98 protein-coding genes and 1 tRNA gene (2 of these 99 running past the window's edge) are annotated in these 114,825 nt (G+C 73.4%); 40 read left to right on the forward strand and 59 right to left on the reverse strand.

Annotated elements, in window-relative coordinates; translation table 11 throughout:
* Together OG823_RS12835 and hisN are read left to right on the forward strand one after the other, a co-directional pair.
* On the forward strand, nucleotides 1-184 hold the 3' portion of the coding sequence (locus OG823_RS12835) for a multidrug efflux SMR transporter (protein ID WP_371479622.1). The gene continues 140 nt to the left of window position 1, outside the view; 184 of the gene's 324 nt are visible here — the last part of the coding sequence; its start codon lies off the left edge, out of view; its stop codon occupies nucleotides 182-184.
* 82 nt (nucleotides 185-266) lie between these two features.
* The gene (hisN, locus tag OG823_RS12840; RefSeq protein ID WP_371479623.1) at nucleotides 267-1,064 is read left to right on the forward strand and encodes a histidinol-phosphatase; all 798 of its coding nucleotides are present in this window, start codon (nucleotides 267-269) and stop codon (nucleotides 1,062-1,064) included.
* Nucleotides 1,065-1,230: 166 nt separating this feature from the next.
* Here the strand turns inward: hisN and OG823_RS12845 are convergent, their stop codons facing one another.
* Nucleotides 1,231-2,709, reverse strand: coding sequence for a catalase (locus OG823_RS12845; protein WP_371479624.1), 1,479 nt, complete (start codon nucleotides 2,707-2,709; stop codon nucleotides 1,231-1,233).
* Nucleotides 2,710-2,833: 124 nt separating this feature from the next.
* Here OG823_RS12845 and OG823_RS12850 point away from each other — a divergent pair, with 124 nt between their 5' ends.
* Entirely contained in the window at nucleotides 2,834-3,244 is a 411-nt protein-coding gene (locus OG823_RS12850; RefSeq protein WP_371479626.1) for a Fur family transcriptional regulator, read from the forward strand.
* Nucleotides 3,245-3,402: 158 nt separating this feature from the next.
* On the opposite strand, the gene OG823_RS12855 is transcribed toward OG823_RS12850, so the two are convergent.
* The 3 genes from OG823_RS12855 to OG823_RS12865 all read right to left on the reverse strand — a co-directional run bounded on the left by OG823_RS12855 (nucleotide 3,403) and on the right by OG823_RS12865 (nucleotide 8,957).
* The gene (locus tag OG823_RS12855; RefSeq protein WP_371479628.1) at nucleotides 3,403-5,370 is read right to left on the reverse strand and encodes a tetratricopeptide repeat protein; all 1,968 of its coding nucleotides are present in this window, start codon (nucleotides 5,368-5,370) and stop codon (nucleotides 3,403-3,405) included.
* Nucleotides 5,371-5,872: 502 nt separating this feature from the next.
* Nucleotides 5,873-5,946, reverse strand: a tRNA-Met gene (locus OG823_RS12860).
* Nucleotides 5,947-6,002: 56 nt separating this feature from the next.
* Nucleotides 6,003-8,957, reverse strand: coding sequence for a UPF0182 family protein (locus OG823_RS12865; protein WP_371479630.1), 2,955 nt, complete (start codon nucleotides 8,955-8,957; stop codon nucleotides 6,003-6,005).
* A 196-nt stretch (nucleotides 8,958-9,153) separates the two neighbouring features.
* Between OG823_RS12865 and OG823_RS12870 the strand changes: the two genes are divergently transcribed.
* On the forward strand, nucleotides 9,154-9,717 hold the full coding sequence (locus OG823_RS12870; RefSeq protein ID WP_371479631.1) for a PPA1309 family protein: 564 nt from the start codon (nucleotides 9,154-9,156) through the stop codon (nucleotides 9,715-9,717).
* A gap of 48 nt (nucleotides 9,718-9,765) precedes the next feature.
* Here the strand turns inward: OG823_RS12870 and OG823_RS12875 are convergent, their stop codons facing one another.
* From OG823_RS12875 to OG823_RS12890, 4 genes are all read right to left on the reverse strand, one after another.
* Nucleotides 9,766-10,848, reverse strand: a complete 1,083-nt coding sequence (locus OG823_RS12875; RefSeq protein ID WP_371479632.1) for a PDZ domain-containing protein — start codon at nucleotides 10,846-10,848, stop codon at nucleotides 9,766-9,768.
* A gap of 42 nt (nucleotides 10,849-10,890) precedes the next feature.
* On the reverse strand, nucleotides 10,891-11,085 hold the full coding sequence (locus OG823_RS12880; RefSeq protein ID WP_371479633.1) for a hypothetical protein: 195 nt from the start codon (nucleotides 11,083-11,085) through the stop codon (nucleotides 10,891-10,893).
* A 152-nt stretch (nucleotides 11,086-11,237) separates the two neighbouring features.
* Nucleotides 11,238-11,678: a molybdenum cofactor biosynthesis protein MoaE gene (locus OG823_RS12885; protein WP_371479634.1), complete on the reverse strand. Its 441-nt coding sequence runs from the start codon at nucleotides 11,676-11,678 to the stop codon at nucleotides 11,238-11,240.
* 111 nt (nucleotides 11,679-11,789) lie between these two features.
* A complete protein-coding gene (locus OG823_RS12890) occupies nucleotides 11,790-12,938 on the reverse strand; it encodes an NAD-dependent epimerase/dehydratase family protein (protein WP_371479635.1) in 1,149 nt (382 codons plus the stop codon).
* 213 nt (nucleotides 12,939-13,151) lie between these two features.
* Here OG823_RS12890 and OG823_RS12895 point away from each other — a divergent pair, with 213 nt between their 5' ends.
* Entirely contained in the window at nucleotides 13,152-14,684 is a 1,533-nt protein-coding gene (locus tag OG823_RS12895; protein ID WP_371484455.1) for a zinc-dependent metalloprotease, read from the forward strand.
* A complete protein-coding gene (locus OG823_RS12900; RefSeq protein ID WP_371479636.1) occupies nucleotides 14,681-15,268 on the forward strand; it encodes an NUDIX hydrolase in 588 nt (195 codons plus the stop codon). Before OG823_RS12895 ends, OG823_RS12900 begins: the two co-directional genes overlap by 4 nt.
* Before the next feature lie 87 nt (nucleotides 15,269-15,355).
* Here the strand turns inward: OG823_RS12900 and OG823_RS12905 are convergent, their stop codons facing one another.
* From OG823_RS12905 to OG823_RS12920, 4 genes are all read right to left on the reverse strand, one after another.
* A complete protein-coding gene (locus tag OG823_RS12905; RefSeq protein WP_371479637.1) occupies nucleotides 15,356-16,048 on the reverse strand; it encodes an AIM24 family protein in 693 nt (230 codons plus the stop codon).
* A gap of 12 nt (nucleotides 16,049-16,060) precedes the next feature.
* Nucleotides 16,061-16,753, reverse strand: coding sequence for an AIM24 family protein (locus OG823_RS12910; protein ID WP_371479638.1), 693 nt, complete (start codon nucleotides 16,751-16,753; stop codon nucleotides 16,061-16,063).
* A 57-nt stretch (nucleotides 16,754-16,810) separates the two neighbouring features.
* A complete protein-coding gene (locus tag OG823_RS12915; protein ID WP_371479639.1) occupies nucleotides 16,811-18,277 on the reverse strand; it encodes a TerD family protein in 1,467 nt (488 codons plus the stop codon).
* Nucleotides 18,278-18,442: 165 nt separating this feature from the next.
* Nucleotides 18,443-19,006 (reverse strand): M48 family metallopeptidase, encoded by a 564-nt coding sequence (locus OG823_RS12920; protein ID WP_371479640.1) that lies wholly within the window; start codon nucleotides 19,004-19,006, stop codon nucleotides 18,443-18,445.
* 485 nt (nucleotides 19,007-19,491) lie between these two features.
* On the opposite strand from OG823_RS12920, the gene OG823_RS12925 reads away from it, so the two are divergent.
* Nucleotides 19,492-20,589, forward strand: a complete 1,098-nt coding sequence (locus OG823_RS12925; protein ID WP_371479641.1) for a ThiF family adenylyltransferase — start codon at nucleotides 19,492-19,494, stop codon at nucleotides 20,587-20,589.
* 235 nt (nucleotides 20,590-20,824) lie between these two features.
* Nucleotides 20,825-22,174 carry an ABC1 kinase family protein gene (locus OG823_RS12930; protein WP_371479642.1) on the forward strand — a complete coding sequence of 450 codons (1,350 nt, stop codon included), beginning with the start codon at nucleotides 20,825-20,827 and terminating at the stop codon, nucleotides 22,172-22,174.
* A gap of 78 nt (nucleotides 22,175-22,252) precedes the next feature.
* Here OG823_RS12930 and OG823_RS12935 read toward each other — a convergent pair whose 3' ends face one another.
* From OG823_RS12935 to OG823_RS12950, 4 genes are all read right to left on the reverse strand, one after another.
* Nucleotides 22,253-22,651: a hypothetical protein gene (locus tag OG823_RS12935; RefSeq protein ID WP_371479643.1), complete on the reverse strand. Its 399-nt coding sequence runs from the start codon at nucleotides 22,649-22,651 to the stop codon at nucleotides 22,253-22,255.
* Complete coding sequence (locus OG823_RS12940; protein WP_371479644.1) at nucleotides 22,648-23,016, reverse strand: WhiB family transcriptional regulator; 369 nt, start codon at nucleotides 23,014-23,016, stop codon at nucleotides 22,648-22,650. Before OG823_RS12940 ends, OG823_RS12935 begins: the two co-directional genes overlap by 4 nt.
* Nucleotides 23,017-23,184: 168 nt before the next feature.
* Nucleotides 23,185-23,628 carry a hypothetical protein gene (locus OG823_RS12945; protein ID WP_371479645.1) on the reverse strand — a complete coding sequence of 148 codons (444 nt, stop codon included), beginning with the start codon at nucleotides 23,626-23,628 and terminating at the stop codon, nucleotides 23,185-23,187.
* A 265-nt stretch (nucleotides 23,629-23,893) separates the two neighbouring features.
* The gene (locus tag OG823_RS12950) at nucleotides 23,894-26,158 is read right to left on the reverse strand and encodes an ATP-dependent DNA helicase UvrD2 (RefSeq protein ID WP_371479646.1); all 2,265 of its coding nucleotides are present in this window, start codon (nucleotides 26,156-26,158) and stop codon (nucleotides 23,894-23,896) included.
* A gap of 244 nt (nucleotides 26,159-26,402) precedes the next feature.
* On the opposite strand from OG823_RS12950, the gene OG823_RS12955 reads away from it, so the two are divergent.
* On the forward strand, nucleotides 26,403-26,660 hold the full coding sequence (locus OG823_RS12955; RefSeq protein WP_371479647.1) for a mycoredoxin: 258 nt from the start codon (nucleotides 26,403-26,405) through the stop codon (nucleotides 26,658-26,660).
* A 154-nt stretch (nucleotides 26,661-26,814) separates the two neighbouring features.
* Here OG823_RS12955 and OG823_RS12960 read toward each other — a convergent pair whose 3' ends face one another.
* From OG823_RS12960 to OG823_RS12985, 6 genes are all read right to left on the reverse strand, one after another.
* Entirely contained in the window at nucleotides 26,815-27,654 is an 840-nt protein-coding gene (locus OG823_RS12960) for a GntR family transcriptional regulator (RefSeq protein ID WP_371479648.1), read from the reverse strand.
* A 352-nt stretch (nucleotides 27,655-28,006) separates the two neighbouring features.
* Entirely contained in the window at nucleotides 28,007-28,960 is a 954-nt protein-coding gene (gene nudC, locus OG823_RS12965; RefSeq protein ID WP_371484457.1) for an NAD(+) diphosphatase, read from the reverse strand.
* A gap of 26 nt (nucleotides 28,961-28,986) precedes the next feature.
* Entirely contained in the window at nucleotides 28,987-30,399 is a 1,413-nt protein-coding gene (locus OG823_RS12970) for a dipeptidase (protein WP_371479649.1), read from the reverse strand.
* A 132-nt stretch (nucleotides 30,400-30,531) separates the two neighbouring features.
* Nucleotides 30,532-33,564, reverse strand: coding sequence for an FtsX-like permease family protein (locus OG823_RS12975; RefSeq protein ID WP_371479650.1), 3,033 nt, complete (start codon nucleotides 33,562-33,564; stop codon nucleotides 30,532-30,534).
* On the reverse strand, nucleotides 33,561-34,337 hold the full coding sequence (locus tag OG823_RS12980) for an ABC transporter ATP-binding protein (RefSeq protein ID WP_371479651.1): 777 nt from the start codon (nucleotides 34,335-34,337) through the stop codon (nucleotides 33,561-33,563). The genes OG823_RS12975 and OG823_RS12980 overlap by 4 nt, the downstream gene beginning before the upstream one ends.
* Nucleotides 34,338-34,390: 53 nt before the next feature.
* A complete protein-coding gene (locus OG823_RS12985; RefSeq protein WP_371479652.1) occupies nucleotides 34,391-35,044 on the reverse strand; it encodes a PadR family transcriptional regulator in 654 nt (217 codons plus the stop codon).
* A gap of 218 nt (nucleotides 35,045-35,262) precedes the next feature.
* Between OG823_RS12985 and OG823_RS12990 the strand changes: the two genes are divergently transcribed.
* Complete coding sequence (locus OG823_RS12990; protein ID WP_371479653.1) at nucleotides 35,263-36,234, forward strand: endonuclease/exonuclease/phosphatase family protein; 972 nt, start codon at nucleotides 35,263-35,265, stop codon at nucleotides 36,232-36,234.
* A gap of 24 nt (nucleotides 36,235-36,258) precedes the next feature.
* Here the strand turns inward: OG823_RS12990 and OG823_RS12995 are convergent, their stop codons facing one another.
* The 4 genes from OG823_RS12995 to OG823_RS13010 form a co-directional block, all read right to left on the reverse strand.
* Nucleotides 36,259-37,443 carry a PP2C family protein-serine/threonine phosphatase gene (locus tag OG823_RS12995; protein WP_371479654.1) on the reverse strand — a complete coding sequence of 395 codons (1,185 nt, stop codon included), beginning with the start codon at nucleotides 37,441-37,443 and terminating at the stop codon, nucleotides 36,259-36,261.
* A 191-nt stretch (nucleotides 37,444-37,634) separates the two neighbouring features.
* Nucleotides 37,635-40,868 (reverse strand): UvrD-helicase domain-containing protein, encoded by a 3,234-nt coding sequence (locus tag OG823_RS13000; RefSeq protein ID WP_371479655.1) that lies wholly within the window; start codon nucleotides 40,866-40,868, stop codon nucleotides 37,635-37,637.
* A 45-nt stretch (nucleotides 40,869-40,913) separates the two neighbouring features.
* Complete coding sequence (locus OG823_RS13005; RefSeq protein WP_371479656.1) at nucleotides 40,914-44,270, reverse strand: ATP-dependent helicase; 3,357 nt, start codon at nucleotides 44,268-44,270, stop codon at nucleotides 40,914-40,916.
* A gap of 248 nt (nucleotides 44,271-44,518) precedes the next feature.
* On the reverse strand, nucleotides 44,519-44,908 hold the full coding sequence (locus OG823_RS13010; protein WP_371479657.1) for an MGMT family protein: 390 nt from the start codon (nucleotides 44,906-44,908) through the stop codon (nucleotides 44,519-44,521).
* Between the two features lie 134 nt (nucleotides 44,909-45,042).
* Between OG823_RS13010 and OG823_RS13015 the strand changes: the two genes are divergently transcribed.
* Nucleotides 45,043-47,844 carry a flippase-like domain-containing protein gene (locus tag OG823_RS13015; protein ID WP_371479658.1) on the forward strand — a complete coding sequence of 934 codons (2,802 nt, stop codon included), beginning with the start codon at nucleotides 45,043-45,045 and terminating at the stop codon, nucleotides 47,842-47,844.
* Nucleotides 47,845-47,912: 68 nt separating this feature from the next.
* On the opposite strand, the gene moeZ is transcribed toward OG823_RS13015, so the two are convergent.
* The 5 genes from moeZ to OG823_RS13040 all read right to left on the reverse strand — a co-directional run bounded on the left by moeZ (nucleotide 47,913) and on the right by OG823_RS13040 (nucleotide 54,673).
* Nucleotides 47,913-49,091, reverse strand: coding sequence for an adenylyltransferase/sulfurtransferase MoeZ (moeZ, locus tag OG823_RS13020; protein ID WP_371479659.1), 1,179 nt, complete (start codon nucleotides 49,089-49,091; stop codon nucleotides 47,913-47,915).
* 215 nt (nucleotides 49,092-49,306) lie between these two features.
* A complete protein-coding gene (locus tag OG823_RS13025; protein ID WP_371479660.1) occupies nucleotides 49,307-50,320 on the reverse strand; it encodes an NAD-dependent epimerase/dehydratase family protein in 1,014 nt (337 codons plus the stop codon).
* Between the two features lie 201 nt (nucleotides 50,321-50,521).
* Nucleotides 50,522-51,595, reverse strand: a complete 1,074-nt coding sequence (locus tag OG823_RS13030) for a hypothetical protein (protein WP_371479661.1) — start codon at nucleotides 51,593-51,595, stop codon at nucleotides 50,522-50,524.
* A gap of 35 nt (nucleotides 51,596-51,630) precedes the next feature.
* Nucleotides 51,631-53,319 (reverse strand): DUF3492 domain-containing protein, encoded by a 1,689-nt coding sequence (locus OG823_RS13035; RefSeq protein WP_371479662.1) that lies wholly within the window; start codon nucleotides 53,317-53,319, stop codon nucleotides 51,631-51,633.
* 349 nt (nucleotides 53,320-53,668) lie between these two features.
* Nucleotides 53,669-54,673 carry an alpha/beta fold hydrolase gene (locus OG823_RS13040; protein WP_371479663.1) on the reverse strand — a complete coding sequence of 335 codons (1,005 nt, stop codon included), beginning with the start codon at nucleotides 54,671-54,673 and terminating at the stop codon, nucleotides 53,669-53,671.
* 219 nt (nucleotides 54,674-54,892) lie between these two features.
* On the opposite strand from OG823_RS13040, the gene OG823_RS13045 reads away from it, so the two are divergent.
* The 3 genes from OG823_RS13045 (at nucleotide 54,893) to OG823_RS13055 (ending at nucleotide 56,385) form a co-directional block, all read left to right on the forward strand.
* On the forward strand, nucleotides 54,893-55,573 hold the full coding sequence (locus tag OG823_RS13045) for a TetR/AcrR family transcriptional regulator (protein WP_371479664.1): 681 nt from the start codon (nucleotides 54,893-54,895) through the stop codon (nucleotides 55,571-55,573).
* A gap of 122 nt (nucleotides 55,574-55,695) precedes the next feature.
* Nucleotides 55,696-55,923 carry a DUF3107 domain-containing protein gene (locus OG823_RS13050; RefSeq protein ID WP_371479665.1) on the forward strand — a complete coding sequence of 76 codons (228 nt, stop codon included), beginning with the start codon at nucleotides 55,696-55,698 and terminating at the stop codon, nucleotides 55,921-55,923.
* A gap of 147 nt (nucleotides 55,924-56,070) precedes the next feature.
* Entirely contained in the window at nucleotides 56,071-56,385 is a 315-nt protein-coding gene (locus tag OG823_RS13055) for a hypothetical protein (protein WP_371479666.1), read from the forward strand.
* A 42-nt stretch (nucleotides 56,386-56,427) separates the two neighbouring features.
* Here OG823_RS13055 and OG823_RS13060 read toward each other — a convergent pair whose 3' ends face one another.
* A complete protein-coding gene (locus OG823_RS13060) occupies nucleotides 56,428-57,156 on the reverse strand; it encodes a ferritin-like fold-containing protein (RefSeq protein WP_371479667.1) in 729 nt (242 codons plus the stop codon).
* Between the two features lie 638 nt (nucleotides 57,157-57,794).
* Here OG823_RS13060 and OG823_RS13065 point away from each other — a divergent pair.
* From OG823_RS13065 to OG823_RS13090, 6 genes are all read left to right on the forward strand, one after another.
* The gene (locus OG823_RS13065; RefSeq protein ID WP_371479668.1) at nucleotides 57,795-59,450 is read left to right on the forward strand and encodes a DEAD/DEAH box helicase; all 1,656 of its coding nucleotides are present in this window, start codon (nucleotides 57,795-57,797) and stop codon (nucleotides 59,448-59,450) included.
* 260 nt (nucleotides 59,451-59,710) lie between these two features.
* The gene (locus OG823_RS13070; RefSeq protein ID WP_371479670.1) at nucleotides 59,711-60,577 is read left to right on the forward strand and encodes an alpha/beta fold hydrolase; all 867 of its coding nucleotides are present in this window, start codon (nucleotides 59,711-59,713) and stop codon (nucleotides 60,575-60,577) included.
* A gap of 526 nt (nucleotides 60,578-61,103) precedes the next feature.
* Entirely contained in the window at nucleotides 61,104-61,250 is a 147-nt protein-coding gene (locus tag OG823_RS13075) for a hypothetical protein (RefSeq protein WP_371479671.1), read from the forward strand.
* A gap of 305 nt (nucleotides 61,251-61,555) precedes the next feature.
* A complete protein-coding gene (locus OG823_RS13080) occupies nucleotides 61,556-62,194 on the forward strand; it encodes a DUF6758 family protein (RefSeq protein WP_371479672.1) in 639 nt (212 codons plus the stop codon).
* A gap of 67 nt (nucleotides 62,195-62,261) precedes the next feature.
* Nucleotides 62,262-63,122, forward strand: coding sequence for a PHP domain-containing protein (locus OG823_RS13085; protein ID WP_371479673.1), 861 nt, complete (start codon nucleotides 62,262-62,264; stop codon nucleotides 63,120-63,122).
* Between the two features lie 77 nt (nucleotides 63,123-63,199).
* Nucleotides 63,200-63,814: a MarC family protein gene (locus OG823_RS13090; RefSeq protein WP_371479674.1), complete on the forward strand. Its 615-nt coding sequence runs from the start codon at nucleotides 63,200-63,202 to the stop codon at nucleotides 63,812-63,814.
* Nucleotides 63,815-63,849: 35 nt separating this feature from the next.
* Here the strand turns inward: OG823_RS13090 and OG823_RS13095 are convergent, their stop codons facing one another.
* On the reverse strand, nucleotides 63,850-64,497 hold the full coding sequence (locus OG823_RS13095) for a suppressor of fused domain protein (RefSeq protein ID WP_371479675.1): 648 nt from the start codon (nucleotides 64,495-64,497) through the stop codon (nucleotides 63,850-63,852).
* A gap of 422 nt (nucleotides 64,498-64,919) precedes the next feature.
* On the opposite strand from OG823_RS13095, the gene OG823_RS13100 reads away from it, so the two are divergent.
* Nucleotides 64,920-66,050 carry a magnesium and cobalt transport protein CorA gene (locus OG823_RS13100; protein WP_371479676.1) on the forward strand — a complete coding sequence of 377 codons (1,131 nt, stop codon included), beginning with the start codon at nucleotides 64,920-64,922 and terminating at the stop codon, nucleotides 66,048-66,050.
* Between the two features lie 62 nt (nucleotides 66,051-66,112).
* On the opposite strand, the gene OG823_RS13105 is transcribed toward OG823_RS13100, so the two are convergent.
* Nucleotides 66,113-67,048, reverse strand: a complete 936-nt coding sequence (locus OG823_RS13105; RefSeq protein ID WP_371479677.1) for a DMT family transporter — start codon at nucleotides 67,046-67,048, stop codon at nucleotides 66,113-66,115.
* 141 nt (nucleotides 67,049-67,189) lie between these two features.
* Here OG823_RS13105 and OG823_RS13110 point away from each other — a divergent pair, with 141 nt between their 5' ends.
* The 4 genes from OG823_RS13110 to OG823_RS13125 all read left to right on the forward strand — a co-directional run bounded on the left by OG823_RS13110 (nucleotide 67,190) and on the right by OG823_RS13125 (nucleotide 71,132).
* On the forward strand, nucleotides 67,190-67,750 hold the full coding sequence (locus OG823_RS13110) for a hypothetical protein (RefSeq protein WP_371479678.1): 561 nt from the start codon (nucleotides 67,190-67,192) through the stop codon (nucleotides 67,748-67,750).
* A gap of 132 nt (nucleotides 67,751-67,882) precedes the next feature.
* On the forward strand, nucleotides 67,883-69,202 hold the full coding sequence (locus OG823_RS13115; protein ID WP_371479679.1) for a magnesium transporter MgtE N-terminal domain-containing protein: 1,320 nt from the start codon (nucleotides 67,883-67,885) through the stop codon (nucleotides 69,200-69,202).
* A 190-nt stretch (nucleotides 69,203-69,392) separates the two neighbouring features.
* Nucleotides 69,393-69,914 carry a DUF1003 domain-containing protein gene (locus tag OG823_RS13120; RefSeq protein ID WP_371484459.1) on the forward strand — a complete coding sequence of 174 codons (522 nt, stop codon included), beginning with the start codon at nucleotides 69,393-69,395 and terminating at the stop codon, nucleotides 69,912-69,914.
* A 57-nt stretch (nucleotides 69,915-69,971) separates the two neighbouring features.
* Nucleotides 69,972-71,132: an Mrp/NBP35 family ATP-binding protein gene (locus OG823_RS13125; protein WP_371479680.1), complete on the forward strand. Its 1,161-nt coding sequence runs from the start codon at nucleotides 69,972-69,974 to the stop codon at nucleotides 71,130-71,132.
* A gap of 58 nt (nucleotides 71,133-71,190) precedes the next feature.
* Here OG823_RS13125 and OG823_RS13130 read toward each other — a convergent pair whose 3' ends face one another.
* The 4 genes from OG823_RS13130 to sigE all read right to left on the reverse strand — a co-directional run bounded on the left by OG823_RS13130 (nucleotide 71,191) and on the right by sigE (nucleotide 74,534).
* A complete protein-coding gene (locus OG823_RS13130; protein ID WP_371479681.1) occupies nucleotides 71,191-71,892 on the reverse strand; it encodes a hypothetical protein in 702 nt (233 codons plus the stop codon).
* Between the two features lie 210 nt (nucleotides 71,893-72,102).
* Nucleotides 72,103-72,543, reverse strand: coding sequence for a sec-independent translocase (locus tag OG823_RS13135; protein ID WP_371479682.1), 441 nt, complete (start codon nucleotides 72,541-72,543; stop codon nucleotides 72,103-72,105).
* A 114-nt stretch (nucleotides 72,544-72,657) separates the two neighbouring features.
* Complete coding sequence (locus tag OG823_RS13140) at nucleotides 72,658-73,818, reverse strand: zf-HC2 domain-containing protein (RefSeq protein ID WP_371479683.1); 1,161 nt, start codon at nucleotides 73,816-73,818, stop codon at nucleotides 72,658-72,660.
* Nucleotides 73,815-74,534: an RNA polymerase sigma factor SigE gene (gene sigE / locus OG823_RS13145; protein ID WP_371484460.1), complete on the reverse strand. Its 720-nt coding sequence runs from the start codon at nucleotides 74,532-74,534 to the stop codon at nucleotides 73,815-73,817. Before sigE ends, OG823_RS13140 begins: the two co-directional genes overlap by 4 nt.
* A 380-nt stretch (nucleotides 74,535-74,914) precedes the next feature.
* Here sigE and OG823_RS13150 point away from each other — a divergent pair, with 380 nt between their 5' ends.
* A complete protein-coding gene (locus OG823_RS13150; protein WP_371479684.1) occupies nucleotides 74,915-75,502 on the forward strand; it encodes an O-methyltransferase in 588 nt (195 codons plus the stop codon).
* Nucleotides 75,503-75,626: 124 nt separating this feature from the next.
* On the opposite strand, the gene OG823_RS13155 is transcribed toward OG823_RS13150, so the two are convergent.
* Nucleotides 75,627-75,794 (reverse strand): DUF3117 domain-containing protein, encoded by a 168-nt coding sequence (locus OG823_RS13155; RefSeq protein WP_014137929.1) that lies wholly within the window; start codon nucleotides 75,792-75,794, stop codon nucleotides 75,627-75,629.
* Between the two features lie 294 nt (nucleotides 75,795-76,088).
* On the opposite strand from OG823_RS13155, the gene OG823_RS13160 reads away from it, so the two are divergent.
* The gene (locus OG823_RS13160) at nucleotides 76,089-76,889 is read left to right on the forward strand and encodes an enoyl-CoA hydratase-related protein (RefSeq protein WP_371479685.1); all 801 of its coding nucleotides are present in this window, start codon (nucleotides 76,089-76,091) and stop codon (nucleotides 76,887-76,889) included.
* A gap of 57 nt (nucleotides 76,890-76,946) precedes the next feature.
* Here the strand turns inward: OG823_RS13160 and OG823_RS13165 are convergent, their stop codons facing one another.
* Both OG823_RS13165 and OG823_RS13170 read right to left on the reverse strand, forming a co-directional pair.
* Nucleotides 76,947-77,528 carry a DNA-3-methyladenine glycosylase I gene (locus tag OG823_RS13165; RefSeq protein ID WP_371479686.1) on the reverse strand — a complete coding sequence of 194 codons (582 nt, stop codon included), beginning with the start codon at nucleotides 77,526-77,528 and terminating at the stop codon, nucleotides 76,947-76,949.
* The gene (locus OG823_RS13170) at nucleotides 77,525-77,989 is read right to left on the reverse strand and encodes a DivIVA domain-containing protein (protein WP_371479687.1); all 465 of its coding nucleotides are present in this window, start codon (nucleotides 77,987-77,989) and stop codon (nucleotides 77,525-77,527) included. Before OG823_RS13170 ends, OG823_RS13165 begins: the two co-directional genes overlap by 4 nt.
* Before the next feature lie 175 nt (nucleotides 77,990-78,164).
* Between OG823_RS13170 and folP the strand changes: the two genes are divergently transcribed.
* A complete protein-coding gene (gene folP, locus OG823_RS13175) occupies nucleotides 78,165-78,977 on the forward strand; it encodes a dihydropteroate synthase (RefSeq protein ID WP_371484461.1) in 813 nt (270 codons plus the stop codon).
* Nucleotides 78,978-78,998: 21 nt separating this feature from the next.
* Here folP and OG823_RS13180 read toward each other — a convergent pair whose 3' ends face one another.
* Entirely contained in the window at nucleotides 78,999-79,808 is an 810-nt protein-coding gene (locus OG823_RS13180) for a TIGR00730 family Rossman fold protein (RefSeq protein ID WP_371479688.1), read from the reverse strand.
* 218 nt (nucleotides 79,809-80,026) lie between these two features.
* Nucleotides 80,027-81,100, reverse strand: coding sequence for a succinyl-diaminopimelate desuccinylase (dapE, locus tag OG823_RS13185; RefSeq protein WP_371479689.1), 1,074 nt, complete (start codon nucleotides 81,098-81,100; stop codon nucleotides 80,027-80,029).
* Nucleotides 81,101-81,309: 209 nt separating this feature from the next.
* Between dapE and OG823_RS13190 the strand changes: the two genes are divergently transcribed.
* Nucleotides 81,310-82,281 (forward strand): hypothetical protein, encoded by a 972-nt coding sequence (locus OG823_RS13190; protein WP_371479690.1) that lies wholly within the window; start codon nucleotides 81,310-81,312, stop codon nucleotides 82,279-82,281.
* 454 nt (nucleotides 82,282-82,735) lie between these two features.
* The gene (locus tag OG823_RS13195) at nucleotides 82,736-83,494 is read left to right on the forward strand and encodes a hypothetical protein (protein ID WP_371479691.1); all 759 of its coding nucleotides are present in this window, start codon (nucleotides 82,736-82,738) and stop codon (nucleotides 83,492-83,494) included.
* A 78-nt stretch (nucleotides 83,495-83,572) separates the two neighbouring features.
* Here the strand turns inward: OG823_RS13195 and dapC are convergent, their stop codons facing one another.
* Together dapC and fdxA are read right to left on the reverse strand one after the other, a co-directional pair.
* The gene (gene dapC / locus OG823_RS13200) at nucleotides 83,573-84,718 is read right to left on the reverse strand and encodes a succinyldiaminopimelate transaminase (protein WP_371479692.1); all 1,146 of its coding nucleotides are present in this window, start codon (nucleotides 84,716-84,718) and stop codon (nucleotides 83,573-83,575) included.
* A 17-nt stretch (nucleotides 84,719-84,735) separates the two neighbouring features.
* Nucleotides 84,736-85,062 carry a ferredoxin gene (gene fdxA / locus OG823_RS13205; RefSeq protein ID WP_030061559.1) on the reverse strand — a complete coding sequence of 109 codons (327 nt, stop codon included), beginning with the start codon at nucleotides 85,060-85,062 and terminating at the stop codon, nucleotides 84,736-84,738.
* A 186-nt stretch (nucleotides 85,063-85,248) separates the two neighbouring features.
* On the opposite strand from fdxA, the gene OG823_RS13210 reads away from it, so the two are divergent.
* Nucleotides 85,249-86,229 carry a GNAT family N-acetyltransferase gene (locus OG823_RS13210; RefSeq protein ID WP_371479693.1) on the forward strand — a complete coding sequence of 327 codons (981 nt, stop codon included), beginning with the start codon at nucleotides 85,249-85,251 and terminating at the stop codon, nucleotides 86,227-86,229.
* Between the two features lie 55 nt (nucleotides 86,230-86,284).
* Nucleotides 86,285-87,163, forward strand: a complete 879-nt coding sequence (locus tag OG823_RS13215) for a transglutaminase family protein (protein ID WP_371479694.1) — start codon at nucleotides 86,285-86,287, stop codon at nucleotides 87,161-87,163.
* Between the two features lie 108 nt (nucleotides 87,164-87,271).
* Here the strand turns inward: OG823_RS13215 and OG823_RS13220 are convergent, their stop codons facing one another.
* From OG823_RS13220 to OG823_RS13240, 5 genes are all read right to left on the reverse strand, one after another.
* Nucleotides 87,272-87,910: a response regulator gene (locus tag OG823_RS13220; RefSeq protein WP_371479695.1), complete on the reverse strand. Its 639-nt coding sequence runs from the start codon at nucleotides 87,908-87,910 to the stop codon at nucleotides 87,272-87,274.
* Between the two features lie 118 nt (nucleotides 87,911-88,028).
* A complete protein-coding gene (locus OG823_RS13225; RefSeq protein WP_371479696.1) occupies nucleotides 88,029-89,300 on the reverse strand; it encodes a sensor histidine kinase in 1,272 nt (423 codons plus the stop codon).
* An 8-nt stretch (nucleotides 89,301-89,308) separates the two neighbouring features.
* Nucleotides 89,309-90,031 carry an ABC transporter permease gene (locus OG823_RS13230; RefSeq protein WP_371479697.1) on the reverse strand — a complete coding sequence of 241 codons (723 nt, stop codon included), beginning with the start codon at nucleotides 90,029-90,031 and terminating at the stop codon, nucleotides 89,309-89,311.
* On the reverse strand, nucleotides 90,028-91,065 hold the full coding sequence (locus tag OG823_RS13235) for an ABC transporter ATP-binding protein (protein WP_371479698.1): 1,038 nt from the start codon (nucleotides 91,063-91,065) through the stop codon (nucleotides 90,028-90,030). Before OG823_RS13235 ends, OG823_RS13230 begins: the two co-directional genes overlap by 4 nt.
* A 162-nt stretch (nucleotides 91,066-91,227) precedes the next feature.
* Nucleotides 91,228-93,381, reverse strand: a complete 2,154-nt coding sequence (locus OG823_RS13240) for a prolyl oligopeptidase family serine peptidase (RefSeq protein ID WP_371479699.1) — start codon at nucleotides 93,379-93,381, stop codon at nucleotides 91,228-91,230.
* Between the two features lie 317 nt (nucleotides 93,382-93,698).
* On the opposite strand from OG823_RS13240, the gene OG823_RS13245 reads away from it, so the two are divergent.
* From OG823_RS13245 to OG823_RS13280, 8 genes are all read left to right on the forward strand, one after another.
* Nucleotides 93,699-93,893 (forward strand): DUF2304 domain-containing protein, encoded by a 195-nt coding sequence (locus OG823_RS13245; protein WP_371479700.1) that lies wholly within the window; start codon nucleotides 93,699-93,701, stop codon nucleotides 93,891-93,893.
* A 65-nt stretch (nucleotides 93,894-93,958) separates the two neighbouring features.
* Nucleotides 93,959-94,897, forward strand: coding sequence for an N-acetyl-1-D-myo-inositol-2-amino-2-deoxy-alpha-D-glucopyranoside deacetylase (gene mshB / locus OG823_RS13250; protein WP_371479701.1), 939 nt, complete (start codon nucleotides 93,959-93,961; stop codon nucleotides 94,895-94,897).
* Nucleotides 94,894-95,358, forward strand: a complete 465-nt coding sequence (locus OG823_RS13255; protein ID WP_371479702.1) for a DUF6113 family protein — start codon at nucleotides 94,894-94,896, stop codon at nucleotides 95,356-95,358. The genes mshB and OG823_RS13255 overlap by 4 nt, the downstream gene beginning before the upstream one ends.
* Nucleotides 95,359-95,691: 333 nt before the next feature.
* Nucleotides 95,692-97,938, forward strand: a complete 2,247-nt coding sequence (locus tag OG823_RS13260; protein ID WP_371479703.1) for a peptidoglycan binding domain-containing protein — start codon at nucleotides 95,692-95,694, stop codon at nucleotides 97,936-97,938.
* Nucleotides 97,939-98,486: 548 nt separating this feature from the next.
* Nucleotides 98,487-99,464, forward strand: a complete 978-nt coding sequence (locus tag OG823_RS13265) for an ABC transporter permease (protein ID WP_371479704.1) — start codon at nucleotides 98,487-98,489, stop codon at nucleotides 99,462-99,464.
* A gap of 46 nt (nucleotides 99,465-99,510) precedes the next feature.
* A complete protein-coding gene (locus OG823_RS13270) occupies nucleotides 99,511-100,524 on the forward strand; it encodes an ABC transporter permease (protein ID WP_371479705.1) in 1,014 nt (337 codons plus the stop codon).
* A gap of 53 nt (nucleotides 100,525-100,577) precedes the next feature.
* Nucleotides 100,578-102,710: a dipeptide ABC transporter ATP-binding protein gene (locus OG823_RS13275; RefSeq protein WP_371484462.1), complete on the forward strand. Its 2,133-nt coding sequence runs from the start codon at nucleotides 100,578-100,580 to the stop codon at nucleotides 102,708-102,710.
* Nucleotides 102,711-102,827: 117 nt separating this feature from the next.
* Nucleotides 102,828-104,528 carry an ABC transporter family substrate-binding protein gene (locus tag OG823_RS13280; protein ID WP_371479707.1) on the forward strand — a complete coding sequence of 567 codons (1,701 nt, stop codon included), beginning with the start codon at nucleotides 102,828-102,830 and terminating at the stop codon, nucleotides 104,526-104,528.
* An 84-nt stretch (nucleotides 104,529-104,612) separates the two neighbouring features.
* Here the strand turns inward: OG823_RS13280 and OG823_RS13285 are convergent, their stop codons facing one another.
* The 9 genes from OG823_RS13285 to OG823_RS13325 form a co-directional block, all read right to left on the reverse strand.
* Nucleotides 104,613-105,632, reverse strand: coding sequence for an ABC transporter ATP-binding protein (locus tag OG823_RS13285; RefSeq protein ID WP_371479708.1), 1,020 nt, complete (start codon nucleotides 105,630-105,632; stop codon nucleotides 104,613-104,615).
* Nucleotides 105,625-106,683 carry an ABC transporter ATP-binding protein gene (locus OG823_RS13290; RefSeq protein WP_371479709.1) on the reverse strand — a complete coding sequence of 353 codons (1,059 nt, stop codon included), beginning with the start codon at nucleotides 106,681-106,683 and terminating at the stop codon, nucleotides 105,625-105,627. Before OG823_RS13290 ends, OG823_RS13285 begins: the two co-directional genes overlap by 8 nt.
* Nucleotides 106,684-106,730: 47 nt before the next feature.
* Nucleotides 106,731-107,657: an ABC transporter permease gene (locus tag OG823_RS13295; protein WP_371479710.1), complete on the reverse strand. Its 927-nt coding sequence runs from the start codon at nucleotides 107,655-107,657 to the stop codon at nucleotides 106,731-106,733.
* Nucleotides 107,658-107,667: 10 nt separating this feature from the next.
* Nucleotides 107,668-108,597: an ABC transporter permease gene (locus OG823_RS13300; protein WP_371479711.1), complete on the reverse strand. Its 930-nt coding sequence runs from the start codon at nucleotides 108,595-108,597 to the stop codon at nucleotides 107,668-107,670.
* A 188-nt stretch (nucleotides 108,598-108,785) separates the two neighbouring features.
* A complete protein-coding gene (locus OG823_RS13305) occupies nucleotides 108,786-110,462 on the reverse strand; it encodes an ABC transporter substrate-binding protein (protein ID WP_371479712.1) in 1,677 nt (558 codons plus the stop codon).
* 423 nt (nucleotides 110,463-110,885) lie between these two features.
* Nucleotides 110,886-112,193, reverse strand: coding sequence for an ABC transporter ATP-binding protein (locus OG823_RS13310; RefSeq protein WP_371479713.1), 1,308 nt, complete (start codon nucleotides 112,191-112,193; stop codon nucleotides 110,886-110,888).
* On the reverse strand, nucleotides 112,186-113,235 hold the full coding sequence (locus OG823_RS13315; protein ID WP_371479714.1) for an ABC transporter ATP-binding protein: 1,050 nt from the start codon (nucleotides 113,233-113,235) through the stop codon (nucleotides 112,186-112,188). Before OG823_RS13315 ends, OG823_RS13310 begins: the two co-directional genes overlap by 8 nt.
* 15 nt (nucleotides 113,236-113,250) lie before the next feature.
* The gene (locus tag OG823_RS13320) at nucleotides 113,251-114,249 is read right to left on the reverse strand and encodes an ABC transporter permease (RefSeq protein WP_371479715.1); all 999 of its coding nucleotides are present in this window, start codon (nucleotides 114,247-114,249) and stop codon (nucleotides 113,251-113,253) included.
* Nucleotides 114,242-114,825: the 3' portion of an ABC transporter permease gene (locus OG823_RS13325; RefSeq protein ID WP_371479716.1), read on the reverse strand. The gene runs 343 nt beyond the window's last position; 584 of the gene's 927 nt are visible here — the last part of the coding sequence; the start codon falls outside the window, past its right edge; the stop codon is at nucleotides 114,242-114,244. Before OG823_RS13325 ends, OG823_RS13320 begins: the two co-directional genes overlap by 8 nt.

Raw genomic sequence — 114,825 nt, forward strand, 5'->3', positions numbered from 1 at the left:
GCTCTCGCTCAAGAGCCTGCCGGTGGGCAGCGCGTACGCGGTCTGGACGGGTATCGGCGCGACCGGGACCGCGATCTACGGCATGGTCTTCCTGGAGGAGTCCTCCTCCGTGCTGAAGCTCGTCTCGATCAGCCTGGTGATCGCCGGCGTGGTGGGCCTGCAGCTCAGCGGCAGCGGGCACTGAACCGGGCGGTCACCGCGAAACCCGCTGTCCGACGGGCGGGCCCCGCTGCCGGGACGGGGGTCGCCTCGCTACTGTTTCGACCATGGCCGACTACCACGACGATCTCCGCCTCGCCCACGTCCTCGCCGACTCGGCCGACTCGATCACGCTGGAGCGCTTCCGGGCACTCGACCTCAAGGTCGAGACCAAGCCCGACCTGACGCCCGTCAGCGACGCCGACAAGGCCGTCGAGGAGCTGCTCCGCGGCGTGCTGCAGCGGGCCCGCCCGCGCGACGCCGTGTACGGCGAGGAGTTCGGCATGCAGGGCTCCGGCCCGCGCCGCTGGGTCATCGACCCGATCGACGGCACCAAGAACTACATCCGGGGCGTGCCCGTCTGGGCCACCCTGGTCGCCCTGCTGGAGGCCGGCCCCGACGGCGAGGAGCGCCCGGTCGTCGGCATGGTCTCGGCGCCCGCCCTGCAGCGCCGCTGGTGGGCCGCCGAGGGCCTCGGCGCGTACGCGGGCCGCAGCCTCGCCAAGGCCTCGCGGATCCACGTCTCCGGGGTCACCCGGCTCGCCGACGCCTCGCTCTCGTTCTCCTCGCTCACCGGCTGGGAGGAGCGCGGCCGTCTCGATCCGTTCCTGGACCTCACCCGGGACTGCTGGCGCACCCGGGCGTACGGGGACTTCTGGTCGTACATGATGGTCGCCGAGGGCGCGGTGGACATCGCCGCCGAGCCCGAACTGAGCCTGTGGGACATGGCCGCGCCGTGCATCGTCGTCCAGGAGGCCGGCGGCCGCTTCACCGGCCTGGACGGCGTGCCCGGCCCCGGCGGCGCCGACGCCGTGGCCACCAACGGCATCCTGCACGAGGTCGCGCTGCGCCGCCTCAGCGTCTGACGGCGGGGTTTCCGAGGGTCCGATGGGTGCGGGCCCCGGGGCGGTGCGTCGGCGACCGGCCCGGGGCCCGCTGTTCGGGGGTTGCCGCCGCCCGCGGCTGCTTCTGCTCGCGGATTACGGCTGCTCGCGCGTCACGGCTGCTGGCGCGTCACGGCTGCGGCCGGGGCTACGGCTGCTTGCGCAGCTCGCGCACCGCCGCCTCCAGGCGCCGCCCGTAGTCGGCGTCGGCCCGGCGGAAGTTCTCGATCGCCCGCTCGACGATGTCGTCACGGTCGGCGGAGACCTTGGCGATGAAGCCGGCCAGGTTGCCGACCAGGCGGCCCTTCTCGTCCTCGCTCATCAGCCGGTAGAGGTCGCCGGCCTGGACGAAGTCGTCGTCCTCGCTGTGCGAGGGCGCCTCGTGGTTGCCGGTGGCGCCGGTGACCGGGACGGCGGCCCAGAGCGGACGGCCGGTCTCGACCGGGCCGCCGAAGCTGTTCGGCTCGTAGTTCTTCCGGCGGCCGTGGCGGCCGTCGTAGAGGTGGCCGTCACGGCTGTTGGTGCGCGCCTCGCTGGCGTGCGGGCGGTTCACCGGCAGGTGGTCGGCGTTGACGCCGACGCGGTAGCGGTGGGCGTCCGCGTAGGCGAACAGCCGGCCCTGGAGCATCTTGTCCGGGGAGGGGCCGATGCCGGGCACGAAGTGCGACGGCGAGAAGATCGACTGCTCGACCTCGGCGAAGACGTTGTCGGGGTTGCGGTTGAGCTCCAGCCTGCCGAACTCGACCAGCGGGTAGTCGGCGTGCGGCCAGACCTTGGTCAGGTCGAACGGGTTGAAGCGGTAGGTCGCGGCGTCGGCGGCCGGCATGATCTGGACGCTGACCGTCCAGCTCGGGAACTCGCCGCGCTCGATCGCCTCACGCAGGTCCCGCTGGTGCGAGTCGGGGTCGGTGCCCGCGAGGACGGCCGCCTCCTCGCTGGTCAGGTTCCTGATGCCCTGGTCGGTCTTGAAGTGGTACTTCACCCAGAAGTACTCCCCGGCCTCGTTCTGCCACTGGTAGGTGTGCGAGCCGAAACCGTCGGTGTGACGCAGCGTCGCCGGGATGCCGCGGTCGCCGAACAGCCAGGTCACCTGGTGGGTCGACTCGGGGGACAGGCCCCAGAAGTCCCAGACGTTGTCGGCCTCCTGCGAGCCGGTGTACGGGTCGCGCTTCTGGGTGTGGATGAAGTCCGGGAACTTGATGGCGTCCTTGATGAAGAACACCGGGGTGTTGTTCCCGACGAGGTCGTAGTTGCCGTCCTCGGTGTAGAACTTCAGCGCGAAGCCGCGCGGGTCGCGGACGGCGTCGGCCGAACCGAGGTTGCCCGCCACGGTGGAGAAGCGCAGGAAGGTCTCGGTCTCCTTGCCCACCTCTCCGAGGAACGACGCCCGGGTGTAGCCCGTCACGTCGGCGGTGACCGTGAAGGTGCCGTAGGCGCCGGCGCCACGGGCGTGCACCACGCGCTCCGGGATCCGCTCGCGGTTGAAGTGCGCGAGCTTCTCGAAGAGCAGCTGGTCCTGTATGAGAGCCGGGCCGCCTGCGCCGGCGGTCTCGGAGTTCTGGTTGTCGGCCACGGGCGCGCCCGCCTCCGTGGTGAGCACGGGCCGCAGCTCGTCCTGGGCAGTCATCGGGGGGCCTCCGCGTCGTCCGGGCTTGATGGACATCATCCTATCTTGGACTTTGTCCAAGTCAAGAATATGACGAAGTTCGGATGCATTCCGGAGAAAGACGGCCCTTGCTACCCTGGACGCCATGAGTGACCTGCTGGAACGACTGCGCGAACGCGGATGGCGCCTGACCGCACAGCGGCGCGTCGTGGCCGAGGTGCTCGACGGCGACCACGTCCATCTGACCGCCGACGAGGTACACGCGCGCGCCGTGGCGCGGCTGCCCGAGATCAGCCGGGCGACGGTCTACAACACGCTCGGCGAACTGGTGGTGCTCGGCGAGGTGCTGGAGGTCGCCACCGACGGGCGGGCCAAGCGGTACGACCCCAACGCCCACCGGGCGCACCAGCACCTGATCTGCTCGGGTTGCGGCGCGATCCGTGACGTCCACCCGCAGGGCGACCCGCTCGCGGCCCTGCCGGCCGACCAGCGCTTCGGCTTCACCCTCTCCGGCGCCGAGGTCACCTACCGCGGACTCTGTCCCGCCTGCCGGTAACCCCGCCTGCCGAGGACCCCGACCACCGGCAGCCCCGACCACCGAGGACACCGACGACCACGGCCCCGGGCACTCCCCGCCGCCGGGCCGCCCGCCAGGCGCTCAGGCCGCCAGGCGCTCAGGCCGTCAGGCGCTCGGGCCGTCAGGCGCTCGGGCCGTCAGGCGCTCAGCTCGGCGTGCAGCGCGCCCAGCAGGCGCCCGGCCCGCTCGGCCACCTCGGCCGGACCGTGGTCCGCCGCCCGCCGGCACCAGTTCTCCGCCTGCACCGGCTCCCCGCGCCGCAGCGCCAGCAGGGCGAGGCGCAGGGCGGCCCGCCCGTGCCCGGCGTCGGCCGCCCGGGTGTACCAGAGCATCGCCTCGGCCTCGCTGTCCTGGCGCGCCAGCAGCAGGCCGAGGTTGAAGGCCGCACTGCGGCTGCCGGCCTCGGCGGCCCGGCGGTACCAGCTCTCCGCGATCTCCAGCGCGCCGCGCTCCGCCGCCCGTACGCCCATCCGGACCTGCGCCCGGCGGTGGCCCGCGTCGGCCGCGACCGCGTACCAGTGCTCGGCCTCGGTGTCCGCGTCGCCGCGCCGGTCCAGCAGGGAGGCCAGCCGGAACGCACCCTCGGCCGAACCCCCGCCGGCGGCCTGCCGGTAGCGCTCCAGCGCGCCCGGGAGGTTGCCGCGCTGCTCCTGGGCGACGGCCAGTTGCAGGGCCGCCTCGCCGTGCCCCTCGGCGGCAGCGCGCGCGTACCACTCGTGCGCCTGCTGCTGCTCCCCGCGCCCGGCGTGCAGGACGCCCAGGTTGAAGGCGCCGTCCACGCTGCCCGCCTCGGCGGCCTTGGAGAACCAGGGCTCGGCGCCCGACTCGTCACCGCGCTGGAGCAGCACGACGGCCAGCGCGTTGCACGCCTCCCGGTGCCCGGCGTAGGCCGCACGGCGGTACCACTGCTCGGCCTGCTGGTCCCGGCCCGCGCCCGCGCAGAGCAGGCCGAGGTTGAAGGCGCCGTTCTGGTCTCCGGCGTCGAGCGCCGTCCGGTACCAGTGCTCGGCGGTCGCGGCCTCGCCCCGGCCCGCGTGCAGCGCGCCGAGCGCGTTGGCCGCGTTCCCGTCACCCGCCTCGGCGGCCTCCTGCCACCACTCGGCGGCCGCCGTGAGGTCCCCGGAGTCGCGCAGCAGGTAGCCGAGGGCGCAGGCCGCCCGGGGCTCGCCGTTCTGCGCGGACTGCCGGTACCAGCGCGCCGCCTCGTCCGGCTCGCCGCGCTCCTCCAGCAGTACGCCCAGGCGCAGCGCGGCGCGGGCGTGACTGCGGGCGGCGGCGGTGCGGTACCAGGTCTCGGCGGTGTCCTTGTCGCCGGCCGCCTCGCGCATCCGGGCGAGCCGGTAGGCCGCCTCCCGGTGGCCGGCGTCGGCGGAGACCTTGAACCAGCGCTCGGCGCGCACGTCGCGCCGGTGCTCCATCAGATCGCCCAGCGCGTAGGCCCCGAGGGGGTGACCGTGGTCGGCGGCGAAGTGCAGCCAGTACTCGGCGGCCTCCTCCTCGCCCTGGTCGCGCAGTTGCAGGCCGAGCGCGTGCGCGGCGGGCGCGCTGCCGGCCACCGCGGCCTGCCGCCACCACTGGGCGGCCTCGGCCCGGTGGCCCTGCTGGTGCAGCAGGACGCCGAGGTTGTTGGCGGCGGCGCGCAGCCCGGCGGCGGCGGCGCTGCGCAGGTACGGCTCGGCGTCCTCCAGGTCGCCGCGGCGCAGCAGCAGGGAGCCGAGCCGGCTGGCGGACTCGGTGTCCCCGTCGTCGGCCGACTGGCGGTGCCGGCTCTCCAGCGCGGCCTGTTCGCGGGCGGCGAGCGCGGTCTCGAAGGAGGCTCCGTCGACGGAGGAGCCGTCGAGGTCGGCGCCGTCCCGCTCGGCCAGGGCGGCCTGCGGGCCCGCGTACGGGGTGATGCCGGCGGCGATCTCCTGCGCGGAGACGTGCACGAGGCTGTCCGGACCGGTGCCGGCCGACGACCGGCGGCCCGCCGGGGCGCCGGTGCGCTGGGCCGGGAGCGCGCCCGGCCCGCCCTCCGGGTCGTCCGGGCTCTGGGCACGGGATTCGGTGTCCGGCTCGGTCGTGACGGGCTTGGTCCCTGATCCGTTCTTTCCGATCAGTTTCATGCCGACTCCCGCTCCCCCAGAGTGTCGCGGCATCCTCCCCCAGCCTTCGGCCGGGGGGACCCCCAAGGGGCGCGTCGGAGCGGACGACCGGTCAACAGTCGTACTCCGTCCCCCATATGGTCCATCGTCGCATCACCCACAACCCGCGTACACCTGCCCCGGCCAAATTGGGCGGAGCGGGCCGAAGCCGGCGGGATTGCTTCAGTGCTTTGTCGATTTCCCGACACTTGAGCCTCACAAACCCCGACCCGGGCCCCGATGGCGAGACCCTGCCCCCAACGGGCGAACGGGCTGCCGCCCGGCGGCCTCGGCGGTCGGCGTCCTCGGCGACCTCCGGTCGGTTCTCCCCGCCCGGCCGATCGGTACGGATCGGCGAGCAACGCTAGATAGTACCGAAGGCGGCGCCTCCGGGGCGGCGGCCCGCCCGGGACACCCCGGAGGCAATCGGGGACGGAAAACACCGAGGGCCCGGAGGAAGAATCCTCCGGGCCCTCGGCCTGTGTAGCGGGGACAGGATTTGAACCTGCGACCTCTGGGTTATGAGCCCAGCGAGCTACCGAGCTGCTCCACCCCGCGTCGGTAACTGAACAGTAGCACGGACGCGGGGTGGATCACCAATCGGTTCTCGCAGCTCAGGGCTTGGACAAGGGCGAGGCGGACGGGGCGGAGGACGACGCCGGGGAGGACGGGGCGGGCGCCGGCGGAGCCGGGGAGGGGGTCGCCGCCGCCGACGACCCGGCCGCCGCCGCCCGGTTGATCGCGTCCTGGAGCGCCTTCTGGGAGTCGCCGTACTTGGCCCAGTCGCCGTTCTTCAGCGCCTCCTGGCCGTCGGTGAAGGCCTTCTGGGCGTCCTGCAGGGCCTTCTGCAGATCCGGCGAGGCGCCCGGGGCCGGTGTGGTGGTGCCCGGGGCCGGCGTGGTGCCGGGCGCACTGGGCACCGTCGGCGTGGTCGGCGCGGTGGCCGCCGCGTTGCCGAGCACCTTGGCCAGCGCCTTCTCCAGGGTGTCCTCCAGTGCGACGTTGTCGTTGCCGTACACCGCCAGCACCTTCTTCAGCACCGGGACCCTCGCGCTGCGCCCCAGCAGGTAGACCGGCTCCACGTTGAGCAGCCCGCCGCCGACCGGGAGGGTCAGCAGGTTGCCGTACTCGATGTCGGAGTCGGTGCCCGTGCGCAGCAGCGTGAGCTGGTTGGCCACCGCCGGATCGGAGTTGAACTTCGCCTGGGTCAGCTTCGGCCCCAGCGCGCCCGATCCGCTGGGCACCTTGAGGATCCGGATCTTGCCGTAGTCCGGCCCCGGGTCCGCGCTGACCGCCATGAAGGCGGCCAGGTTGTCCCGCCCGCTGGGCACGAAGCTCGTGGTCAGCGAGAAGCTCGCGGCCTTGGCGTCGGGCATCCGCAGCGTCAGGTAGTACGGCGGCTGGACGTCGCCGGTGTTGACGGTCGGGTCGACCGGCACCTGCCAGATGTCCGTCCCGTTGAAGAAGCCGCTCGCGTCGGTCATGTGGTACTGCGAGAGCAGGTCGCGCTGCACCTTGAAGAGGTCCTGCGGGTACCGCAGGTGGGGCAGCAGGGTGGCCGGGATGGCCGTCTTCGCCTTGACCGTGCCGGGGAAGGCCTTCATCCAGGTCTTCAGCACCGGGTCGGCCTCGTCCCACTGGTAGAGGGTGACCTCGCCGGTGTAGGCGTCCACGGTGGCCTTGACCGAGTTGCGGATGTAGTTGACCTTGTTCGCCGCGGTGAGCAGCTGCCCGCGCTGGTCGGTCAGCGAGTCCTTGGTGACGTCGCCCAGCGTGCTCTTGGAGGAGAACGGGAACCCGTCCGAGGTGGTGTAGCCGTCCAGCACCCAGACCAGCTTGCCGTCCTGGACGACGGGGTACGGGTCGGCGTCGATGGACAGCCACGGGGCGACCTTCTCGACCCGCTCCTTGGGGGTGCGGTCGTAGATCACCTTGGCGCCGTCGGTGATGGCGCCCGAGTACAGGATCTGCGGCTCGGCGAACTTCACCGCGTACGCGGCCCGGGTGAGCGGGTTGCCCAGCGAGACGCCGCTGCCGCCGGTGTACGTGTAGGTCTGCGCGGCGCCCGACTCGGTGGTGAGGTCGATCTCCTGGTTGGTGCCGCCGACGATCGAGTAGGTGTCCGTCTTCTCGCCGTAGTACACCCGCTGCTGGTAGTCGCCGAACGAGCCGGTGGTGGGCAGCGAGGACTCGGTGTAGACCGGGTTGCCCAGGCTGTCGACCTGGTTGCCCTTCGCGGCGACCAGCCCGTAGCCGTGGGTGTACTTGAAGTGGTCGTTGATCCAGTTGCGCTGCTGGACCCCGCTCAGGTCGAGCTCACGGGCGCCGACCACGGTGTCCTGGCTGCCGTACCGGTCGACGTCCAGGGTCTTGGGGAAGGCGTAGTACTTCCGCAGCGCCTCGTTCTGCTGGAACGTCGGGGAGACCACGTTCGGGTCGAGCAGGCGGATGTCCGCGATGGTCTGCGCGTCCGGCTTGAGCGCGTCGGCGTCGGTCGACCCCTTCGGGTCGTAGCTCTGCGTCTCGCTGTCCGCGATGCCGTACGCCTGCCTGGTGGCGTCGATGTTCTTCTGGATGTACGGCGTCTCCTTGGCCTGCTCGTTCGGCTTGACCTGGAACTGCTGGACGATCGCCGGGTAGACCCCGCCGATCAGCACCGCCGAGAGCGCCATCAGCCCGAAGCCGATCAGCGCCGGCGCCCAGGTGCGGCGCACCGGTGTCAGGAAGAACAGCACCGCGCAGATGATCGCGACGAAGAACAGGATGGTCTTGGCCGGCAGGAAGGCGTTGGCGTCGACGTAGCGCAGGCCGGTCCAGCCGTCCACGCCCTTGTAGCCGCTGGTCTTGACCGCCAGTGCGTACCGGTCGAGCCAGTACGCGACGGCCTTCAGCAGGACGAAGACGCCCAGCAGCACCGCCAGGTGGCCCTGCGCGCCGGCGCTCGCCCGGCGTCCGGGCCCCTGCAGCCGCAGGCCGCCGTACAGGTAGTGCACCAGGACGGAGGCCAGCAGCGCGACGATCACCGCGCTGAACGCGAAACCGAGCAGGAACTCGTAGAACGGCAGCTCGAAGGCGTAGAAGGAGACATCGAGGTTGAACTGACTGTCCTTCACCCCGAACGGAGTCTCGTTCGTCCACAGCAGCCAGGTGCGCCACTGGCCGGACGCCGCTGCTCCGGCCACCAGGCCGATCAGCAGCGAGACGCCGATCAGCACCCAGCGCCTGAACGGCGCGATCCCGGAACGGTAGCGGTCCAGGCTCTGCTGCTCGACCGACATCGCGGACAGCGGCGGGCGCAGCCGGTGGGCCAGCCAGATGTTGGCACCGACGAACAGCGCCATCAGCAGACCGACGACGGCGAACAGGCCGACCTTGGTCCACAGCTGGGTGGTGAAGACGGAGGAGTAGTCGACGGACTTGAACCAGAGCCAGTCCGTCCAGAACCCGGCGAACATGACGAACAGCAGGAACAGCACCGCGAGGACGCCCACCGTCAGCAGAAGCACCCGGGTGCGCCGCGAGGGTGGGCCCACTCTGGGCCGGAATCCCGGTCCTGAGCGGTCGGGCATCTGGAACACCACGGTGGCACCTCGGCTGTGTCGTCTCGGATCGTTCGGTCCTCCATGCAACTTAATCAGTCTTTACCTGAGTTCCCAGGCTTTGTGCCCGGTTCACCGAAGGGGACCCGGGCACGGCGGCACGAGCGCGCACCGGCGGCGGGAGCGGCGGCGCGGGCGGCCCGCCGCCGCATGTGAAAATTGGGGTATGTCCGATGCTTCCAACACCCCGTCCGACGTCTCCGGCCTCCCCGCCGCCACCCCGCTGACCCGGGCCGCGCTGGAGATCGACGAGTACGCCGCCACCCTCGGCTGGGATCTCCCGGCCCGGCTGTTCGCCCTGGTCGACAGTGCCCAGCTGCGCAAGGCCGACCCCAAGCTGGCCCGGCAGCTCGGACTGGCGGACTCCGACGAGCCCGGTCTGACCCCGATCGAGCAGGACGAGCTGCCGGCCGGCATGGAGCTGGACAAGTTCCTCGGGACGATCGCCTGGCCGGACATGATCGCCGGCTGCGCCCTGGTGGTCGAGCGGCTGATGCTCCCGCCGGGCGCCGAGCAGAGCCGGCCCAAGAACGCCACCGAGGCCCAGCTCGCCGACTGGGTGGCGAACCACCCCAAGCGCGAGGAGGTGCGGATCACCGCCGCCGTGCTGCGCGACGGCAAGCGCGAGAGCGCGCTGCGACTGCGCTCCAAGGACGTCGCCCGCGAGGTGCTGACCGGCCCCGACCTGGTGCCCGGCCTCACCGACGCGCTGCTGGCGACCTTCGCCTGACCACTCGGCCGGCGCTCCCCCGGCGCTGTCGCCCCGCGGCTCCCGGGCTCAGCCCTTGCCGCAGGACGGCAGCGCCGAGGTCTGTCCGGAGCGGACCTCCTCCAGCGACTTCAGGGCGCCGTCCAGCGTGTCCGCCTTGATCAGCGTGAGCCCGTCCGGGGTGGCCTTCGCCGCCGACGCGCAGTTGTCCGCCGGGGTGAAGAAGTACTGGGCGCCGGCGTTGCGGGCGGCGATCAGCTTCATCTCGATGCCGCCGATCGGGCCGACCTTGCCGTCGTCGGTGATCGTCCCGGTACCGGCCACGAACTTTCCGCCGGTGAGGTCCTCGGGCGTCAGCTTGTCGATGATCCCGAGCGAGAACATCAGCCCCGCGCTCGGGCCGCCGACGTCCTGCAGGCCGATGTCCACCTGGAACGGCAGGGTGTGCTTGGTGCCGGGCCGGATCCCGACGATCGCCCGGTCCTCACCGTCGGCCTTGGCCGTGGTGACGGTGACCTGGGTCTGGTCGGCCGCGGCCGGCGTCGGGCTGTCCTTGCCGCGCGGCACGACGGTGAAGACCACGTTCTCGCCCGGCTTGTGCTTGGTGACCAGTTTGGCCACCTCGTCCTCCGCGGTGACCGCCGTGCCGTCCACCGCGACGATCTGGTCGCCCGCGTGCAGCTTGCCCTCGGACGGACCGCCGGCCACCACCGAGGAGACGATCACCTCGGTGCCCACCGGGAAGCCGAGCTGGCTGAGCGCCGCCGTCTTGGCACTGTCCTCGGAGGAGGCGAACTCCTCGGCGTTCTGGTCCTGGGCCTGCTGGTCGGTCTGACCGGAGGGGTACACGTTCTCGTGCGGCACCACCAGGACGTCGCTGCGCAGCCAGCCGACCACGGCCGAGACCAGGCTCGGCTCGTACTTGGCGCCGGTGACCTGGACGGTGGTCATGTTGAGGTGCCCGCTGGTCGGGTAGCTCTCGTGGCCGGTCACGGTGATCACCGGCTTGCCCGTCTTGTCCTGCACGCCGAGCGTGTTGTAGGTCGGCCCGGGGCTCATCTCCGTGTAGGGAACCTTCATCAGCACGGAGGCGCAGAGCAGGCCTATCAGCAGCAGGGTGGCGGCGAGCATCGTCGCAGAGCGGCGTGGCATGGCACGACAGTACGGGACGACTGTGAGAACGCGCCCCCCGGGCTACCGCCCCGGACGTTCACCGCCGCCGGCACCGGGCCCGGCGGTGGTGCGTTCCATCGCGGCCAGGAAGCGCTGGTGCTCGGCCAGCGAGGCGGGGTCTCCCGCGTCCCTCGGGGTCCGGCCCGCCCAGAGTGCCCAGACTCCGGCCAGCAGCGCGGCAACAGCGGGAATGATCAACCAGGCGAGCGCACCCATATCCGTACTCCCCAGCTCGTCGTGTCTATGAGCAGATTAACCACCCAGGCAGACAACGGGCGCGACGCCATCCGGGTTACGGCGCCCGCCGCCGGGCCACGCCCGGCGGACGCACCACCGGGCGCGCGGCCGAACGGGTGAGAGCCGTCCGCTCAGCAGGAGCCGGCGCCCACCCACTCCTCCTCGCCGTCGGAGAACACCTGGTGCTTCCAGATCGGCACCTCGTGCTTGAGGTCGTCGATCAGCCGGCGGGCCGCGGCGAAGGCCTCACCGCGGTGGGCGCAGGAGACCGCGACGATCACGGCCTTGTCGGTGATCTCCAGCCGGCCGATCCGGTGCACGGCGGCGAGCGCGCGGACCGGGAAGTCCGCGACGATCTTCTCCGCGATCCGGCGCATCTCCTGCTCGGCCGTCGGGTGGCAGCTGTACTCCAGCGCGGCGACCGACTTGCCGCCGTCGTGGTCGCGGACCGTGCCGACGAAGACCGTGGTCCCGCCGGCCGCGTCGTCGCCGACCGCTTCGTACACCTCGTCGAGGGAGAGCGGGGTGTCGCGGACGGCGAGCAGGCGGATGGGGTCGTGGTTCTCGGGCATGCCCCCATGATTCCTCATGGCGGGCGGAGTCGGGCAAGGGGCTTCCGCATCACGATTGTGAAATTTCGCATCGCGAGAAAGCGGGCGCCGTCGGTTGCGCGGGGCCCGGCCTCAGAAGCGCCGGCGCTTGCGGGCCCGGCGTACCAGCGCCGCCGTACCGACCAGCGCGACCGTCGCGCCCGCCGCGCCGAGACTGGTGGCGGCCTCCTTGCCGCCCAGACGCCGCCCGGCCACCGCGTGCTTGCCGGAGACCTGCGCCAGCAGCTCGGCCAGCACCTGCTCGTTGGAGTGCACCGGCCGCCAGCCCGCCTCGTGCAGTCGGCTGCCGGAGACCACCCAGGGGTACATGGTGTAGGCCAGATCACCGGCCGGGGCCGGGGTCAGGCCGAGCCGGTGCAGCCGGGCGGCGGTGCCCAGCGCCAGTGAGGCGGGCAGTTCCATCCGCCGGATGCCCGAGAGCTTCTCGACGTCCTCCTGCTCCAGCCAGCCGTCGCAGCCGACCGTCACCTCGCCCTCGACCAGGCCGAGGGCCGCGTACTCCAGCGCCGTCGCCAGGTCGTCCACGTGGCAGAACTGCCAGCACGGCCGGGAGCCCGCCACCACCAGCAGCCGAGGGGCCTCGAAGTGCCTGGTCAGCACGGTGTCGACGCCCGGCCCGACCACCACGGCCGGACGCAGCACCGTCACCTGCAGACCGGGGTGGGCCCGGGGCGCCCGGCGGGCCAGCCGTTCGATCTCCAGCAGGTCGCCGACCAGCGTGGCCTCCTCGGTGGCCCGCAGCTCGGAGTCCTCGGCGAGCGGCACCTCGTTGTCCGCCAGGGCCCCGTAGACCATCGCGGAGGTGCAGAGCACCACCCGGCTCACACCGGCGGCCGCGGAGGCGGTCAGCACCGTCTGCGCGCCCCGCACGTTGTACGCGCTCCGGGCGCGCGGGTCGGTCTCCATGCCGAGGTCCATCGCCAGGTGCACCACCACGTCGACCCCGGCCAGCCGCTCGGCCACCGCCGGGTCCCGAACGTCCAGGACGCGCCACTGCACGCCCGGCACCTCGCCGCGGCGGTCGTCGATCGCGAGCACCTTGCGGACGCCGGGGGAGGCCACCAGCCGGGCCGCGACGCGCAGACCCAGCACCCCCGCCGCGCCCGTGACGGCCACGGTGAGCGGCCTGCCGCCGTACGCTGGAGACGGCGACACCGTGGTACCGGGGTCGTCCTCGCCTCCGGTCAGCCCAGAGCGAACGTCCGAAGGCGGGGAACTCACCGGCCATCCTCCACGGTTAGCTTATGTGCGTACGTACGAGTGTTACGTACCGACCCATCCTGCCCGAGGCGAAGGCCCGGCGGTTGCAACCGGACCGGTCCAGACCGTGCCGAAGCCGCCCACCGGCTGTGAGTTTCGGCTCAGCCCACCGCCCGGGCCTGCAGACTTTCCCGCCACACCACCCGCGTGACGGCCGACCAGATCGAGGAACTCGTGAGCGACCTCCCCTTCGGATTCGGCGTTCCGCCCGAGGAGCCCGAGGACGGCAAGGCCAAGGGCGACAAGGACGACAGTGACGCGGGCGGCACGTCCGAACCCGGCGCCACCCCGCAGCAGCCGTTCGGATTCGGTGCGGGCAACCCGCTCGGGGCGCTCTTCGGCATGGGCGCGCCGGGTGGCACCCCCAGCGCGGACAACCCCTTCGGCGCCATGCTCGGCGGCCTCAACCCCGCCGACCTCGGCGCGGCGTTCCAGCAGCTCGGCCAGATGCTGTCCTTCGACGGCGGACCGGTGAACTGGGACCTCGCCAAGGACATCGCCCGGCAGACGGTCGTCGCCGAGCCCGCCGAGGGCAAGAACAAGGACCGCTCGGTGAGCACCGCCGAGCGGTCGGCGGTGGCCGAGGCGATCCGCCTCGCCGACCTCTGGCTGGACTCCTCCACCGAGTTCCCCTCCGGCGCCGCCTCCGCCGTGGCCTGGAGCCGCGCCGAGTGGATCGAGGCGACCCTGCCGGTCTGGAAGGACCTGGTGGACCCGGTCGCCGAACGGGTCGGCAACGCCATGGGCGGCGTGCTGCCCGAGGAGATGCAGGCCATGGCCGGCCCGCTGATGGGCGTCATGCGCTCGATGGGCGGCGCGATGTTCGGCACCCAGATCGGCCAGGCCCTCGGCGCGCTGGCCGCCGAGGTGGTCGGCTCCACCGACGTCGGCCTGCCCCTCGCTCCGGCCGGCAAGGCCGCGCTGCTGCCGCAGAACGTCGCCGAGTTCGGCGAGGGCCTGAGCGTCCCCGCCGACGAGGTCCGCCTCTACCTGGCTCTGCGCGAGGCCGCCCACCAGCGGCTCTTCGCCCACGTGCCGTGGCTGCGGGCGCACCTGTTCGGCGCCGTCGAGGCGTACGCGCGGGGCATCAAGGTCGACACCTCCCGGATGGAGGAGCTGGCCGGTCAGCTCGACCCGAGCAACCCCGAGGCCCTCCAGGAGGCGCTGGCCGGCGGCCTGCTCCAGCCCGAGGACACCCCCGAGCAGAAGGCCGCGCTGGCCCGGCTGGAGACCGCGCTCGCGCTGGTCGAGGGCTGGGTGGACGCGGTGGTGCACAGCGCCGCCGAGCCGCACCTGCCGCAGGCCGGCGCGCTGCGTGAGACCGTCCGTCGCCGCCGGGCCGCCGGCGGACCGGCGGAGCAGACCTTCGCCACCCTGGTCGGCCTGGAGCTGCGCCCGCGCCGGCTGCGCGACGCCTCCCGACTCTGGGCCTCGCTGGCCGACGCCCGGGGCGTCGAGGGCCGGGACGCCCTGTGGGAGCACCCCGACATGCTGCCGACCGCCGCCGACCTCGACGACCCGGACGGCTTCGTGCACCGCGGCTCGGCCGGGGAGGCCGAGGGCGGCTTCGACTTCGACGCGCTCGACAAGCTGCTCGGCGACGCGGCCGCGGGCAAGGGCACCGGCAGTAGCACCGGCAGCGGCGACAGCGCGGGCGACGACACCGACGGCCCCCGGACCGAGGGAAAGGACGAGCCCGAGGCATGACCGTCACCGAGACGAGCGCGACGGCGCTGCACACCGACGCCGTCCGCACCCTGGACGGCTGGCGGTCCGCCGACCCGGAGCAGGAACGACTGCGGCTGGACTACCTGGCCCACCTGGCCGGGCAGCCGGACGGCCTGTTCCGCTCCTGCCTGCCCGCGCACATCACGGCCAGCGCCGTGGTGGTCGACCCGGCGGCCGGCCGGGTGCTGCTGACCCTGCACCCGAAGGTCGGCATCTGGCTGCAGATGGGCGGCCACTGCGAGCCCGGCGATCCGACGCTGGCCGCCGCCGCCCTGCGCGAGGCCACCGAGGAGTCCGGCATCCCCGACCTCGTCCTGCTCGCGCCGGGCGGCGAGCCCGCCCCGGCGCTGCTCGACCGCCACCTCGTGCGCTGCACCGGCCGGGAGCGCCCGGAGAACACCCACCTGGACGTCCAGTACGTCGCGGTGGCCCCGCCCGGCGCCGAGGCACTGATCAGCGAGGAGTCGCTGGATCTGCGCTGGTTCGACTACGACGCGCTGCCCGAGCTGACCGACCACTCCCTCCGGGCCCTGGTGGCCCGGGCCCGCGAGCTGACGGCCTGAGCGCGCGTGCGGGAGGGGCCCGGCCGGGCCCCTCCCGCACGGCCCGCGCCGGGGGCGGCTCTCCCCCGGGGCCCGGCCGGTCGCGGCTCAGCGCACCGGCACCCGCTGCGGCGCCAGCAACTCGCTCGGCTGGACCAGCACCACACCGCTGCCGGTGAAGGCCATCTCCCAGCCCTCGGTGGCCGTCCCGCGCCGCCGCCAGGCCTCGGTGTTGCTGCTCTGTGCCTGCAGCTGCACCTCCAGCCCGGAGGACCAGCCGACCACCGCGTCGGCGTCCGCGTACACGTAGCGCCCCGGCTCCACCCGCATCACCAGCGGCTGTCCGGAGGTCATCAGCACCAGCTTGCCCGTACCGGTCAGCTCCAGGCTGTACGAGCCGACCCCGGCGATCCGCTCACCGCCCTCGACGCCGACCACCTGCCAGCTGATGGTGGAGTCCAGCGCCAGCACGTACGTGCTGGTCACCGTGAGCCGCTCCCGTCGCAGATCCAGGATGTGCAGGTGCCGGCCGAGGTTGGCGAGGTAGACCGTGCCGGTTCCGGTGCACCGCATCAGGTCGAGCGCGGTCGGCTGCTGCCGGCGCGATCCGCGGCCCCGGCCGTTGCCGGTCGGCGGCGCCCAGCCGGTGAACTGCACCCGGCCGGTGTGCGCGACCATCGCACCGCTGCGGGCCAGCACCGACGTGCGGCCGTCCAGCACCACCCGCAGCATCTGCGGGTTCTGCAGGGCGAAGTGCTCGTCGCCGGTCAGCGCGGCGTGGTCGAGAAGGGGACTCTGCACGGTGATCGCTCCCTAGCCGCGGATCTTGAGACGGTCGGACGTGTCCTCGCTGGGCTGCACCACCACGAAGCCGGCGCCCCGGAAACCCAGCTGGAGGGCCTCACCGCTGCCCCGGCCGATCAGCGCGCCGACCTTGACCGAGCGCTTGGTCCTGATCTCCAGCCCGGTGGTCCAGGCGACCAGCGCGTCGGGGTCGACGTAGGTCTCCGCCTCCGCGCAGTCCAGCACCACGGGGACGCCCCGGGAGGTGACCGAGACCCAGCCGCTGCCGCCGACCGTCACGTTGAACAGGCCGGTGCCGGCCAGCATCGCGGGGCCCTTCACCTTCTCGACCTTGCAGGTCAGTGAGGCGTCCAGGGCCAGCAGGTGCGAGCCGTTGACGGAGAGCGACTCGTCGTCGAGCTGCAGGTTGAGCACGTCCGCGCCGAAGTCGGCGAGATAGAGCGTGCCGTCCCCGGACCAGCGCAGCAGCGGGCTGCGCTCACCCGAGGCCCACTCCCCGAACGCCCGCCGCGCGCTCTGCGAGACCGCCTCGTACTGCAGGAAGCCGTCGTAGGCCACCATCGCGCCCGGCTTCGCCAGGACGTCCTGCCCCGTGGTCACCGCAACCTTGCACATCGCGGCGCCGTGATTGCTCATCCGGGCCGCCGCCGGGGCCTCCAGGTACCCCTCCAGGTACGTGCCCGGGAGCGTCTGCCTCTCCATGGATCCCGCCTGCCTCTCCCGGACTCGTCCGGACTCTCGCGGATTTCTCCCGCTCTGTCAGACCTCGAACGGCTGGACCACGACGAAGTTGCCGGGGCCGCCCCTGAACTGCAGGCTGTAGGACTCCGCCGCGTGCCCGGCATAGGCCGAGCGCCTGATCCGCACCGGCGCGGTGGCGATCACCTGCGCGCCCTTCGACCACGCCACCAGGGCGTGCACATCGGCATAGGTCTCCGGCGCCGGGGTCACCGGGAGCACCACCGGGACGCCGTTGGTCTTCACCACCACCGTCCCGTGGCCGGTGAACTGGAGGGTGAAGAAGCCGCCGTGCGGCATCCCCTCGCCCTCGATCCGGCGGACCTCGTGCTCCAGCCCCGCGTCGAAGGCCAGCACCCGGTCGGAGCTGACGCAGATCGAGTCGCCCTCCAGCCGGACCACGTGCAGGTGGCTCGCCTCGTCGGCGAGGAAGACCTGCCCCTCCCCGGAGACCCGCATCAGTTTCAGCTGCTGGCCGGTCAGGTTGCCGGTGAGCCGGCGCAGCATGCCGGAGCTCTCGTGGGCGAAGTCCGCCCTGCCCTGGTAGGCCACCATGCTGCCGTGCAGCGCCAGGACGTCCTGGCCCTTGGTCAGGGTGAACCGGACGAGGTTGTCGTTCTGCTTGATCCAGCCGGTCTGCTCGGGGAGTTCGGCGTACTTGGTGAGCGAGATCCGCACGCCGGGGGCGGGAACGGGAGCCGCGACGGGAGCGGGCACAGGCGCGGGCGTGGGCGCCGCGACGGGTGCCGGTTCGACGACGGGAGCCGGTTCGACGACGGGTGCCGGTTCGACGGCGGGTGCCGGTTCGACGACGGGTGCCGGTTCGACGGCGGGAGCCGGTGCCGCCTGCTGGGCCGGGATCCGCGGCGTCGCCTCCGCGCGGGGGGACGGGGTGGGGGCCGCCCCGGGGGCCCCGACGGGCTCCGGGAGCACCGCGGGCGCCGGCTCGGGGCCGTCCTCGACCACCTCACCGCCGAAGTTCTCCAGCAGCGCCTGCAGCCCGCCGTCGAAGCCCTGGCCGACCGCGACGAAGCGCCACTCCCCGCCCCGCCGGTAGATGTCCGCCAGCATCACGGCGCGCTCGGTGCTGAACTCGGCGCCGGTGAAGCTGTACCGGCCGACCTCGGTACCGCCCGCGACGATCCGGACGTGTCCCGAGGCGACCTGGGACATCCGGCCGTCGCCGTCGATGGTCGCGGTCACACTGAGCTTGTGGATGGCCTGCGGGACGTCCGCCAGGGCTATCCGGAAGGACTCGGTGTCGTCCTGCTGGGCGCCCAGCAGTCGCACCGAGTCCTCGGGGCTCGCGGGCTGGTTGAAGAAGACGAAGTAGCGGTCGTCGCTGAGCCGCTCGTCGGCGTCCAGGCCGAAGCAGCTGACGTCGAAGGTGAGGCCCGGGGCGGTCAGCCGGACACCCAGGTAGAGCTCGGTCACCGGGGTGAGATCACCGATGCGGACGCGGGACGCCTTGGCGAGTTCCCTGGTCATGGCGCTGATCACCCTCCCTGATGAGTACCGGTCTGATCCCGGTGACCCTATCCCAGGGGTGCGGGTGGGCAGCAGGGCCCGAGCGGACCGCGAACGGCGGTGGCCCCGGGCCCGACGGCGTCCGCGCGGGCCACTCCGACCGTCCTGGAGGCCGTCCGAAGGGGTCTAGTGGCAGGATCCGTCCGCCGCCGGTTCGTGGTCCCGGCCGGGCGCCGGCTCCGCGCTCCGCGCTCCCGGGATGTGCGGCAGCCGGGCGGCCGACACCACACCCTCCAGGTAGCCCCGGGCCCGCTCGGTGCGCGGGTAGGCCTCCAGGAGTGCCCAGAAGCCGGGCCCGTGGTCGGGCACCAGCAGGTGCGCGAGCTCGTGCAGCAGTACGTAGTCGATCACGTACTCGGGCATGCCCTGCAGGCGGTGGGAGAGCCGGATCGTGCCCTCACCCGGGGTGCAGGAGCCCCAGCGGGAGTTCTGGTTCGTCACCCAGCGGACCTGCCGGGGCCTGGCCCGACCGCCCAGGTGGGCGGCGGAGAGCTCACGGGCGCGGGCCGCGAGCGCGTCGTCCCCCAGCACCCGGCGACTCTCCTGCGCGGCGAGCTTCTCCAGCATCTGCGCCACCCAGCGCTGCTCCTCCGCGAGCGACATCCGGGCCGGGATCAGCACGACGGTGCGATCGCCCTCCCGGTACGCCGAGACCGTACGGCTGCGCCGGGCACTGCGGCGGACCTCCACCCGGGAGCGGTCGACGCCCTCCCCCTGGCCGGCCCGGGGCTCCGGTGACGCGGGTGCGGCGTCCGGCTGCCCGGGCGGTCCCGGGTCCGGACGCCCGCGCGTACTCGGCGCCGCGACTCCCGGCCCGGATGCTGCCCGGGCACGCCTGCGCGACGCCGGGGGACGGGGTTCCCGTTCGGCCGCCATGGCACACGACGTTACCTGCTGGCACTGACAGAAGTCCGGCGCCATGGCCGAAATGTTGCGTGGAGTGAGCGGATACGAAAGGCCTACGGCGGGTGACATGCCCGTGCGGCCCGATCGGACCCAAAGTTATCCACAGGGTGCACGAAGGGATCGTGTGATGATGCAACCGGACCTGTGGACAACGGAGTTCACGGCGGGCAGCCGATGGGGCATGCTGCCGTCACCGCCGCCCGCCCGGCGCGCGGGCGCCCCACGGCGCCCCGGCGCCGGGCGGCCGGAACCGACCCGGAGGACCCCGCATGCGCCCACTGCTCAAACCCGCCCTCTCCCGCACCTGGCGGGACACCGAGACCCTGCAGTTCGGCACCGTCCACCGCCACGCCCGGGTCGTCGAACAGGCCGGGCCGGCCTTCTGCTCCTTCCTCGGGCTGCTCGACGGCACCAGGGAGCGCCCGGCCCTGCTGGCCGCCGGCGAACAGCTCGGCCTCGGCCTCGACCGGACCGGCGAACTGCTCGACTCGCTGGAGAAGGCCGGACTGCTCGACGACGCCGTGGCCACCCGGGAGGCACTGGCCCGCTACCCGCAACCGCACCGGGAGCTGCTCGCGCCCGACCTCGCCTCGCTCTCCCTGATCCACCCCGAGCCCGAGGCGGCGCCGGGCGTGCTGCGTGCCCGGGCCGCGGCCAGGATCGAGGTGCGCGGCGCCGGACGGGTCGGCGTCGCGGTCGCGGCGGTGCTGGCGGCGGGCGGCGTCGGCACCGTCACCGTCGTGGACGGCGGTCGCGTCACCCACGGCGACTGCTCCCCCGCCGGTCTGCCGCCGAGCGAGGTCGGCCGGCTGCGCACCACCGCCGCCCGCTCGGCGGTCCACCGGGCCGCCGGGCACGGGCTGGCCGAGCGCCAGCGCCACTCCCCCGGCGGCTCGCCCGCCCCGCCGCCCTCGCTCGTCGTGCTGGCCCCCCGGGACGGCGGCGGCGCCTTCGCCGGCGGCGCCTTCGAGGCCCGCCGGCTGATGCGGGCCGGCGTGCCGCACCTGTACGTCGGCGTGCTGGAACACCTCGGCGTGGTCGGTCCGCTGGTGCTGCCCGGCGCCTCGGCCTGCGGCGACTGCCTGGCCCTCACCCGCACCGACGAGGACGCCGCGTGGCCCCGGCTGCTCGCCCAGCTCGCCGAGGACGGACCGGGACGGCCGCGCACGCCCGCCTGCGACACCGCACTCGCCACCGCCGTGGCCGGGCTCGCCGCCCTGCACGTCCAGTTGCACCTCGACGGCGCCCGGCCGCCGAGCGTGGACGGCTGGTGCGAGGTGTCGGCCGCGGACGGCCTCGCCCGGCGGCTGCGGCTGCGCGGCCACCCCGACTGCGGCTGCCTCTGGCAGCCCCTGGCCGTCCGCTGAGCGGGCGGCACGCGGCAGCGGGCCGGTGGGCGGGCGGTGGGTGGGCGACACGTCGCGGCCCCGGCCGGGTGGCGGCCGGGGCGGGCGGGTGCCGTACTGTCGGCCGTCCCGCACTATCCACAATTCGGCCGGGCCGCCCCGGCGAGCGGGCACAATGGCGTAGTGGTAGTGACCGTCGCCCCACCGGCCTCGCAGCTCGCGAAGGCCGCCGGGGGCGTCTGACTGGGAGGCCCGGGTGAGCGATCTTCCGCGCAAGGCAATGACCCGTACGGCAAAGCTCGCCGCTCTGCCGCTGGGGATGGCCGGCCGGGCCACGCTGGGCCTGGGCAGGCGGATCGGCGGGCGATCCGCCGAGGTGGTGACCGCGGAACTCCAGCAGGCCACCGCCGACCAGCTCTTCAAGGTCCTCGGCGAGCTGAAGGGCGGGGCGATGAAGTTCGGGCAGGTGCTGTCCGTCTTCGAGGCCGCACTGCCCGAGGAGGTGGCCGGGCCCTACCGCGCGGCGCTGACCAAGCTGCAGGACGCCGCTCCGCCGATGCCCGCCGCCAAGGTGCACGCCGCGCTCGCGGAGCGGCTCGGCGCGGACTGGCGTGAGCGGTTCAGGAGTTTCGACGACCGCCCGGCCGCCGCCGCCTCGATCGGCCAGGTCCACCGTGCGGTGTGGCACGACGGACGCCGGGTCGCGGTCAAGGTGCAGTACCCGGGCGCGGGCGACGCCCTGCTCGCCGACCTCGCCCAGCTGAGCCGGGTGGCCTGGCTGCTCGGCCCGCTCATCCCCGGGCTGGACATCAAGCCGCTGATCACCGAACTGCGCGAGCGGGTCGCCGAGGAGCTCGACTACGAGCTGGAGGCGCAGGCCCAGGGGCGGCACGCCGAGGAGTTCGCCGACGACCCCGACATCAGCGTCCCGGGCGTGGTGGCCCAGGCCGACCAGGTCCTGGTCACCGAGTGGATGGACGGCACCCCGCTCGCCGAGGTGATCGCGAACGGCAGCCAGGAGGAGCGCGACCGGGCCGGGCACCTGCTCGCCCGTTTCCTGTTCGCCGGGCCGGCCCGGACCGGGCTGCTGCACGCCGATCCGCACCCCGGCAACTTCCGGCTGCTCAAGGACGACGGGCCGGTCGACGGCTGGCGGCTCGGGGTGCTCGACTTCGGCACCGTCGACCGCCTCCCCGGCGGCCTGCCCTCCACCATCGGGGACGCGCTGCGGATGGCGCTGGCCGGCGACGCCGCAGGGGTCCTGGACATGCTCGGCGGGGAGGGCTTCGTCAAGCCCTCGATCCGGCTGGACCCGGACGCCGTGCTCGACTACCTGCTGCCGATCATCGAGCCGGCCACGGTGGACACCTTCCACTTCAGCCGCAGCTGGATGCGCTCCCAGGCCGCCCGGATCGCCGACCCGCGCTCCCCCGCCTACAACCTCGGCAAGCAGCTCAACCTGCCGCCCTCGTACCTGCTGATCCACCGGGTGACCCTCAGCACCATCGGCGTGCTCTGCCAGCTCGGGGCCAACGCGCCGTTCCGGGCGGAGATGCTGGAGTGGCTGCCGGGCTTCGCCGGCAAGGACTCGCTGAGCAAGCCCTGACCCGCGCCGACATGCGGACGGCCGCTCCCCCGAGGGGGAGCGGCCGTCCGCATGTCGAAGGCTGGGCCGTGCCGGCGCTCACATCAGCGCGACGGCCAGCGCCTTGCGCGCCCGCAGGGAGGCCAGCTCGGCCTTCCTGCGGAGCTTGTTCGCCCGGACGACCCGCAGGACGAGCCGTTCGTGCTCGGCCTCCTGCAAGCGCTCTTGCATATGGGCACGCGCCAGGGATTCGTGAAGAAGTTGCATCTCGAGGGTCCTGTTCTGGATCTGAAGTTCGGTGGTCTGCTCTGCGCGGACGGTGGGATCGACGACGACGGCGGTCATGTGGTGGTCCTGCTCGTGGTGCGTGCTCGGAAAGGGGATGCTGCGGGCTGTGTCCGCCTTGGCGGCGGCGAGGCGGACGGAATGGCGCAGGGCACTGTCCAGCGGGGGCTGCTCTCCCCGGCGGACGGCCTCGGCACCGATCTCGGGGGTCACGCCATGACCTCGGTCTTGCGCGGACGGCCCCGGGGACGCTTGCGGGCCACCACGACGCCCTGGACGAAGAGCTCGCCGCCCCAGACGCCCCACGGCTCACGCCGCTCCAGCGCACCGGTCAGACAGGCGTCCTTCACGGGGCAGGTGCCACAGAGGGACTTGGCGTACTCGACGTCCGCCGGGGTCTCCGCGAAGAAGACCTCCGGGTCGAAGGCGCGGCACGGGATGGGAAGGCCGAGGGTCTCGGCGTCGTCGATCGCGGTGAGCTGCATCAGGGATACCTCCGGGGGGTCGGCCTGGTCGGCCTTGGTGATCTGGTCTGTCGTCGGTACGGACGGGAGGGGCGGTGTGATGACCGTGGACACTGTGGGCGTCTTCCTCGTCTTTTCAGTGGGTCCGGCTCAGCTGGCTGGTGGGGCTGGGCCGGAGGCCCCGGAGGGCCTGGAGGGTCTTTCGTACCGGACAAAACAGAAGGGCCGCGGATCCCGGTGTGACGGGTTCCGCGGCCCTGGAGGTGCCGACCTGATGCTGGCTCAGGTTCGTTCTCTCCAGGGTTCAGGCCCGCGGAAGGCCCGGATCCGGATGGCCTCGGCGCCGGTAAAGGCGGCCCTGGCCTGGTTGATCAGCTGCTCGTTCTGCTTCTGGGTGATCCCGGCACCGATGACCTGCGCATAGTCGCCATGCTTGACGGCTGCTACGGCTGCCTTCGGTGCCTCGGTCGGTCGCTCGTCACGCATGTCGCGGGACGTTGCGGCCGTCGCCCAGTCACGGGACAGACCCGACTCGACGGCGCCGGCTCCGGTGCTGCCGCCAGTGTTCCCAAGGGCACTGACAACGGGCATGACGGAGACAACGGTGGTGTCGAGACCCAGACCGGTCGCGGCGAGCGCGGCGAGAGCCCTCACGGGGGCAACGCACAGGGAGGCAGCGGGGACGGTCTGGCCAGTCAGTTTGGTGATCGTCGTCGTGGTTTCCACTGTCTTCGCCTCCTCTCGGCGTCTCGCGGTGCCCGGTTTCCCGGGATCCGGCTGTTCGGATGTCTGTCTCGGTGGAGCTTCTTCTCGGTGCGACTCGTCGTGGCAGGCGCGGTGATGCGCGTGACACAGGGGAGAGCCGTGTCAGGAGTGACCCCGGACGGCTTCGCGGTCTCGTCCCCTTGACCGCTCCGGCAGGCTATTGCGCTCCATGCACGGCGCGCAAACTATTTTTCCGGCGAGTTTCGAAGTGGCCGCCGCGAGCGGCTCAGGCCGGCTCGTCCGACGTGTCGCCGGGCGGGTCGTCGGGTGTCGCGTCCGGGTCCGGCCCGGGCTCTTCCCCCGCACACAACGACAGCACAGCGGCGCCGTACTTGTCCAGCTTCATCGCGCCCACGCCCGAGATGACCGCCAGTTCGCGCTCGTCGGACGGCACGTCCTCGGCGATGGCCATCAGTGTGGCGTCGGTGAAGACCACGTAGGCCGGGGCGCCCTGCTTCTTCGCCTGCCCGGCCCGCCACTCACGCAGCCGCTCGAACAGTGCCTCGTCCATCGAGGACGGGCAGCTCTCGCAGCGCCGCAGCTTGCGTTCCACGGCCTCGATGAGGGTGCGGTCGCAGACCCGGCACTTGACCGGGCCGCGCGCCCTGCGGGCCGCCGGGCGCTCACCGCCGGACTCGACGCCACCGCGGCCGCCGCGTGCCCCGGAGCGCGCACCGGGCGCGCTCGACCCCGGGCGCAGCCCGTCCAGGAATCGGGTCGGCTTGCGGCTCGCCCGCCCCCCGGGGGAGCGGGAGAGCGACCAGGAGAGCGAGATGTTGCGCCGGGCCCGGGTGACGCCGACGTAGAGCAGCCGGCGCTCCTCCTCGACCTGCTCGTCGGTCTTCGCGTAGATGATCGGCATGGTGCCCTCGGTGAGCCCGACCAGGAACACCGCGTCCCACTCCAGGCCCTTGGCCGCGTGCAGCGAGGCCAGCGTGACGCCCTCGACGGCGGGGGCGTGCTGGGCGGCCGCGCGGGCGTCCAGCTCGGCGACGTAGGCGGCGAGGTCGGCGCTCTCGCCGGCCGTACGCCGGGCGGCCTCGAACTCCTCGGCCAGCCGGACCAGCGCGGCCAGCGACTCCCAGCGCTCGCGCACCGCGCCGGAGCCGCCCGGCGGGGTCGCGGTGAAGCCGCGGGTGGCCAGGACCGCGCGGACCTGCGACGGCAGGTCGGGGGCATCGGCCGTGAGCGGGTCGGAGCCCGCCCGGGCGGCGCCCTTGAGCAGCACGCCCGCCTCGCGCACCTCGGGGCGTTCGAAGAACCGCTCGGCGCCCTTGAGCTGGTAGGAGATGCCCAGATCGGCGAGCGCCTGCTCGTACACCTCGGACATGCCGTTGGTCCGGAACAGGACCGCGATCTCGCTGGCACGGCAGCCGCCGCGGTCGGCGGGCAGCGCCAGCAGCTCCTTGATCCGGTGCGCCGTGCTCTCGGCCTCGGTGGGCTCGTCGGAGTACTCGACGTAGACCGGGTCGGGGCCGGCCGCGCGCTGCGAGACGAGCTCCAGCCGGTGCTGCGCGGCCTGGCCCCTGGCCTGGGCCAGCAGGCCGTTGGCGAGGTTCACCACCTGCGGGGTGGAGCGGTAGTCCCGGACCAGCTTGACCACCGTCGCCTCGGGGTGGCGCCCGCGGAAGTTCAGCAGGTAGTCGGGGGTGGCGCCGGTGAAGGAGTAGATGGTCTGGCTGGCGTCGCCGACCACGCAGAGGCTGGCACCGGGGCCGGCCCACTGGTCGAGCAGCCGCTGCTGGAGCGGGGAGACGTCCTGGTACTCGTCGACGGTGAAGTGCCGGTACTGGGCGCGGACCCGCTCGGCGATCTCCGGGCGGTCCTCCAGGATCGCGGCGGTCAGCAGCAGGACGTCCTCGAAGTCGATGACGGCGCGGTCGCGCTTGGCCTGCTCGTAGGCGGCGTACACCCGGGCGATCTCGGCCGGGTCGCGCGGGGCCTCCCGGCCGGCCTTGACGACGGCCGCCGCGTAGTCGTCGGGGACGATCTGGGTGACCTTGGCCCACTCGATCTCGCCCGTGAGGTCGCGCAGCTCGGTGCGCTGGACCCGCAGACCGCAGCGCCCGGCCGCCTCGGCGACCAGCTGGACCTTGCGCTCCAGCAGCCGGGGCACCTCGCCGCCCACCGCGCGCGGCCAGAAGTACTGGAGCTGGCGCAGCGCGGCGGAGTGGAAGGTCCTGGCCTGGACCCCCTCGACGCCGAGCTCGCGCAGCCGGCCGCGCATCTCGCCGGCGGCCCGCGCGGTGAAGGTGACCGCCAGCACCTGCTGCGGCTGGTAGACACCGCTGCGCACGCCGTAGGCGATCCGATGGGTGATGGCGCGGGTCTTGCCCGTACCGGCGCCCGCCAGGACACAGACCGGGCCGTGCAGGGCGGTGGCGACGGCCCGCTGCTCGGGGTCGAGCCCGGCCAGCACGGCGTCGGCGCCGACGGGGGCCGGCCGGTGGTCGTCGTCGTACGGGCTGCCGCTCAAGAGGTCTTCCTGCATGCAGTCCATCCTCTCAGCCCGGCGGGGGCGACTGGCCGGCCGCGGGGGCGGCCGTGCGGACATCCTGGCAGGGTGGGCCGACAGGACGGGCGGAGTTGTCCACAGGTCCGATGCGATCGAAGGATGATCGCTGCGCCCGAGGGCGCGCGGACCGAGTGTCACGCCCGGCGCACACGGAATGACCGATGCACGTCGTGCGTTGTCCCCTCAGACCGTACGCCCCCTCCCGAAGGAGTCCCCAGCGATGTCCGGCAGCGTCACGATGTACAGCACCACCTGGTGCGGCTACTGCACCCGACTCAAGGGCCAGCTGCAGCGCGAGGGAATCGGGTACACCGAGATCAACATCGAGGAGGACCCGGCGTCGGCGGATTTCGTCGAGTCGGTCAACAACGGCAACCAGGTCGTGCCGACCGTGCTGGTCACGCCGGCCGGCGGCGGGGAGCGGGTCGTGATGACCAACCCCAGCCTGCGCCAGGTCCAGGCCGCGCTGGCGGGCTGACGCCACGGGTCGGGGCGGCCGTTCGCGGCCCGCTCCGGCGCCCGAGGGCCCCGGCCGACCGGCCGGGGCTCCTGCGCGTCCGGGGCCCGCGCCGGGCCGCCCCGACCCCGGCCGGGGTGGGCCCGGACGACCGGCGGCGGCCGGCCCGCCACCGTCAGGAGGCGTCGGCCCGGGCGGTGTCGACCGGTCCGGCCGGGGACGGGAGGACGGCGCGCGCGCCCAGGTCGCCGACGCCGTAGACGAGCCGGCAGCGGTCCGCCGAGTAGCGCGTCTCGATCACCCGCACCGGTCCGCGCCGGTCGTACGTGACCCGGGTCTGCACCACCAGCGGTACACCCGGACCGCCCTGGAACCACTGCGCCTCCTCGGGCCCGGGCATCCGGGCGACCAGGTGGTCCACGGCGCCGACCTCGGTCCGACCGAGCGCCGCCAGCACCGCCTCGTCCCCGCCCTCGACCTGGTCGGGTTCCATCAGCGGGGTGCCGGCCGCCAGCCCGGCCCGGTAGTGGCTCTCCTCGATCGAGTACGGCTCGGCGTCCAGCAGCCGTAGCTGCCGGCGCAGCACGATCGCCTCGCCCGGCCGCAGGCCGAGCCGTTCCGCGATGTCCACCCGGGCGCGGACGATCAGCATCTCGAAGTCGGCCGTCAACTCCCGGCCCGCCTCGGTCGCCTCTTTGGTGTAGACCTCGGCGGGAACCGCCAGGCAGTCCCGCTGGTCCGGCAGCGGGCCGGGCCCGTAGGCGCGGTGGTCGACCACCGGATGCTCCCGCAGATAGGTGCCCTTGCCCTGGAGCCGGACCAGCCGGCCCTCGTTGACCAGCACGTCGACCGCGAGCCGAACGGTGTTGCGGGCCACCCCGTACTGCCGCTCCAGGACGCCCTCGACCGGCAGCGGATCGTCGACGGTGAACTCGCCCGCCGCGATCCGGCGACGCAGATCCGCCGCGAGCCGCTGGTACTTGGGGGATTGGGCACTGCCGCGTGGAATTGTCACCCGAGTGAATGTAGCGATCCGGCTCACCCCGTTTCAGCCGAACCCGCCAACATCGGCCGGGGTCGGGGAATGCGGGATTGATCCGCACCGCGATCGATTACCGCCCCTGCTCGCCCGCCGTCCCGACGGGCGGCGCATTGCGCCCCCGAGCGCCCGTCGGGACGGCGGGTACGGGGCCGGGCCGATGCCCGGCGGCGCGGGCGGGGGCACCGGCAGGAGCGGCGAGCCCCGCCGAGCGGGCGCACGGATCGATCGAAGTGAATTCACGAAAAGGGGCGCACGGCCTATGCCGCACGCCCCATTCGTCAACCACGTTCTCGTTAATGCCCGGTGGTCGGATAAAAAGTCCGGCCTACCACCGGGCCGCCGAAGGAAGCGGCTCCCCGTACCAGAGTTCGACCAGGTGCCGGGCGATCGAAATCCCCGACGGCGGCAGGATCTCCCCCGCCGCCATTCCGGCCTTCAGCTCCTCGCGGGAGAACCAGCGCGCCTCGGCCAGTTCCTCGCCGTCCACCGTGATCGCGGTACCGGCCGGGTCGGCCGTCCCGGTGAAGCCCAGCATCAGGCTGCACGGGAAGGGCCAGGGCTGGCTCGCCACGTAGCTGACGTCGGCGACCCGGACGCCGGCCTCCTCGAAGACCTCGCGGGTCACCGCCTGCTCGATCGACTCACCGGGCTCGACGAAACCGGCCAGGGTGGACCAGCGGCCCTCGGGCCACAAGGCCTGGCGGCCCAGCAGGCAGCGGTCCTCCTCGTCGGTGATCATCATGATCACCGCCGGGTCGGTGCGCGGGTAGTGCTCCGCGGCGCAGGAGGTGCACCGCCGGATGTGGCCGGCCCCGGCCTTCTCGGTGGGGTGCCCGCAGCGCGAGCAGAAGCTGTGCTGGCGGTGCCAGTGCTCCAGCGCCACCGCGTGCACCAGCAGGCCGGCGTCACGGTCGGACAGCATCGCCCCGACCTCGCGCAGCCCGGCCGGGCGGGCGTCGCCGTCGAGGCGCCCCGGCAGGCTCTCACCGGCCAGCGCGAAGTAGGAGACACCGTCGTCGTCGGTGCCCAGGAAGTAGCGGTCCCCCGTCTGGGGTGCCTCGAAGGAGGGCAGCAGCACCAGCTCGGTGCCGTCCCTGGTGTCCACCACGAACGCCTCACCCGCCGCGATCGGCAGCACCTTGGTGTTCGGGTGGCTCCAGGCCGCCGCCAGCCACGGCTCGTCGAGGCGGTGGTGCGCGGCACGGTCGACGCCGGCTCTGGCCAGCGCGAGGGGCTTCGGACGTTCGGTCTCAGGCACGGTGCTCAACTTAAGTTCCATCCCCATGTGAAGAATCGTCGGGTCCGTCACGCGCGCTCGCCGCCCGGCCGCCAGCTCTCCGCCAGGTCGCCCCACAGGTGGGCCGCGGTCTCCACGCCCTTGCGCAGCAGGTCCAGCTCGACCTTCTCGTCGACCGAGTGCCAGCCGTCCGAGGGCACCGAGATGCCCAGGAAGAGCACCGGCGCGCCGAGCACGTCCTGCAGGTCGGCGGCCGGGCCGGAGCCGCCCTCGCGGGTGAAGAGGATCTTCTGCTCGAAGGCCCGGCCCATCGCCCGGACCACGGACTGCAGCGCCGGGTGGTCCAGCGGGGTCAGACAGGGCCGGGTCGCGCCGGGGAAGACCAGCTCGTGGCGGATGCCGTCCGGCACCCTGGCCACGACCCACTGCCGGACGGCCTCGCGGATCTTCTCGACCTCCTGCCCGGCGACCAGCCGGAAGGAGAGCTTGAGGTGCGCCGAGGCCGGCACGATGGTCTTCCCTCCGGGGCCGGTGTAACCGCCCCAGATGCCGTTGACCTCGGCGGTCGGGCGGGCCCAGACCCGCTCCAGGGTGGTGTACCCCGTCTCCCCCCGCACCCCGTGCGACTTGGCGATCCGCAGCCACTGCGCCTCGTCGAACGGCAGCTCCGCGAAGAGCTCGCGCTCACGCTCGGTCAGCTCGACGATGCCGTCGTAGAAACCCGGGATGTCGACCCGGCGGTCCTCGTCGTGCAGGGCCGCGGCCAGCTCGGCCGCCACGGCGGCCGGGTTCGGGACGGCGCCGCCGAAGGAGCCGGAGTGGATGTCGGTGTCCGGCCCGAACAGGTCGATCTGGGCGTCGGCCAGGCCGCGCATTCCGGTGCAGACGGTCGGAGTGTCCTCGGACCACATCCCGGTGTCCGAGATGATCACCACGTCGGCGGCCAGCCGCCGCGCCTCCCGCCGCACCAGCTCGGCGAAGTTCGGCGAACCGGACTCCTCCTCACCCTCGATCAGCAGCTTGAGGTTGACCGCGGGCGCGGTGCGGCCGGTGGCGGCCAGGTGGGCGCGCACACCGAGGGTGTGGAAGAACACCTGGCCCTTGTCGTCGGCAGCGCCGCGGGCGAACAGCCGGCGGCCGACCACGGTCGGCGTGAACGGCTCGGTCGCCCAGCCGTCCGCCCGGTCGGCGGGCTGGACGTCGTGGTGGCCGTAGACGAGCACGGTGGGCGCGGACGAGTCCCCCGACGGCCATTCGGCGAAGACGGCGGGCAGTCCGTCCGTCTCCCAGACCTCCGCCACCGGGAAGCCGCTGTCACGCAGTTTCCCGGCCAGCCACTCGGCGGAGCGGCGCACGTCACCGGCGCGCTCCGGGTCGGCCGAGACGGACGGGATGGCCAGCCAGTCGCAGAGATCCGCCAGGAAGGCGCTCTCCTGCTGGTCGATGAAGGTACGGACGACGCTGTCCGGAGTTCTCGTCATACGGACGACTTTAGTTCGCTTGTGCGGGTGCTTGCCCCGGCCATCCGATCACTGGGCACCGAGCGGTGTGTTACATCCGTCACCCCCGGCCGCGCGGACGCCGGCCGGGGGTGACGAGGTCCGGCCGACCGCTCAGCCGGAGGTCCTCAGCAGGACGATCCGGGAGCGGGTGAGCAGGGTCGCCAGACCCACCGCGAGCAGCGGCAGGACCACCAGGGTGATCCCCATGGTCGCCCAGGGGAAGACCACGACCGCCCGGCTCGCGGCCTCGCCCGGACTCATCCCCGGGTAGGCGCCGCCCAGGGCCTGGACCTTGCGCAGCGCCACGGCCGGGACCACGCCGCAGATCGTTCCGAGCACCGCACCCATCGCCGCGATCACCCCGCACTGGAAGCCCGAGAGCGTGCGGCGGATGCGCGGGGCCGCGCCGATCGCGGCCAGTGTGGTCAGGTCGCGCTGCGAGTCGGCGGCGGCGAGCCCGGTGGCGATGCCCGCCGCTCCGAGCGCGACCAGAGCCGCGAAGCCGGTGAGCCCGAGGGTGATCAGGTCGGTCGTCGACCGGTAGCCGCGCTCGACGTCGAAGCGCACGCCGTCGCTGACCTTGGCGACCGCGGCGGAGGCCCTCTGGATCGAGGAACTGCCGGACGCCTTCGCGGGGAGCCACACCGATCCGGTCTCCGCGGTGCCGAGCCCGAGCGCGGCGGCCGTCGCCGGGCTGATCATCGCCTTGGACCCGGCGACGGAGGACGTGGCCAGGACCGCGTCCACGCTCAGGTGGTGGACGGTCGGGCGGCTCGTGAGCGGCGACCCGTCGGCGGGAACGTGCTTCGCGGTGGGTGACGGTGCGACCGTCTCGACGCCGCCGGCGGCGACGGGCGAGGCGGAGGCCCTCGGGGCGGCGGGGGCGGAGGGCGAGGGCGAGGCGGACGCGGAGGCGGAGGCGGAGGCCCTCGGGGAGGCGCCCGGTGAGCGCGTGCCGCTCGGCTCGTCGTAGATCACCGCCTCGGTGAGATCGAGCGTGATCTTCCCGTCCTTCAGGTACAGCGGGTCGAAGACGACCGCCTTGCCCGCCGCCAGTGCCTGCTCAGCCGCCTGGTCCTTCACCCCGTAGAGGTTGCGCAGCACGCCGGCGTCGCCGGCGGGGATCTCCCCGAACCCGGTGGAGGAGTAGTTGCGGTGCCTGATGCAGCGCGGGTCGTCCAGGGCCGGGCTCGGCGTCACGGAGCCGTTCGGGCCCGTCGCGTTGTCCGGGTCGTCGGCCGGGCAGCGGCGCTCCTTGGGGATGGAGATGTCCACCTGCCCGCAGACGCTCTGCCCCGCTTGGCAGTCGCCCATGAAGCTGACGCCGAGGACGTCGGCGCGCGGGCCGAGATCCGGCACGTTGCTCTCCACCGCGCCGCGCAGCTGCGGCAGCAGTGCGCCGTCCGCCGCGCTGCCCCAACCGGTGGCGAGGGTGACCGCCCCGGTGGGTGCGGAGGCGACGTACTCCCGGCGGCCCTGCTCCGCACTGCTGGCGCTGTAGACGCCGACCGCGACGGAGCCCGCGACCGCCGCCATCACGGCGGCCACGGCGGGTGCGGTACGGCCCCGGTGGCGCACCGAGTCGCGCAGGGCGAGCCGGGGACCGAGCGGCAGCACCCGGCCGAGCCGGCCGAAGAGACCGACCAGGAACGGGGCCAGCGCGACCATGCCGAGCTCGGCGATCATCGAGCCGCCGAGCACCGCGGTGGTGTGGCTGCCGACCCCGCTGGTCGAGCCGAGCAGCGCCAGCGCGGCGCCACCGCCCACCATCAGCAGGCCGAGTACGGCCAGCCGCTTGCTCGGCGGCTTCAGCGAACCGCGGCCGGTGAGCGCGGCGACCACGTCCTGCCGGGAGGCCTGGACGGCGGGGACGACCGCCGCGAGCAGCCCGGTGACCAGGCCGATGCCCATCACGCCGAGCAGGTCGGCCGGCTGGAGGTCGAAGTGGCCGAAGCGGCTTCCGGCGTACTGCTCGGCCTGCGGACGGAGCAGGGCGACCAGGCCGATCGCGCCGACCAGCCCGACCGCCGCGCCGGTGACGCCGAGCACGACGCCGCCGCCGAGCACCACCGCGCGCACGTGCGCGCGGTCACCGCCGCCGGCGGCCAGCAGCCCCAGCTGCCGCCGGGAGCGCCTGGCCCCGACGGCGAAGGCGGGGCCCGCGAGCAGCACGATCTCCAGCAGCGCCATCCCGGCGACGGTGGCCAGGATCACGACGGAGGTCCGGTCGAAGTAGCTGCCGCCCCCGCCGTACCGGTCCTGGGCGAGGAAGTAGGGCACCTCGGAGCGGGCGGGCGGGTCGAGGATCACGGAGCGCGAGGCCGCGCTGAAGCCGTAGGAGTTGAGTTCCTTCACCTTGGCCCAGTCGACCGACGCGCCGGCGGGCAGTTTCACCAGCCAGCGGGTCTGCTCGTACGCTCCCGCCCCCTTGTCCTGCTCGGTCCCGGCCGCCGCCTTCAGGGCGGGCACGAGGTCGCCCGGCCGCCCGATCAGCGTGTCGGTGCGCAGCCGGCCGGGGAACTCGACGGCGGCGGTGATCGTGTACGGCTTGCCGGGGAGGACGCTGAAGGTGGTCCGGTCGCCGATCGCGAGCCGGGCGTCGTCCAGGAAGGCGCGGGTGGCGGCGATCTCGCCCGCGGCGGCCGGGGGCCGGCCGTCGAGCACCGTGATCCGGCCCTGCCAGACCGGATCGGCCAGGTCGGCCTCCTCGGTCTGCACCTTGCTCAGGCCGTCCCTGGTACTGGTGGAGACCCAGGGGCCGGACCCGACCGGGATCAGCGTGCTGCCGGCCGGCAGCAGCTGCCGGGCCAGGGTGGCGGGGTCGGTGTCCTGGCTCCGCTGCTGCTCGGGGGTCAGCCGGGCGCCGTCCTTGGGAGAGTCGACGGTCGTCCCCTCGTCCGGGTCGGGCGCCTGGAGCACCGTCAGCCCGCCCCCCAGCGAGTCGATCTGCAGGTCGGCCCGGCCGATGGAGCGCGCCACCGCCTCGCCGGGGTCGAGCTGAGCGCTGCGGAAGACGACGTCGGCGCCGGCGACGCCGAGGACGGGCAGCGCGACCATGGCGACGACGAGGGCGCTGCGGCCCTTGGCGCGCAGGGCGTCGCGGCGGGCGATGCGCAGGGCCACCCGCCAGGCGGTGAGCTTCACTGCTCCACCGCACCCTTCAAGCTGTTGGTGGCGGCCGAGACCAGCAGGCTGGCGGCGTTCTGGCTGACGCTCTCGTCGACCATCCGGCCGTCGCGCAGGAAGACCACGCGGTCGGCCCAGGCGGCGTGCCGGGCCTCGTGGGTCACCATCATCGCGGCGGCGCCGGCGTCGCAGCGGGCACGCAGGACGGCCAGCACGGATTCGCCGGTGGTCGAGTCGAGGGCGCCGGTGGGCTCGTCGGCGAGGACCAGGCGGCGCTCGCCGATCAGCGCGCGGGCGATGGCGACGCGTTGCTGCTGGCCGCCGGACATGTCGTCGGGGAAGCGGTCGGCGAGCTCGGGGATGCCGAGCTCCTCCAGCGCGGCGAGCGCCTCGCGGCGGGCGGCCCGGCCGGAGCGGCCGTCCAGTTCGAGCGGCAGCGAGATGTTCTCGCCGGCGGTCAGCGCGGGTATCAGGTTGTAGTCCTGGAAGACGTAGCCGATGGAGCGGCGGCGCACCTCGGCGAGCCGCTTGCGCGAGAGTGTGCCGAGCGCCGTCCCCTCGACCAGCACCCGGCCCGCGCTCGGGCTGTCCAGGCCGCCGGCCAGGGTGAGCAGCGTGGACTTGCCGGAGCCGGAAGGGCCCATGACGGCGACGAACTCGCCGGGGTGCACCTTGAGGTCCACCCCGCGCAGGGCGTGGACCTCGGCGGCCCCCTGCCCGTGCACCCGGGTGACGTTCTCCAGGTGTAGCACCGCGCCCGCCGTACTCCCGGTCGGATCGGTGTCGGTCACTGTTCCCCCTGCTGATCTGGGCTCCGGTCGGAGCGATGGTTCCGGATGTCGGGTCAGGCGCGCGAGGCGCGGCGCCCGGTGCGGGTCGGCCCGGCTTCCGTGCCGGCGGACGGCGGCGTGGCCGTCCGGGCGGGCGGCCGGGCCGCGTTGGCCTCGGCGTGCTGGGTGAGGCGGGTCTCGCAGTGGTCCAGCCAGCGGATCTCGGCCTCGGTCTGGAAGATCAGCTGGTCGAGGACGAGCAGCCAGGCGAGGTCGGCGCCGGGCGACTGGGCGGCCCCCGCCCCGGGGGCGCTCTCCCCCGCCAGCGCCCGGCCCTTGAGCCGGGTGTAGTCCTGCAGCGCCTTGATGCTGTGCCGGCGCTGGCCCTGGACCACGGCGGGGACGTCCACCCCCGGGACGGTCACCGCCATCGCGAGCTTGATCGCGAGTTCGTCCCGGGGCGGGTTCGTCCGGGGCACGGGGGTGTCGAACCAGGACCGCAGCTCGGCGCGTCCCTCATCGGTGACGGCGTAGAACTGGTGGCCCTCGTCGTCCTCCCCGGCGGGCACCACCAGGCCGTCGCGCTCCAGGCGGCCGAGTGTGGTGTAGACCTGGCCGACGTTCAACGGCCAGGTCGCACCGGTGCGGGCCTCGAACTCGGTGCGCAGCTGGTAGCCGTAGCGAGGCCCCTGGTCGAGCAGGGCGAGCAGACCGTGACGAATGGACATACCGAGTATGTATACCCGGTATGCCCTCCCGGCTCAAGCCGCCACCGCCCCTCCGGCGCGCCCGGCCCGGCCCCGCGAAGGCCCGGCGCGCCGACCGGACACCCACCGATTCCCGGCCCGGCGCGCCGACCGGACACCCACCGATTCCCGGCCCGGCGCGCCGACCGGACACCCACCGATTCCCGGCCCGGCGCGCCGACCGGGTAGCGTCGTGCGATGTGAGCCAGTTGCGCATCGCCACCTTCAATCTGTTGCACGGTCAGCCCCTGGCCCTGGACGGCAGCCCGCTGGACTTCCCGTCCGAGGCCGGTGATCCGCTCGCCGGGGCGATCGGCGGGCTGGACGCCGACGTGCTCGCGATCCAGGAGGTGGACCGCTACCAGCCGCGTTCCGGCCTGGTCGACCAGGCCGCCGTCGCGGCCAAGGCGATGGGCGCCACCGACTGGCGGTTCGCCGCCGCCCTGCACGGCCGCCCCGCCCCGGTGGCCGGCTGGGTGCTCGACGACTCGGCCCCCGGCCTGCAGGTCTACGGCCCGGCCGAGGTCGACGCCGCGACCGGCCTGCCCTCGTACGGGACGGCGCTGCTCACCCGGCTGCCCGTGCACCACTGGCGGGCCCGCCGCTTCGCACCGGCGCCGTTCGGCCTGCCCCTGCGGGTGGCCGGCCAGCGGGGTCTGACGCCCGTGCCGGACGAGCCGCGGGCGGCGCTGGCCGCCGTGCTGGAGGGCGAGCGGGGCCCGTTCACCGTGGTCGCCGCGCACCTGTCGTTCGTCCCGGGCTGGAACATGGCGCAGCTGGCCGGCATCCGCCGCTGGATCGCCGATCTGCCCCAGCCGTACCTGGTGCTGGGCGACTTCAACCTGATCGGCGCCGTGCCGCGGACCGTGCTCGGCGGGGCCACCGCGCTGGAGCGCTCCGCCCCCGGGCGCCGGGTGCGCGAGGTGCGGGCCGCCCGGCGCGCCCGGATCGCGGCGGGCGAGCCCCGGCGCAGGCGGGTGCGCGAGCCGAGGCCGCGCCTGCAGGGCTGGCACGACCTGGCCCGGATCCCGACCTACCCCTCGCACCGGCCGGCCGTGCAGTTCGACCACGTCCTGGCGGTCGGGGTGCCCCGTACGGCCGTCACCGTCTCGCTCGCACCGCGCACGGGGGTCTCCGACCACCGGCCGCTGGTGGTCGAGGTCGGACTGTAGGGGCCGCTGAGCCGGCCGACCTGCTCAGCGGCGCGTCAGATGGCCGTTCTGCTGGGGAAGTTCGTGGAGGGTGACGACGGGGTCGTACTGGAGCAGCAGCATCGCGGCGTCGTCCCCGAGCTGCTTGCCGACGTGGCGCACCACGTCCTCGTGCACGCTGCGCAGCACCTCGGCCGGGTTGCCGCGGGCGCGGTCGGGCAGCCGCTCGGCGAGCGGGTAGAAGGAGCCGGCCCGGTCGCGGGCCTCGATCACGCCGTCGGTGAAGAGCAGCACCCGGTCGCCCGGGAGCAGCGGCACCCGGTGGACCGGCGGGCAGACGTCGCCCGGGTCGAGGACGCCCAGCGGGGGAACGGTCTCGGCCAGCTCCAGCGCCCGGACGGCTTCGCTGTCGCGCAGCAGCAGGGGTGCGGGGTGGCCGCAGTTGACGATCTCGGCGGTGCCGTCCGGGCGGACGCCGATCAGGACGAGGGTGACGAACTCCTCCTCGACACCCGGGTGGTCGTTCTCGTGCAGCGCGCGGTCCAGGCTGACGGCCAGCCACCCGGCCACGCGCTCCAGGGCCGCCTCCTGGTGGGCCGCCTCACGGAAGGCGCCCAGCACGGCGGCGGCGGTCTCGACGGCGTTCAGCCCCTTGCCCCGGACGTCACCGACCACGGCCCGCACGCCGTGCCGGGTGTTGACGATCTCGTAGAGGTCGCCGCCGATCCGGGCGTGGGCGGCGGCGGCGGCGTAGTGCACGGCGGCCCGGACACTGCCGACCCGGTCAGGAACCGGGCGTAGCAGCACCCGACGGGCCACCTCGGCGACCAGCTGGGCGTCGGCCAGCGCCTTCTCCTGCCGCAGCCGCAGGGTGGTGCTGACCCAGCCGATCGCGGCCACCAGGACGATCGCGAAGACGGTGGCGCTGTGCACGGACTCACCGAGCGAGCCGCTGTAGAGCGCCATCAGGAAGGCCGCGGCCTCGGTGCAGAGGCCGATCAGCAGCGGGTACCAGGTACGGCGGCTGACCACGGCGGCCAGCGCGGGGACGGCGGTGAGGGCCGGTTCGACCGTCACCTCGGTGTCGGAGAAGTAGTTCAGGGCGACCACCAGGGCCATGCCGATGAAGGGCAGCGCGAGCGCTGTCCTCGGCCAGGTGCCGGTGCCGCCCGGAGCGCCTCCGGGGGCGGGCCCCGCGAAGCGCTCTCTGATCCATCCGGTCGCGCTCAACTTCGGTCTCTCCAGCAGAAGGTGCCGGCGCCCGGAGGCACCTGCGGTGATGACTGAGGGTCAGGGGTGAGGGGGCCTTGCTGGCGGCCGGAGTTCGAGGGTGACCGGTTACCGACCCCACAATAGGCGCGAAACGCGCATGGAGCACAGGTTTCGCGTGATCGCGTGACGACTTGGATGCTCTCTGTGACTCATTCTTCACTGTTCCCGATCAGAAGCCGTTCCAACTCTTTTCGGCCGGGAAGTCCTGCCGGTTGTTCGATCCGGCCGCTGCGGACGTACAGGAACGAAGCCGTGACCTGCTCGGGCGAAACCCCCGCCTGTTCGGCCCAGGCCACCCGGTAGACGGCCAGCTGGAGCGGGTCGGCCGTCTCCTCGCGATGGGTCTTCCAGTCCACCACTTCATAGCGTGACGCTCCCGCCGCTCCTGACTCACCGTCATCGCTGCGGTACACCGCGTCGATCCGGCCGCGCACCACCCGGCCGCCCAGCACCAGCTGGAACGGCGCCTCCACCCGGTGCGGGGTCCGGTTCGCGTACGGCGTGCGCAGGAACGCCTCCTTGAGCAGTTCGAGGTCTCGCTCGTCCTCGATGCCGTCGTCGTCCATGCCCGGCAGCGCCCCCGGCCCGACCAGCAGCAACGGCTCGATCCTGCCCTGCACCCAGGCGTGGAAGCGGGTGCCCCGGCGGGCGGCCGGCTGCGGCGGACGGGGCATCGGGCGGGCGAGGTCCCGGGCGAAGCCGTCCGGGTCGGCGGCGAGCCGCATCAGCTGCGTCGCGGACAGGGCGGCGGGCAGCGGCACCTCGCGCACGCTGCGCCGGGAGCGCTCCAGCTCGCCGAGCAGGGCGTCCAGGTCGCGGTCCCACGACTCGGTACGGCGCTGGTCCTCGACCGCCATCCGCTCCGGCTCGGGCGCGGGGTGCCCGGCCAGCCGGCGGCGCACCACCTCGGCGACGCGGCGCCGGGCGTGCTGCGCGCCGGGGTCGAGCGGCAGCGGCCAGGGCAGCTCCAGGGAGGTCGTGAGGGCCGGGTTCTCGGCGTCCGCCGTCGGCTGCTCGGCCCAGTGCTCGATCTCGCCGTCACCCGGGCCCTCGCAGTGCCGGCGCAGCGCCAGCAGGAAGTCGGAGGGGCCGCGCGGCCGCTTCTGGCTCGGCCCCCACCAGTGGCCGGAGGCGAGCAGCAGGGTGCGCGGGCGGGTGAAGGCGACGTAGCCCAGGCGCAGTTCCTCGGTCCCGGCGTGCACGGCCATCTGCTTCTTGAACGCCGTCATGCCCTTGGAGGTCCAGTCCCCGTGGACGTCCGGCAGGGTGGCGGCGTCGCCGCGCAGCGCGTGCGGGAGCACCCGCTTGGTGCTGGTCCAGCGCTCCCGGGCGGTCGAGGACGGGAAACTGCCCTTGACCAGCCCGGGCACCGCGACCACGTCCCACTCCAGGCCCTTGGACTTGTGGACGGTGAGGACCTTCACGGTGTCCTCGCCGCCCGGCAGGCTGCTGTCCAGGCCGCGGTCGTACTCCTGGGCGGCCCGCAGGAAGCCCAGGAAGGCGGAGAGCCCCGGATCGCCGTCGAGGTCGGCGAAGCCGGCGGCGACGTCCAGGAAGGCGTGCAGGGTCTCCCGGCGGCGGGCCGCCAGGGCCAGCGGGGAGGCGGAGAGCTCGACCTCCAGGCCGGTGACGGTCAGCACCCGGTGCAGGACGTCCATCAGCGGGTCGGCCAGCGAGCGGCGCAGCTCCCGGACCTCCCGGGCGAGCCGGGCGAAGCGGACCCGCGCCTCGGGGGAGAAGGCCAGGTCGTCGGGCTGCTCGGCGTCGAGGAAGGTCTCCAGGGCGTCGGCGAGCGAGATCACCTCGGTCGGGTCGGTGTCGGCGACGGCGGCGGCCAGCGGGTCGGCGCCGTCCGGGCGGGCGGTGCGCACCAGGTCGGCGGCGCGGCGCCCGAGCAGCGCGAGGTCACGCGGGCCGATCCGCCAGCGCGGGCCGATCAGCAGCCGGACCAGCGCGGCGTTGGCGGTCGGGTCCTGCAGCACCTCGCAGACGGCGACCAGGTCGGCGACCTCCGGCAGTTGCAGCAGCCCGCCGAGCCCCACCACCTCCACCGGGATCTCCCGGGCGACCAGCGCCGCGTGGATGTCGGGGAACGCCGCACCGCCCCGGCAGAGCACCGCGATCCGGCCGGGAGCGGTGCCGGTGCGCACCTGGTGGGCGATCGAGTCCGCCAGCCAGTCGATCTCCTGCGCGTGGGTGGCCAGCAGCGCGGCCCGGACGAACCCGTCCCGCTCGGCGCCGGGCGCCGGGCGCAGCGCCTCGACGCCCTCGTGCATGGCGCGCAGCGGCGCGGCGAGCTCGTTGGCGAAGGCCAGCAGTCGCCCGCCGCTGCGGCGGTTCTCACTGAGCGAGTAGCGGGCGGCCGCGGTGGCGTCCCGCCGGGGGAAGTGCTCGGGGAAGTCGTCCAGGTTGGCGACCGAGGCGCCGCGCCAGCCGTAGATCGCCTGACAGGGGTCTCCGACGGCGGTGACCGGGTGGCCGACCGGGCCCGGGCCCCCCTCGGGCCCCGCACCGAACAGCCCCGCCAGCATCAGGCGCTGGGCCACCGAGGTGTCCTGGTACTCGTCCAGCAGCACCACCCGGAACTGGCCGCGCAGCACCTCGCCGACCTCCGGGCGCTCCTGGGCGAGCCGGGCGGCGGCGGCGATCTGATCGCCGAAGTCCATCAGACCGGCGGAGCGCTTGCGGCGCCGGTACTCCTCGACCAGTTGCAGCAGCTCCTGCCGGGCCCGGGCGGCCACCGGCACGGCCCGCAGGTCGTCGTTGCCGAGTTTCACGCCCGCCAGGGTGTCCAGCAGGGCCGCGTCGTGGGCGCGCAGCGCCCCGGGCTCGGCCAGGTGCTCGGCCAGCTCGCCGTCGAGCGCGGTCAGATCGGCGACCAGCGCGGAGAAGGTGCCGGTCAGCGCGGGGAAGGGGCCGCGCGCGGAGCGCAGGACCTTCGCGGCGAGCTGGAAGCGGGTCGCGTCGGCGAGCAGCCGGACGTCCGGCTCTATGCCGATCCGCAGCCCGTGCTCCTTGAGCAGGCGCCCGGCGAAGGCGTGGTAGGTGGAGATCTCCGGCAGGCCCAACGCCTCCTGACCGGGCGCGGCCAGGTCGTCCGGATCGAGGACGCGGGCGCTCTGGAGGGCGGTGCGCACCCGTTCGGAGAGCTCGCCGGCCGCCTTGTTGGTGAAGGTGAGGCCGAGCACCTCCTCCGGGCGCACCGCGCCGGAGCCGACCAGCCAGACCACCCGGGCCGCCATCACCGTGGTCTTTCCCGAGCCCGCGCCGGCCACGATCACGGCCGGCTCCAGCGGAGCGCCGATGGCCCGCATCTGCTCCGGGTTGAAGGGGATGCCGAGCAGCTCCTTGAGCTGGTCGGGGTGGTCGAGCACGGCGGTCACCCCCCCACGCTAACCGGCCCGGCGGACACGCCGTACCGCGCCCGGCTACTCGATCAGCTGGGCCCCGTCGCGCTGCGCCGAGCAGCTGCGGCGGAACGAGCAGCGGTCGCAGCCGGTGCCGGTGGCCGGGACGAACCGCTCGGCGAGGACCCGGCCGGCGGCGTGGGCGAGCAGGTTCTCGATCCACGGTTCGCCGTCCGGCGGTGCCTGCTGCTGCACCTTGGGACCGTCGGGCGGGATCTTGCCCGCCTCCCGCAGGTGCACCAGCTCGGCCCCTCCGGAGGGCGGCGGGCCGTCCTCGAAGCCGGGCAGTTCGTTGAGGGCGCCGGCCCGCACGGCCAGCTGGTAGACGGCGAGCTGCTTGTGCTCGGGCAGCGACCTGTCGGTGGGGATCTGCTTGCCGGTCTTGAAGTCGACCACGTAGGCGCGCCCGGCGGCGTCCTTCTCGACCCGGTCCATCGAACCCCGGATCTGCACGGACACGCCGCCGACGTCGAGGGTGACGTCGAAGCCGTGCTCGGTGGCGACCGTGCTCCGGCCGCGCTCCAGCACGTGCCAGTTCAGGAAGCGCTCCAGCGCCGCGCGCGCCTCGGTCTTCTCCTGGTGCGACTTCCAGGGGGCGTCGAAGGCCAGCGCGTCCCAGACCGTGTCCAGGCGCTCCATCAGGACGGCCAGGTCGGCGGGGGTACGGCCGGAGCCGACCTCGTCGGTCAGCGCGTGCACCACGTTGCCGAACCCCTGGGCGGCCGAGCTGGTGGTGCGCGCCCTGACCTCCTTGTCCAGGAACCACTGCAGCGAGCAGCTCTCCAGCTGCTCCAGCCCGCTGCCGGAGAGCCGCACCGGCGCCTCGGGGCGGCGCAGCGGCTCCGGGGCGGCGGTCGCGTCGTCCAGGCCCCACCAGCGGTCGGGGTGCGCGACGGGCACCAGCGGCACGCCCTCCTCGTCCGCCGCCGCGGCCAGTCTCGCGAGCCGCTCGGCGGCGGCCCGGCGCAGCTCCGGGGAGCGCTGCGGGTCGACGGTGACCGCGCGCAGCTCGGCGATCAGGGCGGGCACCGACAGCGGGCGGCGGGGCCGGTGGGTGACGTCCTCGACGACGACCTGCGGGGTGCGCCGCAGCACCCGGCCGGTCCGCGGGTCGACCTCCTCACGGTAGAGCTCGCGCAGGAAGCGGGAGGGCTCGTCGCCGTCCTCGGCCGGGGCCTTCACGGCGGTGACGATCAGCCGCTCCTTCGCCCGGGTGGCGGCGACGTAGAAGAGCCGCCGCTCCTCGCCGAGCAGCGCCGCCGGGGAGAGCGGCTCGGCCAGGCCGTCGCGGCCGATCCGGTCGGCCTCCAGCAGCGAGCCGCGCCGGCGCAGGTCGGGCCAGAGGCCGTCCTGGACGCCGGCCACCACGACCACCCGCCACTCCAGGCCCTTGGAGCGGTGCGCGGTCATCAGCCGGACCGCGTCGGGGCGCACCGCGCGCACGGTCAGGGTGTCGGCCGCGATGTCCTGCGCCTCCAGCTCGGCGAGCAGGTCGAGGGCGCTGCGGTGGCCGGTGACCTGCTCCTCGGCGCGGGCGGCGGTCTCGAACAGGGCGCAGAGCGCGTCCAGGTCGCGGTCGGCGTTGCGGCCGCCTGCGCCGCCGCGCAGGGCGGCCCGCTCCAGGCGCTCGCGCCAGCGGCGACTGCCCTCCCAGAGCGACCAGAGCGCCTCCTCCGCGGTACCGCCGCCCGCCAGCTGCTCGCGCACCTTGCGCAGCAGGGTGCCGAGATCACGGGCCCGGCGGGCGTAGGACGGGTCCATCGCGACCAGGCGTTCGGGCTCGGCCAGGGCCTCGCGGATCAGCTCCTCGGCGGAGCGCACCGCGGCCCGCGCCCGCCCGGCCGGGACGTCGCGCTCCGCCTCGCGCAGCAGCTGGCGCTCCTCCTCCCGCAGGGCGCGGCCCAGCCGGCGCAGGTCGGAGCCGTCCATGCCGCCGAGCGGACCGGTGAGCAGCGTGTGGGCCAGCTCGGCGGTCAGCGGGCCGGGCTCCTCGGTGGGGCCGTCCTCGCCCTCCGGGCGGCCGGGGCGCTCCAGGGCGGCCTGTTCGGCGCAGACCCGCAGGGCGAGCAGCAGCGGCGCGACGGCCGGCTCCTCGCGCAGCGGCAGGTCGTCACCGTCGATCTCCAGCGGGACCCCGGCCGCGCTCAGCGCGCGCCGCACACCCGGGATCGAGCGACCGCCGGCCCGGACCAGCACGGCCATCTCGCCCCACGGCACGCCGTCCTCCAGGTGGGCGCGGCGCAGCAGGTCCGCGATGCTGTCCAGCTCGGTGCCGGGGGTCGGGTAGGTGTAGACCTCGACCCGGCCGCCCTCCCGGGACGGGAGCAGGGCGCGGTGCTGCGCCAGTTTGTCGGCGGGCAGCCGGCCCATCGGCATCCGGCGGGCCAGCTCCCGGGAGGCGGCCAGCAGGACGGCGCCGGAGCGCCGGGAGACCCGCAGCACCAGGACGTCGGCCGGGCCGCCGCCGGCCTTCGGGAAGGCCCCCGGGAAGTCGAGGATGCCGTTGATGTCGGCGCCGCGGAACGCGTAGATCGACTGGTCCGGGTCGCCGACCGCGACCAGGTCCCGCCCGCCGCCGGCCAGCTGCCGCAGCAGCCGGACCTGGGAGGGGTCGGTGTCCTGGTACTCGTCCACGAACACCACGTCGTAGCGCGCCCGCAGCTCGTCGCCGACCTCCGGGCGCTCGGCCAGCAGCACCGCGCGGTGCACCAGCTCGGCGTAGTCGAGTACGCCCCGCAGGTCCAGGACGTCGAGGTAGTCGGCGAGGAAGTGCGCGGCGGCGGCCCAGTCGGGGCGCTGCACGCCGTCCGCGAACCGCCTCAGCTCGGCCTCGCCCAGTCCGAGCTCACGGCTGCGGGCGAGCACCGCGCGGACCTCGTCGGCGAAGCCGCGGGTGGTCAGGCAGGCCCGGAGGTCGAGCGGCCAGCTGATCCGGCCGGCGCCGCGTTTGGCGTCCTCGGCCCCGCCGGCCAGCAGTTCGCGGACCATGACGTCCTGCTCGGGGCCGGAGAGCAGTCGCAGCGGCTCGGCGTAGGACTCCGGGTCCTGGTGGGCGCGGAGCAGGGCGTAGCAGAAGGAGTGGAAGGTGGTCGCCTGCGGAGCGGCGCCGGCGGCGCCGATCCGGGCGGACATCCGGTCGCGCAGCTCCACGGCGGCCTTGCGGCTGAAGGTCAGCACCAGGATGCGTTCGGGGTCGGTGCCCTGCTCGATCCGCCGGACGACCGCCTCGACCAGCGTGGTGGTCTTGCCCGTGCCCGGCCCGGCGAGCACCAGCAGCGGGCCACCGGCGTGCTCGACCACCGCCTGTTGGTAGCGGTCCAGCACGGGCGGGGCGGGCTGTGCGAGCGGGCTGCGCACCAGACGGAAAGGGGAGGTCACGAACGTCCTGGGAGGTCGGATCACGGGGCTTGCGGGCCACCTGGGCGCCACGGTCGGGCCGGGCGTCACGGGCACGAGACGACGGGCCCGCCGGGACCCGTCCGCATCGAGCCTACGATCCTCCACCGTCAGACCCATCCGTGCACCGGGTTCACCGAAGCCGGGGGCGCGCATCGCGGCGGGTGCGCCCGGTCACACGAATGCCGGGAACCACGGTGGCGAAGACTCCCCCCGTGCCGCCTCTCGCTCTACCCCGCCTGCCGTCCGTCCCAGCGGGCGAGCGCCAGATCCACCCGGGGGAGGTCCTCGGCCGCCCGCGAGCTCCGCGCCGGTCCCCGGCCCCGGGTCGTCCGCAGCGGTGTCCCCTCCTCGCGGTAGTGGGCCAGCGCCCGCTGCTCGTGGCCGGGCAGCAACGCGCCGTCCGCCCGGATCACCCGCCACCACGGGACCGCCGCGCCGTACAGTGCCATCACCCGGCCGACCTGCCGGGGGCCGCCCTGCTCCAGGTACTCCGCGACGTCGCCGTACGTCATCACCCGGCCCGGCGGGATCCGCTCGGTGAGATCGAGCACAAGCTCGGCGAAAGGGGGCAGTGCGCCGTCGGCGCCGTCCGGTCCGGTGTCCGTCACCCGCGGCATTCTTCCCCATCCGGGCGATTCGGGGGTCTCGTGCGAGCGATCCGCCGCGCCCGATGCGCCCCCTGTCCAGCACGGGGCGCCGGGGCATGCCACCATCTTCGGGGCGGTGAGTGGTGATACGAGGACAAGACCAGATGACCGGGACGGCAGACGTGGGTGTGGACGAGGACTCCGACGAGTCCGACGCCGCCATGTCCGCAGGTCCCGGCGGTGACGCCGCCGCCTCGCCGGAAGTGTCCCTGATCAAGGACCTGACGATCAAGCCCGCCGCGGCCCCGGTGCCCCCGACGCTCCCCACCGAGCCGTCCGACCGGCCCGCCGAGGACCCGGACGGACCGCCCCCGACGATCGAGCTCCCGGCCCCCGCGTCCCCCGAGGGCCGGCCCGGTGACACCCCTGCGGCCGCCGGAGCGCCCGTCGGCCGGCCCCCCGACGGCGGGCTGCCCGACCCGCTGGACGACGCCGACCACCTGGACGTCGACGAGCCGCTGCTCGCCGCCCGCGCGCACCGCCCGTCGGATCTGATCCGCTTCCTGGCCGGCGTGCTGGGGATCGTCGCCCTGTTCATCCTGGTGAGCATCGCCACCTCGACCACCAGCGGCCTCGAACACGACATCTACGCCAACACCAGCCGGATCTCCCCGGTGCTCTCCACCATCGCCGGGCTGCTGTCCAGCGTGGCGGTGCTGGGCGTCCCGCTCGCCTTCGCGGTCGAGCGGCTGATCAAACGCGACGGCCTGCGGGTCGCCGACGGCGTGCTCGCCTCGGTCCTGGCGTACGGCGTCTCACTCGGCATCGACTGGTGGGTGGCCGAGGGCGCGCCGGACAGCATCCGGGACGCCCTGACCCGGCTGCCGAGCGACAGTCACGCCACCCTCACCGACCCCGTGCACGGCTACCTCGCGCCCGTCATCGCCTACATGACGGCGGTCGGGATGTCGAGCCGCCCGCGCTGGCGGGTGGCCCTGTGGGTGGTGGTCGTCCTCAGCGGCGCCACCGAGCTGATCAGCGGCTACACCACCCCGCTGTCGCTGCTGCTGACCGTGCTGCTCGGCTGGTCGGTCGCCTACGGCACGCTCTACGCGATCGGCTCCCCGAACATCCGGCCCACCGGCCAGCACCTGATGATCGGCCTGCGCAAGGTCGGCTTCAGCCCGGCCAGCGCGCACCGCGCCCCCGACGCCCCCGGCGGCACCCGGCGCTACCACGTCGCCCAGCAGAGCGGCCCGCCGCTGGACGTCCACATCGTCGACCGCGAGCAGCAGGCGTCCGGCTTCTTCTACCGCGCCTGGCGGCGGCTGCGGCTGCGCTCGGTGGCGGTCCGGCGCAGCCCGCAGTCACTGCGCCAGGCGCTGGAGCAGGAGGCGCTGATCGCGTACGCGGCCGCCGCCTCCGGCGCCCACGCACCCCAGCTGGTGGCGACCTCCGAGCTCGGGCCCGACGCGGCGATCCTGGTGTACGAGAACGTCGAGGGCCGGCCGCTGGAGGACCTGGCGGACGAGGAGATCACCGACCGGGTGATGGCCTCGCTCTGGGAGTCGGTCGGGGCGCTGCACGAGCGCCGGATCGCCCACCGCCGCCTCACCGGCGAGTCGCTGCTGGTGGCGGACGAGGAGTCGGCCTTCCTGGTCAACCTCTCCGGCGGCGACATCGCGGCGAGCGATCTGACGCTGCGCATCGACGTGGCCCAGCTGGTCACCACCTTCGCGCTGCGGATCGGCCCGGAGCGGGCGGTGAGCGTCGCCAACAGCGTGCTCGGCCCGGAGCGGGTCGCCGCCGCGCTGCCCCTGCTCCAGCCGGTCGGCATGAGCCGCTCGACCCGGATCGACCTCAAGCGGCTGTCCAAGGAGCGCAAGGCCGCCGCGCAGGCCCTCGCCGTGGAGCAGATCGCGGCCGGCGAGCGCACCCAGCAGCAGGCGGAGGAGGACATCGCGCAGGCCGGCGAGGACCTGCTCAGCCGCATCCGCGGGCAGATCCTGCAGATCGCGCCCGAGGCGCCGATGGAGCCGGCCAAGCTGGAGCGGCTGAAGCCGAAGAGCCTGATCATGATCATCGCGCTGACCTTCGCCGCCTACCTCGCGCTCACCACCATCAAGCCCGCGCAGCTCAAGCTCTCCCAGATGAACTGGGCCTGGGCCGCGGTCGCGCTGGCCGCGGCGGCGTTCAGCTACGTCGCGGCCTCGATGAGCCTGACCGGCTTCGTCCCGGAGCGGCTGCCGTTCCGGCGCACGGTCGCGGCCCAGGTCGCCGGGTCGTTCGTCAAGCTGGTGGCGCCCGCCGCGATCGGCGGCATCGCGCTGAACACCCGCTACCTGCAGAAGTCCGGGATCCGGCCGGGCCAGGCGGTGGCCAGTGTCGGCGCCTCCCAGCTGGCCGGTCTGGGCGGGCACCTGCTGCTGCTCTTCAGCTTCGGCCTGATCACCGGCAGCCAGACCAACGGCGATCTCAGCGCTTCGCGCGCGGTGATCATCGGTGTGCTGACCGCGGCCGTGCTGGCCCTGGTGGTCGCCGCCGTCGGCCCGCTGCGGCGCTTCGTGGTGACCCGGGTGCGCTCGCTCTTCTTCGGCGTGGTGCCGCGGATGCTCGACCTGATGCAGACCCCGACGAAGCTGCTCTCCGGCTTCGGCGGCATCCTGCTGCTCACGATGAGCTTCACCGCCTGCCTGGACGCCTCCGTCCAGGCCTTCGGCGGGGCGATCAGCTTCTCCGCGGTGGCCGTGGTGTTCCTGACCGCCAACGCCGCCGGCTCGGCCATCCCGACCCCGGGTGGGATCGGCCCGGTGGAGTTCGCGCTGATCGGCGCCCTGACGGTGGCCGGTGTGCCGCCGGCGGTGGCCACCCCGGCGGTCTTCCTGTTCCGGGCGCTGACCTTCTGGCTGCCGGTACTGCCCGGCTGGATCGCCTACAACGTCCTGCAGCGCAAGGGCGCCCTGTAACGGGTGCGTCCGTACGGCGAAGGGCCCCCGAGCTGCTCGGGGGCCCTTCGCCGTACGGACGGTGCGGCCTAGTAGGCCGGCTTGTGCGGCTCGATCTGGCTGATCCAGCCGAGGATGCCGCCACCGAGGTGGACGGAGTCGGCGAAGCCGGCGGACTTCAGCACGGCCAGCACCTCGGCCGAGCGGACGCCCGACTTGCAGTGCAGGACGATCTTCTTGTCCTGCGGGAGCGTCTCCAGGGCGTTGCCCATGAGGAACTCGTTCTTCGGGATCAGGACGGCGCCGGGGATGCTGACGATCTCGTACTCGCCGGGCTCGCGGACGTCGATCAGGAGGATGTCCTCCTTGTCGTCCTGCCACTGCTTGAGCTGCTTCGAGGTGATGGTCGAGCCCGCGGCGGCGGCCTGGGCCTCGTCCGACACGACGCCGCAGAAGGCCTCGTAGTCGATCAGCTCGGTGACGGTGGGGTTGTCACCGCAGAGCGCGCAGTCGGGGTCCTTGCGGACCTTGACCTGGCGGTAGTTCATCTCCAGGGCGTCGTAGATCATCAGGCGGCCGACCAGCGGCTCGCCGACACCGGCGAGCAGCTTGATGGCCTCGGTGACCTGGATGGAGCCGATGGACGCGCAGAGCACGCCCAGCACGCCGCCCTCGGAGCAGGACGGGACCATCCCGGCGGGCGGGGCCTCGGGGTAGAGGCAGCGGTAGCAGGGGCCGTGCTCGGCCCAGAAGACGCTGGCCTGGCCGTCGAAGCGGTAGATCGAGCCCCAGACGTACGGCTTGCCGAGCAGCACCGCGGCGTCGTTCACCAGGTACCGGGTGGCGAAGTTGTCCGTGCCGTCCACGATCAGGTCGTAGCCGGAGAAGATCTCCATCACGTTGGAGTTGTCGAGGCGGTCCTCGTGCAGGATCACGTTGACGTAGGGGTTGATCTCCAGCACCGACTCGCGTGCGGACTCACCCTTGGAGCGGCCGATGTCGGACTGACCGTGGATGATCTGGCGCTGCAGGTTGGACTCGTCGACGACGTCGAACTCGACGATGCCGAGGGTGCCCACACCGGCCGCGGCCAGGTACATCAGCGCGGGGGACCCGAGGCCGCCGGCGCCGACGCACAGCACCTTGGCGTTCTTCAGCCGCTTCTGCCCGGCCATGCCCACGTCGGGGATGATCAGGTGGCGGGAGTACCTGCGGACCTCGTCGACGGTGAGCTCGGCGGCCGGCTCGACCAGGGGTGGCAGCGACACGGTGACTCCGATGGTGGTCAGTTCAGGTTCGGCCCGAACCGGCGCCGTGGCTCCGGTTGCCGCCGAACGGGGGCTTTGCTAGGCCAACAGTGTCATGCCGCCCCTGTATTCCGAGACAGTCCGTCCGATGGGCGAGACGCTGCGCACCGGATCGTGGGACCGGCGCCGCCCGGGTGGTCGCGCCCGCGCGACCACCCGGGCGGCGCCGGGAAGGATCAGACCCGGCAGGCCGTCTCCAGCCAGATGTCGCCGAGCGACTCCTCCAGCGGCACCTGCGTCCGCCAGCCGAGACGCTCCCTGGCCGTGCGGACGTCCGCCTGCCGCCAGGGCACCGGCTCCGGCGCCGGCGAGCGCCCGTCCACGGAGCGCGCCTCGGCGGCCCGCCCGTCCGACACCCGCTGCCCGGCCAGCTGGTGGACCAGGGGGTGCACCAGCTGGTCGACGGCACCGGAGGCCTGGGTCGGCAGCAGGCCCGGCCGGGTCTCCTCCGCCACGGTGCCACCGAAGCCGGACGCCCGGACCAGCATCTGCGCGGCGTCCCTGGCCCGGACGGCGTTGCCGCTGCCGATGTTGATCACACCGGTCGCCGCCGAGACCGCCGCCGACTGGATCGCCCGCGCGACGTCCCGGACGTCCACGAAATCCCGGTACCCGGACAGATCGGGCATCCGCACCACCGGCTCGTCCCGCTCCAGTGCCCGCCGCAGCCCCTCGGCCAGCCGGCCGAACAGCGAGGCGGTCGGCGCGCCCGGGCCGACCACGTCGAAGACCCGGAGCACGGCGGCGTCCAGCCCGGAGGCGAGCACCAGCTCCGTCCCGGCGAGCTTGGAGACCCCGTACGGGCCGACCGGGCGCGGCTCGGCGCTCTCCGCCACCGGGATCCCGCCGGGCACCGGGCCGTACTCGGCCGCCGAGCCCACGTGGACCAGCCGGGCGGGCTCGCGGCTGCGCCGGATCGCCTCGCACACGGTGGCGACGGCCAGCGTGTTCGCCCTGATCAGCACCCGGGAGCTGCCGTACGTGGCGCCGGCACAGTTGATCACCACCTGGGGGGCCACCGCGTCCAGGAACCGGGCCAGCGCGCCGGGGCTCCCGGCCGTCAGATCGAAGCGGATGTCGGCCGAGTCGCGCCGGCCGAGCACCGTCACCTGCAACTCCTGGTCCACGAGCAGTCGGTCGGTGACCCGGCGGCCGATGAAGCCGTCGGCGCCCAGCAGCAGCACCCTCATCAGGGGGCGTCCTTCCACGAAGCAAGGTCTCGGATGACCTGGCGGATCAAAGGTGAACAGGGTGAACAAGGTGAACAGGGTGAACAAACGGGTCGAACGATCGGGGCCGGCCCGGCCGGGCCGAGGGTGGGCCCCGGCGCGGAGCGGTCGGGCGGAGCGGTCGGGCGGAGCGGTCGGGCGGAGCGGTCGGGCGGAGCGGGCTCAGCGGTGCGAGCCCGGCTGGCCCAGCACCGCCCAGGCGTAGGGCAGCAGCAGCGCTCCCGCGACCGCGCAGCCGACCAGCTGGGCGCCGGCCGGGCCGTGGACGCCTGGCCACACCGGGGTCCGGAGCAGCAGCGTCACCCCGGCTCCCGCGGCCGTGCCCGCCAGCGCGGCGCGGGGCCGGCCGCAGTGCAGCAGCAGCGCCGCGAGGACGAACAGCAGGCCGAGGGCCCCCTGCGCCGCCCACTGGACGCCGTCCGCCCGGTGGACGGCGTCGAGCAGCAGCCCGCCGGGACGCGGACCGGGGCGCGGCGCGAGCACGGTGAGCACCGAGAGCGCGGCGAAGCTCAGCAGGGCGAGCGATGCGAGGTGGAGGGCGGCCGCCACCGGGAGCACCGGGCGCATCCGGGCCCGGAACTCGGCGATCGTCCCCGCCGCCCGCAGATGCACCCGGCCGACGTGCCGGTACCAGCGGGCGGCCCACTCGGCCGTCCCGATCGCCACCGCGGCCGCCACCGTCAGGGCGGCCTGGACCGGGCCGGGCGCCCGGAGCGCCGGCGACAGCAGCAGCGCGGCCGTGCAGAGCCCCTGGCCGAGCACCGCCGGCCCCTGACCGCCCGGCCACCGGTTCCCCGACGGCCGACCGCCCGGCCGGGCGGCGTACGCCGCGCAGACGGCCAGCCAGCCACCCGCGAGCACGGCCGTCACGAGAACGGCCGCGCCCGGCGGGCCGGGCCGCGCGGCCCGCACGGCGGCCAGGGCCGCGCAGGGCGGGGCGGCCAGCAGGGCCGTCCGGGCGGCGCCGGCGGAGCGCCGCCGCCAGGACTCCGCCGGCCGGTCCCGGGCCGCCTCGGGCGGGCGTCGGGGCACCCGGGCGTAGAGCTCCTCGGCCAGCGCGAACACGTCGGCGTGCCGGTAGCGGGCCGTGCGGCCCGGGCCGAGACCGGCCTCCTCCAGTCCGGCGGCGATCTCCAGCGCGTCGACCGCCCGCTCGCAGAGCTCGCGGTGGCGGGCCATCAGCTCGCGCACCGGATCCCCGGAGCCGGCGGGCGGGCTCTCAAGCCGTTCGGCCACCGCCGGCGCCCTCCCGGAGGACGCCTCCCCCCCGGTCATCGGACCACCTCCGCCAGGGCTTCCGGGGTCGACCGGCCGTCCACCGCCGACGCACGGGGGGCCGGCTCGGCCGCCCCGGCCGGCTCGTCGGCGGGGGCGGGCGCCGAGGGCGCTCCGGTGACCGGGACGCCGCCCGGGATCCCCCGGTCCGCCGCGGGGGCGCCCGCCATCCAGTACTCCGCCGGCCGCGCGAAGGGGCGCAGCCGCTCCCCCGCCGAGCCACTGTCCGGGGCGGGGAACGCGGGCCAGTGCGAGACCAGCTCCAGGTAGATGTCGCGGAAGGCGGTGACCACCGGTTCCACGGCGAAGCGTTCCTGCGCCCGCAGGCGGCCGGCCAGCCCCAGCCGCGCGCGGCGCTCCTCGTCGCCGAGCAGCGCCAGGCAGGCCCCGGCGAGCGCCCGCGGATCCCTCGGCGGGACCAGCAGACCGGTCGGGCCGACCACCTCGCGGGCCACCCCGGTGTCGGTGGACACCACGGCCCGGCCGCTCAGCATCGCGTCCGCGAGCAGCCCGGGGCCGCGCTGGGCGAGCGCCGAGAAGACCAGTACGGTGCCGCCCTCCCAGGCCGCGGCGAGATCGGCGGGCCGGCCGGCGAACTCCACCGCGGCGGTGAGCCCGAGCCGTCCGGCGATCGCCTCGCAGTGGGCGCGGTAGCCGGGTGCGGCCTCCTCGCCGTGGATCCGCAGCCGCGCCGCCGGCAGCTCGGCCCGGACCAGGGCGAAGGCGTGCAGCATCAGGGCCGGGTCGCGCCCCGGATCCAGTGCGCCGGCCCACACCAGGGTGGGCGTCCCCGGTTCGGGACCGGCGGCCGGCCGGGTCACCTCCGGGGTGCCCCGGTGGACCACCCGGGTACGGGCCTGGTCCGCGCCGCAGCGGCGCTGCCACTGCTGGTCGTGGACGCTGCCCGGGGTCAGCACGGCCGCCTGGCGGTACGTCTCCTCGGTGAGCAGCCGGAAGAAGGTGAGCAGCAGGGCCCGGACCGGCCAGCGGTAGGGCGCCTCCCGGTAGCCTGCGTACTGCTCCCGCAGGTGCAGGCCGTGCTCGGTGACGACGAAGGGGACCCCGTACAGCCGCTTCGCGGCGAGCGCGGGGAGTGCGGCCGGGCCGCCGCCGACCACGTGGCAGACGTCCGCCGAGCCGAGGCCGCCGGGGCCGGTGCCGTACCAGGGCGCGGAGAGCGGCCGCAGGCACTGCTCCAGCAGATCGGCCGCGACCAGGACGTCGCAGACCATCGGCTGCCCGGCGGCCGTGTCGGCGCCGGGCGAGCGCCAGGCCCGCTCCAGCACCCGCTGGGCCTGCCCGGAGGCGAGCAGGGCGGGCAGCGCGCCGTCCTCCCGGGCCAGCGCGGCCAGCCGGTACAGGCCGACCGCGAAGGAGGCCCGCTCACGCGGCATCACCAGGGCCCGGACCAGTTGCTCGTACGCCTGGAGGTACTGCCGGCGGCGCAGCGCGCCCGGTCTGCGCCCGGCCGGGCGCACCCCCCACATCGGCAGCTCGTGGACGGCGGCGGTGCGGCCCGGGCGGTCCGGCCGCTCGTCCGGCCCGTCCGGCCGCCCGGCCCGGCGGGCGAGCACGAAGAGCTCGAACTCGTGCTCGCCGAGCCCTTCCACGAGCCGGGCGCACCAGCCCGGACCGCCACGGTGTGCATACGGGCGAGTGCCCTCGGTGAGCAGTGCGACGCGCACGAAGACCTCCGGAGCAGAACGGATCAGGAGCGGATCAGAAGCGGATCAGGAAAGGACCGACGGACGGCTGCAGCGGTCGAGGACACGGGGAGCCCGATCGGCCGACATCACCGCGCGCCGGTGAGGCGCCCCGCGGTCGGCGCCGAGGACGCCGCCCGGCAGGCCGCGCCCCGGCCCGTCGAAGGCTCCCTCCGCAGCCGCCCCTTGGGCACCCCGACGGCTGCGACTCCCCCACATCTGTTCGGTCCGACTCCGAAAAAGGTAGGACGGACCGCCGACGATCCATCGGCCGGCCGCCTGCTTGCCACCTGAACGAGTGAACCGGCGTGACCAACCCCGCCCGCTCGCGTTAGGCGCCGGCCGCCCCGCCGCCCTCCTCCGCGGCGCCGGACGCCGCCACCGCGCCCGCCGGGGCGCCGCCCGCCCCGGCCGCCGCGAGCAGCTCCCGCGCCGCCCGCGCCACCTGGGCCGCGTACTCCATCATCGCCACGTGCCCCGACTCCGGCAGCACCAGCAGCCGGGCGTCCGGGAAGGCCGCGCAGGCCCGCCGGGCGGAGCGGTACGAGACCAGCCTGTCCTTCAGGCCGTACACCAGCAGCACCGGCACCCGGACCAGCTCGGCCTGCCGCCACAGCGCCTGGTCGCCGCGCTCGGTGTAGGCCGAGACGATCCCGCGCGCGGAGCCCGCCATCACCTGCATCGCGTACGGCAGCCCCATCCGGCGCCGGTACTCGGTGACCGCGTCCGCCCGCCGGCCGGCCGGCATCGCATCGGCGTCGCCGTACACCAGCCGCAACAGGCCGTCGGTCGCGTCCTCGGCAGTGCGGGGCTTCGGCGAGATCCTCCGCAGCAGGGCGGGCAGGCCGGGCACCGCGAGCAGGCCGGTCGGCCAGGCGGTGCGCTGCGGCGGCAGCTCCGGCAGGGCCGGGGAGATCAGGGTCAGGCTCCGGACGAGGTCCGGGCGCAGCGCCGCGAGCCGCACCGCGACGGCGCCGCCGAGCGAGTTGCCGAACAGGTGCACCGGGCCGCGCCCGGCCGCCTCCAGATAGCCGATCACTGCCCTGACGTGCCCGGACACCGTGAGGTTGCCGTCCAGCGGCGGCGCCGAGCGGCCGAAGCCGGGCAGGTCCACCGCCTCGCCGGCGACCAGGTCCGCGAGCTCGTCCATCAACTCGGTCCAGTTGTCGGCCGAGCCGCCGAGCCCGTGCACGAAGAGCGCCGGCGGCAGCTCCTCGCGACCGCCGTCCCCCGCTCCGCGGGCCGCCCGCACGACCAGCACGGCCCCGGGAACCTCGACCGTCCGGAGCCCGGCCTCGTCCCACTCCTCGGTACGCACCTGCTGCTCAGCGCTCATGGAGGACGATGGTAGTGAGGCCCGGCGGGTAATTCCCAGGCCCCGAAGCGGTAGCGTTCCCGGGCCGCACCCCTGCCATCGGCCGTGGTCAGACCGTAGTGTGGGCCCCTCACCGGGGGTACCGGGCATTTCTCGGCTCCACCCGGCGCGATTGTGGTTACCGAAAAGTAGAATCAGACATCTTGCCAGTGCTGTAGATCCCGTGAAGTGAGGAGCGCCGTGACGGCCATCCAGGAGGCGCAGGAGCGCCCGCGCGGTGCCCGCCTGCCGCGAAGCGCCCGCCGTGAACAACTGCTCGGCGCCGCCCAGGAGGTGTTCGTCGCCCAGGGCTACCACGCCGCCGCCATGGACGACATCGCCGATCGCGCCGGGGTCAGCAAGCCGGTGCTGTACCAGCACTTCCCCGGAAAGCTGGAGCTCTACCTCGCGCTGCTCGACAAGCACTGCGACGCACTGGTCGAGGCGACCCGCACCGCGCTGTCGGCCACCACCGACAACAAGCAGCGGGTGGCCGCCACCATGGAGGCGTACTTCCACTACGTCGCCAGCGAGTCCGGCGCGTTCCGGCTGGTCTTCGAGTCGGACCTGACCAACGAGCCGGCCGTGCGCGAACGCGTCGACCGGGCCGCCGACCTGAGCGCGACGCTGGTCAGCCAGGTCATCGCGGAGGACACCGACCTGCCCGAGGCCGAGGCCAAGCTGCTCGCGGCCGGCGTCTGCGGGCTGGCCCAGATCACCGCCCGGTACTGGCTCTCGCAGGGCCGGGAGATCCCGCACGACGAGGCCGTCCGGCTGGTCGCCAGCCTGGCCTGGCGCGGCCTGAAGGGCTTCCCGATGCACCCCGGGGCCCAGGACGGCGACGAGGACGGCGAGGGGACCGCCGAACAGGCGATCTCCTGACCTTCACCTCAGTGCCGACCACGTGCTCTATGGTGAAGCCGTACGGCGCGATCACCGCGAACGCCTTCACCAGGCGATCACGGCCTCGCGCGTGGAGGCTGCAACCCGGAGGGACGGAAGCCGTGGAGGTCAAGATCGGCGTGCAGAACGCGCCCCGAGAGATCGTTCTCGAGAGCCCGCAGACTGCCGATGAGGTCGAGAGCGCGGTCGCGAAGGCGCTGGAGGGCACCTCGAAGCTCCTCACGCTGACCGACGAGCACGGCCGCCGCGTCATCGTCCCGGCCGAGCGCCTGGCGTACGTGGAGATCGGCGAGCCGGCCGTCCGCAAGGTCGGTTTCGGCAACGTCTGAGACGTCCGACGGTGCCCCGCCCCCTGTCCGGGGGCGGGGCACCGTCGCGTTGCGGGCCGGGGGCGGCGGCGGGTGTAGCGCCCCGGCGCGCGGGTAGTACGGCGAGCGTGCGCAGTCGCACCGCTCCCGAGCCCCCGGAGGCTGGTCTTGCTGGTCGAGTCGATCGCCTTCGTCGTCATCGGCCTGCTGGTCGCAGCGGTCGCGCTGACCGCGCTGCCCGAGTACTTCCGGACGCCGCGCGGCCTGACCGTCGGTACCGCCGTGGTGGCGGCCCTGCTCAGCGGGGTGATAGCGCACTACGCCCTCGACGGGAGGCCGGCGCCGGTGATACTGGCGATCTCGGCCACCGGCTCGGCGCTGCTGGTCTCCGTCCTGGCCCGCCCGGACCGGGTCACCCACGCGCACCGGGCGCACCGCGCCCGCCGGCCCGGTGGCCGGCGCCGCCCCCACCGGCACGCGTAGGACGCCCCGGCCGGCCGGACACCCCGGCCTTCACGGGCCGGGTCAGGAGGCCAGCCCGAGCGCGGCCATCCGCCGGGTGTGCGCCTCGGTGATCCGGTTGAACATCTTGCCGACCTCCACCAGGTCGAAGCCCTTCACCTGAGCCCCGCCGACCAGCAGGTTCGACAGCGCGTCGCGCTCCGCCACGACCCGCTGCGCCTGGCTGAGCGCCTCGCCCATCAGCCGACGGCCCCAGAGCGCCAGCCGGCCGCCGACCCGCGGGTTCTCCTCGATCGCCTGGCGGACCTTGTCGACCGCGAACTGCGCGTGCCCGGTGTCGGACATCACGCCGATCATCAGATCCCTGGTGTCGTCGTCCAGCCGGACGGCCACCTCGCGGTAGAAGTCGGTCGCGATGGAGTCGCCGACGTACGCCTTGACCAGGCCCTCCAGCCAGTCGGACGGCGCGGTCATCCGGTGGAAGGCGTCCAGCGGCTCGACGAACGGCGTCATCGCCTCCACCGGATCGGCGCCGACCTCGGCGAGCCGGTCGTGCAACAGTTGGTAGTGGTGGAACTCGGCGGAGGCCATCCTGGCCAGTGCGGCCTTGTCCGCCAGGCCGGGCGCGAACTTGGCGTCCTCGGCCAGCCGCTCGAAGGCGCTCAGCTCGCCGTACGCGAGGGCGCCGAGCAGGTCCAGTACCGCCGCCCGGTAGCCCGGGTCGGCCGAGCAGGCCACCCAGTCACCGATCGATCCGGTACCGGCGTCCTGCGTCTCACCTTGGGTCTCCATGGCTCGCCACCTTAGTCCGACCGCCCCGCCCCGGCCGCCCGTGTCAGACGCGTCACGTGTTCGAGTCGTCGCGTGACTGTATGGTGGTAGGGAGGCCCGTAGTGCTCGCACGGTTCCGCCGCCCTTCGGCGGAGCGCGCGAGCCGGCTCCGCACGGCGACCGCCCCCCGGGGCGGTGCCGGCACGGACGCCGGGCGCTCACGTACGCGGATGCCCGGTCGGAGAGCCGATCGGCTCCGACCTTGGCTTGGACCTCAAGCCTTGGCACCGCATCAGTGGCCGAGCGAGGGCCGCCGCGGACCGCGCCCCACGGCGCAGGTCCCGCGCCGGGTCCCTCACGGGAAATCCTCCCCCACGCCGCCGGGCGACGCGCCTTCACCGGGCCGTCCGACCCCGGCCGGCCGCAGGGACCGGCGCGGTTGTGCGTCCGACGCAGCTGTACTCGGGCCGATCCGGCCCGCCCGCAGCCGCGCGGCTGCCCGCCGCCCTCTCGCTCTCGGCCCTCCACATGGAAGAGGCAGCACCCTGTCCACCACCGCTGAACCCACGAAGACCACGTTCCGTGAGCTCGGAATCCTTCCGGAGACCGCCGAGGCCCTGGAGGCCGTCGGCATCATCCACCCCTTCCCGATCCAGGAGATGACCCTCCCGGTCGCGCTGACCGGCCACGACGTCATCGGCCAGGCCAAGACCGGCACCGGCAAGACCCTGGGCTTCGGCCTCCCGCTGATCGAGCGCGTCGTCGTGCGCGCCGACGTGGACGCCGGCCGGGCCACCGAGGAGCAGCTCTGCGAGAGCCCGCAGGCGCTGATCGTCGTCCCGACCCGCGAGCTGTGCACCCAGGTCACCAACGACCTGCAGACGGCCGGCAAGGTCCGTGACGTCCGGGTGCTCGCCATCTACGGCGGCCGGGCGTACGAGCCGCAGGTCGAGGCGCTGAAGAAGGGCGTCGACATCATCGTCGGCACCCCCGGCCGCCTGCTGGACCTCGCCGGGCAGCGCAAGCTCGACCTCTCCAGGGTCCGCGCGCTCGTCCTGGACGAGGCCGACGAGATGCTCGACCTGGGCTTCCTGCCCGACGTCGAGAAGATCCTCACCATGCTGCCGGCCAAGCGGCAGACCCTGCTGTTCTCGGCGACCATGCCGGGCCAGGTCATCAGCCTCGCCCGCCGGTACATGAGCCAGCCGACCCACATTCGGGCCGCGGCGCCGGACGACACCGGCCACACCGTGGCCAACACCACCCAGCACATCTTCCGCGCCCACTCGCTGGACAAGGTCGAGATGGTCTCCCGGATCCTGCAGTCCGACGGCCGCGGCCTGGCGATGATCTTCTGCCGGACCAAGCGGACCGCGGCGGACGTCTCCGACCAGCTGACCCAGCGCGGCTTCGCGGCCGGCGCCGTGCACGGCGACCTCGGCCAGGGCGCCCGCGAGCAGGCCCTGCGGGCCTTCCGCGCCGGCAAGGTGGACGTGCTGGTCTGCACCGACGTCGCGGCCCGCGGCATCGACGTCGAGGGCGTCACGCACGTCATCAACTACCAGTGCCCCGAGGACGAGAAGACCTACCTCCACCGGATCGGCCGCACCGGCCGGGCCGGCGCGTCCGGCACCGCCGTGACGCTGGTCGACTGGGACGACATCCCGCGCTGGCAGCTGATCAACAAGGCGCTGGACCTGAAGTTCCCGGAGCCCGAGGAGACCTACTCCACCTCGCCGCACCTGTACGAGCTGCTGAAGATCGCCCCGGGCACCACCGGCGTGCTGCCGCGCGCCGAGCGCACCCGGGCCGGCCTCGGCGCCGAGGAGGTCGAGGACCTCGGCGAGACCGGCGGACGCGGCTCGCGTTCGGCCGGTGGCCGGGCCCGGGGTGCCAAGCCCGCCGGTGGCGCCTCCGCACGCGGCGCGGCGGCGCCGGTCGAGGCCCCCGCCGAGGAGAAGCCCGCGCGCAAGCCCCGCGAGCGCCGCCGCACCCGCGGCGGTACGGACGGCGCCGTCGAGGCGGTGGCGCAGGCCGCCGTGGTCGAGGCCGTCCAGGCCACCGCACCGGCCACCGACGCACCGGCCACCGACGGCCCGGCCACCGAGGGCGAGGGCGCTCCGCGCCGCCGCCGGCGCCGTCCGCGCAGCGCCGCGGCCGGCGAGGGCACGGCCACCGCGCCGGTGACCGAGGCCGCCGCGAAGGCTCCGACCGAGCCGGCCGCCGAGGGCGAGGCGGCCCCGCGCCGCCGCACCCGCACCCGCCGTCCGGCCGCCGCCGGTGGCGGCGGCGGCGAGGCGACCGCGGCGAGCTGACCCGGCGACGTCGCACCACACAGGGCGGGCCGGTCCGGGAACGGACCGGCCCGCCCTGCCGTCGGTCGCCCCTGCCGTCGGCCGCCCCTGCGGCCCACCGATCCGGTCTCCGGCGCGGCCGGCCCCGGGTGGCAGACCCTGGATGCCCGACCTCGGGTGGCCGACCCCGGGTGGCCGATTGCGCCGCGCCGTCCCGGCTCCCAGGGCCTGCCACGGCCTAGGCTCGGAACCCCGCGTCCGCCCCTGGAGGAGACCGCACCATGAGCACCCCGCCGTTCCTGAAGCTGCCCGGCTGCGCCCGCTCGCTGCGGCTGGCCACGCCCCGCGGGGAGTTCGCCGCGCTCTGGTCGGACCCGGCCGGCCCTCCCCTCGGTACGGCGCTGCTGATCCCCGGTTACACCGGCAGCAAGGAGGACTTCATCGCCCTCCTGGAGCCGCTCGCCGAGGCCGGCTACCGCGTGGTGACCGTCGACCAGCGCGGCCAGTACCGCAGCGGCGGACCGGACGACCCGGCGCCCTACGCGATCGCCGAGCTGGGTGCGGACGTCCGGGCGCTGGGCGCACTGCTCACCGGCGGCGGGCCCCTCCACCTGCTCGGGCACTCGTTCGGCGGCCACGTCGTCCGGGAGGCCCTGCTGGGCACCGACGGGGTGCAGCCGTGGGATTCGCTGACCCTGCTGTCCACCGGCCCGGCGGCGATCGACCCGTCCGAGGCGGCCCGCACCAAGCTGCTGGTCGACGCCCTGGCCACGATGGACCTGGAGTCCATCTGGCATGTGCTCCAGCAGATGGAGGAGGGCAGCGGCGACCCGGCCCGCCGGCCGGCCCCCGAGGTCGGGCGGTTCCTGCACGAGCGCTGGCTGGCCAACGTCCCGCAGGCTCTGATCACCATGGGCGGTCACCTGATCTCCGCGCCCGACCGGGTCGACGAGCTGGCCGCCGCCACCCCCGTACTGCCCAAGCTGGTGCTCTCCGGGGTACGGGACTACGCCTGGCCGGTGGCGGAGCAGTCCCGGATGGCGGAGCGGCTCGGCGCCCTGCGCGTGGTGATCGACGACGCGGGGCACTCCCCCAACGCCGAGCGGCCCGCCGAGACGGCCGCCGCCCTGGTCCGCTTCTGGTCCTGACCCCACTCCCGGCCCGACCGGCCCTCCGGCCCGTTCCCGGCCCATTCCCGACCCGCGCCCGGCCTGTGTACGGCCCGTTCCCGGCCAACGCCCGCGCCGGGGCGGCGCCGCCGCCGGATCCGGTGGCCCGGCCGCGCGGATCCGCCCGAGAGGTGTCCGCAGTCACATCTGTCGGGAAACTCGCGGGACAGATTTCGTTAGTTCCGGTAATATTTGAGTCTGTCCGGGAATCTTCGGCCGTCCCCATCGCGTTGAACACGTGGCCGGACACACCGCCGCGCCGTCACCCGTACCGGCGCCGGTCAGCCGAAACCAGGACTTCACGGGCAGGCAATCGCCCGGTAGCAGCACCGCAGCAGAGTGGTCGATGAAGTACCAGCAGTCCGGACGTACCAGCATCCCCGGCAGCCAGGGGGACCAAGTGCCGCAGCAGACCGCGGACCGTGCGACGCGACAGACCTTGCAGGGGCTGATCCCGAGTCAGCCACAACCGCCCCGCACACCGGGGCCAGGAAAGGAGAGGCCCATGCGCTTCGAGATTCTCCGACTGGACGACGCCCAGGGTGCCGCCACCGACCGGCTGATCGCCGACGCCGAGACGGTGAACGAACTGGTCCAGGCCGCGGCCCGGACCGGCGAGCGACTGCTCATCCGCCCGTGCAAGACCGTCTGACGCCGCCCGGCGCCGCTCCCGCAGGGGAGTGCGCCTCCGCTCCGGAGGCCGGCGAAGCGCCTGCCGCCGACATCCCGATACCCCACTGACGCCCCGTCGCCGATGAGTCGATGACGGGGCGTCAGTGCGTGCCGGGTCGGGCCCGCCACGTTTGCCGGTGCCCGCCGCTGGACATCCCCTAGCGGAGGCCGCCCACACGGCGCCGCCGGTGCGAGCCGGCCGGTAGGCCGCACAGACGACGCGACGCACTCCGTACGGGTGATCGTCCTTGACGCGGCGGTCCGGAGGGAGGAGCGTTGTCGGCTATGAGGGGCGAGCCCAGCTGCCCGAGGTGCGCCGGTCGGGTCCGCGCTCCCGGTCTGTTCTCAGACACTTGGCAGTGCGACCTGCACGGAGCGGTGCACCCGATGCAGCCCGTACTGCCCCCGAGCGTGGAGGCTCTGGGCGTGGCCGTGGCCCGCTCGCAGGTCCCCGTCTGGATGCCCTGGCCGCTGCCGGTCGGCTGGCTCTACACCGGGATCGCCCATGTCGGTGACGACATCTCCGGTGCGCGGGCCACCGCGGTGGCCTGCTCGGGCCCGGCGCCGCTCGGCGGATTCGGCGAGCTGGTGCTGGTGGCCGAGGAGCTGGGGGTCGGTCTGGGCGCCCGCTACGCGGGGATGCCGGGCCCCGACCCGGGCGAGTCCGTCTCCCTGCACAAGCCCGCCGACGCCAAGCTGCTGGCCGCCGGGCGGCCGACGCCGATGTTCCACGTCCCCGACGCCCCCGCCGACCGCGCGGTCTTCGCGGGCGAGGCGCGCGGGCTCTGGCTGTGGGCGGTGGCCTGGCCCGAGCAGTCGGCGCTGGTGATGTACGACGAACTGGTGCTCACCGATCTGCGCGACGCCGGCGCCGAACTCGGCCTGCTGCCCTGCGGTGCGCTCTCCCCCCGCCTGCTGGGCTGAGGGCGGCGGCGCGGGCTGACTATCCTGGGGCGCACCCGGCAAGCGCCCACCCCAGGAGCCCTGACTTGTGCGCATCGACCTGCACGCCCACAGCAATGCCTCCGACGGCACCGACAGCCCGGCCGAGCTGGTGGCCGCGGCCGTGGCGGCGGGCCTGGACGTGGTGGCGCTGACCGACCACGACACCGTCTCGGGCCACGCCGAGGCCGCCGAGGCGGTCCGGGCGCTGCCCGCCGGCGCCCGGCTCACCCTCGTCCCGGGCGCCGAACTCTCCTGCCACGTGGACGGCATCAGCATGCACCTGCTGGCCTACCTCTTCGATCCGGCCGAGCCGGCCTTCGCGCGGGAACGCGAACTGGTGCGCACCGACCGGTTCCGGCGCGGCCGGGCGGTCGTGGAGCGCTGCCGGGAGCTGGGCGCGCCGATCAGCTGGGAGCAGGTCGAGCGGATCGCGGGCTCGGGTTCGGTGGGCCGGCCGCACATCGCCAGCGCGCTGGTCGAGGCGGGCGTGGTGGGATCCGTCTCGGACGCCTTCACCGCCGACTGGCTGGCCAACGGCGGCCGCGCCGACGTCCGCAAGCACGAGACGGATCCGGTCGAGGCCGTCCGGCTGGTCCGGGGCGCGGGCGGCGTGCCGGTCTTCGCCCACCCCGGCGCGGTCAAGCGCGGCCGGACGGTCTCCGACGAGGTGATCGCCGGACTCGCGGCGGCCGGCCTGGCCGCTCTGGAGGTCGACCACATCGACCACGACGACTCGGCCCGCGCCCACCTACGCGGCCTGGCAGCCGAGTTGGGGCTGCTGACCACCGGCTCCAGCGACTACCACGGCAGCCGCAAGACCGTCCGACTCGGCGAGCACACCACCGAGCCGGCGGTGTACGAGGCACTGCTGGCGCAGGCGACGGGGGCCGCGCCGATCACGGCGTGACACGCCGGGGCCGCGCCCACGATCGCGACCCGCCGTCGACACCGGGACAATTCGGGCATGAGCGAGAACCCGGCCCGATGAGTCTCTTCGACGTCACGACGTTCGGATCACTGTTCGTCACCCTTTTCGTGATCATGGACCCGCCCGGCACCATCCCGATCTTCCTGGCCCTCACCTCCGGCCGGGCGCACCGGGTGCAGCGCCGGATGGCCTGGCAGGCCGCCGCCGTGGCGCTCGGCGTGATCACGACCTTCGGGCTGTTCGGCCGCCGGATCCTGGACTACCTGCACGTGTCGATCCCGGCCCTGCAGGTCTCCGGCGGCGTCCTGCTGCTGCTGATCGCGCTCGACCTGCTGACCGGGAAGATCGAGGAGCCCACCCAGACCAAGGACGTGAACGTGGCGCTCGTCCCGCTGGGCACCCCGCTGCTGGCCGGGCCCGGCGCCATCGTGGCGGTCATCCTGGCCGTCCAGGGCGCGGACACCGGCGCGAAGCAGCTCGCGGCGTGGTGCGCCATCGTGGCGATCCATGGCGTGCTGTGGCTGACGATGCGCTTCTCACTGCTCATCATCAGGGTCATCAAGGAGGGCGGCGTGGTCCTCATCACCCGGCTGTCGGGCCTGCTGCTCTCCGCGATCGCCGTCCAGCTGACCGCCAACGGCGTCTTCGGCTTCATCGACGCGTACGGCTGACCGCGCACCGGCGGGGCCGGGCGCCCGGCCTGCGGTCAGTCCAGCGGGACCGCCCGCCGCAGCGGATCCCGCAGGTCGGTGCCGTGCCGCAGCCAGAGCTCCTCCAGGGCTGCCGCGCCGTGCACCCGCTTGTGGCCGGCCTCGTTGGGCGTCATCGGCAGCAGCGGCAGGAAGCGGACCGGATCGGCCGGATCGTCCAGCTCCAGATCCGGCACCAGTCCGCCCGGTTCGGCGGCCAGCACGGACGTGAAGGGCGCCCCCTCCCAGAGCGGGGAGCCCAGGTCCAGCGAGCCGCCGGGGGCCACCACCAGCCCCTCGACCTGCGGAGTGGCGGCGAAGACGGCCAGCGTGCGGAGCACGTCGTCGCGCCCCCCGCGAACCGTGAGCACCAACTCGGCGCGGGGGCCGCGCACCGGGTCGGCGACCGCCGCGGTCGGATCGGCCATCGGCGTCGCGGCCATGCCCAGGGTGGCGTACCGGACCAGCCCCTCGGCGTCCGGACCGAAGCGCAGCACCTCGATCCGGTCGGTGCCGAGGAAGGTGACGGCCGCTCGGCCGCTCGGTTCGCCGAAGGTGGTCAGCAGCCGGGCCTCGACGGCGGCCAGGACGGCCTCGCGACCGTGACGGCCGGGGCCGTGCGGGTCGCCGGACGGGTCACCGAAGAGGGGGAAGTCGTGCGCCATGCCGGTGAGCGTAACCCGCCGCCGGATACCGGCTTGTGAACACCCCAGCGGTGAGGCCCGGCCAGCTGTTAATGTGAGCAGCTGGCCACCGGGCACTTCTGTCGTCCCGGGGCAGCGGCGCGAAGGAGGTGGTTGCGGTGGATACCAGCCGACCATGCAGTACCGGCAGCTCTGCCCGGCCCGGACGCCTTCCCCGTACCCGTCACCACACCAGCTGAAACAGCTGCGTCTGCCGCGGTGACCGAGGCGGCATCAGTTCGAGCCGGGAGAGCACCCTCCCCGGAGCCGCGTCGTCCCGCATCGTGCCCCAGCAAGGCCGAGGACCGACCGCAGGCACCGGATTCCATCGGTGTTCCTCGCCGCCGCACCCCGGCTGATCCCCTCGTGCCGCCGTGCGACGGCTCCTGCCCAAGGAGCCTGCCATGTCGATGATCAACAACCTGCGCGCCGCCGTCCGCCCGCACCGGCGCCGTCCGGGCGACGACTCCTACGACTCGATCCACCCCGGCCAGTCCACCTCGGCGGTCGTCGACTGCGCGGTCTACCAGGACGGCAAGCGGTACGGCGACAGCTGCAGCCCGCGCGAGGCCGCCCGCCGGGTGAAGGCCGCCAAGCAGGTCGACAGCGGTGCCTCGTTCAGCTGGATCGGGCTGCACGAGCCCACCGAGGCCGAGTTCGAGGGCATCGCGCAGCGCTTCGGGCTGCACCCGCTGGCGGTCGAGGACGCGGTGCACGCGCACCAGCGCCCCAAGGTCGAGCGCTACGACGACGTGCTCTTCGCCGTCTTCAAGACCATCCGGTACGTCGAGCACGAGTCGATCACCCCGACCAGCGAGGTGGTGGAGACCGGCGAGCTGATGGTCTTCGCCGGCCAGGACTTCGTGATCACCGTGCGGCACGGCGGCCACAGCTCGCTCCAGGAGCTGCGTCGACGGATGGAGGAGGGCGTCGACAACACCGACGGCAGCCGGCTGCTGACCAAGGGGCCGTCCGCCGTCCTGCACGCGATCGCCGACCACGTGGTGGACAACTACCTGGTGGTCGCCAACCGGCTGCAGACCGACGTGGACGAGATCGAGTTCGACGTCTTCGCGAACAAGGGCGGCAAGGGCACCGACGTCGGCCGGGTCTACCAGCTCAAGCGCGAGGTGCTGGAGTTCAAGCGCGCGGTGGCCCCGCTGCTGCGGCCGATGCAGCAGCTCTCCGAGCCGCTCCAGCGACTGGTCGACCCCGACATCCAGAAGTACTTCCGGGACGTCGCGGACCACCTGGCCCGGGTGACCGAGCAGGTGCACGGCTTCGACGAGCTGCTGAACTCGCTGCTCCAGGCCAACCTCGCGCAGGTCTCGGTCGCGCAGAACGAGGACATGCGCAAGATCACCGCGTGGGCGGCCATCTTCGCCGTGCCCACCATGATCACCGGCGTGTACGGGATGAACTTCCAGCACATGCCCGAGCTCGGCTACAAGTACGGCTATCCGATCGTGCTGGTCAGCATCGCCGCGATCTGCGCCGGGATGTACCGGGGCTTCCGGCGCAACGGCTGGCTCTGAACCCCCGAAGGGCCGGGCCGGGCCCGGCCCCCACGGGTGGGGGCGCCGCCCGGCCCGGGCGGTCAGCGGCGCCCGCCGCGCGCGACCAGGACCAGCCCCAGCAGGATCAGGGCGACCGCCGGGTACGCGGCCGCCGGCGGCCACTGGCCCAGCCAGAGCGCCGCGATGAGCGCCGCCCCCGGGGTCTCCAGCAGGATCGCGGTGGAGGTCACGGAGGGCCCCAGGGTGCTCACCACCCGGTTGCTCAGGGAGTGCCCGAGCAGCTGGGCGGCGACCATCAGCAGCGCGATCTGCCACCAGACGCCGGCCGGCCAGCCGACGAGCGGCGTACCGGCCGCCAGGCAGATCACCAGTAGGACGACGGCCGTGGTCGCGTAGCAGACCAGGGTGTACGCGGTCGTGCTGACGCTCTTGCGGACCTCCGCGCCGAGCAGCATGTACCCGGCCGCGGCGAGCCCGGCCGCGAGCGCCAGCGCGTCCCCCGCCAGCGCGCGCGGGGAGAGCGACAGGTCGACGCCGGTGAGCACCAGCACCCCGGCGAAGGCCACGCCCATGCCCGCCCACACCAGACGCGGCGCGCGCACGCCGAACAGCCGCATCAGCAGGATCGTCCAGAGCGGGGTGGTGGTCACCAGCGCGGTGGACGAGGCGACCGAGGTCATCCGCAGGCTCGGCATCCAGAGCGCGAAGTGCAGCCCGAGCAGGGCGCCCGCCGCCATCGCGAGCAGCAGCGCCCGGCGGCCGATGCCGCGCAGCTCGGCCCGGTGCCGCAGCAGGGCGTACGGCCCGAGCACACCGACCGACATCACGTTGCGCCACAGCGCGATGGCCAGGGCGGGCGCGGCGGTGGCGCTGATCAGCGGGGCGGAGAGCGAGATGCCGCCGATGGACACCGCGAGCAGCAGCAGGTCCGTCCGGGGAAGGGCGTGGGGCACCGGCCCTGCGGCGGGAGGGGCCGTCCCGGTGGGGGCGGCGGTGTCGGGCCGGACGGCGGGCACGGCTCTCCTCTGCTGTGAACGGACGTGGACACGGATACCGTCCCCTACGGTAAGGCCCCTTTCCCCGCGACGGAACTGTCGGGCGGCCGCTCGGGGCCCCTTCCAGGGCCCGGCGGGGCCCCAGGCCGTACGCTGTGCGCCATGGACCGCACGCCTGCCGCAGCCGCGACCGCCGACGACTTCCTGGACCGGGCCCTCCTGGAGGAGGCCGCGCGCAAGTCCGGGCTGCTCTGGGTCCGCGCCGAGGGGCAGGAACAGAGCCGGGCACTGTGGCACGCCTGGCACGACGGGGCGGTCGTCGTGGTCGGCGACGGCGGCGAGCAGCCCCTGCACGGCCTGGAGGCGGGCCGCGGCGCCGAGGTGACCGTCCGCAGCAAGGACAAGTGGGGACGGCTGACCGGCTGGTCCGCCCGGGTCGGCGAGCTCGCCCCCGGCAGCGAGGGCTGGCTCGGCGCGGTCGAGGAGCTGAAGGGCAAGCGGCTGAACGCGCCCGACACCGACACCGTCACCGACCGCTGGGCCCGGGAGTGCCGGGTGCTGCGCCTGGAGCCGGCCGGCCCGCAGGGGCGGCAGCTGACCGAGCGGCCCGGCGCGATGCCGGACGGTTCGCTGGCCACCACCCCGATGCCCTCCCCGGCCACCACCCGTCGGCCCGTCCCGGCCGGCCTGCCCAAGCTGCTCTTCAAGCGCCGCGGGCGCTGACTCCCCGTCCGGTCCGGCCGCGGGCGCTCCCCCGCGCCGGGCGGGCCTCGGCGGGCTGCGCCCTGTCCGCCCCGGTAGCCTTGGCCCGGGGCGCCAGGGCGCCGCACGTGCACCGAGGGGAGTCGAGGGTCCATGGCAGGGGCAGGCAGCCGGGTCTTCATCTCCCATCTCGCGGGCGTCGCCGTCTTCGACCCCAACGGTGACCAGGTCGGCCGGGTCCGCGACGTGGTGGTCTCACTGCGGATCGGCGGGCGGCCGCCCCGGGTGCTCGGGCTGGTCGTGGAGGTGGTCGGGCGACGCCGGATCTTCCTGCCGATGACCCGGGTGACCAGCCTGGAGTCCGGGCAGGTGCTCACCACCGGCGTGATCAACATGCGGCGCTTCGAGCAGCGCTCCTCCGAGACCCTCGTCCTCGCCGAACTGCTGGACCGCCGGGTGGTGCGCGCCAAGACGGAGGAGGAGGTCACCGTCCTGGACGTCGCGATGGTGCAGACCCGGGTGCGCGAGTGGGAGATCAGCAAGGTCTTCGTCCAGATCGGCCGGCCCGGCCGGCTGCGCAGGGCCAAGGGCGAGACGCTCACCCTGGACTGGCACGACGTCACCGGCTTCTCGCTCGCCGAGGAGGACCAGGGGGCCGCCAACCTGCTGGCCACCTTCGACCAGCTGCGCCCCGCGGACCTCGCCAACGTGCTGCACCACCTGTCCGCCAAGCGCCGCGCGGAGGTGGCCGCCGCGCTCGACGACGAGCGGCTCGCCGACGTGCTGGAGGAACTGCCCGAGGACGACCAGGTCGAGATCATCGGCAAGCTGAAGGACGAGCGGGCCGCCGACGTCCTGGAGGCGATGGACCCGGACGACGCCGCCGACCTGCTCTCCGAACTGCCCGGCGAGGAGGCCGAGCGGCTGCTCCAGCTGATGGAGCCGGACGAAGCGGCCCCCGTGCGCCGCCTCCTGACGTACGAGGAGAACACCGCCGGCGGTCTGATGACGACCGAACCGATCGTGCTGGAGGCCGACGCCACCGTGGCCGAGGCCCTCGCCCGGGTGCGGATCGCCGACAACAAGCCGGCCCTCGCCGCGCAGGTCTTCGTCTGCCGGGCGCCGAGCGAGACACCCACCGGCAAGTACCTGGGCACGGTGCACTTCCAGCGGCTGCTGCGCGAGCCGCCGTACACCCTGGTCGGCTCGCTGGTGGACGACGACCTGGACCCGCTGCCGCCGGACACCCCGCTCTCCCTGATCACCAGCTATCTCGCGACGTACAACATGGTGGCCGCACCGGTCGTCGACGAGGGCGACCACCTGCTCGGCGCGGTCACCGTCGACGACGTGCTCGACCACCTGCTCCCCGAGGACTGGCGCGACGCCTCCCTGCACGGCGACGACTCCGCCGGGCCGGACGGCGCCCGGGGCATCAACGCGTACCAGAGGGAGGCGACCGGTGGACGCTGACCGCAAGGGCCGGCGGGACGACAAGGCCCGCCGGGACGACAAGGCCCGCCGGGACGACAAGGCCCGGCGGGACGACAAGGCTCGGCGGGACGACAAGGGCCGTCGGGAGGACACGCCCCGCCAGCGCCTGCAGGGCGAGCTGCGGCACCTGCGCCAGCTGCGCGAGCTCCGGGCCCGCGAGGGCAGCCGGATGCAGCGCACCGAGAGCGCCAGCAGCGGCTCCACCCGGGCCCGGCTCGACCAGCCGCGCACGGCGCGCCGCGGCCTGATCAGCCTGCCGGCGTACGACCCGGAGGCGTTCGGCAAGCTCTCCGAGCGGATCGCGCGCTTCCTGGGCACCGGGCGGTTCATCGTCTGGATGACGGTGGTGATCATCGCCTGGGTGGTCTGGAACACCCTGCTGCCGACCACCGTGCGGTTCGACAACTACCCCTTCATCTTCCTCACCCTGATGCTCTCGCTGCAGGCGTCCTACGCGGCGCCGCTGATCCTGCTGGCGCAGAACCGCCAGGACGACCGGGACCGCGTCAACATGGAGCAGGACCGCGCCCGCAGCGACCGCAACATCGCCGACACCGAGTACCTGACCCGCGAGGTCGCCGCGCTGCGCCAGGGCCTGGGCGAGGTGGCCACCAGGGACTTCATCCGCTCCGAGCTGCAGTCGCTGCTCAAGGAGATCGACGAGCGGCGGGAGCCCTCCGAGCTGCTGTGACCCGGGGCACGCCACCGGTGAGTCGGGCGGCAAGGCGGCGCGCCGTACCATCAAGGCATGGCCAACGAGACAGAGGTTGCGGCCGGCGTCACGGACGAGTCCGTGCGCGCGGCGCTGGCGACCGTGAACGACCCGGAGATCAACCGACCGATCACCGAGATCGGCATGGTGAAATCGGTCGAGATTGCCGAGGACGGCGCGGTGCGCGTCGCGGTCTACCTGACCGTCTCCGGCTGTCCGATGCGCGAGACCATCACCAACAGGGTCACCGAGGCGGTCGCCGCCGTCCCCGGGGTGACCGGCGTCGAGGTCGAGCTGGACGTCATGAGCGACGAGCAGCGCAAGGAGCTCTCCAGCCTGCTGCGCGGCGGCGCCCCCGAGCGTGAGATCCCCTTCGCCCAGCCGGGCACGCTGACCCGGGTGTACGCGGTCGCCTCCGGCAAGGGCGGCGTCGGCAAGTCCTCGGTGACCGTGAACCTGGCCGCGGCGATGGCGGCCGACGGCCTCAAGGTCGCGGTGGTGGACGCCGACATCTACGGGCACAGCGTGCCGCGCATGCTGGGCGTCGAGGGCCGTCCGACCCAGGTCCAGGACATGATCATGCCGCCGTCCTCGCACGGCGTGAAGGTCATCTCGATCGGCATGTTCACCCCGGGCAACGCCCCGGTGGTGTGGCGCGGACCGATGCTGCACCGCGCGCTCCAGCAGTTCCTGGCCGACGTGTACTGGGGCGACCTGGACGTCCTGCTGCTCGACCTGCCGCCGGGCACCGGCGACATCGCGATCTCGGTGGCCCAGCTGGTGCCGAACGCCGAGATCCTGATCGTCACCACCCCGCAGATGGCCGCCGCCGAGGTGGCCGAGCGGGCCGGCACCATCGCGCTGCAGACCCACCAGAAGATCGTCGGCGTGATCGAGAACATGTCCGGCATGCCGTGCCCGCACTGCGACGAGATGATCGACGTCTTCGGCACCGGCGGCGGCCAGACCGTCGCCGACGCGCTCACCCGCTCGGTCGGCGCGAGCGTCCCGGTGCTCGGCAGCATCCCGATCGACGTCCGCCTGCGCGAGGGCGGCGACGACGGCACCCCGGTCGTCCTGGCCGCCCCCGACTCCCCGGCGGGCGCCGCTCTGCGGACCATCGCCGGCAAGCTCGGCGGCCGCCGGCGCGGCCTCTCGGGCCTCTCGCTGGGGCTGACCCCGAAGAACAAGTTCTAGAACGGCCGACGGCGCGGGGCGGGGCGGTGCACACCGCCCCGCCCCGCGCCGTCGCGCGCTACGGGCGGGTGTAGGCCGTGAGGTCGGGGACGGCCGCGAAGCCGACGCCGTAGGCGCTGACGCCGCGTCCGTAGGCGCCCAGCAGGACGCCGGGCGCCTCGCCGGCCAGCACCCAGCCGTACTCGGACTCGCGGTAGCGGAAGGGCTGCGGCAGACCGTTGACGGGCAGGCTGAGGGCGGACCAACCGGGGCCGTCCAGGTCGTCCGCGAGATCCCAGGCCAGCGCGGCCTGCTGGTCCATCCAGTCCTGGCGCAGGGCGCGGTCGAGCTGGCCCGGCCAGGTGGCGGCGAGCAGGCCCGAGCCGGCCAGCCAGGCGGCGGAGGAGGCCGAGGTGGCCTCCAGGGTGCCGGTGTTGTCGGCGCTGCGCCGCACGTCGCGGCGGGCCATCGTGACCACCACCGCGAACCGCCGCACGTCACGCGCCTCGTACGCCTTGGCCGGCTCGTCGCCGTGCCCCAGCGTGCCGTAGTCGACCACGGCGGGCCGCCCGCCGCGCGGGCCGGTGCCCGCACCGGCCTGCATCAGCCGGCGGCGGCCGGTCCAGCCCTCGTCCAGCCCGTACCAGGGGAAGTCGGCCGCCTGGTAGGGCGCCAACGGGTCGACCGGGCGGGCCCGCCCGCCCGGCACGGCGGGGGTCACCCCACCGGCCGGGGGGCCGTCAGCCTCCGCCGTTCCCACCGCATGACTCGTCGCGTCCATCCCCGGGCCTCCTCCGCGCGTGTTCCCTGCCGCGGGGCGCTCCGATCACGGCCTTCCGCGGCGTGTCCGCCGTGCGCGTCCCGGCCCGGACGGGGGCCGGGGCGGGACGCGCACGGCGGAGACAATCAGCACAATAGCGGCGTACGTGCCGACGCCCCGCTCAGCCGAGGGGCCGGGCGGGGCGTTGGCGCGTCGGGCGGGCGCCGGGCGTCAGGTCGCGTCCGGGTCGAACGGGGGACGCTCACCGGCGCCGAGCGGCGCGCCGGAGGCCACGGCCGCCCCGGTCGAGGCGGCCTTCTCCATGCTGACCGTGCCCGCGCGGCCGTTCACCGACGGGGCCGGCCGGTCGTCCAGGACGGACTTGATGTCGAGGCTGTCGCGGATGTCCCTGAGCCCGAGCGGGTCGTCGTCCCCGCCCATCAGCTGCTTGCGGACGAACGTCTTGGGGTGCAGGTCCTCGAACTCGAAGTCCTTGAACTCCGGGCCGAGCTCACTGCGGATGTCCTCCTTCGCACTGTCGGCGAAGGAGCGGACCTTCCGGATGAACCCCATGGTGTCCTGGATGAGCTTGGGGAGCTTGTCCGGCCCGAAGATCACGATGGCCATGATGACAAGCGTGACCAGTTCCAGTGGGCCTATGTCTGTGAACACGCAAGCTCCCACGCTCTTCGGACGACGGTGCCTACAGCGTAATGGCCGCCGGCGGGTCACCGGGCCCCGCTGTGATGAAGCCGTGGTGAAAACCCGCCGATGGCCGAACGCGGCTCACCGGCCTGCGGACGGACCGCCGCCGAAGCCGTCCCCGTACGCGTTGTCCGGGTAGGGCGGGCCCGCGGAGGGCAGGCCGCCGTACGGGCTTGCGGTGTACGGGCTCCCCGCGTACGGGAGCCGGCCCGAGTTGGTGCCCGGCACCGCGGCCGTCCTGGTGGCCGCCACCGGGATGCCGGGGAAGTCGACCGGGATCCGGCCCGACACCGCCGGCACCTGGGCGGAGCCGTCCGCCGGACCGTGGGGCGGCGTCACCGAGCTGCCGAAGCGGTCCCCGCCCGAGGGCACGGAAGGACCGCCGATCCCGCCGAGGGTGACCGCGGCGACCGAGAACGCCCCGGCGGCGGCTGCGGCGAAGACGAAGCGCCGGGCCCGGGGCGCCGTGCGTACGACGGGCTCCGGGGCGTCCGCCGCGGGCCCGCCGGAGACGTCCTGGCCCTGGGTCGCGAGCGGGGCCCCGGAGCCCGCCTGCGGGCCGCGGCGGCCCATCAGAGGGCGGAGCACCGAGCCGCGCCCGAAGGCCCGGGGGTCGACACCCGGCAGGGGCGCGTCGGCGCCCAGGGCGCCGGCGCCGAACGAGGACCCCGCGCCGCGCCCGAACGAGCCGCCGGTCAGCCGGCTGCCGCCGAGCGTGCCGGTGACGGCGGCCGGGGTGCCGCCGCCGGGGCCGCCGGAGCCGGAGCGCGGGTGGTCGTCGGAGTCGTCGTCCCGGGCCCGGCCGGCCGCCGTGGTGTCGGCGTCGTCCGGCCGGTCGCCGAGGGCGCCGACGGCGAGCAGCCGGGCCATCAGCGTGCCGGACGGGGCCGGCGTGCCGGTGTGCGTCAGCAGGTGCTTGACCGCCCGGCCCTCGTCGGCCTCGGCGAGGCACTGCGGGCAGGTCGCCAGGTGGGCCTGGACCCGGTCGCGGGAGTCGTGGCCGAGTTCACCGTCCACGAAGGCGGAGAGCCGCTCGCCGAGGTGGTGCTCCTCGACGACGGGCTCGGGGGCGCGCAGGGCGACCGGGCGCAGCTCGCTCTCGGGCGCGGCGGCCGTCGGGGAGGTGGTGACCGGTTCGGCGTCGGCTCCGCCGCGGCGGCCGAGCTGGGCCCAGCCACCGCCCCGCCGGGCCTGCGCCCGGCCCGCGGACTCGTGCGGCCCGGACCGGCCGACACCGCTCACGACCGCCTCCGTCCACGCCGGTCGGGGCCACCGCCCGCCTCGGCCGCGAGCGCGCCCACCGCCACCGGCTCCTCGGACCCGCCACGGCGCTCGCGCCCGGGCGCCGCGCCGGGGGCGCGGTGCTTCAGCGCGGCCCGCAGGTGCGAGCGGCCGCGGTGGATGCGACTGCGGACGGTACCGAGCTTCACACCGAGCGTCGCGGCGATCTCCTCGTACGAGAGCCCCTCGATGTCGCAGAGCACCACGGCGGCGCGGAACTCCGGGGCGAGGGTGTCGAGCGCCTGCTGGACGTCGGCGTCGAAGTGGGTGTCGCTGAAGTGCTGGGCCGGGCTCGGCTCACGGCTGGGGAGGCGCTCGGCGGCGTCGTCGCCGAGGGCGTCGAACCGGATCCGCTGGCGGCGGCGCACCATGTCCAGGAACAGGTTGGTGGTGATGCGGTGCAGCCAGCCCTCGAAAGTGCCGGGCGTGTAGGTGGAGAGCGAGCGGAAGACCCGGACGAAGACCTCCTGGGTGAGGTCCTCGGCGTCGTGCTGGTTACCCGTCAGCCGGTAGGCCAGTCGGTACACGCGCGCACTGTGGGCCTCGACGATCTCCTCCCAGGAGGGCGGGGTCCAGGTCTGCGCGTCGGGGCCCTCGGCGAAGGTGGCGAGAGCGGCGGGGGCCTCGGCGGTGCCGCCGGCCGGCTTGTCCAGGGGGGTGGGCGCAGGCTGGTTCATCACGGGCTTCGGCGTACGGGCCGACGTGGCGGCGCGGGAATGCCACCGCACAGGGACGTCGCCCTCGGCCACACCTCCTCGGTCGGCTCTTCTGCCCAGCAGGGCCACCACCATATCCACCTCACCCGTCAGATCCGGATAAAAGTGCTCAACCCCTGGTCGAGCACGCCCCTCATGCGCTATCAGCCCTCTGGTACGCACTCCCGTCGTCCGTTCCCGACTTCACCAACGGCCCGCCGCCGGACGCGGTTCCCGGGCGGCCAGTAATCTGTGCCAGGAAATATCGACATCCGGTCGGCACAGGGCCGACACCCGGCGCTCCGAAAGAGGCAGCCATCACCGAGTTCGGCTCCGCGAACGCGGCCCTCGCCGACACCTACGTGAGCGAGGACGCGGTCCTGACCTACGCCAGGGCCCAGTCCGCCAGGACCGGAATCCGCGCCATCGGGCCGAGCGGCGGGGCCTTCCTGCGACTGCTGGCCGCCGCGCTCGACGCCAAGGCGGTCGCCGAGATCGGCACCGGCACCGGCGTCTCGGGGGTCTACCTGCTGCGCGGGATGCGCCCGGACGGTGTGCTCACCACCGTCGACTCCGAACCGGTCCGCCAGCAGTTCGCCCGGGAGGCCTACCTGGCGGCCGGGTTCGCGGCCAATCGGGCCCGGTTCATCCCCGGGCGCGCCCTGGACGTGCTGCCACGACTCGCGGACGGTCAGTACGACCTGGTCTTCTGCGACGGCGACCCCGCCGAGTCCCGGTCCTACCTTGCAGAATCGTTGCGCCTGCTGCGGCCCGGCGGGATGGTCTGCTTCGAGGGCGTCTTCCAGGAGGGGCGGCTGGCCGAGCCCTCGCACCGGGACCGGCAGACCCACGCCGTGCGCGAGCTGGTCCGGGACGTCCGGGAGAGCGAGGACCTGCTGCCGGCCCTGCTGCCGGTCAGCGACGGGCTGCTCTGCGCGGTGAAGCGCTGACCCGGCCGCCCCGTCCGCTCCCGGCCCCCGCGGGCCGCGCCCGGACACCACGGAGCCCGGGCCGACGGTGTGTCGGCCCGGGCTCCGTGCACATCTCGAGGAGATGAGGGAACTTCCGCTGCGGTCAGCCGCAAGCCTTCTTCAGGGCCTCGCCCAGGGCGTCGGCCTCGTCCGGCGTGAGTTCCACCACCAGGCGTCCGCCGCCTTCCAGCGGAACGCGCATGATGATGCCCCGTCCCTCTTTGGTGACCTCGAGCGGGCCGTCACCCGTCCGCGGCTTCATGGCCGCCATGCTCGTTCCCCTTCCTGCAACCGCGCAGCTACGTACCGGCTGTCCGTCCGCCGCCGGTATCGAACGCATTGATCGGAAGCCATTATCCCGCATCCGGCGGCCCGATGACCAACATCACTCTCAGTACAACCGTGGCCGGACCCGCCCAAAGCGGGAGAATTCGTGCCGGATCGCCTGCCGCGGCACCGATCCGCACGCACACGAAACGTGCGATACCTCACACTCCCCAGCGGGCCGCCCGCTCCGGCATCCTGACACAGGACCCACCCCACCGAGCCGGGAGCCCTCACCCTCATGTCCGATTCCGTGCTGTACGAGCTGGACGGCGGCCTGGCCGTCATCACCATCAACCGACCGGACGCGATGAACGCGCTGGACACCGCGGTCAAGGTGGCCCTGCGCGACACCGTGGCCGCGGTCGCCGGGGATCCCGCCGTCCGGGCGGTGCTCCTCACCGGCGCCGGGGACCGCGCGTTCTGCGTCGGGCAGGACCTCAAGGAGCACGTGGGCCTGCTCAGGCGGGCCGAGGAGACCGGCGAGGGCGCGCTGCGCACCGTCGCCGAGCACTACAACCCGCTGGTCCGCGCCCTGGCCGGGATGCGCAAACCGACCGTCGCCGCGGTCGGCGGGGTGGCGGCGGGCGCGGGCGCGTCGCTGGCCTTCGCGTGCGACTTCCGGATCATGGCCGACACCGCCGGTTTCAACACCTCCTTCGCCGGCGTGGCACTGACCGCGGACTCGGGCGCGTCGTGGACGCTCCCCCGGCTGGTCGGGCACGCCCGGGCCACCGAGCTGCTGATGCTGCCGCGCACCGTCCGGGCTCCCGAGGCACTGGCCCTGGGCCTGGCCACCGAGGTCGTCCCGGCGGCCGAACTCGCCTCCGCCGCGCGGGCGTTCGCCGCGAAGCTGGCCGAGGGCCCGACCGTCGCGTACGGCGCGATCAAGGAGTCGCTGGCGTACGGCGCCTCGCACTCGCTCGACGAGCTGCTCGACAAGGAGGACGAGCTGCAGACGCTGGCCGGGGCGAGCGCCGACCACCGGATCGCGGTCGACGCGTTCCTCGCCAAGGAGAAGCCCGTCTATCTCGGGCGCTGAGGCCGGGACGGCCGCCCGGGTCCTGCACGGGCCCCAGGGCGGCCGCAGGGGCCCGTGTCAGGGGCGGGGCCCGGTGCGGGCGTGACAGTCCGCCAGGTGGTCGTTCACCAGGCCGCACGCCTGCATCAGCGCGTACGCCGTGGTCGGGCCGACGAAGCGGAAGCCCTGCTTCTTCAGCTCCTTGGCCAGCGCGGTCGACTCCGGCGTGACGGCCGGCACGTCGCCGAGCGCCCGGGGGGCCGGTCGGTCCGGGGCCCCGGCGAAGCGCCAGATCAGCGCGTCCAGCCCGCCGTCCAGGTCACGGGCGACCCGGGCGTTGGCGATCGAGGCCTCGATCTTGGCCCGGTTGCGGATGATGCCGGCGTCCTGGAGCAGCCGCTCGACGTCGGCCGGCCCGAACTCGGCCACCGCCGCGATCCCGAAACCGGCGAACGCCGAACGGAAGCCCTCCCGCCTGCGCAGGATGGTGATCCAGGACAGACCGGACTGGAACGCCTCCAGGCAGACCCGCTCGAAGAGCGCGTCGTCACCGTGGACCGGGCGGCCCCACTCGGTGTCGTGGTACACCCGGTAGTCGTCCGCCGACTCGCCCCAGGCGCACCGCAGCAGCCCGTCCGGACCGGCCAGCAGGCCGCTCAACGATCCGCCACCGGCTCGTCCGCCGAGGTCGGCTGCTGGGGCGCCTTCTCCAGCGAGGCCCGCTCGGCCGGAGCCTGCTCCGACGCCGCGAACGGTGCCACCACGTGGGCGAACTCCTCCAGCCCCGGCAGCGGTTCGGCACCGGCCACGGCGTCCGGACCGGCCTCGACCGCGCCGCGCAGGGCGGCGGCCGCCTCCAGCTCGGCGATCCGCGAATCCCGGTAGGAGAGTTCGGCGCCGAGGCGGTCGAGCACCTCGTCCACCTCGTCCATCCGGTAGCCGCGCACCGCCATGGGCAGCCGGATCCCGTCCACATCGGTACGGCTCAACGGCCGGTCCTGCGGGAGCCGGGCGGAGATCCGGTCCTGCACCGCCTCCGGCAGCGATCCGCCACCACCGAGCGCCACCAGCGCGGCGCCGCCGACCACCACGGCCATCGCCACCACGATCACCCAGAACACGAGCTGTCCTCCAGACGTCCCGATCGGCCCCGCAAAGCGTGCCGACCCCTACAAAGTGCGAGCATGGTCCCCGAGTAGGCCGGGGGCCATCATCGCACCCGCAGCAGCTGAGGAGGAGACATCGGTGGCACTGCGCCTGGGACCGCGTGAGTTCGGCGACGACGAGCTGGTGATCATGGCCATCGTCAACCGCACCCCGGACTCCTTCTTCGACCGCGGCGCGACCTTCGCGGACGACGCGGCCTTCGCCGCCGCCGACCGCGCGATGGCCGAGGGCGCGGCGATCCTGGACATCGGCGGGGTCAAGGCGGGCCCCGGCGAGGAGGTCACGGTCGAGGAGGAACTGCGCCGCACCGTGCCGTTCGTCGCCGAGCTGCGCAAGCGCCACCCCGAGGCCGTGATCAGCGTGGACACCTGGCGGCACGAGGTCGGCGAGGCGGTCTGCGAGGCCGGCGCCGACGTGCTGAACGACGCCTGGGGCGGTGTGGACCCGAAGCTCGCCGAGATCGCCGCGCGCTTCGACGCCGGGCTGGTCTGCACCCACGCCGGCGGCGCCGAACCGCGCACCCGCCCGCACCGGGTCGGCTACCCGGACGTGATGGCGGACATCCTGAAGGTCACCGTGGGGCTGGCCGAGCGGGCCGTCGCCCTCGGCGTGCGCCGGGACGCGGTGATGATCGACCCGGGCCACGACTTCGGCAAGAACACCCGCCACTCCCTGGAAGCCACCCGCCGGCTCCCCGAGATGACCGCCACCGGCTTCCCCGTGCTGGTCTCCCTCTCCAACAAGGACTTCGTCGGCGAGACCCTCGACAGGCCGGTGGACGAGCGGCTGCTCGGCACCCTCGCCACCACCGCCGTCTCGGCCTGGCTGGGCGCCCGGATCTACCGGGCGCACCAGGTGGCCGAGACCCGGCAGGTGCTGGACATGGTCGCCTCGATCCGCGGCACCCGGCCCCCGGCGGTGGCCCGCCGGGGGCTGGCCTAGCAGGGCTCGGCTCCGGTCCGGTCAGATCTCGGAGTCGGGGCGGCGTGTCTCGGCGAGGATCTTCATGACCTCGTCGATGTCGTCGGTGATGTGGAACAGCTCCAGGTCCTTCGGGGAGGCCTTGCCCTCGGCGACCAGGGTGTTCTTCAGCCACTCGAAGAGGCCGCCCCAGTACGCGGTGCCGAACAGCACCACCGGGAACCGGGTGACCTTCTTCGTCTGCACCAGCGTCAGTGCCTCGAACAGCTCGTCCAGCGTGCCGAGCCCGCCCGGCAGGACGACGAAGCCCTGGGCGTACTTCACGAACATCGTCTTGCGGACGAAGAAGTACCTGAAGTTCAGCCCGAGGTCGACGAACTCGTTCAGCCCCTGCTCGAAGGGCAGCTCGATGCCGAGACCGACGCTCAGGCCGCCGGCGTCGGAGGCGCCGCGGTTCGCGGCCTCCATCGCGCCCGGGCCGCCGCCGGTGATGACCGCGTAGCCGGCCTCGGCCAGGGCCCGGCCGATCGCCACCCCGGCCGCGTACTCGGGGGAGTCCACGGGTGTCCGGGCCGAGCCGAAGACGCTGATCGCGGCCGGGAGTTCGGCCAGCGCGCCGAAGCCCTCGACGAACTCCGAGGTGATCCGCCAGACCCGCCAGGGGTCGGTGTGCAGCCAGTCGGTGGGGCCGGTGGTGTCCAGCAGCCGCTGGTCCGTGGTGCCGGTGCCGACCTGGTCGCGGCGGACCAGCACCGGGCCCTTCTGCTTCTCCGGCCAGGCCTTCTTCGGGCGCGGCTCGCCCACCCGCTCGGGCCCGTGTCCGTAGTCCTTCTCGTCTCCTGTGCCTGTCATGACGAAACCCTACGCCCGCCGCCGCCCGTTTAGGGGGAACGGCGAAGGGTCCGTCCGGAGACCGGCAGATGACACCCGGGCGGACACCCGAAGACCGACCCGCCGTCACCGCGATCGGGCGCCCCGACCGGTCCGACCTGCGCAGTCCCCGTACCCGGAGCGAGCACCGAGCCGCCCCGGCCCCATCCCGGAACGGCGAGCGAGCGAGCGAGCCGGGCCTAACCGAGCAGCCAGTCCCGCAGGCGCTGCTCGACCTCGGCGATCGCGGCGAGCGAGCAGTGCTCCTCGCGCTTGTGCGCCAGGTTGGGGTCGCCGGGGCCGTAGTTCACCGCGGGGACGCCGAGGGCGCTGAAGCGGGCCACGTCCGTCCAGCCGAACTTGGCGCGGGCGCTGCCGCCGGTGGCCGCCAGGAAGGCGCGGGCGGCGGCCCGGTCGAGGCCCGGCAGCGCGCCGGGCGCGGAGTCGGTGACCGTGACCTCGTACCCGGCGAAGACCTCGCGCACGTGCGCCTCGGCGGCCGCCTCGTCGCGGTCCGGCGCGTAGCGGAAGTTGACGGTCACCACGCACTCGTCGGGGATGACGTTGCCGGCCACGCCGCCGTCGATCCGGACGGCGTTGAGGCCCTCGCGGTACTCCAGGCCGTCGATGTCCACCCGGCGCGGTTCGTACGAGGCGAGCCGGCCGAGCACCTCGGCGGCCTGGTGGACGGCGTTGTCGCCGAGCCAGCTGCGGGCGGCGTGGGCCCGTACGCCGGTGAGCCGGACCTGGACCCGCAGGGTGCCCTGGCAACCGCCCTCGACCACGGCTCCGCTGGGCTCCATCAGGACGGCGAAGTCGGCGGTCAGCCAGTCCGGGTACCGCGCGGCGAGGTGGCCGAGGCCGTTGCGGGAGGCCTCGATCTCCTCGCAGTCGTAGAAGACGAAGGTGAGGTCGCGGTTGGGCTCGGGCAGCGTGGCGGCGAGCCGCAGCTGGACGGCGACGCCGGACTTCATGTCGGAGGTGCCGCAGCCGTAGAGCAGGTCGCCCTCGACATAGCTGGGCACGTTGTCGGCGATCGGCACGGTGTCCAGGTGGCCGGCGATCAGCACGCGCTCGGCGCGGCCCAGGTTCGTCCGGGCGACCACGTTGTTGCCGTGGCGGTCGACGGTCAGGTGCGGGTAGGCCCGCAGCGCGGCCTCGACGGCGTCGGCGAGCGCCTGCTCGTCGCCGCTGACCGACGGGAAGTCGACGAGCCGCGCGGTCAGCGCACCGCCGTCGAGGGTGAGGTCCAGGGGCGTGTTCGGGCTGCTCATGGTCCGCAAGCGTATCCGCGGGCGCCCTCACGCCGGGCCCCGCCCCGCCCGGGCCGCCCGGCCCGCAACCGTCGGCGCCGCACATCCGTCCGACTAGGTACGGTGTCGGAGCAAGTGGACGGGCGAGAGGGGTGGCGGTGGCCAGGAGGACGGATGGCGAGCGGGACGGCTCCGGGGCTGCCGGCCGTCGGCGCGGGCCACTGCGCCGGGTGCTGAAGGTACTGACCGTTCTGGTGGTGCTCGGCGCGATCGCGGCCGGGGCGCTGTACTGGCTGCACCGGGGCAAGGTCGTCGCCGAGGGCTGCACCGTGACGACCCCGGCCGGTACGGGCACGCTGGAGCTGCCGCAGGCCGCCAACGCCGCGACGATCTCCGCGGTGGCGCACTCGCGCGGTCTGCCGGACCGGGCGGTGACGATCGCGCTGGCCACCGCGATGCAGGAATCGAAGATCCACAACCTGGCCGGCGGCGACCGCGACTCGATCGGCCTGTTCCAGCAGCGCCCGTCGCAGGGCTGGGGCACCGCCGAGCAGATCGGCGACCCGGTGTACGCCACCAACAAGTTCCTGGACAGCCTGGTGAAGGTGCCCGGCTACACCCGGCTGCCGCTGACCGACGCGGCCCAGCAGGTGCAGAAGAGCGGCTACCCGCAGGCGTACGCCAAGCACGAGGCCAAGGCGACGCTGCTCGCCTCGGCGCTGACCGGCCGTGAGGCCGCCTCGGTGAACTGCGTGGTGCACGAGTTCGACGCGCCCGAGGCCCCCGCCACCGACCCGGCCACGGCGGGCGCCTCCCCCACGGCGCCGGCGGCCGCACCCGACCGGACGCAGCAGCTGACCGACCGGGTGCGCCGTGAGTTCGGCCGTACCGTCACGGCCGCCGGCGGCTACTCGTCCACCGTCAAGGGCGCCGAGAACGCGGTGTCACTGACCCCCGAGCCGTCCGCGAGCACCGACTCCGGACCGGACGCGGCCCGGCAGAACGGCTGGGCGGTCGCGCACTGGGCGGTGACCCACGCACAGCAGCTGGGCATCCGGACGGTCGCGTACGACGGGAAGATCTGGCGGATGGCGAAGTCGGCGGACGGCTGGAAGCCGCAGCCCGCGGGCACCTCGACGACCCTGGTCCTGGTCTCGCTGGCCCCGAACCCCACCAGCCCGACGAGCGCCGCCAAGGGCTGACCCGGACACCCGGGCGCGCCCCGGCATCCGGGGCGGCGCGAAGGGTCGGCCCCGCCGCCCCGGGAGCGTCCCCGTCCGGCGGACGACCCGACCGGACGGGGCCCGACCGGACGGGGCCCGACCGGGGCACCCGCCGTGTTGACGCACTGGTGAGCGGGCCGCCGCCATCCGGGTGATTCCGGTCAACCGGCCGGGGCTCCCCACCTCCCCGCGACGGCCGCGCACGGGCCTTCCGGCGGCCCGTCCCCCGGAGGGCCCCGGCCCTGTCGCGCCAAGGGAAGTGACGGTTCTCCATCCGGTCGTGCGGGGGGCACGGCCCCCGGCCCGGGTGCGTGCGGATGATGTGATCTTCGGCGGCTGCTCGCCTCGGTCCAGCGAAACTTTCTCGCTCCTCGAGCGGTAATCACGTCGTCCGCCCGGCGGACGGGATTCACCCACACCTCTTAGGAGCACCATGTCTCTCCCCCTCAAGCGCCGGATCGCCCAGGCTGCGCTCATCGTCGCGGCCGGCGCCACCCCTCTGGTCGCTGCAGGGTCCGCCTCCGCCGCCGCCGACCTGGTCCCGCACACCGACCTGGGCGCGCCGCTGACCCAGTTGGCCGCCCCGGACGCGAGCTCCACCCTCCAGCACACCACCCACGAGCTCGGCAACGCCGCCGGCGCCACGGGGGCCGCCACGGTCGCCACCGGCGTGCCGGCGACCGCCGACGCCACCGGCAACATCGTGGCGACCACCCTGCCCGAGGCCAACGAGAAGACCGGTTCGCTGACCGCCCCGGTCGACAAGACCGCCGCCACCACCGGCGCGCTCTCCGGCGTCGCGGGCCAGGTCGCCCCGGCGCTGGCCGGCAAGCTCGGCCACGCCGCCACCGGCCGCAGCGCCGAGGCCCCGGTCGGCGGCCTCGGCCAGGCCACCGGCGTGGTGCAGAGCGTTCCCACGGCCGGCGCCCTGACCAACGCCGTCCCCGGCTCCGACACGCTCACCGGCGCGCTGCCCACCAGCTCCCTGCCCACCGGCTCGCTGACCCGGTCGCTGCCCGGCGCGGAGCTGCTCGGCCTCGGCGAGCACGGCGCCGCCAACCGCCTCGGCGGCGTGCCGGACCTCGGCGGCAGCTCCCCGCTCTCCTCGCTCACCAACCTGACCGGCGGCCTGGGCGCCCTCGGCCCGGTCGGCGGCCTGCTCGGCGGTGTCGGCGGCGGCGGCATCAGCTGACCCTCCCGCGGACGACGGGCGACGGCCGGGGGCCGGGAGCAGTCGCTCCCGGCCCCCGGCCGTCGCGTGCTCCGGGCGTCAGCGGCGCAGCCGCTCCACGGCCGCGGCCACCCGCTCGTCGGTCGCGGTGATCGCGACCCGGACGAAGCGCTCGCCGGCCGGCCCGTAGAAGTCCCCCGGGGCCACCAGGATGCCCAGGGCGGCCAGTTCGGCGACGGTCTCCCAGCAGGGCCGGTCCTGGGTCGCCCACAGGTAGAGGCTCGCCTCGGAGTGCTCGATGCGCAGGCCGTAGGCCTCCAGCGCCGCGCGCAGCGCCGTACGGCGGGCCGCGTAGCGCGAGCGCTGCTCGGCCACGTGCGCGTCGTCCGAGAGCGCGGCGACGGTCGCGGCCTGGACCGGCGCCGGCACGATCATGCCGCCGTGCTTGCGGATCTCCAGCAGCTCCCGCACCACGACCGGGTCGCCCGCCACGAAGGAGGCGCGGTAGCCGGCCAGGTTGGAGCGCTTGGAGAGCGAGTGGACGGCGAGGATGCCCTCGTGCCCGTCGCCGCAGACGTCCGGGTGCAGGACGGAGACCGGCTCCGCCTCCCAGCCCAGTTCCAGGTAGCACTCGTCGCTGACCAGCAGCACCCGGTGCTGCCGGGCCCACTCGACGGCCGCGCGCAGCTGCTCCTCACCGAGCACCCGCCCGGTCGGGTTGGAGGGCGAGTTCAGCCAGAGCAGCCGGACCCGGGCCGGGTCCAGCTCGTCCAGTGCCTCGTACTCGACCGGCTCGGCGCCGCAGAGCCGGGCGCCGACCTCGTAGGTCGGGTACGCCAGCCGCGGATAGGCCACCTGGTCGCCCGGGCCCAGCCCGAGCTGCGTCGGCAGCCAGGCCACGAGCTCCTTGGAGCCGACGGTCGGCAGGACGGCCTGCGGGCCGATCTCGGCCCCGACCCGGCGGTGCAGCCAGCCGGCGATCGCCTCGCGCAGCTCCAGCGGGCCCCAGACGGTCGGATAGCCCGGGGTGTCCGAGGAGGCGACGAGCGCCTTCTGGACCACCTCGGGGACCGGGTCCACCGGGGTCCCGACGGAGAAGTCGCAGAGGCCGCCGGGGTGGGCCAGCGCGGTCCTCTTGTACGGCTCGAGCCGGTCCCAGGGGAACACCGGAAGGAGGTCTGATACGCGGCGCGCCGCTCCCGGGTGGCCCGGGAACGGCGCGCGCGTGGTGTCGTTACCGCTCACTGCTCGACTGCCACCGATCAGTGGTCGGCGTTCTGCGGCGGCAGAGCGGCGATGAACGGGTGGTCGCGCTCGATCAGGCCGAGCTTCGAGGCACCACCGGGCGAACCGAGGTCGTCGAAGAACTCGACGTTCGCCTTGTAGTAGTCCTTCCACTCCTCCGGAGTGTCGTCCTCGTAGAAGATCGCCTCGACCGGGCAGACCGGCTCGCAAGCGCCGCAGTCGACACACTCATCCGGGTGGATGTAGAGGGACCGCTCCCCCTCGTAGATGCAGTCGACCGGGCACTCTTCGATGCACGCCTTGTCCTTGACGTCGACACAAGGCTGCGCGATGACGTAGGTCACGCTGTCGTTCCTCCTCGGAAGGGCTGTCCGCCCAAACTGTATTGCTCGCGTGCGCGGGTGAGCGCGTGTCGTCGATGCCCGCCCCTAGTATCGCGGGTCAGGGACCGCAAATGCACAGGAGGTGCCCAGATGGCGGCTGGAGGCACGGCGCAGAGCCGGCCCGAGGTCCGGATAGACCGCTCTGACGTGGGACGACGCGTCTCCGTGCGGCGGATCTCGGAGTTCGTGGACGACAGGCCGGTGTTCCGCGATGTGATCGGCGTGCTCACATCCTGGGACGATCCGGGCCTGCTGACGGTGGTGCCGCGCAGCGGCGAGCCGGTCTCCTTCCCCGAGAACGCGCTGGTGGCGGGCAAGGCCGTGCCGCTCTTCCCGGCCCGCCGGGCGCCGCTGCCCCGGACCGGCGTGGTCGAGCTCCAGCGGATCGCGGCGCGCGGCTGGCCCGCCGTCGAGCAGGAGCCGCTGGGTGCCTGGACGCTGCGCGCCTCGGCCGGCTTCACCCGCCGTGCCAACTCCGTCCAGGCCCTGGGCGACCCCGGCCTGCCGCTGCCGCAGGCCCTGGAGGCCGTCCGGGACTGGTACGCGCGACGCGCGCTGCCGGCCTGGTTCGAGGTGACGGTGCCGGGCTCGCCCGACGACCTGGCGGCCGAGCTGGAGCGGCTCGGCGCCGTGTACTCGCCCACCCTGGTGCGCACCGCGCCGCTGGCGCCGCTGGCCCGCCTCGGCGGCCGGCCGGGAGCACCCCCGGCCGACGCCTGGCGCGGCGTGCGGCTGTCGCGCGGCGCCGGCCCGGCCTGGATGTCGCTGTACCGGAGGGTGACCGGCGAGCCCGAGGTCGAGGAGGCCGCCCGCAGGGTCCTCCACGGCGGCCCGTCCGTCTGGTTCGCGACCGTACCGGGCCCGGACGGAGCGCCGGCCGCCATCGGCCGCTGCGTGATCGACGGGGAGTGGGCCTGCTTCGGCGCCGTCGAGGTCGCGCCGGCGGCCCGCCGCCGGGGGCTGGCCACCGCGCTGATGGCGGTGCTCGCCGCCCGCGCCGCCGAGGAGGGCGCCACCGGCGGGTACCTCCAGGTCGAGGCGGAGAACGAGAACGCGATCGCCCTCTATGACGGACTGGGCTTCACGACCAGTCACACTTACCACTACGCACGCCTTCCCCAGCGGTAGCGTCAGCAGCTTCACACGAAAGCCAGTCCTCACCACGAAAGCCGTCGCAGCGACCGTGACCGAGCAGAGCAGAGCACGCTTCCGCGCCGAGGCCAGGGCCGAGCACCCCGATCCGGTGCTGCTCTGTGTGCTCGCCGCCGCCGAACACACCCTCCTCCGGCGCCCGTTCGAGCCGGGGGCCGAGGAGCCGCCCACCCTGGAGGAGCTGCTCGCGGCCTGCCAGGCGGCCATCGAGCGGCACGCGGCGGCCGTCCGGCTGGCCGTGGCCGAGCGCGCGCCGGGCACACCGGAGGAGACCGCCGCGCTGCTGGCGGCCGTGCTCGGCGGACGCGAGCGCTTCCACGGGCGGCAGTCCGACTACCGCCGGCTGGAGTCCTCGCTGCTGCCGGAGGTGCTCCGGCGCCGCCGCGGCCTGCCGATCATGCTGTCGCTGGTCTGGATCGCGGTCGCCGCCCGGGCCGGACTCTCCGTCCGGGCGGTGGCCCTGCCGGGGCACTTCGTCGTGGCGGTCGGCGGACCGGCCGGCGGCGAGGAGTACGTGCTGGCCGACCCGTTCCACGGCGGGCGGCTGCTCGGCCCGGACGACGCCGCCCACTTCGCGCACAGCGCGGGGCACGTCTTCTCCCCCGACATGCTCGCCCCCGCCCAGCCGCTGGACATCGTGCTGCGGGTGCTGGGCAACATCCGCCACTGGGCCGCCGACCGGCCCGAGCACGCCCGCAGTCAGTTGTGGGCCACCGAGCTCTCGCTGCTGCTGCCGCGCCACCCCGCCCAGTTGCGCCTGGAGCGGGCCGAACTGCTGGTCCGTACCGGGGACTTCCTGGCCGGCGCCGCCGAGATGGACTCCTACGCCGAGATCCTGGACGCCTTCGACCCGGAGACCGCCACCCGGGTCCGCCAGGAGGCCCGGGCGGCCCGGCACCGGCTGAACTAGGCCCGGCCGAACCCGGGCACGGGCCGGCCCCGGGACCTCGACGCCGGCGCCCGCCAACCCTCCCGGGGGGGGGTGGCGGGGCCGGGGCACGGCGTGCCGGTAGGGAGGTCAGAGCCAGCCCTTCTCCCGGGCGATCCGCACCGCCTCCGCGCGGTTGCGGGCCTCGGTCTTCTGGATCGCCATCGAGAGGTAGTTGCGGACCGTCCCCTCCGACAGGTGCAGCCGCCCGGCGATGTCCGCGTTCACCGCGCCGTCCGCGGCCGCCGCCAGGACGTCCCGTTCGCGGGCCGTCAGGGGGTTGGCGCCCTCGGCGAGGGCGGCGGCGGCCAGCACCGGGTCGATCACCCGCTCGCCGCGCAGCACCCGGCGGATCGCCTCGGCGAGTTCGGCGGCCGGAGCGTCCTTGACCAGGAACGCGTCGGCCCCCGCCTCCATCGCCCGGCGCAGGTACCCGGGGCGGCCGAAGGTGGTGGCGATCACGATCTTCGTCTCCGGCCGGCGTCCGCGCAGCAGGGCCGCCGCCTCGATGCCCGTCATCCCGGGCATCTCGATGTCCAGCACGGCGACCTGCACCTCGTGCGCGACGGCCGCGTCCACCACCTCGTCGCCGCGCGACACCTGGGCGACGACGTCGATGTCCTCCTCCAGCCCGAGCAGCGCGGCCAGCGCCTCGCGCACCATCCCCTGGTCCTCGGCGAGCAGGACCCTCACACGTCGCACGGGCGTCTGTGCCGTCTCGTCTGTCATGCCGTCAGCCTAGGCAACGCGCGGCACCGGCCCGGCAGGGCGTCCGCCCCGGCGCCTCACGACGGGGGCGCCGCGCCCCGCCCGCCCGGCAGGCCGCGGGCGGGCGGGCCGCCGAGGCTCAGGCCCCGGACCGCTCCGACCGCTCCTCCGGCCGGACCGCCGGCTCGGCGACGGCCGGCAGTGGCACCGCCGCCCGCAGGCGAAAGCCCCGGTCGTGCGGGCCGGTGCCGGTCTCCAGGCGCCCGCCGACCGTGGCCAGCCGCTCCCGGAGGCCGGAAAGGCCGTTGCCCGGCGCGGACTTGCCCGGCCCGGGGCCGTCGTCGGTGATTTCCAGGACGGCGAACCGCTCGCCGCTCTCCTCCCAACTCCGGTCGGCCGTCACGGTGCAGAGCGTGGCGTCCGCGCCGTGCCGGACGATGTTGGTGACCGCCTCGCGCAGCGCCCAGGCCAGCACCCCGGACTCCTCGCTGCCGATCCCCGGCCAGGCGTCCGCGAGCGAGGGAGCGGCCTCCAGGGTGACCTGTGCGGTGGCCAGCGCCGTACGGGCGGCGGCCAGTTCGACCGGCAGGGTGGGACGCCGGAAGCCGCTGACCGCCTCGCGGACGTCCACCAGCGACTGCCGGGCCACCTTCTCGATGTCGGCGACCTGCTCGCGGGCGGCCTGCGGCCGGTCCTGGTCCATGAACCGCCCGGCCAGCTCGCTCTTCAGCGTGATCAGCGACAACGAGTGACCGAGCAGGTCGTGCAGGTCCCGGGCGAGGCGCAGCCGCTCCTCGGAGGCCGCCAGGTGCGCCACCGTCGCCCGGGCGTCGCGCAGTTCCCGCATGGTGGCGATCAACCGCTGGAGGCCGGTCATCGCGACGCCGCCGAGGAAGCAGGGCAGGATGATCGCGGCCAGCGTGTCCGAGTCGGCGTGGCTGAGCAGCGCAACGACGAGCGCCAGGACGGTGGTCGCCAGCACGCCGCGCAGCGCGACCCTGGCCGGCAGCACGACCGCGACACAGACCGACGCGTAGGTGAACAGCGTCAGCCAGGCCTGGCCGAATCCGAACGAGGTGGCCACGGCCAGTGCCAGCATCACCCCGACCAGCGGGTACTTCCCCCACCAGCCGTCCGGCCTGGTCGAGCGTACGGCGATCAGGCCGACGTACGCGGCCAGGAAGGCCACCAGCGCCACCCACCCGGCGATCGTGGCGACCGGGCCGTGCCCGCCGCCGGTGAGGTCCTTGACCGGGTAGACCAGGTAGACCATCCAGAGCAGCATCCACGCCAGCTTGACCAGCAGTTGGCGCCGGTTCTCGACGCCGGCGCCGGGGATGTTGCCGTACGACTCCTCCTGGCCCCCCGCCCCGTGGTCGTCGGGGCGGCGGGCCAGGAGCTTCTTCGGCATGAGCGCCATCATGCCTGCTTGGTGTCCTTGCGGTACAGGTGCGCCGCCGCCGCCACGAAGAGGGCCAGGAAGCCCGCCAGGCCGGCCATCGCCGCGATGTCCGGCGAGTGGCCCGGCTGCACGAAGGAGGCCAGCTGGTTGTAGAGGTAGACCGGGTTGAAGCGGGCGAACTTCTTCAGCGAGTCCCCGACCGGGAACCACGTGCCGCCGAAGAGCGCCATCAGCATGTAGACGATCATCACGACGGGCTGCACCGCGTCCGGCTGCGCCGCGTACCCGAGGGCCACGCCCAGCGCGGCGAAGACGAAACTGCCCAGCCAGAGGGCGAGTCCGAGCCCGAGCCACTGCGCGGCGCTCAGGTCGACGCCCTCGAAGCCGCCGATCACGAAGACCACCACGATGGCCGGCAGCGTGGTCACCGCGCAGGAGGCGATCTTGCCGATGGTGTAGGCCCGGCCGGGCAGCGCGGTCAGCCGCAGCTGCCGGACCCAGCCGCTCTTGCGCTCCAGCGAGATCCTCTGCGCGCTGCCGGTGAGCACCGCGCCGACGGCGCCGAAGGTGGCCATCGAGACCATGAAGTACGACTTCGCCGGGATCCCCCCGGCCACGCTTCCACCGCTGTAGGCGCTGATGAAGAAGACGTAGAGCAGCGCCGGGTAGAGCACCGTGAACATCAGGTACCGCTTGTTGCGCAGGGTGCGCATGATCTCCAGCTGGATCAGGGTGGTCATCGCACGCTCTCCTTCGCGGTGGTGGTGCTCCCGGTGGTGGCGCTGCCAGGGGTGACACTGCCGGTGGTGACGCTCCCGATGCCGGCGTCCTGGGCGTCCTGGTCGCCCGTGATGGTCAGGAAGGCCTGCTCCAGGCCGAGGCCGGTGACCTCCAGGCCGCGCGGGTACAGGCCCGCCCGGTAGAGGCCGGCGACGTCGGCGTCCGCGTCGGCGGTGCGGATGCGTACCGTCCTGACGCCGTCGGCCCGGCCGCTGACGTCCAGTGCGAGGACACCGGGCAGGGCGCGCAGCACCGCCTCGTCGAACGGGCCGTCGGCCGCGTGCAGTTCGAAGCCGATCCGGCGGGCACCGGCCTTCGCCTTGATCTCGGCGGAGGTGCCGTCGGCGATCAGCCGCCCCCGGTGCAGGACGAGCACCCGGTCGGCGACCGAGTCCGCCTCCTCCAGGTAGTGGGTGGCGAACAGCACCGTCCGCCCGGCGGCCGCCTGGGCCCGCATGCCGGCCCAGAAGGACTGCCGCACGGAGACGTCCATGCCGGTGGTCGGCTCGTCCAGCACGATCAGGTCGTTGGCGCCGGCGATCGCGAGCGCGAAGCGCACCCGCTGCTCCTGGCCGCCGGAGAGCTTGTCGGCCTTGCGCTCAGCGAGGTCGGTGATCCCGGCCTCGCGCAGCACCTCCTCGACGGCGCGGCCGCGCGGGTGGACGGCGCAGGCGAACTTCACCAGTTCCCGCACCTTGACGTCCCCCATCAGGCCGCCGCTCTGCAGCATCGCGCCGACCCGGCCGGCCTGGACGGCGGCCCGTGGCGTCCCGCCGAACAGCGAGACGGTGCCCTCGTCGGGCTCGCGCAGGCCGAGCAGCATGTCCAGGCTGCTCGACTTGCCGGCCCCGTTGGGGCCGAGCAGCGCCACCGTCTCGCCGGGGTGCAGCACCAGGTCGAGTCCGTTCACCGCCTTCACCCGGCCGTAGCTCTTGCTGACCTGCCGGAAGGCGGCGACCTCACCGCCCCCGTTCAGTTCCGTCCCGCTGCTCATCCGTCCGGTCCTCTCCTGGCGGGCCGCACCTCGGCCCCGCTCCACAAGAGTCCCGCTCGGGGGGCGCCCGGCGGCAGTGTGCGCCGTCGTGTCCCCGGCATGACGGATGTCACGGTCGCGGCCGGCGCCCCACCGCGCGGGGCGCCGGCCGCAACCGCCCGCTCAGCCCGCGAGCGCCTTGCGGACGAAGTCGACCTGGAGCAGCAGCAGGTTCTCCGCGACCTCCTCCTGCGGTGTCATGTGGGTGACCCCGGAGAGCGGCAGCACGGTGTGCGGACGGCCCGCCGCGAGCAGCGCGGAGGAGAGCCGCAGGGTGTGGGCGGCCACCACGTTGTCGTCCGCCAGTCCGTGGATGATCATCAGCGGCCGCTCCAGGCCCGCCGCGTAGCCCGTCAGCGAGTTGGCGGCGTAGACCTCCGGCCGCTCGGCCGGGTGCCCGAGGTAGCGCTCGGTGTAGTGGGTGTCGTACAGCTCCCAGTCCGTGACGGGTGCGCCGGCGACGGCCGCGTGGAAGACGTCCGGGCGGCGCAGCACCGCGAGTGCGGCCAGGTAGCCGCCGTAGGACCAGCCGCGGATCGCGACCCGGCCGAGGTCGAGCGGGAACTCCCCGGCGAGCGCCCGCAGGGCGTCCACCTGGTCGTCCAGGGTGGCGCCGGCGAAGTCGAAGGCGATCGACTTCTCCCAGGCCGGGCCGCGTCCGGGAGTGCCCCGGCCGTCCGCGACGACCACCGCGAACCCCTGGTCGGCGAACCACTGGGAGGTCAGGTGCGGGTTGTGCGCCTGCACGACGCGCTGGCCGTGCGGCCCGCCGTACGGGTCCATCAGGACGGGCAGCAGGCCGTCCCGTTCGCGGTCGTAGCCGGTGGGCAGGAAGACCGCGCTGGGGATGCGGCGCTCGCCGGCGAAGCGGAACACCGGACGGGCGGTGATCACCGGGGTCTCGGCGTACGACTCGACGACGGCGATCTCGTCCACCACGACGCCCTCGGGCAGATCCCGGCCGACCTGGACCAGCGCGCCGGGACGGCCGTGCTCAGAGGTCGCGCGGACGGTGACGCCCCCGGCGTGCACCGCGCTGCTGACGGAGGTGAACGGCTCGCCGTTGGCGGACTCCCAGGAGAGCCGCTTGCCGTCGTGCGAGATCCGGCCGACGGCGATCCAGCCGGGCTCGGGATCGGTCTCGGCGGCGCCGCCGGAGGCGGTGAAGAACACCTCGCCCTCGGTGACCGCGAGGACCGAGCGCAGGTGCAGGTCGGCGCCGGTGACGGGGTGGTCGCCGACGACCAGCGCCCGGCTCCCGCTCTCGTCGGAGATCCGCACCAGCTTCCCGTCCGGCGTCCAGGCCGGCACGCCGGGGAAGACCTCCAGCCAGGCGTCGTCCTGCTCGGCGTGCAGCACGGTGGTGGCGCCGGTCTCGACGTCCACGGCGAGCACCTGCTGGCCGCGCTGGTCCCGGGACTGGACCAGCAGCAGCGGCGGGCCGCCGGCCGACCAGTGCACCCGCGCCAGGTAGGGGAAGGCCTCGGCGTCCCAGCGGATCTCGGCCCGGGTGCCGTCCAGGCCGAGCACCCAGAGCCCGACCTCGGCGTTGGCGGTGCCGGCCGCCGGGTAGGCGACCTCGGCGGGCTCGCGCTCCGGGTTGGCGGGGTCGGCGATCCACCAGCGCCGCACCGGCCCGTCGTCGGCCCGCTCGGCCAGCAGCCGGTCGCTGTCGGGCGACCACCAGAAGCCGCGGTCGCGGTCCATCTCCTCCTGCGCGATGAACTCGGCCTGGCCCCAGGTGAGCCCGGGGCCGTCGGGCTCCGCGAAGGCCCAGTCGGCGCTGCCGTCGGTGCGCGTCAGGCGCAGTTCGCCGCCGGTGGTGGCGTACGCGACGTAGACGCCGTCCGGGGAGGGGCGGGGGTCGAGCAGCGGGCCCTGCGCGGGCAGCTCCCGGGCGCCGCCGGTGCGGAGGTCCGTGACGAACAGCCGCCCGGAGAGGGCGAAGGCCGCGAGCCGGGCGGCGCCGTCGAGCGCGTAGCCGACGATGCCGGCCGAGCCCTCCCGGCTGCGCTCGCGCCGGGCCCGCTCGGCCGGGGAGAGGTCCTCCTCGCCGCCGCCGAGCAGGGCGAGCGGGTCGGCGACGATCCGCTCGCGGCCGGTGGCGGTGTCGAGGGCCCAGAGCAGGTTCGCGCGGTCGCCGCCCGAGCGGGAGCGCAGGAAGGCGACCCGGGAGCCGTCGGGTGCGACGGAGAAGGACCGGGGCGCCCCGACCGTGTAGCGCAGGGTCCGCGCGTACTGCCGGGGGAAGGTGTCCGCAGGGGTATCGGAGGTCATGGCACCAGACCCTACGACCTCCCGGCGCCGCCGCCCGGCTCATCGTGATCACTCGTTCGGAGCATCGGTGCCGAGAACCCCCTGAAGGCCCCGGCACCCCCTCCCACCGGCCCGGGCGCCCGGTCGACGGTCCCGGACCGCGGGGCGTGTCGTCTCACCGTGCGTAATGCGGGGCTCACCCGTCGGGTATGACTGATCCAGCGAGTGATCGTCGGGCCCCGTCCCGGGCCCGGCCCGCTCGACCGCTTGTCCCGCACGGTCCCGACCGCCGCCCTCTCCCCGAGGCGCGGCGCACCCGAGAAGGGGTGTGAGCCGTCATGGCTTTGTCCGTCTCCGCCGTCATGCTGACGCTGGTCATCGTGGTGGTGCTGATCCGCCGGTCCAGCCTGAAGCCGGCACACGCGATCATCTGCGCGCTGCTGGGCTTCTACCTGGCGTCGAGTTCCATCGCGCCCTCGATCAGCGAGGTCACCAGCAACCTCGCCGGGATGATCAACGGCCTGAAGCTCTAGGCCGTGTCCGGCGGCGCCCGGTGCCCGGCCCGGCGCCGGGGGGCGCGGTCGTTAGGCTGCTCCCCATGACCGCGAATCCCGGCCGCCGCCTGCTCCTGGTGCACGCCCATCCCGACGACGAGTCGATCGGCAACGGCGCGACGATGGCCCGCTACGCCGCCGAGGGTGTCTCGGTCACCCTGGTGACCTGCACCCTCGGCGAGGGCGGCGAGGTGATCCCGCCCGGCCTCGCCCATCTGACGGCGGAGCGGGAGGACCGCCTCGGCCCCCACCGGATCGGCGAGCTGGCCCACGCGATGCGTGAGGCCGGTGTCGCCGACTTCCGCTTCCTGGGCGGCCCGGGGCGCTACCGCGACTCCGGGATGATGGGCGTGCCCGACAACGAGGTGCCCGGCTGCTTCTGGCGGGCGGACCTCGACGAGGCCGCCGGTCACCTGGTGGCGGTGGTCCGCGAGGTCCGTCCGCAGGTGCTGGTCACCTACGACGAGCAGGGCGGCTACGGCCACCCCGACCACATCCAGGCGCACCGGGTCGCGATGCGCGCCCACGAGCTGGCCGCCGATCCGGCGTTCCGGCCCGACCTCGGGCCGGCCTGGCGGATCGCCAAGGTCTACTGGAACCGGATGCCCCGGTCGGTGATCGAGGAGGGCCTGCGCGAGACGGCCGCCAAGGCGTCCTTCCCCGGCGTCGCCGCGGTCTCGGACGTGCCCGGGGTGGTGGCCGACGAGCTGGTCACCACCGTGCTGGACGGCCGGGAGTACGCGGGCCGCAAGGCCGCCGCGATGGCCGCTCACGCCACCCAGATCACGGTGGACGGGGCGTTCTTCGCGCTCAGCAACGACCTCGGCCAGCCGCTGGTGGCGACCGAGTACTACCAGCTGGTGCGCGGGGAGCGCGGGCCCGGGCAGCCGGAGCGCGACCTCTTCGCGGGCCTGGGCACGGACGACCCCGCCGACAACGCCGCCGCCGACCGGGCCGCCGCCACCGAGGAGAGCGACCGATGACCGACCGCGCACCGGCCCCCGCCGCCACCCGCCGCTCGCTGCCCGCCCGGGTGCTCGGCACCCGCGCCGAGCGGCTGGCCGAACCCCGGCCGCCACGGACCGGCCGGATCGTCGCGTACGTCGTGCTGTTCGTGCTGGGCGGCCTGGTGTCGCTCTGTGGTTCCTTCGTGCAGACCCTGTGGACGCCGGCCGGGCTGTTGCTGGCGCTGGCCGCCACCGCCGCGGTGTTCTACGCCGGGCTGCGGGTGACCGGGACCAAACTGGGCGCGGGTGCTCCGGTGGCGGGCTGGTTCCTCGTCCTGATCGTGCTGATGGTGCCGCGCCCGGAGGGGGACACCGTGCTCTGGCCGAGCGCCTCCTCGTACGCGTTCCTGTTCGTCGGCTCGATTCTCGGCGTGATCTGCGCCACCCTGCCGACCGCGACGAGCTATCTCTTCGGGGCGCCCGGCCCGCGCCGGTGAGCCGCGGGTGACCGCGCGTCCGCAGAGCGGTACGACGAGCAGTCAGGAGCGCGCGAACGTAGTCTCATACCGGAGGAACCGGACGTATCAGGTTCATTCCGATCCAGTTCGGCTCTCTGTTCTTCCCAGTATGGTGGTGCCGCAACAAGCCGCCCCCGACCACTGCCGGGCGGGGCCGGCCGGAGAGAATCAGCCAAGACGAAAGAAGCTGGTGTCGGAGGGGACGTTGTCCCGGTCCACTGCTCGGCGGCACGCGCCGCCCGGCCGGACGGGCACCCCACAACCCGCGGTCGCGCCCCACGGCAGCAACCGCGAACCCGGAGCAGAGCAGCATTGAGCAGCCGCGAATCTGACAACGCGTACCCGACGCCCAGGCGTACGGGTCCGGACGCCTACCCGTCCGGCACGCCGCCGTACGGCACCCCGGGCATCCCCGACGACGCCCAGTCCGATCCGGGGGCCGCACCCGCCGAGGGCGACGACGTCCCGAAGACCGAGACCACGCTGACCACGAGGGTCCGGATCAACATCCCCGGCTCGCGCCCGATCCCGCCCGTGGTGGTCCGCAGCGCCGTCAAGAACGAGGAGCCGGCGGCCGAACGCCCGGCGGCCGCCGAGCCGCCCGGCCCCCGGCACCGCTCGGCGGCGCCCTCCTCCCCCGTGCTCGGGGTGATGGACGGCAGCGCCCGGACGGCGACCCCGCCGAACCTCCCGCCCGAGTGGCAGACCGGCGAGCCCGGCGGTCAGTCGGAGGCCGAGTCGACCGGCGAGTGGTTCCGGCCGCGCCAGCGCAAGGGCGCGGATCCCGCCCCGTCCCCGGTGCCCGCCGGCGCGCCCTCGACGCCCTCCGCCCGGCCGTCGGCGAACCGGTCGGCCGAGGCCCGGCCGGCCGCCGCCCGTGCGGAGCCGAACCGCCAGAACGGGCCCAGGCCCACCCCGGGACCGCGCCCCACCGGTGCGCCCGCCTCGCCGTTCGGCGCCCCGGTGGAGCCCGAGGGCCCGGCCGCCTCGGCGGCCTTCGACGACGGCCTGCCCGCCGGCCCGTTCGCGAACGACCCGTTCGCCGCCGACCCGTTCGCCGCCGAGGCCCTCGGTCCGGACGCCGGCGCTTCGCTGCCCTCCCGTCCCCGCCCGCAGAACGGCGCTCCTCACAACGGCGCCGCCCGGAACGGCGGCCGCCCGGGCGCCGGCCCCGTCCGGCCGGAGGACACCGAGATCGGTGGCTTCGAGCCGATCAGGGACGAGGGCCCGGCGACCGCCGCCATACCCGGCCTGGCCCGCACCGCTCCGTTCGCCGCGCAGCCCGGCCAGGGCGCCGACCCCTTCGCCGCGCAGCAGCCCGGCCAGGGCGCCGACCCCTTCGCCCCCCAGCGGACCGGTGGCCAGCAGGACCCGTTCTCCCCGGCCGCCGCCGGTGGCCGGTTCCCCGGCTCCCCCGGTCAGGGCGCCGACCCGTTCGCCGCCCAGCAGCCCGGCGCGGGCACCGACCCCTTCGCCCCCGGGGATCCGTTCGCGACCGGCCCGGCGCGCCCGAAGACCGGTTCACCGGCCGAGCCGCCGGCCCCGGCCGCCCCCTCCGCCGCGGAGCCCGCCTCCGAACCGCCGGCCCCCAGGGCGGCCGCTCCCAAGCGGCGCGGCCGAGGCGCCAAGCTGGCCGTGTACGGCGCCGTCCTGCTGCTGTTCGCCGGCGCCGCCGCGTACGGCACCGGACTGATGCTCAACCAGTCGGACATCCCCAAGGGCACCGTGGTGCTCGGCACGGGCATCGGCGGCAGTAGCCGTGACCAGGCGATCCACCAGCTCGACGACACCGTCGGCAAGGCCGGCCAGCAGCCGGTCAAGCTGAAGATCGGCGACCAGGCGGTCGCCCTCGACCCGACCGCGGCCGGCCTCAGCTTCGACACCACCGGCACGGTGGACGACCTGACCCGGCACAGCTACAACCCGGTCGACGTGATCACCTCGCTGAAGGGCGGCGACAAGGCCGTGCCGCCGCAGGTGAAGGTCGACCGCGCCAAGCTCAGGGCCGCCCTCGACGCCCTGGCCACCGGCTCCGGTCAGGGCCTGCAGGAGGGCTACGTCAAGTTCACCGAGAACGGCGACATCGTCGTGGTTCCGGGCAAGGCCGGCCAGGCGGTGGACTCCGCCGCCGCGGTGGACCTGGTCGAGCAGGCCTACCGGGACCGTGCCGCCGGGAAGCCGGAGTCGCTGGTCACCCTGCCGGTCGCGGCCGCGCAGCCGAAGGTGTCGCCGCAGGCCCTGCAGGCCGCGGCGGACAGCCTGGGCAAGTCCGTGCTGAACGGCAACGTGCACGTGTCGGCGGGCGTCAAGAAGTTCGAGTTCGGGAAGGCCACGGCCGCCGTGGCCCTCACGCTCGCCCCCGACGCGACCGGGAAGATCGTCCTGAAGTGGGACGACCAGCAGCTCACCGCCAAGCTGGCCGGAGCCTTCGACAAGATGAAGTTCCGCCAGAACGGCGCCCTGGTGCCGATCACCGTGAAGGACGTCGAGGCCGGCATCGCCTCGGTCCTGGACGGCAGCGGCGACAAGGACCGGACGTTCAAGTTCCCGCTCACCTGACACCACCCGCCGCGCCGGCCGGCGCGGCACCACCGGGAGGCCGGAGCCGATTCGCGGCTCCGGCCTCCCGGCGTCGGGCGGCGCCGCACCGTCCGCCCAGCGGCCGGAGGCGTCCGCTCATCGGACGATGACGCCGCGTCAGAAGATCGCCACCGAAGGCTCCTCCGACCGTCCGCGGGGGTCGCGCAGCTGGCGAATACTCGCCAATGGCGGTGCATAACTGGACATTTGCGATGAACTCGCTTGCCACCGAAGAACGTTGGCACGCAACCCGCCCGCTGCCTGAAAAACCGCCTGCCGCCTGCGCTTTTCGCCGAAGAACCCATGGTCAAAGGCAACCGGAAACAACAGCATTGGCGCCTGCGTTACCAAGCCTTGATTCAGCGCTGGTCGACAAGCCTCCTCATGGTCAGCAAGATGTGGCACCGAGGCCGTTCCACAGCGGCGAGATGTTTTCCGCCCGGCCGACCGGCTCCCGAGCTCCCCGACACACCGTCCGGACCACTCGGGCCGTACCCGACCGGACCGCACGAGGGAGAAGAAGCGCCTTGGGTCGCTACATGCTGCGCAAGCTGGCCAATTATCTGGTCCTGGTCATCGTTGCCGCATCCCTCACGTATTTCCTGGCCGGTCTGAGCCTGAACCCGAAGGCGAAGTTCGAGGGCCGCAACCCGGCCGTCCCCATCGCCACCATCACCAAGTCGCTCGACGACATCAACCAGAATCCGGACACGCCCATCGTGGAGCGGTTCGCGACCTGGGCCAACGGTGTCGCCCACGGCGATCTCGGCAGGACCATCGACAACAGCTCGGTCAACGACGACTTCGGCCGCCGGGTCGGCGTCTCCACCCGGCTGCTGCTGATCGCCACCCTGCTGGGATCGGTCGGTGGTGTCGCGCTCGGCGCGCTCGGCGCCATCAAGCAGTACCGGGCCTTCGACCGGATCACCACCATCCTGTCGTTTCTGATCCTGGCCACGCCGGTGTTCGTACTGGGCAGCGCGCTGCAGTTCGGCGCGACCAAACTCAACGACGGCTCGCAACTGATCAAGGTGACCGGGGAGTACGACTCCCAGTACTCCGGCCAGTGGGGCTTCGACGCGCTGGTCAACCGCGGTCAGCACATCCTGCTGCCGATGATCACGCTGGTCCTGCTGCAGGTCGCGCTCTACAGCCGCTACCAGCGCAGCACCATGCTGGACGTGCTCGGCAGCGACTTCCTGCGCACCGCCCGGGCCAAGGGCCTGCGCCGGCGCCAGGCCCTGGTCAAGCACGGCCTGCGGACGGCCGTCCTGCCGGTGGTTCCGTTGCTGGTCTACAACATCGTGCTGCTCTTCACCGGCGCCACGATCACCGAGAAGACCTTCGGCTGGCACGGCATGGGTGAGTGGCTGGTCAGCTCCATCACCCGCAACGACATCAACTCGGTCGCCGCGGTGGGCCTGTTCACCGCCATCGTGGTGCTGATCGCCGGCCTGCTCTCCGACCTGTTGTACGCGGCACTCGACCCGCGCGTACGGACCTGACCCCGCGCACCCGGCCGACGATCCCGCTGTCACAGGAGCAACCGCGATGAGCACCCAGACCACACCCGGCACCACCGGCACCACCGACGGCGGGGCCGCCGCCCCGGCACCCGCCAAGGCCCGCAGCAGCCGCTCCCGGCTGACCATGCGCCGCTTCGTCCGCAACCGGCTCGCGCTGGTCGGCCTGGCGGTCCTGGTCCTGCTGTTCCTGGCCGCCTACCTCGGGCCGCTGTTCAACAAGTGGACCTACGAGCAGCACGACTACCTCGCCTTCACCTCCCCACCCACCTCGGGCCACTGGTTCGGCACCACCCAGAGCGGCCAGGACCTCTTCGCCCTGACCATGCGCGGGCTGCAGAAGTCCCTGGTGATCGGCCTGCTGGTGGGCGTGCTGGCCACCCTGATGGCCGCCACCGCCGGCGCGTTCTCCGCCTACTTCGGCGGCTGGACGGACCGCTCGCTGATGTGGCTCGTCGACCTGCTGCTGGTCATGCCCAGCTTCCTGATCCTCGCGGTGCTCTCCCCGCTGTTCCGCACCTCGGGCTGGCTGATCTTCGTCCTGCTGATCTCGATCTTCAGCTGGATGATCACCGGTCGGGTGGTCCGCAGCATGACGCTGACCCTCAAGGACCGCGAGTTCGTCAAGGCCGCCAAGTACATGGGCGTGCCCGGCCCGGTCATCATCTTCCGGCACATCGTGCCGAACATGGCCTCGCTGCTGATCATCGACTCGGTGATCCAGGTCGGCGCGGCGGTGGTCTTCGAGTCCACGCTGTCGTACTTCGGCTTCGGCATCCAGGCGCCCGACGTCTCGCTGGGCACCGTGATCTCCGCGAACGAGAGCAACGCCACCACGTACCCGTGGCTGTTCTTCTTCCCCGCCGCCTTCCTGGTCCTGATCGGCCTCGCGGTCTCCTTCATCGGTGACGGCCTGCGTGACGCGCTGGACCCGAACTCGGCCAACGCGAAGGCCAAGTGGGCCAAGGAGATGGACCAGCACGCGGACCTCTCGCTCGCCGGCGCCCCCGGCAAGGCCTCCGAGGTGCTGAACCCGTCATGACCGAACCCCTGGCCACCACCGGAAGCAGCAGCCCGACAGCCGGCACCCCGGCGATGAGCACCCGTACCGAGGAAGGGATCCGACCGGTGAGCGACACCCGGCTGGACACGTCGAAGCCCGTGCAGGAGCAGCCCGTTCTGGAGGTGACCGACCTCCGGGTGGCCTTCCCCAGCGAGGCCGGCCCGGTGCGCGCGGTGCGCGGTGTCTCGTACGCCGTCCGGCCGGGCGAGGTGCTCGGCATCGTGGGCGAGTCCGGCTCCGGCAAGTCGGTCTCCTCGATGGCCGTGCTCGGCCTGCTGCCGGACTCCGCGCGGGTCACCGGCTCGATCAGGCTGGCCGGGCGCGAGCTGCTCGGACTGAACGACAACCAGCTGTCCGAGATCCGCGGCAAGGAGATCGGGATGGTCTTCCAGGACCCGCTCTCCGCCCTGACCCCGGTGTACAGCGTCGGTACCCAGATCGTCGAGGCGCTGCAGATCCACCAGAAGATGAGCAGGCAGCAGGCCCGCGAGCGGGCGATCGAGCTGCTGAACGTCGTCGGCATCCCCGACCCGAAGCGCCGGGTGGACAACTTCCCGCACGAGTTCTCCGGCGGCATGCGCCAGCGTGCGGTGATCGCGATGGCGATCGCCAACGACCCCAAGGTGATCATCGCCGACGAGCCCACCACCGCCCTCGACGTCACCATCCAGGCCCAGGTCCTGGAGGTGCTGAAGAAGGCCCAGGAGGTCACCGGCGCGGCGATCGTCATGATCACCCACGACCTCGGGGTGATCGCCGGCTTCGCCGACCGCGTCCAGGTGATGTACGCCGGGCGGCCGGTCGAGGCCGGCACCGTGGACGAGGTGTACTACACCCCCCGGATGCCGTACACCATCGGCCTGCTCGGCTCGATCCCGCGCCTGGACGACACCGATCGCCAGGCACTGACCCCGATCGACGGCAACCCGCCCTCGATGGTCGAGCTCGGCCCTGGCTGCCCCTTCGCCGCCCGCTGCCCGATCGCGATCGAGATCTGCCGGGAGAGCGAGCCGGAGCTGACCGTCCGCGACGGTGTCGGGCACCCGACCGCCTGCCACCGCAGCGCCGAGCTGGCCGGCGAGCTCGACCCGGCCGGCATCTACCCGCTGCCGGAGCTCGCGCCGGTCACCGCGACCGCCCGGCTGCCGCGCGCCGAGCGACCGGCCGTGCTCGAACTGACCAACCTCACCAAGCACTTCCCGCTCACCAAGGGCGCGATCGTCAAGCGCAAGATCGGCACCGTCCGGGCGGTGGACGGCATCACGCTGGACATCCGCGAGGGCGAGACGCTCGGTCTGGTCGGCGAGTCCGGCTGCGGGAAGACCACCACCCTGCTGGAGATCCTCGACCTGCCCAGCGGGCAGGCCGGCACCGTCACGGTGTTCGGCAAGGACATCCGCGGGCTGCGCCGGGCCGACCGCAAGGCCCTGCGCCGGGACATGCAGATCGTCTTCCAGGACCCGATGGCCGCCCTGGACGCCCGGATGCCGATCGGCGACATCCTGGCCGAGCCGCTGAAGACGCACGGTTGGGCCAAGGAGCGGATCGCCGCCCGCGTCCCCGAGCTGCTGGAGATGGTCGGCCTCGACCCCGACCACGCGGACCGCTACCCCGCCGAGTTCTCCGGCGGCCAGCGCCAGCGCATCTCGATCGCCCGCGCGCTCGCCCTGGAGCCCAAGCTGGTCATCCTGGACGAGCCGGTCTCCGCCCTGGACGTCTCCATCCAGGCCGGTGTGCTGAACCTGCTGGACGAGCTCAAGAGCCGGCTCGGCCTCAGCTACCTGTTCGTCGCGCACGACCTCTCCGTGGTACGGCACATCGCCGACCGGATCGCGGTGATGTACCTCGGCCGGATCGTCGAACTCGGCGCCACCGAGAACCTGTTCGCGGCTCCCTCGCACCCCTACACGCAGGCCCTGCTGTCCGCCGTGCCGCTGCCCGACCCGCGCAAGGAGCGGGAGCGCACCCGGATCATGCTCACCGGCGACCTGCCCAGCCCGGCCGACGTGCCGAGCGGCTGCCGGTTCCGCAACCGCTGCCCGAAGTACCTCGCGCTCGACGAGGCCGAGCAGCAGCGCTGCCGGGACGAGGATCCGGCCGAGCGCACGCTCGGCGAGGACCACGTGGCGGCCTGCCACTACGCGGCGGCCCTGGAGGTCGTCTAGCCGCCACCCGAACCCGCCCCGGCGGCTCCGTACCGGGCGCCGGCGGCCCTCGCACCACCCGCATCAGCCGCACCACCGCACCACCCTCACCAATCCGCCATCCACAGGGGGACCCCCTTGAAGCACAGCAGAATTCCGCTCGCCCTGGTCGCCACCGTCGCGGTCGGCTCCCTCACCCTCAGCGCCTGCGGCTCCAGCGGCGGCAGCGCGGACTCCAGCGCCAAGGCGACCGAGGCTCCGAAGATCACCGCGATCGACGTCAACGCGCAGGACCGCTCCGCCCTCAAGCAGGGTGGCACGATGACCTACGCGATCGACCAGTTCTCCAGCCAGTGGAACCCGCTGGAGGCGGACGGCAACGAGGACTCGACCGTCCAGGTCGCCAAGGCCCTGATGCCGACCCTGTGGCGCTCGGACGCCGGTGGCACCCAGAAGCCGAACCCGGCCTACCTGGTGGACGCCAAGGCCGAGACCAAGGACGGCAAGCAGGTCGTCACCTGGACGCTGAACCCCAAGGCCAAGTGGTCGGACGGCACGCCGATCACCTGGAAGGACATCGAGCTCAACTGGAAGGCCCAGAACGGCAAGGACACCAACTTCAAGCCCGCCAGCACCACGGGCTTCGAGCTGGTCGAGAGCGTCGTCAAGGGTGCCGACGACTACCAGGCGATCATGACCTTCTCCACCCCGTTCTCGGAGTGGCAGGGCATGTTCAACTCGGTCGCCAACGCGCCGCTGTTCCCGGGCAGCCAGCTGGACACCGCGGACAAGTTCAACACCTCGTACGTGGACGCGATCCCGGTCACCGCCGGCCCGTTCAAGTTCGGCAGCTTCGACAAGACCGCGCAGACCGTCACCGTGGTGGCCGACCCCAACTGGTGGGGCGACAAGCCGATCCTGGACAAGGTCGTCTACAAGGCCATGGACACCTCGGCGATGCCGAAGGCCTTCGCCAACGGCGAGGTCGACTTCTACAACAACGGCCCGGACCCGGCCGGCTTCAAGGCCATCCAGGGCACCGCGGACGGCGCGGTCCGCGAGGCGGGCGGCCCGAACTTCCGCCACGTGCAGCTGAACGGCAAGAGCCCGCTGCTCACCGACGCCAACGTGCGCCAGGCCATCTTCCAGGCGATCGACCGCGACACCATCGCCAAGGCCGACCTGAACGGCCTCAACTGGCCGGCCAGCGCGCTCAACAACCGCCTGCTGGTCGCCAACCAGAACGGCTACAAGGACAACTCGAACGGTCTCAGCAAGTTCGACCCCGAGGCCGCGAAGAAGAAGCTGGACGCGGCCGGCTGGAAGCTCGACGGTGACGTCCGCAAGAAGGACGGCAAGGAGCTCAACCTCAAGCTGGTCATCCCGGCCGGTGTCACGGTGGCCCAGAACGAGTCGTCGATGATGACCGAGATGCTCAAGAACGTCGGCGTGAAGATCACCACCTTCACCGCCCCGTCGAACGAGTTCTTCGACAAGTACATCTACAAGTTCGACTTCGACATGACGGTCTACGCGCTGCTCGGCACGCCGTTCCCGGCCTCCGGCTCGAAGGCCAACTTCGGTGCCACCGGCGGCTCCAACTACTCGCAGGTCGGCAGCGCCGAGGCCGACGCCGCGATGGACAAGGCCGCCTCGGCGACCGACGTGACCACCGAGTTCCAGCAGATCAACAAGGCCGACGAGGAGCTGTGGAAGGTCGCGGGCAACATCCCGCTGTACCAGCGCCCGGCCATCTTCGGCGCCAAGAAGAACCTGGCCAACATCGGTGCCGAGGGCCTCTCGGACGTTGTCTGGGAGAACGTCGGCTTCCAGAAGTGACGTTCCGCTGATCTCGGCCCCGCGGTGAACGGCCGGGCGCCCGGAGGAGATTCCTCCGGGCGCCCGGCCGTTTCCGTGCTCTCCTCAGCCCGCGCCCACCACGTCCCGCACCTCGGCGAAGTGGCAGGCCGACTCGTGCGCGGCCGGGCCGTCCAGCAGCGACGGCACCGTGAGCAGCGGCTGCTCGGTCGCGCAGCGCTCCTGTGCCTTCCAGCAGCGGGTGCGGAAGCGGCAGCCCGAGGGCGGGTTGGCCGGCGACGGCAGATCACCGCTGAGCAGGATCCGCTCGCGGCCCTCACGGCCGGTCGGGTCCGGCACCGGCACCGCGGAGAGCAGGGCCTGGGTGTACGGGTGGGTCGGGAAGGAGTAGATGTGCTCCTCGGTGCCGATCTCGACCATCTTGCCGAGGTACATCACGCCGACCCGGTCGGAGATGTGCCGGACGATGGAGAGGTCGTGCGCGATGAACATGTACGACAGGTTGAGCTCGGTCTGCAGCTGCTCCAGCAGGTTGATCACCTGCGCCTGCACGGAGACGTCCAGCGCCGAGACCGGCTCGTCGCAGATGATCACCTCCGGCTTCAGCGCCAACCCCCGGGCGATGCCGATGCGCTGACGCTGACCACCGGAGAACTGGTGCGGGTACCGGTTGATGTACTCCGGATTCAGCCCCACCACGTCCAGCAGATCCTGGACCGCCTTGCGGCGGTCGCCCTTCGGCGCCACCTCCGGGTGGATCTCGTACGGCTCCCCGATGATGTCGCCCACCGTCATCCGGGGGTTCAACGAGGTGTACGGGTCCTGGAACACCATCTGGATGTTGCGACGCACCGCCTTCAACCCCGCGCCCGAGAGCTTGGAGATGTCCTCGCCCTTGAACAGCACCGAGCCGGCGGTCGCCCGCTCCAGGTTCATCAGGACCTTGGCCAGCGTCGACTTGCCGCAGCCCGACTCCCCCACGATGCCCAGCGTCTCGCCCCGGTGCAGGTCGAAGGAGATCCCGTCCACCGCCTTGACCGCGCCCACGTGCTTCTTGAAGAGGATGCCCTGGGTCAGCGGGTAGTGCTTGACCAGGTCCCTGACCTCCAGGATGGGCTCAGCCATGGAGGGTCTCCTTCCAGAAGTGGCAGGCGCTGTGGCGGCCCGGAAGGTCCCGGCCGTCCGGATCGAGCACCGGGCTCAGCCGGGGCGACTCGTCGCGGCAGAGGTCCGTGGCCTGGTCGCACCGGGGGTTGAAGGCGCAGCCCGGTGGAATGTGCAGCAGGTTCGGCGGCAGGCCCTTGATCGCGTAGAGGTCCTGCCCCCGCTGGTCCAGGCGCGGGATCGAGCGGAGCAGGCCCTTGGTGTACGGGTGCGCCGGGTTCGCGTACAGCTCGTGCACCGGCGCGGTCTCGACGATCCGGCCCGCGTACATCACCGCGATCTTGTCCGCGACGTCAGCGACCACGCCGAGGTCGTGGGTGATCAGGATCAGGCCCATGTTGAACTCGGCCTGGAGCTCCGCGAGCAGGTCCATCACCTGCGCCTGGACGGTGACGTCCAGCGCGGTGGTGGGCTCGTCCGCGATGATCAGATCCGGCTCCAGGGCGATGGCCATCGCGATCATGATGCGCTGGCGCATACCGCCCGAGAACTGGTGCGGGTAGTCGCCCACGCGCTGCTTCGCGGCCGGGATCCGGACCCGCTCCATCAGCTCGACGGCCTTCACCCTGGCGTCCTTCTTGGACAGTCCCTCGTGCACCCGGAAGACCTCGCCGAGCTGCCAGCCCACCGAGAAGACCGGGTTGAGCGCGGAGAGCGCGTCCTGGAAGATCATCGCGATCTTCCGACCCCGGATGGTCCGGCGCCGCTCCTCGGGCATGGTGAGGAGATCCTCGCCCTTGTAGAGCACCCGGCCGCCGGCCACCCGCCCGGGCGGGCTGTCCAGGATGCCCATGATGGCCTGCGCCGTCACCGACTTGCCCGAGCCGGACTCCCCCAGCACCGCCAGGGTCTCCCCCGCGGCCACGCTGTAGCTGACCCCGTTGACCGCCTTGGCCACACCCTCCCGGGTGCTGAACTCCACGTGGAGGTCCTCGACCTCCAACAGCGGCGCACCGACGCCGTCCTGGCGGACCGGCCCGGCCTGCGGCCTGTCGTCCACTGCCTTCTTCATCGCCTCGCCTCTCGTGTGGTCACTGCCGCGTACCCGCCTCGCACCGCTCACCGCAGCTTGGGGTCGAGCGCGTCACGCAGCCCGTCGCCGACGAAGATGAAGCCGAGAGTGGTCAGCACCACCGCGAGCGACGGCAGCGTCCAGAGGTAGTCGTAGACGCCGATGAAGCCGCGCCCGGCCGCCAGCATGTTGCCCCACTCCGGGACCTCCGGGCTCACGCCGACGCCCAGGTACGAGAGCGAGGCCTCGGCCACCACGGCGGTGCCGACGCTGAAGGTGCTGTAGATCAGCACCGGCGCGATCGAGTTCGGCAGGATGTGGCGCACGATGATGCGCACGTTCCCCGCCCCCAGTGCCCGCGCCGCCTGGACGTAGTCCATCTCCCGGGCGGAGAGCACCGAACTTCGCAGCAGCCGGGCCACGGTGGCCCAGCCGAAGACGCCGAGCGCGATGATCACCGGCCACACGCCCCGGCCGACCACCACGATGAGGATGATCGCCGCGGGAATCAGCGGGAACGCGAAGAAGATGTCCGCACCGCGCATCACCAGGCTGTCGTAGAAGCCGCCGAAGAACCCGGCGACGGCGCCCAGGGTGACCCCGATGAGCAGGGTCAGGATGATGGACGCCAGACCGACCTCCACCGCGATCCGGCTGCCCCAGATCACCCGGGAGAGCTGGTCGCGGCCGATCGCGTCGGTACCGAACCAGTGGGCGCCGGAGGGCGGTTCGGTGGTGTGGTAGAGATCCTGGTGCAGCGGGTCCTGCGGGGATATCCAGGGGGCGAGCAGGGCCGTCAGGAACAGCGCGGTCACCAGGACCAGGCCGATCAGGGCCAGCCGGTTCGCGGCGAACCGGTTCCAGGCCTCGTGCCACTCCTTGACCACCCTGATCGGCGGCTCCCCCGAGAGGTCGCCGCCGCGCTGGCGCGGGATGGCGCCGTCCGCGGTCTTCGTCATGCTGTCGTCAGTCATGTCGGCGCCCTCAGCTCAGCCGGATTCGGGGGTCGAGCACCGCGTACAGCAGGTCCACCACCAGGTTGAGCACCACGAAGATGCCCACCCCCCAGGTGGCGACCCCGACGATGATCGGGTTGTTCTGGCTCTGGATCGACACGGCCATCGCCAGGCCGACACCGTCCCAGTTGAAGATGGACTCGGTGATGATCGCGCCGCCCAGCAGAGCGCCGAACGAGATGCCGATGTAGGTGATCACCGGGATCACCGAGTTCCGCAGGACGTGCTTGAAAAGCACCTGTCGGCGCGGAACTCCCTTGGCCACGGCGGTCTTCACGTAGTCGGCGCGCAGGATCTCGAGCATCGTCCCGCGCATCAGCCTGGCCACCAGCGCGGCGTCCACGATCGCCAGGGTGATCGCGGGCAGGATCACCTGCACCGGATCACCGGGATCACCGATCACCGGGACCCACTTGAGCTGCACCGCGAAGACGTTGAGCAGCAGCATGCCGATGACGAAGGTCGGGAAGCCGACCACGACGGTGGTCACCAGTGTCGTGACGGTGTCCCAGATCGAATAGCGTTTCAGCGCGGCGAGCGCGCCGACGGCGGCCCCGATGACCACGTCGATGACGATCGCCGCCAGGGCCAGCTTGGCGGTGTTGGCGAGCTTCGGGGCGAGGATCTCGGAGACCGGGCGACGCTGGGTGTAGTCCTCCCCCATGTCCCCGTGCGCGAGCCGGCCGAGATAGTTGACGTACTGGACCGCCAGGGGCTCGTCGAGCCCGTACCGGGCCCGGAGCTGTTTGACCACGGCGGGATCCCTGGCCCGGTCGCTGCCGGCCAGCGAGCCGACCGGGTCGCCGGGGATGACGAACAGGCAAGCGAAGAGGATCATGGTGGCGCCCAGCAGGACGATGACCATCTGACCGAGCCTTCGCAGCACATATCTGCCCATAGGACTGCCTCTCTGTGGGGTGGTGGCAGAGCGGCGTGGCCCGCCCCGTACGCGCCGCCCGGTGTGGCGGGGCTCTCGGGGGGCGGCCGGCCCTGCCTGGTCGAGGCAGGGCCGGCCGCACTGTTGCGAGCCCGGGACCGGGCTCTCCGTACGGTTGGCGGACTACGCCTGGTGCGGGAAGGAGCGCGTCACTTCTGCGAGACGGTCGACAGGGTCGGGTTCTCGTTGAAGTCGTAGCTCAGGTTGGTCCACTTGCCCAGGTCGGCCACTCGCAGCTGGTGCCGGCCCCAGAGCGGGATGAGCGCCAGGTCGTCGCCGATCGCGATCTTCTCGGCCTGCTGGTAGAGCTTGGTGCGCTCGGCCAGGTCCTTGGTGCCGGTGGCCTTGGTCAGCAGGCTGTCGAAGGCGGGGTTGCTGTAGCGGCCGCGGTTGTCGCCCTGGGCGACGTGCGTGGTCGCGTCCTCGTTGATCGAGGAGGTGGCCAGCAGCGGGTTCAGGAAGTTGCCGGGAGTCGGGTAGTCGGCGCCCCAGGCGGCACGGAACATACCGACCGAGCCCGGCTGCTGCTCCTTCTTCAGGAGGTCCTTGAAGGGCATGCCGTCGATCTGGACGTCCAGGCCGAGCACGTCCTTGAGCTGCTGGGCGACCGCCTGCACCCACTCCTCGTGCCCGCCACCGGTGTTGTAGCCGAAGTACAGCTTGGTACCGGGGGTCAGACCGGCCTGGGTCGCGAGCGACTTGGCCTTGTCCTTGTCCTGCGCGACGCAGCTGGCGCAGACGCCCTGCTGGTAGGCGTCCTTGAAGGCGGCCGGGACGAGGCTGGAGGCCGGGGTGAGGAAGCCCTTGAAGACGCCCTGGGTGATCGCCTTGCGGTCGATGGCGTAGGAGATCGCCTGGCGGGCCTCCTTGCTCTTCAGCGGGCCGTCCGCGGTCTCCGGCATCAGGTAGTTCATGCCGTTGGCGTCCCACTCCAGCCAGTCGCCCTTGGCGTTGTAGGTCGCCTTGGCCGCGGTGAGCTGCGGGGTGGGCATCCGCGCCCAGTCGAACTGGCCCGCCTGGAAGCCCTGGTACTCCAGGGTGGCGGCGTTGTCGGAGTTCAGGATCGAGATCTCGACGCGGTCCAGGTTGGCCTTCTTCAGGCCGTAGCTGTCGTTGCGGACCAGCGTGATCTTGCTGTTGTGCTGCCAGGGCCCGTCCAGCTTGAAGGGCCCGTTGCCGATCGGCTGGTCGTTGTAGGTCTTGTTGGTGGCCGCCCCGGCCACCGCCGGCACCGGGCTGAACACGGTGTGGAAGGTGCGGAGGTCGAACTCACAGTCCTTGATGCCGAGTTTGACCACCAGCGTGGTGGCGTCGGGCGCGCTCAGACCCTTGAAGGTGGTGGCGCTGCCGTCCTGGAGCGCGTCGAATCCGTCGATCTCGCCCATGTGGTAGGCGACATCGGAGGCGGCGTCCTTGCCCGCGGCGCGCGTCCAGCCCCGGACGAAGGCGGCGGCGTCCACCGGGTCGCCGTTGCTGAAGGTGGTGCCACCCTTGATCTTGAAGGTCCACTCACTGCAGTCGTCGTTCGGCGTGCGGCTCTCGGCCAAGGCGTTGGACAACGTGCCGTCCGCGGATACGCTGGTCAGCCCGGTGAACAGGTTCTGGGTGACCAGGGTGCCCTCGGACTCCTGGGTGTTGTAAGGGTCGATCGCGACCGGCTCGGCTATGCCGAGCCTGAACGTGCCACCCTGCTTGGCCGGTGCGTTGTTGCTCTGACTGGCCTTGGCCCCACCGTCGGCACTGCTGCCGCTGTTGCTGCAGCCGGCTACGGCCAGGGCGGTGGTGGCCGCCACCGCCGTCCATCGCATTGTCTTGGTGAGCCTCATTCAACTGCCTCTCGATATAGGGGCTTACGAACGAACGGCTGGCCCGCACCACTCGGTGTTGCCGGATGCGGGCAGGCGGCAACATCAGGGACCACCAACCAAGTTGACGGTGTGACCACTGACACGCGTAGAGCAACTATCGATCAGCTGACCGTCACTGGGAATCGCCCTTACATCTCTTTTGGATTACATGCTCAGACCAAGTCATGACAATGGTTGCCAAAGTCCGCCATATCATTCACGAAGTATTTCCAGGGATCTCCGAATACCGGACAACATGCCTCGCAATACGACGAGTTGGCCAGCTGTGCACCCGAGAAGAAAGCAAGTGTTCGATCAATATTCCGGGAGTCGTCGCAGCACAGACGGCAGGGCGCGCCCTCCGGTGGAGGACGCGCCCTGCGGCGCTACGCGGGCCGACGGTCAGTCGGGCGGTGTCAAGTCGTTCGACCCGTCCGCCGACCCGGAACCGGGCTCTCCGGGGCCCCGCCCGAGGGGCTCCCCGGACGCCCCGCCCGGGGCGGGGCCGGGCTCGCCTGCGCCCGGGGCGGGGCCGGGCTCGCCTGCGCCCGGGGCGGTCTCCCGCTCCGCGGCACTCCGCCCGATCTCGCGCTCCGCCGCACTCCGCCCGATCTCGCGCTCCGCCGCACTCTGTCCGATCTCGCGCTCCGCCGCGAAGTGACAAGCCGACTCGTGCTTCGCCAGCCCCGTGAGCCAGGAGGGCGCCGCCAGCAGCGGGACCTCGGTCGCGCAGCGCTCCTCGGCCTTCCAGCAGCGGGTGCGGAAGCGGCAGCCCGAGGGCGGGTTGGCCGGCGAGGGGACGTCGCCCGTGAGCACGATCCGGTCACGGGCCTCCCGGGCGGTCGGGTCCGGCACCGGCACCGCGGAGAGCAGGGCCTGGGTGTACGGGTGGGTGGCGTGCTCGTAGATCTCCAGATCGGTGCCGATCTCGACCATCTTGCCGAGGTACATCACGCCGACCCGGTCGGAGATGTGCCGGACGATGGAGAGGTCGTGCGCGATGAACATGTACGACAGGTTGAACTCGCTCTGCAGCTGCTCCAGCAGGTTGATCACCTGCGCCTGCACGGAGACGTCCAGCGCCGAGACCGGCTCGTCGCAGATGATCACCTCCGGCTTCAGCGCCAACCCCCGGGCGATGCCGATGCGCTGGCGCTGACCACCGGAGAACTGGTGCGGGTACCGGTTGATGTACTCCGGGTTCAGCCCCACCACGTCCAGCAGATCCTGGACCGCCTTGCGGCGGTCGCCCTTCGGCGCCACCTCCGGGTGGATCTCGTACGGCTCCCCGATGATGTCGCCCACCGTCATCCGGGGGTTCAACGAGGTGTACGGGTCCTGGAACACCATCTGGATGTTGCGACGCACCGCCTTCAACCCCGCGCCCGACAGGTGGGAGATCTCCTCGCCCTTGAAGCGCACCGAGCCACCGGTGGCCGGCTCCAGGTTCATCAGCACCTTGGCCAGCGTCGACTTGCCGCAGCCCGACTCCCCCACGATGCCCAGCGTCTCGCCCTGGACCAGGTCGAAGGAGATCCCGTCCACCGCCTTGACGGCGCCCACGTGCTTCTTGAACAGCACCCCCTTGGTGAGCGGGAAGTGCTTCACCAGATCACGGACTTCGAGGATCGGCTCGCCGCGCGGCACGGGCTGCGCGAACGCGATCTCCTCCGGCACCGCCGCGCCCAGGGCGCTGGCCCCGTTAGCCATGGAGGGTCTCCTTCCAGAAGAAGCACGCACTGCCCCGGCCCGGCTGCTCCACGCCCTCGTCGTCGGTGACGGGGAACAGTGCGGGCACCTCGGCCCGGCAGACGTCCTGCGCCCTCGGGCAGCGGGGGTTGAACGCGCAGCCCGGCGGGATCCGCAGCAGGTTCGGCGGCAGGCCCTTGATCGCGTAGAGCTCCTGGCCCTTCTGGTCCAGGCGCGGGATGGAGTCCAGCAGGCCCCGGGTGTACGGGTGCGCGGGGTTCGCGTACAGCTCGTGCACCGGCGCGGTCTCGACGATCCGGCCCGCGTACATCACCGCGATCTTGTCCGCGACGTCCGCAACCACGCCGAGGTCGTGGGTGATCAGGATCAGGCCCATGTGGTACTCGGCCTGGAGCTCCGCGAGCAGGTCCATCACCTGGGCCTGGACGGTGACGTCCAGCGCGGTGGTGGGCTCGTCCGCGATGATCAGATCCGGCTCCAGGGCCAGCGCCATCGCGATCATGATGCGCTGCCGCATACCGCCCGAGAACTGGTGCGGGTAGTCGCCCACCCGGTCCTTCGCGGCGGGGATCCGGACCCGGTCCATCAGGTCGACGGCCTTGGCCTTCGCGTCCTTGCGGGAGGCCCCGGTGTGGGCGCGGAACATCTCGCCGAGCTGGAAGCCGACGGTGAGCACCGGGTTCAGCGAGGAGAGCGCGTCCTGGAAGATCATCGCGATCTTCTGGCCGCGGATCCGGCGCCGCTCCTCCTTGCCCATCGTGAGCATGTCGCGGCCCCGGAAGCGGATCTCGCCCTGCGGGATCCGGGCCGGCGGCATGTCGAGGATGCCCATGATCGCCTGGGCGGTCACCGACTTGCCCGAGCCGGACTCGCCCAGCACGGCGAGCGTCTCGCCGGCGCTGACGCTGTAGTTGACCCCGTTGACGGCGCGCGCGACGCCGTCCCTGGTCACGAACTCCACGTGCAGGTCCCGGACGTCGAGCAGCGGCCCCTCGTAGGGCGCCTCCCGGCCGGGCTTGGTGGTGTCGACGGCAGTGGTCACGATGCGTCCCCTCGCTCAGCGCAGCTTCGGGTCGAGGGCGTCGCGCACCGCATCGCCCAGCATGATGAAGGCCAGCACGGTGATCGACAGCGCGGCGGCCGGGAAGAACAGGACGAACGGGGCGGTACGGATGACCTTCTGGGCCGAGGAGATGTCGATGCCCCAGGAGATGGTCGGGTCCTGCAGGCCGATGCCAAGGAAGCTCAGCGTCGCCTCGGTGGCGATGTACCCGCCGAGTGCGATGGTGGCGACCACGATCACCGGGGCGATCGCGTTCGGCAGGATGTGCCGGAACATCAGCCGGCTCGTGCCCGCGCCCAGCGCCTTGCCCGCCACCACGTAGTCGGACTGTTTGACGGTCAGCACGGCGCCGCGCATCACCCGGGCGATCTGGGTCCAGCCGAGGACGGCGAGCGCGATCACCACGCTCCACACCGTCCGGGCGTGGAAGGCGCCCAGCAGCACCAGGGCGCCGAGCAGCAGCGGGATGCCGAAGAAGATGTCGATGATCCGGGAGATCACCGCGTCGACGGTGCCGCCGAAGTACCCGGCCACCATGCCGGTCAGGCCGCCGAGCAGGGTGACGCCGGCGGTCACGCAGATGCCGACGGTGATCGAGGCACGCGCACCGTAGACCACCCGGGCGTAGATCGAGCGGCCCTGGCCGTCGTAGCCGAACCAGCCGCCGCCGAAGAAGTCCGTCCAGTCCGGCCGCTTGAGGTAGTTGTTGACCAGGTTGGCGGCGCGCGGATTGGTGTCGGTGAACAGTCCGGGGAAGATCGACATGATCACCAGGAGCAGGATGAGCACGGCCGAGATCAGGAAGATCGGCCGCCGCCGCAGATCCCGCCAGGCGTCGCCCCAGAGGCTGCGGGCCTCCTCGCGTTTGGCCGGGTCCGGCTCGATCAGCGTTTCCTCTTCGACTGCCCGGCCCTGCTCGCCCGCGTAGTCCAGGTGGTCGAGTCCGGGCTTGGGATGCCGCTCGAATCCGCCCTCGTCGTGGATGTCAGGCATAACGGATCCTCGGGTCCAGGACCGCGTAGAGCAGGTCCACGATGAGGCTGGCGACCAGGTAGACGATCACCAGGACGGTCACGATGCCGACCACGGTGGGCCCCTCCTTCTGCCTGATCGCCCGGTACAGGACGTTGCCGATGCCCTGGACGTTGAAGATGCCCTCGGTGACGATCGCGCCGCCCATCAGGGCGCCCAGGTCGGTGCCGAGGAAGGTGACCACCGGGATGAGCGAGTTGCGCAGCAGGTGGCGGGTGATGATCGTGCGGCGCGGCAGGCCCTTGGCGGTCGCCGTGCGGATGTAGTCGGCCCGCAGGTTCTCGCCGATGGAGGTGCGGGTGAGCCGGGCGACGTACGCCAGCGAGAGTGAGCCGAGGACGATGGCCGGCAGGATCAGCTGGGACAGGTCCGTGGAGTCCTGCACCGTCGGGGTGACCCAGCCGAGATTGGTGGCGAAGATCGTCTGGGCGATGTACGCCAGCACGAAGACCGGGATCGAGATCACCACCAGGGTGAGGACCAGCACCAGGGTGTCCGGGATGCTGCCGCGACGCAGGCCCGAGACCACGCCGAGGG

The sequence above is a fragment of the Kitasatospora sp. NBC_00315 genome (genome assembly GCF_041435095.1).
Taxonomy (GTDB): Bacteria; Actinomycetota; Actinomycetes; order Streptomycetales; family Streptomycetaceae; genus Kitasatospora.

Bases quoted from the DNA above. Each gene is read 5' to 3' on its own strand.
- OG823_RS13070 (WP_371479670.1), top strand. From the start codon at position 59,711: ATGAGCACCCCGCCGTTCCTGAAGCTGCCCGGCTGCGCCCGCTCGCTG.
- OG823_RS12915 (WP_371479639.1), bottom strand. From the start codon at position 18,277: ATGACCAGGGAACTCGCCAAGGCGTCCCGCGTCCGCATCGGTGATCTC.
- OG823_RS13240 (WP_371479699.1), bottom strand. From the start codon at position 93,381: ATGACCTCCGATACCCCTGCGGACACCTTCCCCCGGCAGTACGCGCGG.
- OG823_RS12985 (WP_371479652.1), bottom strand. From the start codon at position 35,044: ATGTCCATTCGTCACGGTCTGCTCGCCCTGCTCGACCAGGGGCCTCGC.
- sigE (WP_371484460.1), bottom strand. From the start codon at position 74,534: ATGAACCAGCCTGCGCCCACCCCCCTGGACAAGCCGGCCGGCGGCACC.
- OG823_RS13295 (WP_371479710.1), bottom strand. From the start codon at position 107,657: ATGACTGACGACAGCATGACGAAGACCGCGGACGGCGCCATCCCGCGC.
- OG823_RS12845 (WP_371479624.1), bottom strand. From the start codon at position 2,709: ATGACTGCCCAGGACGAGCTGCGGCCCGTGCTCACCACGGAGGCGGGC.
- OG823_RS13320 (WP_371479715.1), bottom strand. From the start codon at position 114,249: ATGCCTGACATCCACGACGAGGGCGGATTCGAGCGGCATCCCAAGCCC.
- OG823_RS13025 (WP_371479660.1), bottom strand. From the start codon at position 50,320: ATGAGGGTGCTGCTGCTGGGCGCCGACGGCTTCATCGGCCGCCGGGTC.
- OG823_RS13230 (WP_371479697.1), bottom strand. From the start codon at position 90,031: ATGACCACCCTGATCCAGCTGGAGATCATGCGCACCCTGCGCAACAAG.
- OG823_RS13310 (WP_371479713.1), bottom strand. From the start codon at position 112,193: ATGGCTAACGGGGCCAGCGCCCTGGGCGCGGCGGTGCCGGAGGAGATC.
- OG823_RS12880 (WP_371479633.1), bottom strand. From the start codon at position 11,085: ATGGGTGCGCTCGCCTGGTTGATCATTCCCGCTGTTGCCGCGCTGCTG.
- OG823_RS12850 (WP_371479626.1), top strand. From the start codon at position 2,834: ATGAGTGACCTGCTGGAACGACTGCGCGAACGCGGATGGCGCCTGACC.
- OG823_RS12955 (WP_371479647.1), top strand. From the start codon at position 26,403: ATGTCCGGCAGCGTCACGATGTACAGCACCACCTGGTGCGGCTACTGC.
- OG823_RS13125 (WP_371479680.1), top strand. From the start codon at position 69,972: ATGGCCAACGAGACAGAGGTTGCGGCCGGCGTCACGGACGAGTCCGTG.
- OG823_RS13225 (WP_371479696.1), bottom strand. From the start codon at position 89,300: ATGCCGAAGAAGCTCCTGGCCCGCCGCCCCGACGACCACGGGGCGGGG.
- OG823_RS13220 (WP_371479695.1), bottom strand. From the start codon at position 87,910: ATGACAGACGAGACGGCACAGACGCCCGTGCGACGTGTGAGGGTCCTG.
- OG823_RS13155 (WP_014137929.1), bottom strand. From the start codon at position 75,794: ATGGCGGCCATGAAGCCGCGGACGGGTGACGGCCCGCTCGAGGTCACC.
- OG823_RS12855 (WP_371479628.1), bottom strand. From the start codon at position 5,370: ATGAAACTGATCGGAAAGAACGGATCAGGGACCAAGCCCGTCACGACC.
- OG823_RS12865 (WP_371479630.1), bottom strand. From the start codon at position 8,957: ATGCCCGACCGCTCAGGACCGGGATTCCGGCCCAGAGTGGGCCCACCC.
- OG823_RS13160 (WP_371479685.1), top strand. From the start codon at position 76,089: ATGTCCGATTCCGTGCTGTACGAGCTGGACGGCGGCCTGGCCGTCATC.
- OG823_RS13010 (WP_371479657.1), bottom strand. From the start codon at position 44,908: ATGCCGCGGGTGACGGACACCGGACCGGACGGCGCCGACGGCGCACTG.
- OG823_RS13090 (WP_371479674.1), top strand. From the start codon at position 63,200: ATGAGTCTCTTCGACGTCACGACGTTCGGATCACTGTTCGTCACCCTT.
- OG823_RS13180 (WP_371479688.1), bottom strand. From the start codon at position 79,808: ATGACAGGCACAGGAGACGAGAAGGACTACGGACACGGGCCCGAGCGG.
- nudC (WP_371484457.1), bottom strand. From the start codon at position 28,960: ATGGAACTTAAGTTGAGCACCGTGCCTGAGACCGAACGTCCGAAGCCC.
- OG823_RS12925 (WP_371479641.1), top strand. From the start codon at position 19,492: ATGCGCCCACTGCTCAAACCCGCCCTCTCCCGCACCTGGCGGGACACC.
- OG823_RS13040 (WP_371479663.1), bottom strand. From the start codon at position 54,673: ATGAGCGCTGAGCAGCAGGTGCGTACCGAGGAGTGGGACGAGGCCGGG.
- OG823_RS12875 (WP_371479632.1), bottom strand. From the start codon at position 10,848: ATGCCACGCCGCTCTGCGACGATGCTCGCCGCCACCCTGCTGCTGATA.
- OG823_RS13115 (WP_371479679.1), top strand. From the start codon at position 67,883: ATGGCAGGGGCAGGCAGCCGGGTCTTCATCTCCCATCTCGCGGGCGTC.
- OG823_RS13075 (WP_371479671.1), top strand. From the start codon at position 61,104: ATGCGCTTCGAGATTCTCCGACTGGACGACGCCCAGGGTGCCGCCACC.
- OG823_RS12910 (WP_371479638.1), bottom strand. From the start codon at position 16,753: ATGGAGAGGCAGACGCTCCCGGGCACGTACCTGGAGGGGTACCTGGAG.
- OG823_RS13305 (WP_371479712.1), bottom strand. From the start codon at position 110,462: ATGAGGCTCACCAAGACAATGCGATGGACGGCGGTGGCGGCCACCACC.
- OG823_RS12970 (WP_371479649.1), bottom strand. From the start codon at position 30,399: ATGACGAGAACTCCGGACAGCGTCGTCCGTACCTTCATCGACCAGCAG.
- OG823_RS13300 (WP_371479711.1), bottom strand. From the start codon at position 108,597: ATGGGCAGATATGTGCTGCGAAGGCTCGGTCAGATGGTCATCGTCCTG.
- OG823_RS13245 (WP_371479700.1), top strand. From the start codon at position 93,699: ATGGCTTTGTCCGTCTCCGCCGTCATGCTGACGCTGGTCATCGTGGTG.
- OG823_RS13120 (WP_371484459.1), top strand. From the start codon at position 69,393: ATGCAGCGCACCGAGAGCGCCAGCAGCGGCTCCACCCGGGCCCGGCTC.
- OG823_RS13060 (WP_371479667.1), bottom strand. From the start codon at position 57,156: ATGGAGACCCAAGGTGAGACGCAGGACGCCGGTACCGGATCGATCGGT.
- OG823_RS12950 (WP_371479646.1), bottom strand. From the start codon at position 26,158: ATGCAGGAAGACCTCTTGAGCGGCAGCCCGTACGACGACGACCACCGG.
- OG823_RS13110 (WP_371479678.1), top strand. From the start codon at position 67,190: ATGGACCGCACGCCTGCCGCAGCCGCGACCGCCGACGACTTCCTGGAC.
- OG823_RS13235 (WP_371479698.1), bottom strand. From the start codon at position 91,065: ATGAGCAGCGGGACGGAACTGAACGGGGGCGGTGAGGTCGCCGCCTTC.
- OG823_RS12870 (WP_371479631.1), top strand. From the start codon at position 9,154: ATGTCCGATGCTTCCAACACCCCGTCCGACGTCTCCGGCCTCCCCGCC.
- OG823_RS13130 (WP_371479681.1), bottom strand. From the start codon at position 71,892: ATGGACGCGACGAGTCATGCGGTGGGAACGGCGGAGGCTGACGGCCCC.
- OG823_RS13065 (WP_371479668.1), top strand. From the start codon at position 57,795: ATGACCCTCCCGGTCGCGCTGACCGGCCACGACGTCATCGGCCAGGCC.
- folP (WP_371484461.1), top strand. From the start codon at position 78,165: ATGGCCATCGTCAACCGCACCCCGGACTCCTTCTTCGACCGCGGCGCG.
- OG823_RS13080 (WP_371479672.1), top strand. From the start codon at position 61,556: ATGAGGGGCGAGCCCAGCTGCCCGAGGTGCGCCGGTCGGGTCCGCGCT.
- OG823_RS13015 (WP_371479658.1), top strand. From the start codon at position 45,043: ATGACCGGGACGGCAGACGTGGGTGTGGACGAGGACTCCGACGAGTCC.
- OG823_RS13290 (WP_371479709.1), bottom strand. From the start codon at position 106,683: ATGAAGAAGGCAGTGGACGACAGGCCGCAGGCCGGGCCGGTCCGCCAG.
- OG823_RS13255 (WP_371479702.1), top strand. From the start codon at position 94,894: ATGACCGACCGCGCACCGGCCCCCGCCGCCACCCGCCGCTCGCTGCCC.
- OG823_RS13285 (WP_371479708.1), bottom strand. From the start codon at position 105,632: ATGGCTGAGCCCATCCTGGAGGTCAGGGACCTGGTCAAGCACTACCCG.
- OG823_RS13270 (WP_371479705.1), top strand. From the start codon at position 99,511: ATGAGCACCCAGACCACACCCGGCACCACCGGCACCACCGACGGCGGG.
- OG823_RS12885 (WP_371479634.1), bottom strand. From the start codon at position 11,678: ATGCCCGAGAACCACGACCCCATCCGCCTGCTCGCCGTCCGCGACACC.
- OG823_RS13275 (WP_371484462.1), top strand. From the start codon at position 100,578: ATGAGCACCCGTACCGAGGAAGGGATCCGACCGGTGAGCGACACCCGG.
- OG823_RS12900 (WP_371479636.1), top strand. From the start codon at position 14,681: ATGACCGTCACCGAGACGAGCGCGACGGCGCTGCACACCGACGCCGTC.
- OG823_RS13100 (WP_371479676.1), top strand. From the start codon at position 64,920: ATGTCGATGATCAACAACCTGCGCGCCGCCGTCCGCCCGCACCGGCGC.
- OG823_RS13095 (WP_371479675.1), bottom strand. From the start codon at position 64,497: ATGGCGCACGACTTCCCCCTCTTCGGTGACCCGTCCGGCGACCCGCAC.
- hisN (WP_371479623.1), top strand. From the start codon at position 267: ATGGCCGACTACCACGACGATCTCCGCCTCGCCCACGTCCTCGCCGAC.
- dapE (WP_371479689.1), bottom strand. From the start codon at position 81,100: ATGAGCAGCCCGAACACGCCCCTGGACCTCACCCTCGACGGCGGTGCG.
- mshB (WP_371479701.1), top strand. From the start codon at position 93,959: ATGACCGCGAATCCCGGCCGCCGCCTGCTCCTGGTGCACGCCCATCCC.
- OG823_RS13195 (WP_371479691.1), top strand. From the start codon at position 82,736: ATGTCTCTCCCCCTCAAGCGCCGGATCGCCCAGGCTGCGCTCATCGTC.